Here is a 115,343-nt window from a genome sequence, read left to right on the forward strand (position 1 = left end):
CCGCAAGGGTGGTTAGGACAGGGTTGTGCTTCATGCACTGGCTTTTAACACACTGTTGAGTTCTCAAGAAACGGACGCGTACACCCGACCAACCGGACCCGTTCGGGCCGACCACCAGGGGCGTTCCATTTTGTATTCTTTTTGCTCTTTCGTTGTGCCTTTATTCTTTCAGCCCCGCTTTTTCGTGTCAAACCGGCCTGTTTCAAGTCGGTCGATTCGATCTCACGGTGCTTCTGGAATTCCGGCCGCTCCGTTTCCGGAGCCACCCCTTGAACTTACCAGCCTCTGAGCGGCTCTGCGAACCGGCTCTGGAACCATGGGTTTCAAAGGGAGGGACGGTGGACACGACACAAGCCATACGGAGGTCACCGAAGTGATTTGAGTGGTTTGCGCCGGACCCCGCCGACATCAAAAGATTAGCAGCCCTCACGGACCGCTCGAGACGTAACGCCGAACCTCACGACCATATTCCCCGGACGGATGACCCGGCTCGGTCACATCCACAGCCTCCGCCAACCGCTCCCGGTACAACCACCGGCCTCACGACCGTATTCCCCGGACGGATGACCCGGCTCGGTCACACCCACAGCCTCCGCCAACCGCTCCCGGTACAACCACCGGCCTCGCGACCGTATTCCTCCTCGAACGGAGGACCGGACCGGGTTCGCACCCGCCAGCCTCCATCGGCCGCTCCAGGTGCAACGGCCGACCCCACGACCGTATTCCCCTGACGGGGACGGCGGCCCTGGGCCCTTCAGACGAGGATCCCGAGCACCCCCGAGGATCCCGAGCACCCCGGGGACACCGCCCCTCGCCCCTCCCTGCCCCGGGTCCTCACACCGAGCCGGCGGACGTACCGCACGATCGATCCACCGGGCAGGACGGACCCGGCCGGACGGACGGACCCGAACAGGCACCGGCGGAAACATAGACTCGGCCGGGTGAGCAGCCAGATGCCGCCGACGGCGAAAAAGGTTCCCAGCGAGCGCGTGCACCACGAAGACACCGTGGTCGACGACTACGCGTGGCTGACGGTCAAGGACGACCCGGATGTGGTGGCCTACCTGGAGGCGGAGAACGCCTACACGCAGGAGGCGACCGCCCACCTCAAGCCCCTTCAGGAGACGCTCTTCCAGGAGATCAAGGGGCGCACCCTGGAGACGGACCTCTCGGTCCCCACCCGCAAGGGCGGCTGGTGGTACTACTCCCGCACCGAGGAGGGCAAGCAGTACGGCATCCAGTGCCGGGTGGCGGCGGACGGTGAGACCCCTCCGGAGCTCAAGGCGGACGAACCCCTCCCGGGCGAGGAGATCCTGCTCGACGGCAACGAGCTCGCCGGCGACTCCGACTTCTTCTCGATCGGGACCAGCTCGGTCAGCCCCGACGGCACCCTGATGGCGTACTCCACCAACTTCACCGGCGACGAGCGCTTCACCCTCAGGGTGAAGAACCTCCTCACCGGTGAGACGCTGCCCGACGAGATCCCCGGCATCTTCTACGGCGGAGCCTGGTCGGCCGACGGCACGAGCTTCTTCTACACGACGGTCGACGACGCGTGGCGGCCCAACCAGGTCCACCGGCACGCGATCGGGAGCCCCGCCGCCGACGACGTCCTCGTCCACGAGGAGACCGACGAGCGGTTCTGGGTCGGCATCGGGCTCAGCCGCAGCGAGCGCTACCTGATCCTCTCCGCCGGAAGCAAGATCACCAGTGAGGTGCGCCTGCTGGAGGCCGATGACCCCGCCGGGGAGTTCCGCGTCGTGCGTCCCCGGGAGACCGGCGTGGAGTACGGCGTCGATCACGCGGGCGACCACTTCCTGGTCCTGCACAACCGGGAGGCGGAGAACTTCGAGCTGGCCACCGCGCCGCTCGACGCCCCCGGCGACTGGACGCCGCTGATCCCGCACCGGGCCGACACCCGGCTGCTCGACGTGGACGCCTTCGAGGGCCACACCGTCGTGCACTTCCGCCGCAGCGGCCAGACCGGCATCCGGATCCTGCCCCGCTCCGGGGAGCCGTACGAGATCCCCTTCCCCGAGCCGATCTACGACGTGGCCCCGTCGGGCAACGCGGAGTTCGTCACCGGGCGGCTGCGGCTCGGCTACACCAGCATGATCACCCCGCCGTCGGTCTACGACTACGACCTCGGCGCGGGCGAGCTGGTCCTGCTGAAGCGCAAGACGGTGCTCGGCGGGTACGACCCCGACGACTACGAGCAGTTCCGCGAGTGGGCGACCGCTCCGGACGGCACCCAGGTGCCCATCTCGATCGTCCTCAGGAAGGGCACCGAGCGCCCGGCCCCCACCGTGCTCTACGGCTACGGCAGCTACGAGATCTCGATCGACCCCTCGTTCTCGATCGCCCGGCTCAGCCTGCTCGACCGGGGCCTCGTCTTCGCCGTCGCGCACGTCAGGGGCGGCGGCGAGATGGGCCGTCACTGGTACGAGAACGGCAAGTTCACCAAGAAGAAGAACACCTTCACCGACTTCGTCGCCGCAGCCGAGCATCTCAAGGCCGCGGGCTGGTCCGGGCCCGTGGTCGCCAGGGGCGGGTCGGCGGGCGGGCTGCTGATGGGCGCGGTCGCCAACCTGGCGCCGGAGACGTTCGCCGGTGTGGTGGCGGAGGTGCCGTTCGTGGACGCGCTGAACACGATCCTGGACCCGTCGCTGCCGCTGACCGTGATCGAGTGGGACGAGTGGGGCGACCCGCTGCACGATCCCGAGGTGTACGCGTACATGAGGTCGTACACGCCGTACGAGAACGTCGACGACCGGGTCTACCCGCCCATCCTGGCGATCACCAGCCTCAACGACACCCGGGTGTTCTACCACGAGCCCGCCAAGTGGATCGCGAAGCTCCGCGATGTCGCGCGCGGCGGGCCTTTCCTGCTCAAGACGGAGATGGGCGCCGGGCACGGCGGCCGGAGCGGCAGGTACGACGCCTGGCGCGAAGAGGCGTTCACCCTCTCCTGGATCCTCGACACGGCCAAGGCGGACCGATGACGTACATCGCGGCGAACGACAGGTACGACGACCGGCAGCCGTACAACAGGGTCGGCAAGAGCGGGCTCAGGCTCCCGGCCGTCTCCCTGGGGCTCTGGCACAACTTCGGCGACGACAAGCCCTTCGAGACCCAGCGGGCGATTCTGCGCAGGGCCTTCGACCTGGGGGTGACCCACTTCGACCTGGCCAACAACTACGGCCCGCCCCCCGGGTCGGCCGAGACCAACTTCGGCCGGCACCTGCGCGAGGACTTCGCGCCGTACCGGGACGAGCTGGTCATCTCCACCAAGGCGGGCTACGACATGTGGCCCGGCCCGTACGGCGAGTGGGGGTCGCGCAAGTACCTGCTCTCCAGCCTGGACCGGTCGCTGCAGCGGATGGGGCTGGAGTACGTCGACATCTTCTACAGCCACCGGTTCGACCCGGACACGCCGCTGGAGGAGACGATGGGCGCGCTGGACCACGCGGTCCGGTCCGGCAAGGCGCTGTACGCGGGCATCTCGTCGTACTCGCCCGAGCACACCGCCGAGGCGGCGCGGCTGCTGCGGGAGATGGGCACGCCGCTGCTGATCCACCAGCCGTCGTACTCGATGCTGAACCGCTGGATCGAGGGCGGGCTGCTCGACGTGCTGGAGGAGGAGGGCGTGGGCTGCATCGCGTTCTCCCCGCTGGCGCAGGGCATGCTGACCGATCGTTACCTGAACGGCGTCCCCGAGGGGTCGCGGGCCTCGCAGGGACGTTTCCTCACCCCGGAGATGCTCACCGAGGAGACGATGCGGCACGTCCGCACCCTGAACGGGATCGCGAGCGGGCGCGGCCAGTCGCTGGCGCAGATGGCGCTGGCGTGGGCGCTGCGCGACCGGCGCGTCACGTCGGTGCTGATCGGCGCGAGCAGTGTCTCCCAGCTGGAGGACAGCCTGGCGGCGGTGGAGAACCTCTCGTTCAAGGCCGACGAGCTGGCGGCCATCGACAAGGACGCGGTCGAGGCGGGCGTCAACCTCTGGGCCAGGTCCAGCGAGGCCTGATCCACCCGGCACCCCGGCGGTCCGTACGGGCCACCGGGGTGCCGGGTGGATCCGGGATCCACATGGGTCCGCGGTCCGCATGGATCCGGGGTCCGCATGGGCCCGGGATCCGTGCGGCCCGTCGGATCCGTGCGGGTCGCCTGAGGTCAGCGGGGCGGGGTCACAGGGCCCCGTGCCGTTGCAGGTAGGTGAAGGAGGCCCAGCCCGGCAGCACCGGCAGCCAGAAGGTCAGCAGCCGGAACAGCAGCACGGCCGGGGTGGCGACCTCGGCGGGCAGGCCGGAGAGGGTCAGGCCGACCGAGAGGGAGAACTCGACGGCGCCGAGACCGCCCGGGGTGGGGGCGGCCGAGCCGATGGCGTTCCCGGCCAGGAAGACGATGGCGACGGCGGCGATGTTGAGGGAGCCGCCGAAGGCGCGTACCGAGGCGTCCAGGCAGATCACGAAGAACACGGTGAGCAGCAGGGTGCCGCCGAAGCCCTCGGCGATCTTCGCGGGCGACTGCAGGACGTCCAGCAGCCGCGGGATGACGCCGGAGAACAGCGAGCGGAGCCGCGAGGTGATCATGCGGCGCAGGCGCGGCACGCTCACCACGGCCACCACCAGCACGGCCACCGCGAGCAACGCGATCACGAGCGTGCGCGACGGGGTGAACGACGAGGCCGTGTTGGAACCGGTGATGTAGGCGAACAGCAGGAGCAGCATGATGTGGAAGACCAGCCCGATGAGCTGGGAGGCGCCCACACTGGCCACCGCCTGCCCGAGCGGGATGCCGCGTTTCTGCAGGTAGCGGCTGTTGATCGCGACACCGCTCACCGCGGCGGGCGCGACGAGCTTGACGAACGACCCGGCGAACTGGACCAGCACGGTACGGCCGAGGGGCAGCTTCTCCGGGACGAAGCCCTTGAGCATCAGGGCGGCGGCGACATAGCTCAGCATCGCGGCGACCAGCGCCACCCCGGTCCAGCTCCACTTGGCCGACGTGATCATGTTGAGGTTGATCTGCGTCAGGTAGTAGACCAGGAAGTACGCGGCGAACGCGGTGGCGATGATGGTGATCAGCGTCCGGGGGCGGAAGCGCTCCAGGCGGACCTCGTCGGCCTCGGCTCTCGGCCTGAGTTCCACGATCTGCTCGCGGATCTCGGTGAGCAGCCCCCTGTTCTTGTTGAGCGCGGTCCTGGTCTCGCGGGTCAGCGCGATCCGCTGGAGCAGCGGGAGGGCGTCGGCGAGCACGCCGGGACCGGCCCCGGCCGCTGCGGCCTCGACGGCCCTGCGGGCTCCGACGCGGAGGCTGAGGTAGGTGAGCAGCTGGGCGATGTCGAGACGGAGCAGCAGGTCACCCGCGGCGATCTCACCGCTGCGGGCGTCCATCAGGACGACCCGGCCCTCGGCGTCGACGTGGATGCTGTCGCCGGTCAGCCGGCGGTGGGCGAGCCGCTGGACCTGGAGCAGCAGGACCTGCTCCCAGATCTGGGCCAGCAGGTTGTCGTCGATCTCGTCGTCGGGGATGTCGTCGAGCGCGCGGGTGGGGGTGTGCTCGTAGGCGAGCAGCGCGGCCTCGCTGCCGATCTCGCTGGTGCCCAGCAGCCGGGGGGTGCTCGCCCCGGCGGCCTGCGCCGCGTACGCCATGAGGGCCTCGCGCTCCAGCTCGGCGCGGAGCGAGCGGATGGCCTTGCGGCGGGTCTCGGAGTTGAGGCGGAGGCGCCGCCAGAGGCGGTAGAGGACCCCGGCGACCTGGCGGTCCCGGTCCAGGACGGTGACGTCGAGGCGGCTGCCGTTCTTCAGCTCGACGGCGTAGCGACGGCTGCTCTGGTGGTCGTCGTCGAGCCGGTGGGCCCTGACCGGGGAGAAGCCCAGCTTGCGGAGCGCGGAGACGACCGCGCTGCCCGGGGGGCGGGTGTTGGGGCTGCCCACGCCGTACAGGGTGGCGTAGCCGACGGCCAGGCCGACCAGGATGGAGACGACGATGCCCAGGATGGTCGCGGCGAGCCCGGCGAACAGGGCGACGGCGTTGAGCGCGACCGCGCTCCACAGGGCCGCGCGCCAGGTGGGGCGGCGGGAGATGCGCACCGCGGTGACGTAGGCGATGATCGGGGTCAGCAGCGTGTCGACCGGCTCCACGCCCTCCCGGTTGCCGGTCAGCAGCAGCCGCAGGTCCTCGGGGCCGGCGTTGACGATCCACTCGCCGAGCACGTACGAGAGCACCATGGCGGCGATGGCGGCGAAGAGGCCCTCGGCCACCCGGAGCCCGTCACGGTGGAACACCCGTTCGATGGCGAAGGCCACGGGAACGCCCAGCATCGCCGAGGCGCTCAGCACCCCGGCCAGGCCGCTGAGCAGGAAGGGCGCCCGGTTGGTGCCGTCGGCGACGTCACCCTCCAGCCCGTTCAGGGTCTTCTTGGCGACCAGGGCGAGCAGGATCACCGCGACGAGCGCGAGCAGGGTCGCCAGGAAGCGCAGCAGGTCCGAGGGCCGCCGGATCCGCTGTGGGAGCAGCGGCTCGACCACGCGCACGACGGTATCGCCGTCCGGCACCGGCGGTGTCCCGCCGGTGGACGTCGTCTCGTCCAGCTCCTTGATTTCCGTCACCGCCAGCGATTCTGCATGGTCCGCATCACAGGTGCGTCACCGATCTACTCCTTCAGTGTCCACAATCGTGGCCTTGCGCGTCGCAGTGGCCTCCGAGGGCCCGTGACGGCCGTGAACGCCTCCGCCTCCATCCTGGGCCCCCAGATCGGGAAACGCGTCGTGCCGCGACGCCGGTCGTCGTCCCGGCCGGCGACCGGGCAGGGCCGGGCTGGGCCGGCCGGGCGGACGACGGGAAGGCGGCCCCGGGGACCGTGGAGCAAGGGTCGCGCGCCGCCGAGACGCCGGTCACGGCGAACGAGGGAACAGTGGACGACGGCGCGATGAACGACGAAACGGTGGCGTCGTGCCGGCGAAGCGGTGGCCGACCGGGCCGGGTGCGCGGGCGGCACCCGGTGCGGCCGCGGCGGCACCCCGGCGCGGCCGCGGCGTCCGGGAAGCGCCGGAACGCCACCGGAACACCAGGGAATCCCCGCGCGAGGCCAGCGGGGCACCAGGGAACCCCCGCGAAGGCCGCCGGAACATCAGGGAAGGCCAGGGAACGCCGTCGGCGTGCCGGAGATCGGTCTACGGTTGTCCCCCGCCCGTCCGGTGGCAGGGCCGGCCGTCCGGTTCACGGAAGCCCGAGCCCCGGATCCTGAGCCCCGGACCGTCAGCTCCACGTTCCCGGCCCCGGGCTCTGGTCCCAGGCCGGCGGCCCAGGGCTCGCGGCTCGGGGCTTGGGGCCCAGCGCTCGGGGCTCGGGGCTCGGGGCTCGGGGCTCGGGGCAGGAAGATCAGACGAACACAGCGTACCTGTCACAGATGGAGAATTGACCCTCCTAGCTGCGGAAACGCTGGATTTAACGGGTGACGGCCTGAAAGGCTGACGGTCTGTTCCGTCGCCCGCCGACGGCCCGTGCGGGCGTGTCCAAGGAACGGGAACTCCCCTTCGCGGCCGTGTCCCCCCTCGTCCGTGGAGCGAGGCTCCCGTCGTGACTCCGCCCCGCCGGGCCGGGAGAAGGGCGGCCGCTCGTTCCACGCAGAGGAGTCCCGCATGAGCGCACGTGCCCCCGGGGGGATGCCGGTCGCGATCCTCGCGGCCGCGGTCATGGCCCTGTCCACCGTCTCCGCCGTACCCGCCGCCGCGGCGCCCGCCGTCCCGGCACCCGCCGCGACGCCCCTGCCGCCGGGCGCGGAGACGTTCGGGAAATCGATCAAGATCGCGTCCGTCCGGCGGCACCTGGAGAGGTTCCAGAGCATCGCCGACGCCGCCGGTGGTGTCCGGGCCGCGGCCACGCCCGGGTACGACGCCTCGGCCGACTACGTCGCGGACAGGTTGCGCGCCGCCGGTTACCGGGTGACCACGCAGGAGTTCAAGATCTCCTTCTTCCAGGAGCGGACGACGCCCGTGCTGCGCCGGGTCTCGCCCACCACCGCGACGTACGAGCCCGGTGTCCAGTTCAGGACCATGACGTACTCCGGTTCGGGGAAGGTGACCGCGCCGGTGCGGGGAGTCGACCTGACCCTGCCGCCGAGCAGGACACCGAGCTCGACCTCCGGGTGTGAGGCGAGTGACTTCGCCGGGTTCGTCCGGGGTCACATCGCGCTGATGCAGCGCGGCACCTGCAGCTTCCAGGTCAAGGCGGAGCTGGCCCAGGCGGCCGGCGCCTCCGCGGTGATCATCTTCAACGAGGGCCAGATCGGCGAGGGCACCGCCGACCGCAGGCCGCTGATCAACGGCTCGCTCAACGCCTCGTCGGTGACCATCCCGGCGCTCGGCGCCGACTTCGCCACGGGCGCGGCGCTGGCGGCGCGCGGCACGACCGTGTCGCTCTCGGTGGACGCCGAGAGCGCCCCCGACCGCAGGACCCACAACGTCATCGCCGAGTCCCGTCACGGTGACCCGGACAGGGTGGTCATGCTCGGCGCGCACCTGGACAGCGTCGCGGCGGGCCCGGGCATCAACGACAACGGCTCCGGCAGCGCGGCCGTGCTGGAGACGGCGCTGGCGGCGGCCCCGCTGCGGACGCGGAACCGGCTGCGCTTCGCCTTCTGGGGGGCCGAGGAGCTGGGGCTGCTGGGGTCGAAGCACTACGTGGCCGCCCTCCCGCCCGCGGAGAGGGCGAAGATCAGGCTCTACCTGAACTTCGACATGATCGCCTCACCGAACCACGTCTTCGGGATCTACGACGGGGACTCCTCGGATCCGGACAGCGAGTCCAGGCCGCCCGCGGGGTCGGCCCAGATCGAGCAGCTCTTCGAGGCGTACTTCAAGGCGGTCGGGCAGCCCTACCAGGACTCCGAGTTCACCGGCCGGTCCGACTACGGGCCGTTCATCGCGGTCGGCATCCCGTCGGGCGGGCTCTTCACCGGGGCCGAGGGCATCAAGTCTCCCGAGGAGGCGGTGAAGTTCGGCGGCGTCGCGGGCACGGCCTACGACAAGTGCTACCACCAGGCGTGCGACACCATCGCCAACATCGGCGACCTGGCGCTGGCGGTGAACACCGGGGCGATCGCGGCCGCGGCGTTCAGCTACGCCTACGCCCGCGACCTGCCCGGCGGGGACACCGCCGGCTCCTTCGGGACCGGCGGGCCGAGGACGAGCGGGCCGAGGACCGGCGCGCCCGGGACGGACGGGCCGAGGGTCGGTGCCGACAGAGCCGGTGGCGACAGGATCGGCGAGTGGTGGTGGGGCGGCCGGCAGCAGGGCTCGCCGAGGACGGGCGGTGGCGGGCTGAGGGGCGGCCACGACCACGCCCATGACGCTCACGCCCACGCCCACGGTCACGCCGGCGTTCTGGGGTGACGTGTGCCGTTCCGGGCGGCGGCGTTACAGTCGGGACATGTCGTCAGGCGAATTGCGAGTGCTGGGGGCGTGCCCGCTGGACTGCCCCGACACCTGTTCCTGGGTGGTGACCGTCCGGGACGGCCGGGCCGTCACGTTGCGCGGCAACGCCGAGCACCCCTACACCCGCGGCGCGCTCTGCGTGAAGGTGAACCGCTACCTGGAGCACGCCGCGGCGTCCGACCGCATCCTGTACCCGATGCGGCGGACCGGCCCCAAGGGCTCCGGCAGGTTCGAGCGGATCGGCTGGGACGAGGCCCTGGAGGAGATCTCCGTACGGCTGCGCGACATCATCGAGCGCCACGGCGGCGAGGCCATCTGGCCCTACGCGGGCACCGGCACGCTGGGCTACCTCCAGGGGACGGAGGGGATCGCGGGCCGGCGCCTGTGGAACGTGCTGGGGGCCTCCAGGCACTACCTGAACATCTGCTCCTCGGCCGGCAACACCGGGCTGGAGCAGGTCTACGGCACGCCCGGCGGCATGGACCCGGAGACGTTCGCCGACTCCCGGCTGATCCTGCTGTGGGGCACGAACACGCTGACCAGCGGGCACCACCTGTGGAAGTTCATCCAGGACGGCCGCGCGGCCGGGGCGTACGTGGTGGCGATCGACCCGATCCGCACCCGTACCGCGGAGCAGGCCGACGAGCACCTGCCGATCCGGCCCGGCACCGACGCCGCCCTCGCCCTGGGACTGCTGAACGTGGTCCTGGCCGAGGGCGCCGAGGACCGCGACTTCCTGGAGAACCACACCAGCGGCTGGGAGGACTTCCGCGCGGAGATCCTCCGCCACCCCCCGGCGCGGGTGGCGGAGATCACCGGGCTGGACGAGGCCGACATCCTGGCCCTGGGCCGGCGGCTGGCCCACACCCGGCCCACCGGCATCCGGGCCACCATGGGGATACAGCGGCACGCGGGCGGCGGCACGGCCGTGCGCACGATCGCCTCCATCCCCGGCGTGACCGGCGACTGGCGCCGTCCGGGCGGCGGGATCGCGTACTCCACCAGCGGGCACCTGCACCTGAACATCGACACCCGCGAGGACCTGCTGGCCCGGCCGGTCCGCACGCTCACCATGACCCGGCTGGCCGACGAGCTGGACGAGTCGGTGAAGTGCCTGTGGGTGTACGCGGCCAACCCGATGTCCTCCTCCTCCGACCAGAACCGGATCCGCGAGAGGCTGCTGCGCGAGGACCTGTTCACGGTGGTGATGGAGCAGTTCCCGACCGACACCGTCGACCACGCCGACATCGTGCTCCCGGCCACCATGCAGATCGAGCACGCCGACCTGCACGCGGGCTACGGCCACATGTACCTGGCGTGGAACGAGCCCGCGGTCGCGCCGCCCGGCGAGTGCCTGTCCACCACCGAGACGTTCCGCCGTCTGGCGCGGCACATGGGGCTCACCGAGCCGTCCCTGTACGACTCCGACCTGGAGCTGGCCGAGCAGCTGCTCTCCTCGGGCCACCCGTCGCTGGACGGGATCACGGTCGACCGGCTGCGCAAGGAGGGCTGGGTCCGGCTGAACGTGCCCCGGCCCTTCGTGCCGTTCGCCGACGGCTTCCCGACGCCCTCGGGCCGGATGCGGTTCGCCCCTGGACCGGCCTACGTCCCCCCGCGGACGGCCTCGGCCGCGCCCGGGCCGTATCCGCTGGCGCTCGTCACGCCCGCCTCGCACACCTTCCTCAACTCCACGTTCGGCAACAACCCCGAGCTGCTGCGGCGCTCGAAGGGCCCGCGGGTCCTGGTCAACCCCGAGGACGCCTCGCGGCGGGGGCTGAGCGACGGGCAGCGGGCCCGGGTCTTCAACGACGAGGGCGCGTTCGAGGCGGTCGTCGAGATCAGCGAGAGGGTACGGCCCGGCGTGGTCGCGTCCACCAAGGGGCACTGGCGCAAGCTGAGCCCGGGGGGTGCCACGGCGAACGCCGTGGTGGGCGCGCGCGACGCCGACATGGGACGCGGCGCCGTCTACCACGACAACCTCGTCGAGATCGGCCCCTGCGACGCGGGGTGACGGCACCGCGTCCCGGCAGGGGTGTGCGTGATCTCCGCAGGCCTCGGGCGTGGGGGGCACGACCGTCAAGGCACGGCCGCGAGCAGGGGGGCACGTCCTTCAAGGCGCGGCCGCGAGCGTAGGGGGCGCGACCCTCGGAGCACGGCCGCGAGCGTGGGGGGCACGCCCGTCAGGGGAAGGGCCGGGGCGTCCCCGAGGTCAGCTCAGGGAGAGCTTGTACCCCTGGTGAGAGGCCACGAAGCCGAGGGAGTCGTAGAACCGATGGGCGTCGGTGCGGCTCTTGTCGGTGGTGAGCTGGACCAGGGCGCAGCCACGGGCGCGAGCGCGGTCGAGGGCCCATTCCATCATCGTGCGGCCCAGTCCCCGTCCCCGCAGGCCGGAGGCGATCCTGACCGCCTCGATCTGCATCCGGAGCGCGCCGCGACGGGAGATGCCGGGGATGTAGGTGAGCTGCATGGTGCCCACGACCTCGCCGTCCAGCTCGGCGACGATCAGCTCGTTGCCAGGGTCGGCGTCGATCAGCTCGAAGGCGGCGCGGTGCTCGTCGCCGAAGGCGCCCTGACGGCCGGCCGCGACGACGTCGTCGGCGAGCATGGCCACGATGATCGGGACGTCCTCGGCACGGGCGATACGGAATTCCACCGGCATGACGATCAATCTATCCGGAGCCGCGGAACCTCCCGCACGGCGCCCGGACCACGTCCCCGGCTCCCGCGCGGGCATCCCGGTCGCGTCATCGCCTCCCGCGCGGACGCCCCGGTCGCGTCATCGCCCTTCGCGGAGGTCCCGGTCGCGTCATCGGTACGGGCGGCGTCCCCGACCCGGTGACCCCGGGAACAACCAGGGTCGCTCCCCGATGTGAACACAGGGACACGACAGGCACTCTGATGGCATGAACGACGAACTGACTCGACGTGACGAGATGTCCCTCGCCGGAGCGGCGCTGCGCGGCGCTCCCTGGAAGACCGCCGCGGTGGCCGGTGGCGCGCTGGCGGTCACCAGCTTCGGGGTGAGCGTACTGGGCGGAGGGGACAGCCTGGCCTGGTCCCTGGCGGTCGGCATCGGCCTGTTCTCGCTCATCGCGGCCATCGGCGCGATCAGCAAGCCCGCGGTCGGGGACCGGGTGACCCGGCAGGCCCGCCTGTGGGCGCTGCGCCACCCCTGGAGATTCTCGCTCTACCCCGCCCTCGGCGCCGCGACGCTCCTGTACCCGGTGCAGCTCATCCTCGACGGCGAGGGCGTGTTCGGCGCGGCGCTGGACGCCCTCCAGGGCGGCCTGGCGGTCTACCTGATCACGGCGGTCCTGGCCGTCGCCCTCAAGGGACGCGGCCGGCGGTCGCTGCCGGACGGTCGCTGAACCGTACGGCCGCGGCCTCGACGGTGACCCGCGCGGCCCCTCGGGGCCCGCGGGGTCCCGCGGCGCGACCGGTCGTGGACCCCGCCCGGTGCCCGGTACGGGTCTTTTGTGGTCCTCGACGCCGGTCGCCGTGGTGCCCGGCGCTATCTCCTCTCGTGTTCGGCGCGGCAGACGCAGAACTCGTTGCCCTCGGGGTCGAGCATCGTCACCCAGCCGCTGCCGTCGGGCTTGCGCAGGTCGTCGAAGATCGTGGCGCCGAGTCCGAGCAGGCGCTCGACCTCCTTCTCCCGGGTGCTGTCCGGCGAGGCCGTGACGTCCAGGTGAAGGCGGTTCTTGACCGTCTTGCCCTCGGGAACCGTCATGAACAGAAGATTCAGCGTGTCGCCCTGGAGGAGGAACTCGTCGTCCTCGTCCTCGTCCGTCTCGGGGTGGAACCGCAGGCCGAGGGCGTCGCGCCAGAAGGTCGCCACCTCGTAGGGCCGGGCGCAGTCGAATGTCACATAGTGAACCTCAATCATGGGCCCACCCAAGCCGTCACCACCAAAGCCGTCAAGCAGGTTTTCGCCTGCTCTACCGGGGGTCCGGCCCGGACACAGGCTCCCGATCCGGCCCGGACACAGGCTCCCACCAGAGGGTGAACCACCGGTCGCGGGGAACCGGCCACATGTCCAGCTCGACGACCGCGGCGATGACCTCGTCGGCGCGCTCGCGGCCGAGACACAGCCTCCGGCAGGCGCTCTCGGCGAGATCCTCCAGCCGGTCGAAGCGGGGCAGCGGGGCCGGGCGCGACTCGTGGCGGACCCGGTGGCCCAGCCCTTCGGCGACGGCGATCACGTCGTGGGCGGTGGGCCGCAGCGGGCGGGTGATGCCGTGGAAACGCCGCCACAGGGGGTTGAGCCAGCTCATCGGGTGCCGTTCGGTGAGCTCCAGCACCACCCGGCGGCGGGCGTGACCGGTGAGCGCCGCCAGGAAGGCGGCCAGGTCCGGCACGTTGTAGACGACGTGGGCGGCGACGGCGACGTCCGCCACCGGGGTCCGGTCCGCGACGTCGGGCCAGCGGCCCCGTACGGTCCGCGCCGGGACGCCCAGCGCGGCGGCCCGGGAGGCCAGGTCGGCGAGCATCTCGCCGGAGACGTCGACCGCGATCAGCTCTCCCAGCGCGGGGGCGAGCGGCAGTGAGGCCGCGCCGGTCCCGGCGCCCACGTCCAGCATGCTCCCGCCCGGCGGCAGCGCCTCGCCCGCCCTGGCCAGGGTCGGCCCCCCGGGAGCCGCGAGGGCACGGTCGGTACGCCCGGCGAACCGGGCCACCGAGTGCCCCCAGGGGTCGGCCGGCGCCCTGGCCGCGATCTCCTCGGGGATGTTCCACCGCTCCAGGTCGGCCCGCCACCGCTCGTCCATGCGGGGAGCCTACGAGAACGCGGCGGGGCTCGCGGCCCCGCCCGGGCCGCAGCTGACGTTCTCGGGAAATGACGTGATGCACGTCCTACCTTGGACTGTTTTCTAGGGGTTACTCGCGGGTAGCATTACCGGTAACGTTACCGGTGAGTACGTGAGTTCCGGTTCCCCCGGTTTCAAGGAGAAGACCCCATGGGCCACTACAAGAGCAATGTCCGTGACCTGGAGTTCAACCTCTTCGAGGTCTTCGGGCGCCGGGACGTTCTGGGCACCGGCCTTTTCGCCGACCTGGACGAGGACGTGGTGCGGAGCATCCTGAAGGAGGTCGACCGCCTCGCCACCGGGGTGCTCGCCGACTCCTTCGAGGAGGGTGACCGCACGCCCCCGGTGTTCGACCCCAAGACCGCGACGGTGACGATGCCGGAGGGCTTCAAGAAGTCCTTCGCCGCCTACCGCGACGCCGGTTGGACCAACCTCGGGCTCCCCGCCGAGCTGGGCGGCCCCGGACTGCCCAGCAGCGTGAACTGGGCCCTGGCCGAGATGGTCCTCGGCGCCAACCCCGCCGTGTGGATGTACTCCAGCGGCCCCGCCTTCGCCCACGTGCTGCACACCATCGGCACCGAGGAGCAGAGGCGCTACGCCGAGCTGGCCATCGAGAACCAGTGGGGCGCCACCATGGTGCTCACCGAGCCTGACGCCGGCTCCGACGTGGGCGCCGGGCGCGCCAAGGCCGTGCGGCAGGACGACGGCACCTGGCACATCGAGGGCGTCAAGCGCTTCATCACCAGCGCCGAGCACGACCTTTCCGACAACATCTTCCACCTGGTGCTGGCCCGCCCCGAGGGGCACGGCGTCGGCACCAAGGGGCTGTCGATGTTCCTGGTCTCGAAGTACCACGTGGACCTGGAGACCGGCGAGCTCGGCGAGCGCAACGGCGTCTACGTCACCAACGTCGAGAAGAAGATGGGCCTGAAGGTCTCCACGACCTGCGAACTCACCTTCGGCGGCGAGCACCCGGCTGTGGGCACGCTGGTCGGCGAGGTGCACGAGGGCATCAAGCAGATGTTCATGATCATCGAGCACGCCCGGATGATGGTCGGCTCCAAGGCGATCGCCACCCTCTCCACCGGCTACCTCAACGCGCTGGCCTACGCCAAGGAGCGGGTGCAGGGCGCCGACCTCACCCAGATGGCCGACAAGGCCGCGCCGCGGGTGACCATCACCCACCACCCGGACGTACGCCGGGAGCTGATGCTCCAGAAGTCCTACGCCGAGGGCATGCGGGCCCTGGTCATGCTCACCGCCACCTACCAGGACGACGTGCTGATCGCCGAGCACGAGGGCCGCAGGGACCCGCACGCCGAGGCCATGAACGACCTGCTGCTCCCGCTGGTCAAGGGCGTGGGCTCGGAGCGCTCGTACGAGATGCTGTCGCGGTCGCTGCAGACCCTGGGCGGCTCGGGCTACCTGCAGGACTACCCGATCGAGCAGTACATCAGGGACGCCAAGATCGACTCCCTGTACGAGGGCACCACCGCGATCCAGGGCCTGGACCTGTTCTTCCGCAAGGTCCTGCGCAACCAGGGGGCCGCCCTCGGCTCGCTGCACGCGGACATCACGGCCTTCGCCGCCTCCGAGGCGGGCAACGGGCGCCTCAAGGCCGAGCGCGCACTGCTGGCCGAGGCCGCGAACGAGGTCAAGGCGATGGCCGACACCATGGCCGGCTGGGCGCTGGGCTCGCTGGAGGTGCCCACCGAGGTCTACAAGGTCGGGCTCAACACCACCCGGTTCCTGCTCGCCCTGGGCGACGTGGTGATCGCCTGGCTGCTGCTGCGCCAGGCCGAGGTGGCGCTGACCGCCCTGGGGTCCTCCGCCGAGGCGCCGGGTTCGGCCGGTGGACGGGGTGACGTCGCCTTCTACACGGGCAAGGTCGCCGCGGCCTCCTTCTTCGCCCAGAGCGTCCTGCCCCGCATCGCGGCCGAGCGCCGCACGCTGGAGGCCACCGACCAGAGCCTGATGGAGCTGCCCGAAGAGGCCTTCTGACCCCGGCCGTCACCGGCCACGACACCGGCCGCCGACGGCAGACGCCGACCGCACCGACCGCACCGACCGCACCGACCGCACCGACCGCACCGACCGGCCGACCCTCGGACGTCCCTGACGGCACAGGTCGGCACAGGCCGGTCCCCGCGGCCGTGGTGTGCGTGACGAGGGGCCGGTCCCGTTCCGACGGGACCGGCCCCTCGTTCTTCTTCTCACCCGTACGGCCCCCGGAGCGTTCTCCCGGAAACCCGACAGGGCTCGGGCGTTGACATCGCCCTCGGTTATTCTCATACTGAGATTGTCTCAACTTGAGAAGGACGTGCGATGAACGAATCCGAGTTCCTGGCCGGCTACGACCCGCGGGACTACCCCGCGGTGGCCGTGACGGTCGACGTGGTGGCGCTCACCATCCGCGGGGGCGGGCTGCGCGTCCTGCTGGTCCGGCGGGGCGAGCAGCCCCACGCGGGACGGTGGTCGCTGCCCGGGGGCTTCATCCGGCCGGACGAGGACCTGCCCCAGGCCGCGGCGCGGGAGCTGGCCGAGGAGACCGGGCTGTCCGACCGGGTGCACATCGAGCAGCTCGCCAGCTACGGCGCGCCCGGCCGGGACCCGCGGATGAGGGTCGTGTCGATCTCCTACCTCGCCTTCGCTCCGGACCTGCCCGACCCCCGGGCCGGTACGGACGCCTCCGACGCCGCCTGGCACCCCGTCGACAAGGTGCCCGAGCTCGCCTTCGACCACGGCCGGATCCTGGACCACGGCCTGGAACGGGCCCGCGGGAAGCTGGAGTACACCCCGCTGGCCACCGCCTTCGCCGGTGACACGTTCACCATCTCCGAGCTGCGCGGCGTCTACGAGACGGTCTGGGGCGTGCCGCTGCACGCGGGCAACTTCCACCGCAAGATCCTGTCGGTGCCCGGCTTCGTGGAGAGCACCGGCGAGACCACCGAGAGCGGCGGCGCCAGGGGCGGCCCGCGGGCCAAGCTCTACCGAGCCGGGGACGCCCGGCTCCTGCACCCCGCGCTGCTGCGGCCCGCCAGGGAGGAGACGATCAGATGACCACCACGGCCGAGGCGATCGCGCTGGTGACCGCCGCCCGCACGCCCGGCGACCTGTTCGACGGGCCGTCCCCGCACCGGGTCTACCGCACCCTGGCCCGGCTGCTCCACCCCGACCTGGCCCCCGGGGCCGAGGCCGCCGAGGCGTTCACCCGGCTGGCGGAGCTCTGGGCGGCCCGGGGCGGGGCGCCCGAAACGGTGATCACGACCGGACGGGGGTCCTACCGTCTCGGCGGCGTCCTGTGGCACGGCGCCACGGCCGTGCTCTACCGGAGCGGGCCCGACACACTGCTCAAGATCCCGCGCAGTCACGCCGACAACGACCTCATGCGCCGCGAGGCCGACGCCCTGGAGACGATCGGCCGGGACGGCGACCCGCTGCTCCTGCCGTACGTGCCCCGGCTGGTGGAGTCGTTCCGGCACCGCTCGGGCGGGGTCGAACGGCAGGCCAACGTGATCAGCCGGGTGCCGGACGGTTTCGTGAGCCTGGACGAGATCGCCCGGCGGCGACCGGTGCTCGACGCGCGGGACGTGGCCTGGATCTGGCGGCGGCTGCTGGTCGCCGTCGGCGCGGCCCACCGGGCGGGGGTGGTGCACGGCGCGGTGTTCGGGCACCACGTGCTCGTCCACCCCGTCGACCACGGCCTGGTGCTCGTCGACTGGAGCCAGTCGGTCCCGACCGGCACGCCGGTCACCGCCCTGGTGGCCCGGCACCGCGACGACTACCCGCCCGAGGTCATGGCCAGAAGGCCCGCGACCCCGGCGCTCGACATCCAGCTCGCCACCCGGTGCGTGGCCGCCCTCATGGGCGACCGCGCCCCCGTCCCGATCCGGCGCTTCGTCCGGGGAAGCCTGCTCGCCCCTCCGGACGACGCCTGGCGGCTCCTGGCCGAGCTGGACGACCTGCTCGACGACCTCTACGGACCGCGGACGTACCGGCCACTGCGCCTGTGACCGTCCCGTCCGACCCGGCCGGTCCGCCCGGTGCGTGCCGGGCCGGCCCGCGCCCGGACGGCCCCCGCCGCCCCGGTCGTGCCCGTGATCGCCGGGCTCTCAGAACGTTCCACCCCCGATGCAAGGAGATCCCCCGTGGGAAGCGGAATCTGGTCCACCGACGTCTACTCCGCCGCGGCGAGCTACCGCGCCGCCAAGGGCGCGAGCGCCTTCGCGCACACCGACAGCGGTGCCCGCTCGACGCACCCCGACCTCGACCCGCACGGGGTGACGGCCCGCGAGAGCCGCGACTCCGCCGAGCACCCCGCCTCCCTGGCCGTGGCCGTGCTGTTCGACGTGACCGGCTCGATGGGCGGGGTGCCCCGCCGCCTGCAGACCAGGCTGCCCGACCTGCTCGGGTTGCTGCTCCGCAAGGGCTACGCGACCGACCCGCAGATCCTCTTCGGCGCGATCGGCGACGCCACCTGCGACCGGGCACCGCTCCAGGTCGGCCAGTTCGAGTCCGACAACAGGATGGACGAGCACCTGGGGAAGATCCTGCTGGAGGGCGGGGGCGGCGGCCAGATGCGCGAGTCGTACGAGCTGGCGATGTACTTCATGGCCAGGCACACCTCGATCGACTGCTTCGAGAAGCGGGGCCGCCGCGGCTACCTGTTCATCATCGGCGACGAGATGCCGTACGCGCACGTCAAGCGGCGCGAGGTCGAGAAGGTGGTCGGCGAGCGGATCGAGCGGGACATCCCGATCAAGGAGATGATCGCCGAGCTGACCAGGACCTACGACGTGTACTACATCGTCCCCGCCGGGGCGAGCCACGCCGGGAACGGCGGGGTGCTGGCCGCCTGGCGTGACCTGCTCGGCCAGAACGTGCTGGAGCTGGACGACCTGGACGCCGTCTCCGAGACCATCGCGCTCACCGTCGGCCTCGGCGAGGACGCCATCGACCTGCGGGAGGGGCTGGACGACCTGGAGGAGATCGGCTCGACCGCCGGGACCGCCGTGGGCAAGGCCCTGGCCAGGCTCGACCGCGGCACGCTCGTGGTCGCCGACGGGCTCGACCTGGGAGGCGACAGCGGCGTGCTGCGGCTCTGAGAGGCGCCACCCGCCGCGCGGCGGCCACCGCGAGCACCGCGGCGGGGAGCGCCACCACGAAGGGAGAGGGTCCCGCGGGGAACGCCCGCGGGACCCGGCCCGGCCGTCCCCGGCCGGGTGGAAGACGGACCGAGCCGTCCCCGGCCGGGTGGAAGACGGCCCGGCCGGACGAACCGGCCGGGACGGGCCGGCCGAGAGGACGAGGCCACCGGGGACGACACGGCCGGGACACGACCCGGCCGGACGGACCGCCGGTGGCGACGATGGCGACGAACGGGTGATCGTATGGACGAGCATGTGATCGTGACCGACCTCGGTTACGGCGACGCGGGCAAGGGGACGGTCGTCGACTGGCTCTGCGAGCGCGGGCCCGTCCAGGCCGTGGTCAGGTTCAACGGGGGCGCGCAGGCCGGGCACAACGTGGTCCTGCCCGACGGGCGGCACCACACGTTCGCGCAGTTCGGGTCGGGCACGTTCAGGGGGGTGCCGACCCACCTGTCCCGCCTGACGGTCGTGGACCCCCTGGCGCTGGCCCGGGAGGCCGCCCACCTGGCCGGCCTGGGCGTCCCCGACCCGCTCACCCTGCTCACCGTGGACCGCGACGCCCTGCTCGCCACCCCGTACCACGTGGAGGCCGGGCGGGCCAGGGAGCTGGCGCGCGGCGAGGACCGGCACGGGTCGTGCGGCATGGGCGTCGGCGAGACCATGGCCTACGCCCTCGCGCACCCGGATCTGGCGCCGACCGCGGGCGACTGCGAGGAACCGGCCCGGCTGACCCGCAAGCTGCACGCCCTGCGCGAGGCGCTGGGGGTGACCGGGCCGGACGTGGAGGACTGCGTCGCGGCCTTCCGGGCGTTCGCCGAACGGGTGATCCTGGTCGGTTCCTCCTTCGTGACCGCCCTGCTGCGCAGGCGGCCGGTGGTCTTCGAGGGCGCGCAGGGCGTGCTGCTCGACGAGTGGCACGGCTTCCACCCATACACCACCTGGAGCACGACGACCTTCGCGGGCGCGCTGGAGCTGCTCGGCGGGGCGCCCGCGCTGCGGCTGGGCGTGCTGCGGACCTACACCCCCCGGCACGGTCCGGGACCGCTGGTGACCGAGGACCCCGCCCTGGCGCTCCCCGAGGCCCACAACGGCACCGGCCCCTGGCAGGGGCCCTTCAGGACCGGCCACTTCGATGCGGTGGCCCACCGCTACGCGCTCGCGGCCGCCGGTGGCGCCGACGCCCTGGCCCTCACCCACCTGGACGCGCCGGTGTCGCGGATGTGCGTCTCGTACGACATCGGCGAACTGCCGGTCGGCGCGCCCGGCGATCTGGACCGGCAGGCCCGGCTGACCGCCCGGCTCTCCGGGGCCCGGCCGCGCTACACCGACGGGATCGACGACTGGCCCTCGGCCGTGACGGAGGCCCTGGGAGTCCCGGTGTGGCTGGGATCGGCCGGGCCCACCGCCGCGGACAAGGTCGTTCTGAGTGGTGTCATCGCGCGCGGAAGGGTATGACCATTTCCGTACGCTCCCTTTGCCTGGCGAACGGCCTTATCCGGAGGAATTCATGGGTGTCGGGATCAGCATCTTCTTTCTCACGCTCGGCGCCATCCTCCGTTTCGCCATCGAACCCGACGTCCTCGGCGAGTCGGTGCACATCGACGTGATCGGCCTGATCTTCATGATCGTCGGCGCCGTCGGGGTCGTGCTGAGCGTCGTGATGGCCCCCAGGCGCGGCCAGACGTCCGACAACCGCCTGATGCACCGGGAGAACAACCCGCCGGAGGCCTAGACGCGCCGTCCCGGCGGGCCGGTGACGCGGCGGGCCGGTGACGCGGCCGGTCCCCCTACACCTCGAACTGGACCGCCGCGCGGGTGGCCATGATCGGCTTGATGTGCTCGGCGATCACGGCCTGGTGCAGCGGGTGGTCGCGGTAGGCGAGGAAGTCGTCGACGCCGTCGAAGTCCGCGACGATCGCGAACTGGTGGTTGCCGGGGCTCACGCCCGCGTCGGCACCGAGGGTGTAGGCACGGATCTCCGGGATGGCCGCGGGCAGCTTTCCGAGTTCCTCCGCGACCCTGGCCCTCTGCTCGCCGGTGGACTCCTCGGCCCAGGTGAACAGCACGACATGCCGGAACATGATCTTCCCTTCGGTTGGGTGCCCGGCCAGCGTACGGCCACGCGTGCCCCGATCCGGCGGCGGGACGGGGTGAGCGGGCGGACGGCGCGACCGTGTTGTGATCCACGTCACGTTCCCGGCCGGGCGCGAACCCGCGGCGGTCCTTGCGGCTACCCACGGGGTGATCCCGGACGACAGGGGTCACCACAGGTGCACGGGCCCGCAGGGCCCTGACAAGGGAGTCGCCGTGAACAAGAGAATGATCGCCGCGATCGCCGGAACGGCCCTGGCCGCCGGGGTGCTCGGGCCGGGCGCGCCCTCCGCGCTCGCCGGTGACGCGACGGGCACGACGAGCACGGTCGGCACGACGGGCACGACAGGCACGACGGGCACGACGGGCCGGGTCACCGCCGAGACGGTCGCGGCCCGGCCCCCGAAGGGAGCCAGGGCGGTCGTCCGGGTCAGCCCCAACCCCACCGCCAGGCGGGGACAGAAGGTGAGGATCACCGGCCACTGCGGCGGGGGCAGGGGGCTCGGCGCCGTGCTCAGCGGGTTCGGTGACAGGCCGGTGCTGGAGAACGTCCGCATCGTCGACGCCGACCCGAAGGGCTTCGTGGCGGAGGCGACCCTCTCCCGCACGATCGGCAACGGTGTCGGCCCCGTGTTCGTCGACTGCGGCGGCGAGGCGGGCGTGACCCTCCTGGTCACCCACGTCTGACCCGAGCCTTCCTCCGGGGCGGTGGAGCCCGGCGCCGCGCCGGAAAGGGCTTGAAAGGGCCGGGACCGGAAACGAGCCAGGACCGGAAACGAGCCGGGAAAAGGCCGAGTCCGGGAAAGGGTGGGGACAAGCCGGGGACGGGCCGGGAAGGGGCCGAGTCCGGGAAAGGGTGGGGACAAGCCGGGGACGGGCCGGGAAGGGGTCGAGGACAAGCCGGGGATGGGGAGGGGAAAAGCCGAGGGCGGGCCAGGGGACGGACCCCTCCAGGGTGGCCCGTCCCCGGCCCGCCCGCACCCCTCGGTACGGGCGGTCCCCTCAGCCCGGGCGGGCCATCGACCGGCGCGCCGCGGACCTGATCCTTATCCGGCCGGAGCGGCGCGGCACGGGTTCGAGCACGACCTGCCGGGCGCCCTCGGGGACGGACCTGAGGTCATGGGTGATCAGGATCGTCGTGCGACCGCTCATGAGCCTGTTGAGCGGTTCCATGATCCGTGCCGCGGTGAGCGTGTCGAGCCCCGTCATCGGCTCGTCGAGGACGAGCACGGGGGCGTCGCGCAGGATCGCCCTGGCGATGGCGATCCGCTGGCGCTGCCCGCCGGACATCAACCGGCCCCGCTGCCCGATCGGCGTCTCGTACCCCAGCGGAAGCGTGCCGACGAAGTCGTGCACGTCGGCCAGGACGGCGGCCCGGACGATGTCGTCCAGGTCGGCGCCGGGGCTGCCGTAGGCGATGTTCTCGCGTACGGTCCCGGAGAAGAGCAGGTTCTCCTGCTGCAGGATCGTGACGTTGTCGCGGAGCGACTCCCGGGTCAGGTCCCGGATGTCGGTCCCGTCGAGCAGGATGCGCCCGGCGGTGGGGTCGTAGAAACGGAGCAGGAGCTTGGCGAGCGTGGACTTGCCCACGCCGCTGGGCCCGGTGCACACGACCAGTTCCCCGGGTTCGACGGTGAACGACAGGTCCCGCAGCGTGGGCCTCGTCCGGTTCGGGTAGGTGAAGCCGACCCCCTGGAACTCGATCCTGCCCTCGCTGCGCCGGGCCAGGTGGACGGCGCCCTCGCGGTCGGCGACGGCCGGCCGGGTCCGCAGGATCTCGATGACCCGGTCCGAGCCCGCCGCCGCCTCGGAGACGGTGAGGGCGATCTGCCCCAGGCTCTGCACGGCCGGGTAGAGGTAGGCGAGGTAGGCCGCGAAGGCGAGCAGCCCGCCGATGGTGAGACGGCCCGAGGCGATCTCCCACGCGCCGAATCCGAGGATGGCGATCAGGCAGACGGTCTCGATGACCTGCACGACGGGTCCGTACAGCGAGGACAGCCACGCCTGCGCCACGTTGGCCCGCAGCCAGGTGCGGCCCTCGGAGTGCAGCCGCTCCGCCTCGGCGTCCTGGCGGTTGTAGGACTGGACCAGCGACTGGTTGGACAGGCTCTCCTCGATGACGCTGTTCATGGCCCCGTTGCTGAGCCGCTCGCGGGCGGCGGCCGTCCTGAACCTGCTCGCGAAGATCTTCGAGACCACCAGGAACGCCGGGACCAGCAGGAACGTCAGCAGCGCCAGGTCCCAGCGGACGTAGAAGGCGGCCGCGGAGAAGAAGACGACGCTGGCGAGCGTGGTGAAGAGCTTGACCAGCCCGGACCCGACCAGCTCCTCGATCGCCTCGATGTCGTCGGTGAGCCTGGCCATCAGGTCACCGAGACGGCGGTTGTCGAAGAAGTCGGGCGTGAGGGTCTGGACGTGCCGGAACACCCTGTCGCGCAGCCGCAGCAGGAAGCGCTCGCCGCCCACGGACGTGAGGTAGGCGCCCGCGAACGACACCAGTCCCGACACCGCCGCCAGGCCGAGCCAGCCGAGGGCGGGCATCCAGAACGCCCCCAGGTCCTGCCTGCTCAGCACCTCGTCGACGATGAATCCGAACAGGCCGATCGTGACGACCTCGCACACGGCCGCGACGATCGCGAGCACGCAGCCGGCCACGAGGAACCGGCGGATGCCATGGGTCTGCGGCCAGAACTCACGGAAGGTCCTGCGGATGGAGACCACCGGCGTCTCGGGAGGCCTGCGGACGACGGCCCTCGCCCCGGCGGGCGAGGGCGACTCAGAGAATGAGAACCGACGGTTCACCCGTCGGCTCTCATGTGTTTCAGCTAGCACCGAATTCTGCTAGCACCGTTTCCGGCTACCACCACCAGCCGCCGCCCCCGCCACCGCCGCAGCCACATCCGCAACGACGACGGCGACGGCAGCAACAGCCGCCCCAGTGCAGAGACCGGTTGGTCGGGAAGAGCTGCATGAAACTCATGTGCTTCCCCTTTCGTGCTAGGTTGTCGCACTTTCCATCAACGACGCTAGCACCTATAGCGAGACAAATCACTAAATCCGAGATGCATTATGGATGTTTTAACAAATGACGCGACAAAGCTTCGAAACGCGCTGTTCGTAAAGTCCGGCAAAAGATCCACGGCTTCTCCGGCAGGCCCCACCGGCCCAGGAAGCCGCAGCTTAAAGCTTGATCCAGAGGACGGAAAAGGAGGTTTCCGAATTACCGCGGAAGCGACCCCCATCCGTCGTCCGGAACGGCGCCGGTCCCCGGCGAACGGCTCACCGCACCTGCGGAAGGGCCCACGACGACAATTGACAGGGCCGGTCAGAAATTGTCAGGAGAGGGAGCGCCGGATATGCGGTACGGGCCTTCCGGCCCTTCCACGCCGTCGGCGACCGGCCCTTCCGGTTCTCTCGCACCAATGGGAACCGGCGCTTCCGGTTCTCTGGCGCCGAGGGGAACCGGCGCTTCCCGGGTTCTCCCACCGACCGGGACCGGCCCTTCCTCCGTCACGGTGAGGCGGGAGACCTCCGTCGCGGTGAGGCGGGAGACGGAACGGGCGCGCCCCCTCCGGTGGAGGAGACGCGCCCGTCGCGTCCGGGGGCCTCAGCCCCAGGCGAGCATGCGGAGCGGATCCTCCAGCATGGCGCCGATGTCGCGCAGGAAGAGCGAGCCGAGCTCCCCGTCCACCACCCGGTGGTCGAAGGACAGGGCCAGGGTGCAGACCCGGCGCGGCACGATCTGCCCGTCCACCACCCAGGGCATCTCCCTGATCTGCCCGACGGCCAGGATCGCCGACTCGCCCGGGTTGAGGATGGGCGTTCCGGCGTCCACCCCGAAGACGCCCACATTGGTGATCGTGATGGTGCCCCCGGCCATGTCGGCGGGCTGGGTACGGCCCGCCCTGGCGGTCTCGGTGAGGGCGCCGAGGGCGCCCGCCAGGGCCGGCAGGGAGAGCAGGTGGGCGTCCTTGACGTTGGGGACGAGCAGGCCGCGCGGGGTGGCGGCGGCGATCCCCAGGTTGACGCGGTGCTTGACCACGATCTCCTGGTTGGCCTCGTCCCAGGCGGAATTGATCATCGGATGGCGGCGGATCGCCACCAGGACCGCCTTGGCGACCAGCAGCAGCGGCGAGACCTTGACCTCCGCGAAGTCGGGAAGGCCGCGCAGCCGACGGACCGCCTCCATGGTCGCCGTCACGTCCACCTGGAGGAACTCCGTCACGTGCGGCGCGGTGAACGCCGAGGCCACCATGGCCTGGGCGGTCGCCTTGCGCACGCCCTTGATCGGGATCCGCTCCTCGTCGCCGACGGACCCGACGGACCCGACGACCCCGGCCTGCTGCGGCCGGACGCCGTCGTGGCCGTTCGCGCCGGCGCCGGTACGGGCGTCCAGCGCGGCCTGGACGTCCTGCCTGGTGATCGAGCCTTGCGGGCCGGTCCCGGTGATGGTGGCCAGGTCGATCCCGAGGTCCCTGGCCAGCTTGCGCACCGGGGGCTTGGCCAGGACCGCGACCCTGCCCGGGGACGCCGCACCGGCCCCCTCCGCCGCGGGGGCGGGCGCGGAGGCCACCGGGGGCACCGAGGCCACCGAGGCCACCGTCACCGCCGCGGGCACGGGAGACGCGGCCGCCGGAGGCGCAGGGACAGGGACAGAGACAGAGGATGCGGCTTGCGGAGCCGCCTCGGCACCGCCGCCGGACGGCGCCTGCTTGCGGGGGCGCCGCTTGGCCGTGCCGGTCCTGACGCCGTAACCGACCAGGACCGGCTGCCGCGCGCCGGCCGGCGGCTCCGGGACCATGTCCTCGGCCAGCGCGTTCTCCCGGCTCTCCCCGGCGACCGGCGAGGCCGCACCGGAGGCGCCCGGGGCGGGACCCGAGGCGCCGGGGGCGGGACCCGAGCCGTCGTCCACCGCGATGATCGGCCTGCCCACGTCCACGGTCTCGCCCTCGTCCGCCATCAGGGCCGCCACCACGCCCTCGAACGGGCAGGGCAGCTCGACCACGGCCTTGGCGGTCTCGATCTCCACGATGGTCTGGTTGACCGTGACCGGGTCCCCGACCTTCACGTGCCAGCGGACGATCTCCGCCTCGGTCAGTCCCTCGCCCACGTCGGGGAGCTTGAACTCCTTCATCGGCCCCTCCTCAGAACGCGAACGCGCGGTCGACGGCGTAAAGGACCCTGTCCAGATCCGGCAGGTAGTGCTCCTCCAGCTTCGAGGGCGGATAAGGGGTCGAGGGGCCGCCGACCCGCAGCACCGGGGCCTCCAGGGTGTAGAAGCACTCCTCGGTCACCCGGGCGGCGAGCTCGGCGCCGAAGCCGTTGTAGACGGGCGCCTCGTGCACCACGACGCAGCGGCCGGTCCTGCGTACCGACTCGGTGACCTTGGGGAGGTCGAGGGGGTTGAGCGAGCGCAGGTCCAGCACCTCCAGGGAACGGCCGTCGTCCTCTGCGGCCTTGGCCACCTCCAGGCAGGTCTTCACCATCGGCCCGTACGCCAGCAGGGTGAGGTCGGTGCCCGGCCGCACCACCCGGGCCTCGTCGAAGGGGGTCCAGGCGGTGGAGGCGACGTCCACGTCGGCCTTCTCCCAGTAGCGCCGCTTGGGTTCGAAGAACACGACCGGGTCGTCGCAGCGGATCGCCTGCTGGATCATGGTGTAGGCGTCGGACGGGTTGGAGCAGGCCACGACGCGCAGGCCCGCGGTGTGCGTGAAGTACGCCTCGGGCGACTCGCTGTGGTGCTCCACCGCGCCGATGCCGCCGCCGCACGGGATCCGGACCACGACCGGGAGCCTCAGCTTGCCCAGCGAGCGCAGCGGCATCTTGGCGAGCTGGGTGATGATCTGGTCGGCCGCCGGGAAGACGAACCCGTCGAACTGGATCTCGCAGACCGGGCGGTAGCCGCGCAGGGCCAGGCCGATGGCCGTGCCGATGATGCCGGACTCGGCCAGCGGGGTGTCGATGACCCGCTGCTCGCCGAAGTCCTTCTGCAGGCCGTCGGTGACCCGGAACACGCCGCCGAGCTTGCCCACGTCCTCGCCCATGACGAGCACCTTGGCGTCGTCCTCCATGGCCTTGCGCATTCCCTCGTTGAGCGCCTTGGCCAGCGTCAGAACCGTCATGCCTCGAACCCCTCCAGGTAGGTGGCGAACTCGGCACGCTCGGCGTCCACGAGCGGGTGCCTCTCGGTGTAGACGTGGTCGAAGATGGCCAGCGGCTCGGGTTCGGGCATCTCCAGGCAGCGCTTGCGCACGTCGCGCCCGAGCTCGTCGGCCTCGGCCTCGATCGTGTCGAAGAACTCCTGGTCGGCGATCTGGCTCTTGAACATGTAGGCCCGCAGCCGCTCGATCGGGTCCTTGAGCTTCCACGCCTCCAGCTCGGCGGCCACCCGGTAGCGGGTCGGGTCGTCGGAGGTGGTGTGGGCACCCATCCGGTAGGTGAACGCCTCGATCAGCGTGGGGCCCTGGCCGGACCTGGCGTCGGCCAGCGCCTTGCGGGTGACGGCCAGGCAGGCGAAGACGTCGTTGCCGTCGACCCGCACGCCCGGGAACCCGAACCCGCTGGCCCTGCGGTACAGCGGGATGCGCGTCTGCTTCTCCAGCGGCTCGGAGATGGCCCACTGGTTGTTCTGGCAGAAGAACACCACCGGCGCGTTGAACACCGACGCCCAGATGAACGCCTCGTTCACGTCGCCCTGGGAGGTGGCGCCGTCACCGAAGTAGACGATCGAGGCGGCCTCGGCGCCGTCGCGCTGGATGCCCATGGCGTAGCCGACCGCGTGCAGGGTCTGGCTGCCGATCACGATGGTGTAGAGGTGGAAGTTGTGCTCGGCCGGGTCCCAGCCGCCGTGGTTGACCCCGCGGAACAGGCCCAGCAGGTTCAGCGGGTCCACCCCCCGGCACCAGGCGACACCGTGTTCGCGGTAGGTGGGGAAGGCCATGTCGGCCTCGGTCAGTGCCCGCCCGGAGCCGATCTGGGCGGCCTCCTGCCCGAGCAGCGAGGCCCAGATGCCCAGCTCGCCCTGGCGCTGCAGGGCGACGGCCTCCAGGTCGACCCGGCGGACCAGGACCAGGTCCCGGTAGAGTCCGCGGATCTCCTCGGGCGTCAGGTCGATGTCGTAGTCGGGATGCTCGACCCGTTCTCCTTCGGGGGTCAGCAGCTGGATGAGCTCCGGAGGTGCTTCCGCACCACGAGAGGCGTCGACTGTCACGTGCCGCTCCTGTGTGCTCGGGGCCGTCTGGATGGGTTCGCCACCGCCGTCCGGCCGATTCGCGACGCGTTCGCCCTATCTGGTGGTAGTTCATCCGCGTCTGTGGCCATCGTGGCAGAGGTCACATGCATCTGCGCAAGACCTACCGGGGCGTCCATATGCTCCCCGTTCCCCTGGCGTCTGCTTTCACCCGCCGTTTCCGGGCCTGGCGACGGCCCGGCGGCGGTACGGCGGCGGCCCGGCGACGGCAGGGCGGTCGTGACACGGCCCCGGCTCCGCGAGGCGCCCGGGGCCCGTTACTCTTGAGCTCCGCACCGTCCCCGTCGCAACCAGGAGGAACGCCGTGGCGCGCGTCATCGTCGACGTCATGCTGAAGCCGGAGATTCTCGACGCGCAGGGGCAGGCGATCGCCCGTGCTCTGCCGCGGCTCGGCTTCTCGGGGGTCTCGGCGGTACGCCAGGGCAAGCGGTTCGAGGTCGAGATCGACGGCCCCGCCGACGAGGCGGCCCTTTCGGACGTCCGAAAAATGGCCGAAACGCTTCTCGCCAACACGGTGATCGAGGACTACGTCGTCACCGTGGAGCCATAGACCGTCACAGACGGTTGACCAAACGCCCACATCTGGCCATATCCATCCATATGGACAGAGCAATCCCACGGCTTGACCACCAGTCAATAACATTACGGTTATTTTGCGGTTAGCCCGGATTCTGCAGGGAAGCCTTCACGGTGGTGACGTCTGACCCCGGGAGGAAACCGGTGGACATGGAGTTCTCGTTGGCTCTGCCACGACAGGCCGTCGGTATTCCGATGGTCCGCAGGGCGCTCGGTGACTCCCTGTGCTCGCTCGGAGTCACCGAGGAGTGCATCTCCGACATCCTGCTCGCGGTCACCGAGGCGTGCGCCAACGCCGTACGGCACGGGGGTCCGGCCAACCGCTACGAGGTGGAGACCTCCATCGGCGAGGGCCGCTGCGACGTCCGCATCATCGACCGGGGCCAGGGGATCGTCCGGGTGCCCGAGCACTACCCGCCGTCGGACGCCGAGAACGGCAGGGGCCTGCTCATCATGCAGGCGGTGGTGGACGAGATCTCCTTCGACATCGCCCCCGGCAGGGGCACGGTCGTGCACCTGCGCAAGCGCCTCGACTGGGACGACGAGGCCGTCTTCTCGCGCGACCGGGTGCTCGCCGCCGTGTAGAGCCGCACAGCCCCGTCCCGGATGCCCGTCGTGCGGGCGCCCGTCCGGGATGCCCCACCGTGCGGGCCCGTCCCGGGCGCCGTACCGGAGACGTCGTGCCACGCGGGGCGGGCCGTGGCCCGTCCGGCGTGGGATCCGCCACTCCGCGCGTGAGCTCTCACCCGGAGCGGATAGCCTGGACGCACCGCCGCAGACCGACGTCCGATGTGTGAGACGCCGGCGCGGCGCCCGTTTGTGGAGGGGAACGCTGCCATGAGTGCTGCCCGCGTGGGCGTCGTCACTTTTCCCGGAACGCTCGACGATCAGGACGCGGCCCGCGCCGTGCGCCATGCGGGCGGTGAAGCCGTCCCGCTCTGGCACGCGGACCCCGACCTGAAGGGGGTGGACGCGGTCTTCCTGCCGGGCGGGTTCTCCTACGGGGACTACCTGCGCTGCGGCGCCATCTCCAGGTTCGCGCCGCTGATGGAGGAGCTGATCCCGGCCGCCGGGGCGGGACTGCCGGTGCTGGGCACCTGCAACGGCTTCCAGATCCTGTGCGAGGCCCACCTGCTGCCCGGGGCGCTGATGCGCAACGCCGGGCTGCACTACGTCTGCCGCGACCAGGGCATCCGGGTGGAGAACACCGCCACCCCCTGGACGTCCGGCTTCACCGAGGGCCAGGAGATCGTCCTGCCCGTCAAGCACGGCGAGGGCCGCTACGTCGCCGACCCGGCCACGCTGGCCGCGCTGGAGGCCGCAGGCCAGGTCGTCTTCCGCTACTCCGGCGGCAACCCCAACGGTTCCCTGAACGACATCGCGGGCATCCGCAACGAGGCCGGCAACATCGTCGGGCTCATGCCGCACCCCGAGCACGCCGTCGAGGACCTCACCGGGGCCCCGAGCACCGACGGGCGCGCCTTCTTCTCCTCGATCCTGAAGACGATGGTGAACGCATGACCCTCGACACCGTCAAGCGGGCCGAGGCCACCCCCTCAGAACCCCAGCCGTACGCCGAGCTCGGCATGAAGACCGACGAGTACGAGCGGGTCCGCGAGATCCTCGGCCGCCGGCCCACCGGCTCCGAGCTGGCCATCTACAGCGTCATGTGGAGCGAGCACTGCTCCTACAAGTCCTCCAAGGTGCACCTGCGCCAGTTCGGCACCAAGGCCCCGGAGTCGGCGGCGCTGCTCGTCGGCATGGGCGAGAACGCCGGCGTGGTGGACGTCGGCGACGGCTGGGCCGCCACCTTCAAGATCGAGTCCCACAACCACCCGTCCTACGTCGAACCCCACCAGGGCGCGGCGACCGGCGTGGGCGGCATCGTCCGCGACATCATGTCCATGGGCGCCCGGCCGATCGCGGTGATGGACGCGCTGCGCTTCGGCGCCGCGGACGCCCCCGACACCCGGCGCGTGCTGCCCGGCGTGGTCGAGGGCATCAGCCACTACGGCAACTGCCTCGGGCTGCCCAACATCGGCGGAGAGGTCGTCTTCGACCCCTGCTACATCGGCAACCCGCTGGTCAACGCGCTCTGCGTGGGCCTGCTCCGCAAGGACCAGATCAAGCTCGCCGTGGCCCCCGGGCCGGGCAACAAGGTCGTCCTGTTCGGCGCGCTGACCGGCCCCGACGGCATCGGCGGCGCCTCGGTGCTGGCCTCGGCCACGTTCGAGGACGAGTCGCAGGCCAAGCGCCCCAGCGTCCAGGTCGGCGACCCCTTCATGGAGAAGCTGCTGATCGAGTGCTGCCTGGAGCTCTACCAGGCGGACGTGGTGGTCGGCATCCAGGACCTCGGCGCCGCCGGTGTCTCCTGCGCGACCACCGAGCTGGCCGCCAAGGGCACCGGGGGCATGGACGTCAGGCTCGACCTGGTGCCGCTGCGCGATCCCTCGCTGCGGCCCGAGGAGATCCTGATGAGCGAGTCGCAGGAACGGATGATGGCGGTCGTCACCCCCGACGACATCGACGCCTTCATGGCGATCTGCGCCAAATGGGACATCCCCGCGACCGTGATCGGCGAGGTCACCGACTCCGGCCGACTGGTGATGACCTGGCACGGCGAGACCATCGTCGACATCCCCCCGGGCACCGCGGCCGACGAGGGCCCGGTCTACGAGCGGCCGTTCCACGAGCCCGCCGGTCAGGCCGCGCTGAACGGCGACGACCCGGCCCGCCTGCCCCGCCCGGACGACCTGCGCGCGACGCTGCTGCAGCTGCTGGGCTCGCCGAACCTGGCGTCCAAGGAGTGGGTCACCTCCCAGTACGACCGCTACGTGCGCGGCAACACCGTGCTGGCCCAGCCCGCCGACGCGGGCGTGCTGCGCATCGACGAGGTCATGCCCGGCGCCGAGGAGACGACCCGGGGCATCGCGCTGGCCACCGACGGCAACGGCCGCTACGCCCGCCTCGACCCGTACGCCGGGGCGCAGCTCGCCCTCGCCGAGGCGTACCGGAACGTCGCCGTGACCGGGGCGACCCCGCTGGCGGTGACCAACTGCCTGAACTTCGGCTCCCCCGAGGACCCCGAGGTCATGTGGCAGTTCTCCGAGGCCGTGCGCGGCCTGGCCGACGCCTGCAGGACCCTCGGCGTACCGGTGACCGGCGGCAACGTCTCGTTCTACAACCAGACCGGCTCCGTGCCGATCCATCCGACGCCGGTCGTCGGCGTGCTCGGCGTCATCGAGGACGTGGCCGGCCGGGTGCGGTCGGGCTTCACCGGGGAGGGCGACCGGATCGTGCTCCTCGGCGAGACCGAGGAGGAGTTCGGCGGGTCGGAGTGGGCGCACGTGGCCCACGGCCACCTGGGCGGGCTGCCGCCCGTGGCGCGCCTGGAGTCCGAGCGCGACCTGGCGCTCGTCCTGGCCGAGGCCGCCTCGCAGGGGCTGCTGACCGGTTCCCACGACCTGTCCGACGGCGGGCTGGCCATCGCGCTCGCCGAGGCGTGCCTGGCCCAGGGCGTCGGCTGCACGGTCGCGCTCACCGGGCAGGACGCGTTCGTCGACCTTTTCAGCGAGTCGTCGGCCCGCGCGCTGGTCACCGTCAGGCCCGAGTCGTTCGACGCCTTCGCGGAGCTGTGCGCGGCCCGCGAGGTGCCCTGCTACGGCCTGGGCACCACCGGCGGCGACGCCCTGCGGGTGGAGGGTCTCCTGGAGGTCCCGGTCACCGAGCTCCGCGAGGTCCACACGGGCACCCTGCCCGCCATCTTCGGCTGAGGCCGCCCGCGTGGGTCTCGCGCGGAACGGACGTGTACCGGCCGGGTCCCGGGGCTGCCGCCCCTGGACCCGGCCGGTCTCGTATATGTGGATCACGCGGTGACGCGCCGGCCGGCGGGACGAGATGTCGATGTCCCCGTCCCGCCGGGTGGCGGCGCGTCACCACGAACGGGCCGTGCGGTCAGGCGGGCGCGGATCGGCCGGGGGCGCCCGGCCCGCGCGGCGCGCGCCCGAGGGTCACTTCTTGACGCAGACCACGTAGACGGTGCCCTTGGCCGAGGCGGAGAAGGTCTGTGCCTGGACACCACCGGAGGCGGGGGCCTTGGCGGAGCCCTTCGTGGCGCTCGGGGTGGCGCTCGGGGCGCTGCCCTTGTCGGTGCCCTGGGCGTCCGAAGCGGCTTCCCTGTCGGCGCTCTGGGCGTCGAAGATCCCGTAGTCCCTGTTCAGGCCCACCGTCCAGGTGGTCGCCGAGGACGGGTAGGTGCCGGTGACCACGAAGTACTTCATGGCGGTGAGGGAGTAGCCGCCGCCGGTCGCGACGTCGCCGCCGTCACAGCTGACCGAGGCGCTGCCGTCGTTGCTCAGGCTGAAGTTCCTGGTGTTGACGTAGGTGGTCAGCGCGGCGCTGTCGCCCGGCTCACCCTTGGGGCCCCGCTGGCCGTCCCTGCCGTCCTTGCCGTCCGCGCCCTTGGGACCCTGCGGACCGGTGTCGCCCTTGGGACCCTGAGCGCCGTCCTTGCCGTCGTCACCCTTCGGGCCCTGCGCGCCGGTGTCGCCCTTCGGACCCTGAGCGCCGTCCTTGCCGTCGTCACCCTTCGGGCCCTGCGCGCCGGTGTCGCCCTTCGGGCCCTGAACGCCGTCCTTGCCGTCCACGCCCTTCGGCCCCTGCGGGCCGGTCCTGCCCTGGAAGCCGCGTGGCCCCTGCGGGCCCTGCGATCCGGTGTCGCCCTTCGGTCCCTGCGGGCCCCTCGGACCCTGGGGGCCCTGCGGCCCGGCCGAGGCGATGCCCTCCTGGGTCTGGGTCGTCTGGCCCCACCTGACCCGGAACTCGGTCGGCCGGCACTTGGCCGTGGCGTTGACGATCCGGGCGTACCTCGTCTGCTTGTGGACGCACGCGTGAACCTCGGCACCCGCCGATGAGGCGACGGCGCTACCGCTCGCGGTGAACAGGGTTCCGGCGAGCACGCCGACGGTCACGACGGCGAGCGTGCGTCCGCCCGGTAACTTGACAGCCACAGGGCTTCCTTTCTGCGACACCAGAGCCTGGTGTGATGGGAGAGACACGTAATACACGTTTCAACCGTTCCAACGGTTGGCGACGCGTACATCACGCTTCGGCCTCGGAGGAACCGCGTCGTGTCCGCAGGCTCGTGAGCGTGTCCAAGGACGCCCTCCGGTACGGGCCGCGTACGGGATAATCGGTCCGTTCGGGGGAATCCCGCCCGCTGGGCGTGGACGGACACCACAGGGAACCGACCGGGTTCTCCAGACGCGGAGGCCACCGTGCCGACCATCGATCCGACAGGCGCGGTCATCGACGACCGTGCCGGACGGGAACCGTACCTGCCACCGGCGACACAGCCGGTCCGCACCCTGGTATGGATCCTGCACCTGGCGTTACCGATGCTCGGGCTCTGGCTGTTGCTGGCCGAGCCGGACCTGAACATCGTGCTGCACGACAAGTCCACCCACTTCTGGCTGATCATCGCAGTGGCCGGGATCAACCTCGTCCTGGGCCTCATGGTCGGCCAGGCCTCGGCCAGGCGGGCGGACGCCCGGCTGCTGCTCGTCTCCCTGGTCTTCCTCAGCGGTGCCGGGTCGTTCCTGGTGCACGGGCTGACCACACCGGGGATCATCCTGGACCTGGACAAGGCCAGCTACGGCTTCGACCTCTCCCACCCGGTGGGGCTGATCCTGGCCTCGGTGTTCGCGTTCGCCTCGGCGCTGCCGCTGGGCGAGCGGGCGGCCTCGGCCGTGATCCGGAACCAGATGTGGCTGCGCGGCGGGCTCGCCGCCCTGATCGCCGCGTGGGGCGTCGCGTGCCTGATGCCGGACCTGACGCCGCTGAGCGACGAGCCGCCCTCCGCCCCCGGGGGCGTCGGCCTGGGCGGGGCCGAGTGGATCGGGGTGGCCCTGTTCGTCGCCGCGGCCGCGATGATGTTCCAGCTGCACCGCAGGCGTCCCGCGGCCGTGCTGATCAGCCTGGTCACCGCGTACGCGCTGCTGGCCGAGACGTTGGTCGCGGGGCTGTCGCACCGCAACTGGCACCTGTCGTGGTGGCTCTGGCACGTGCTGCTGACCATGGCGTTCGTCTTCGTGGCCTACAGCGCCTACCTGAAGTTCCGCCGGGAGGGCAGCAGCGCGGGGCTGTTCGACTCGGTGGCGCTGTCGGCCACGGTCCGCAGGATCAGGGCCGACTACGAGGCCGCCCTGGAGGAGCTCGTCGGCCACCTGCGGCGCAGGGAGGAGCGCGACGGGGGCGGGGTCCCCGTCGCGGACAGGCTGGCGGGCAAGTTCGGCCTCACCGAGGCTCAGGTCGCGGTGCTCGACCGGGCGGGCGAGGCGCTGGCCAACGAGCGGGAGCTGACCGACCGGCTCACCGCGCTGGTGGAGACCGGCCGGCAGGCCCGCGTGGGCCTGCCGGAGAGCGAGATGCTCTCCCAGAGCCTCGACCGCATCCGGCAGGCGTACGGGGACGTCCGCATCAAACTGGTCGACAACGGGCGGGTCACGGTCAGCTCCAGGGAGTACGGCCAGGCGGACTTCCCCGGTGACCGGCCGATCCGGCTGGAGGGGAAGATCGTCCACCCGCTGACGGTCAAGGGCAGGCTCGCCGGGGCGCTGGAGGTGCCGCTCGACAGGACGGCGCAGGACGAGGCGCTCGCCGCCACGCTGGCCGGCCAGCTCTCGCTCTCCCTGGAGAACGCCCGGCTCTACAGCGAGCTGGAGACCCTCTTCCGGCAGTACATGTCGCCGGACGTGGCCCAGTCGCTGCTGGCCGACCCGCAGACCGCCGCGCTCGGCGGCGAGCTGGTCGAGCTGACCGCGCTCTTCGCCGACCTGAAGGGGTTCACGAGCTTCTCCGAGCGGGTGGCGCCCGGGGAGATCGTCGAGATGCTCAACCGGTACCACACCGCGGCCGTGCCCATCGTGCTCGGCAACGGCGGCACGATCGTGCAGTTCGTGGGCGACGCGCTGCTCGCGCTGTTCAACGCCCCGGCCCGGCAGGCCGACCACGCCCTCGCCGCGGTACGGGCGGGCCTGGCCATGCAGGAGGCGGCCGAGGAGATCGCCGCGGGGACGCCCGGGTACCCCCGCTTCAGGATCGGCATCAACACCGGCGAGGCGCTCGTCGGCAACATCGGCAGCCCCGAGCTGCGCGGGTTCAACGCGATGGGCGACTGCGTCAACGTGGCGGCCCGGCTGGAGGGCATCGCCGAGCCGGGCAGCGTCGTGATCGGCCAGACCACCCTGGACCTGATCGGCCCCGGGGCCAAGACCCGATCGCTGGGCTGGCTCAACCTCAAGGGGAGGGAGCAGCCCGTCCATGCCTATGTGCTCTCTGAACTGTCGTAGAAATACCTTTCGCCGTCCGAGGCGCGAGGACACAATCGAGATCGCCAGGAGGTCGTCATGACGTCTTCCCCTTCCCCCGAGCCGGGCGAGTTCATCACGAAGCTCACGAGTGAGGAGGTCGCGGACCTGTACGCCGCGGGGCGGCCCAGACACTGGGACAGGGGCGCGACGATGTTCACCGAGGGTGACGTCTCCGACTGGGTGCTGCTCCTGACGTCGGGCCGCGTCAAGGTGTCCTCGCACACCGCGGCCGGCGGCGAGGTGGTGCTCGCGATCCGCGGGCCCGGCGCGCTGATCGGCGAGTTCGCGGCCATCGACGGGCTGCCCCGCTCCTCCACGGTCACCGCCCTCGAACCCGTCGAGGGGATCACGATCCGCGACTTCCCCGCCTACCTGCAGGAGCACGGCAGGGTCGCGGTGCTGCTGATGAAGATGCTGATCGGCAAGATGCGCGACTCCGACCGCAAGCGGATCGAGTACGGCGCGTTCGACACCACCGGCCGCGTGGCCACCCGGCTGATCGAGCTGGCCGAGCGCTACGGCGAGCCGTCCAACGGCGGGGTGCGGGTCGCGCTGCCGCTCTCCCAGGACGAGCTGGCGGGCTGGACCGGGGCCTCGCGGGAGGCGGTCAGCAAGGCGCTGCGCTCCCTGCGCGACCGCGGTCTGATCGAGACGGGCCGGCGGCGCGTGATCGTGCACGACATGGAGGGGTTGCGCAAGCGGGCCCGCTGAGACGGCGCGCGGGGGCTTCGGGCGGGCCGGACCGACAGGACGTGCGAGGGCTTCCGGGCGGGCCGGACCAAGATCGACGTACAACGTACGTCAGACTGAGGTTCATGGTCGCAATCCCCCAAGACCTGCCCGGATCCCCCGAATACCTTTCCAGGCTCCGCTACGCATGGCGGGTCTGCTCGGTCACCAGCCTCGGCCTGGTCATGATCGGCATATCCGGCAGCACGCTGAACGTCGCCCTTCCCACCGTGGTCAGGCACTTCCACGCGGACGCGTTCGCGGCCGGCTGGGTGCTGCTGGCCTTTCTGCTCGTCAACACCGCGACGCTGGTGTTCTTCGGGCGGGTGGCCGACCTGATGGGCCGGCGGGAGGTCTATCTGGCGGGGTTCGTCCTGTTCACCGCGGGGTCGCTGCTGGCCGGTCTCTCGCCCGGCATCTGGTTCCTGATCGCGATGCGCGCGGTGCAGGCGGTCGGGGCGGCGATGATCCTCGCCAACGGAACCGTGATCATCACCGACGCCTTCCCCCCGGACCGGCTCAGCCAGGGCATGGGCGTCTACATCGGCACCCTGTCGGTCGCTCAGCTCGCCGGCCCCACCCTGGGCGGCCTGATCGCCGAGACCGCGGGCTGGCAGTGGATCTTCTGGATGAACGTGCCGGCCGGGCTGATCGCCCTGACCTGGGGCGCGTTCACGCTGCGCCGGGTCGCCCGGGGGCCGCGCCGTTCGGTGGACGCGACCGGCAACCTGATCGTGTTCGCCGCCCTGTCCGCCGCCCTGATCGCGCTGTCGGAGGCGGGGTCACGGGGGCTGTCCAGCCCGGTGGTGATCGTCGGTGCGGTGATCACGGTGGTGCTGGTCCCGCTGTTGGTCGTGGTGGAGCGCCGGGCGGCGCACCCCGTCCTGGACGTGCGGCTGTTCGGCGAGCGCATGCTGGCCTTCGCCAACCTGGCCTCCTTCTGCAACGCGCTGGCCCGCTCGGCGCTGATCCTGCTCGTCGCCCTGTACTTCCAGGCCGCCAGGGGGGTCGACGCGGTCACCGCGGCCCTGGGCGTGCTGCCGGTGCCCGTCGGCATGGCCCTGGCCTCCCCGGTGACGGGCGCCCTCGGCCGCCGGATCCGGCCGTACGCGCTCTCGGTGGGAGGTGCCCTGCTGAGCGCGGCCGGGCTGGGCGTCCTGTTGCTGAACGTCGACCCCGCCACGCCGTACTGGATCATCGGGGTGGGGTTGTTCCTGTGCGGCTGCGGCAGCGGCACCTTCCTGACCGGGAACACCACGCAGGTCATGTCCGCCCTGCCCGCGGGGAGCCTGGGCGTGGTGAACGGCTTCCGGCTCATGATCATGAACGTCGGGATCGTGCTGAGCGTCGCCCTGACGCTCAGCGTCCTGACCGGCTCGGTCACCCCCGAGCTGCGCGCGCAGGTGTACGCGGGCACCCTGTCGCGCGTCTCCCCCGTGGCCGTCGAGCAGCTGATGACCGGCTTCAGGACGACCTACGCCGTCCTGTTCGCCGTCGCCCTGGCCGGAGCGCTGATGGCCGCCCTCGCCCGCTCCCGCCGCCCCACCGACCCGGTGCCCTGATCGGCGGCCGCGGGGAACCGCGCGGCGTCACCGGCCGGAGGTACGGGCGGCCAGCGTCTCGATTCCGGTGATCAGGAGGTCGACGCCGAAGGTGTCGTAGAGGCCGGGGGGCCCGTCCTCGGACAGCGGGACGGCCATCTCCACGATGTGCGGGTAGACGTCCGGCGGCAGCGACTGCAGCCTGACCCTCTTCAGGCGCGTCCGCTCGGCCATCTCCGGCTCGGACAGGCCGGGAACGCAGTGCCTGGTGGGGCCCGCCGCCAGCGCGATCGCGCCCTGGAGCAGGTACTGGGAGATCATGCAGATCTCGTCGGGGGAGAACCCTCCGCGCTTGGCCAGGCCGAGGCTGGTGTCCCACACCCGCAGGAAGGCGGGCACCTCCAGGTGCTCCACCTCGCTGAGCACGGACGCCGCGCACGGGTGCCGCCGCAGGATCCGCACCAGGCCGGTGACGAGCTCGCGGAGCCGCTCCTGCCACGGGCCGGCGTGCTCCTGGCCGATCACGAACCCCTCGACCAGGTGGTCGGCCATCGCGACGGTGAGCTGCTCCTTGTTCTTGAAGTGCCAGTAGAGCGCCATCGGCGTGACGCCCAGCTCCTGGGCCAGGCGCCGGATGGTCACCGCGTTCAGCCCTTCGGCGTCACCGATCTCCAGCGCCCGCTCGACGACCGCCTCGCGGGTCAGTTTTCCCATCACGCTTGACAACTATACGCCGTACGGGTTCCACTGTGCACCGTACATGTACGACGTATAAGTACAGCGTAGAGGAAATGGGATGACGGATACCCGCAGGTGGGGAGCACTGGGAGCGATCTCCCTGGCCACCTTCATGACCTATCTCGACAACAACGTGGTGAACGTGGCGCTGCCGACGATCCAGCGCGACCTCGGGTTGAGCGTCTCGGGCCTGGAATGGATCGTGAGCGGCTACATCCTGGTGTTCGCCGGGCTGATGCTCGTGGGCGGGCGCCTGGCCGACGTCTTCGGGAGGCGGCGGATCTTCCTGATCGGCCTGGTGGTGTTCACCGCCGCGTCGCTGGCGGCCGGGCTGTCCACCGGAGGCGGCATGCTCATCGCCACCAGGGCCGTACAGGGGGTGGGCGCGGCGCTTTTGACCCCCACCGCGCTGGCACTGCTCACCTCGGTCTTCCCGGACCCGCGGGAGCGCGCGACCGCGGTCGGCCTGTGGAGCGCGGTGGGCGCGCTGGCGCTGGCCCTCGGGCCGCTGACCGGCGGGCTCATCAGCGAGCGCTGGCACTGGGGCTGGATCTACCTGATCAACGTGCCGATCGGGGTGGTGACGTTCGGCCTCGGCCTGTGGGCCATCAGGACCGGCCCGCCGGAGCGGGTACGGCGCGGCCTCGACGTCCCCGGGCTGGCGACCTCCGGCCTGGCCCTGTTCGCGCTGACGTACGCGCTCATCGAGGGCGCGGGGGCCGGATGGACCTCGCCGGCCATCCTGGGCGCGTTCGGGATCGCGGCCGTCTCCGCGCTGGCGTTCACGACGATCGAGATCAGGAGCCGGGAGCCGATGATCGACCTGTCGCTGTTCCGGTCGAGGGTGTTCAGCGGGGGCACGCTCTCGATGGGCCTGTGGTCCTTCGGCGTGTTCGGGATCTACTTCTTCACCGCGCTGTACCTGCAGAACGCGCTGGGCTTCTCCCCGATCGAGGCCGGTGCGGCGTTCGTGCCGATGGCGCTGCTGATGGCGGTCAGCGCGGCCGTCGCGCCGAGGCTGGAACGGGCCGCCGGGACCGCGCCGGTCGTGGCGGCCGGACTCGCGCTGATGGCCGTGGCGGTCTTCGGGATCTCGTTCGTCGGACAGGGCGGGTCGTACGGCGACCTGCTGCCGTGGTTCCTGCTCTACGGACTGGGCGGCGGCATGCTGGTGCCGCTCACCACCGCGATCCTGGGCACGCTGCCCGCCGGCCGGACGGGGATCGCCTCGGGTGTGCTGAACGTCTCGCGCGAGGTCTTCGGCCTGCTCGGGATCACGCTGCTGGGAGCGGTACTGAGCGCCCGGCAGTCGGCGTCGCTGGCCGAGGGGGCCGGGCAGGCGGTGGCCTTCCTGGACGCCTACCGCGACACGCTGGTCGTCGCCGCGGTCATCATCGCGGTGGGCGTGCCGGTCAGCCTGCTGTCGCTGCGGATCGGCCGCTCCCCGCGGCGACCGGCCGCGTCCGCCGGGCGACCCGCCGTCCCGGTGGGGTGACGGACCTCCGGCGGAGGAACACCCGTCCCCGGTCCCGTCAGAGGCCGTGACGTGCCCGTTCCCGCGCGGCTCCCCTGCCCGTGCCGACATGACCGGCATAATCGAGACGAACGGCCGGGCCGGACGGCGGCCCGGCACCGGACCGGCGTCCCGGGCCCCGTCCACCTCGCTCCCTCCGAACCCGTGTCCCCACCCGGCGGGCACGCCGCCGCCCGGGTGCCCGGCAGGAGGAGCACATGCGTTCGGTGACACCGGTGGTGACGGCCGTCGTCCTCATGACGGGGCCCGGCGTCCCGGCCGGGCATGACGCCGCCCCCACCCCCGCACCGCGCGCCACCACCTCCCCGGCCGTTCCGGCCGAGATCCCGGCCACGGCGGGCACCGCGAAGGGCGTCACGACCGGGACGGCCGCCGCAGGGCCCTCGGGAGGGGACGGGATCCCGCCGGCGTGGCGGGACGTGGCGTCGCTGCGCGTCCTTCCCCGGTGGCCGCGCCAGGCGAGCCACGTCCGGGTGTTCGTGCACTGCCCTCCCGGATCGGACCACGCGATCATCGGCTCCACCGCGTTCACCCTGAAGGGATCGAGACGCCTCTACCGGGAGGTGGGGCTCGGGCTCTCCGGCCGGGGCCTGGCGCACCGCGCCGTGTCCGTCTCCTACTCCGCCCTGCCGGGCCGCCACGGGGCCTGCCTGAGGTGCGTGAAGGTCACGGTGGACGAGCGGACCCGCGTCCGGCGGATCCAGGTGATCGGCCGGGACTCCGCACCCCTGCGCGTGCGAAGGTTCAGCGTCCGGCACTTCTTCGACCGGTGATCCCGGATTCCCGGTGAGCTCCGGGAGGTGATCCCGGGGCCGTTCCCTTCCCGGAGCGCTCCGGGAAGGGAACGGCCCCGTCCTCACCGCCCACGGCGAAGTGGTGAGGACGGGGCCGTCCCTTCGAGCCGATGACCGGACCCCGGGAGCCGGTCCTCCCGGTCCCGGCCCCGGTCAGGAACCGATCCGGCCGCCCCGGGCGTGCCAGGCGACCACCACGGACGGGCGGGGCTGGGAGGTCCCGCCGTCGGGCCAGTGGCTGCTGGGGTTCTCAACGGTGGCGCCGTTGGTCTCGCCGGGGTGCTGTACGGCGACGAAGACGCTGCGCCGGTCCGCGGTGACCAGCGGGCCGCAGGTCTCCGCACCGACCGGCATGCTCAGGAACTGCTTCAGGTGGCCGCGCCCGGGACCCTGGACCGGCATGGCGAACAGGCCGTCGTGGGCGCCGAGCTGGTTGCCGTCGGTGGAGATCCAGAGGTTGCCCTCGGGGTCGAAGGCGACGTTGTCCGGGCAGGAGATCGGCGAGACCTGGCTCTTGTCGAACCCGGAGAAGTAGGTCGCGGGGTCGTCCGGGTCACCGCAGACCAGCGGCAGCCACCAGGCGAAGGTCGTGGCCCCGGCGTCGTTGCGCCGCTCGACGATCTCCAGGACGTGGCCGTGCTTGTTGGCGGGGCGCGGGTTGGCCTCGTCCACCTGGGCCGGGGTCCGGTTGGAGTTGTTGGTCAGGGCCACGTAGACGCCGCCGGTGACGGGGTTGCGCTCCACGTCCTCGGGACGGTCCATCTTGGTCGCCCCGACCTTGTCGGCCGCCGACCGCGTGTAGACGAGCACCTCGGCGGCCGTCATGCCGGGCACGTGCGAGACGTTACCGGTGACCAGCGGGATCCAGGTCCCGGAGCCGTCGAACCGCCCGTCGGCGGGGAGCTTCCCGCTGCCGTCGATCTCCGTGGCCGGGCTGTCGCCGGTGAAGCGGGCCACGTACAGCGTGCCGTCGTCCAGCAGCGTCCGGTTGTGCCGGTCGAAGCCCGGGATGTAGCGCTTCCTGGAGACGAACTTGTAGACGTACTCGAACCGCGAGTCGTCGCCCATGTAGGCCACCACCCGGCCGTCGGCGGCCAGGGAGGTGGTGGCGCCCTCGTGGCACATCCTGCCCAGGGCGGTGCGCTTGATCGGGGTGGAGTCGGGGTCGAACGGGTCGATCTCCACGATCCAGCCGGTGCGGTTGACCTCGTTGGGGTGCTTGGCCAGGTCGAAGCGCTCCTCGACCCGGTCGAAACGGCGGTTGCCGCTCGGGATCGCGCTGGTGGTGTTCACCGCGTACCGGGCCAGGAAGGGCTTCTGGGCCTCGGGCACGGCGGTGCCGTTGACGAAGTACTGGTTGAAGTTCTCCTCGCCGCTGAGCACCGTGCCCCACGGCGTGGTGCCGCCCGCGCAGTTGTTCAGCATGCCGACCGGCCTGGTGCCCGCCGGGTCGGCGGCGGTCTTGAGCAGGTCGCTGCCGGCCGCCGGGCCGGTGAACCTCATGGGGGTGTGCACGGTGATGCGGCGGTTGTAGCGGCGCGACCCCCGGGTGACCAGCTTCCACTGACCGGAGGAGCCCACCCGCTCGATCTCGACCACCGAGCCGCCGTGGGCGGCCATCCCGATCCTGATCTGCTCCTCGGTCGCGGCGGTGCCGTCGGTGTAGCCGCGGAACATCAGGTTCTCGTCGGTGTACTCGTGGTTGACCCAGAGCAGGCCGCGCCGCTGGCCCAGCGGGAAGAGCGTCACGTAGTCGCAGTTGTAGCCGAACTGGGCGGCCTGGGCCTCGGCCGTCTGGTTCTCGAAGTCGAACGCGGGGGCGCCGGGCAGCACCGGGTCCCCCCAGCGCACCACGGGCGCCGACAGGTACCCCGGCGGGACGGTCACCCTGTCCTCGGTGTTGGGCGGGACGGCGGTGAAGCGCAGGCCGTTCCGGCCGCCGTGGCCCTGCCCGTGGCCGTGGCCGCGACCGCGCTCCAGGGCGTCGACGTCCGGGTCGGCGACGGCGGGCGCGGACATGCCGACCCCCACCCCGGCGACCAGCGCGCCCAGCGCGCCGGCGCGCAGCATGCCCCGGCGGCTCACGGCCTCGGCGACCACGTCGCCGAAGTAGGTGTTCTCACTGGTGTTCACCACGTCATGGGCGCACTGGTCACCGCAGCGGAACCGGCAGGTGAGCGCGCTACGCCCACCCTTGTGCGGGCTCATGAGCAAGGGGAGCAGTCTGCGCGGCGCCGTGTTCGCCACAGGGTCCTCCAAAGGGGGCGAGGTCTTTCGGCCGGGACGCTACGCGGGCCGGCCGAACCCGGGGTGAACGACGTTCACCCGGACGATGAACCGTTCACGGAAACGGCTGCTCAGAAGGGATCTTGTACCCGCCCGGCGGGTCCCTTCGGTCCGTACCGGCCGCTCCCCGCGGGCATCATGGTGGACGTGCCACCTCACAAGCCCGACGCCGCCAAGGTACGCGCCGCCCTCGACGCCCAGCTGAGCGCTCTCGACGAGCCGCCCTACGACGGTCCCGGAGGGCTCGCCGCCCTGCTGGGAGCCTGCGTGAGCGTGGTGTCGCGGGCCTTCGAGCGGCAGGTCCGGCCCGAACGGGAGATCACCCGCTTCGCCGTACGCCACCTGCTGGACGAGCTGGCGACGGCCGCCCCCGGCCGGACCGTCGAGGTCCGGGTCCCGCCCTACGCGGCGGTGCAGTGCGTGGAGGGGCCCCGGCACACCCGCGGCACCCCGCCCAACGTGGTGGAGACCGACGCGCGTACCTGGCTGGACCTCGCCACCGGCCGCATGACCTGGGCGGAGGCGATGGCGACCGGCAGGGTGGCGGCCAGCGGGGCCCGTGCCGACCTGTCGGACCACCTCCCGCTGCGCTGACCGTCCCGCCGCGCCGGCGCCGTGCCCCCACGGGCGTGCCCGCGCGGGCGGACCGGCGTGGCGCGGGCCGCGGGACCGGGCAGGGCCGCGGCGGGACAGGACCCCGGCGGGGCCGCCCCGGATGGGCGGGCGGCCCCGCCGGGGGTCACGGCGCGGGTCGCACCTGGACGCCGAACCGTTCCTCGATGCAGCGCTGCTGGAGCTCCTGGGGCAGGTTCACGCAGTCGCCGACCTTGTTGTAGAGCCAGCCCACCAGGACCGCGGCGAGCACCAGGGTGAGGATGCTCAGCACGATGCCCACCCAGGCCCGGCCGGGGTTGGACCGCTTGACCAGCGCGACGATGCCGAGGATCAGGCCGACGACCGCCACCAGCACGCCCAGGCCGCAGACGACCAGCAGCAGCAGGGACACGATCCCCAGGACGAGAGCGGCGGTGCCGAGCCCCCCGCCCGGCCTGCGCCGGTCCCCGGGATGCTCCGGATAGGGCTGGCCCGGGTAGCCGGGCGCCGACGGGTACGCCGCGCCGCCCTGGGCCTGCGGGTAGGGGCCGGCCCCCGAGGGCGCCTGCGCACCGGGCTGGGCGTAGGACTGTCCGGCCTGATGTCCCTGCTGCCCGCCGTAGCCGGGCTGCCCCGCGTATCCCTGCTGTCCTTCATGTCCGGGTTGCTCGCCGTATCCGGGCTGCCCGCCGGGTCCGGTCTGTTCCCCCTGTCCCTGGTATCCCGGTTGCCCGCCGTAGCCGGGCCCGTCCGCCTGCCCGGGCTGCTCCCACCGGCCGGGCTGCTCGGGCTGGGACGAACCGGACGGCCCTGACGGCGTCGGCGGGTCGTACCGCGAGGGCGTGGTGGGGGCGACGGGCGCCCCCGAAGTGCCGGGCGCGCCCGGGGTCTCCGAGGTGCCCTCCCAGCCCGGGTAGGCGGGCGGCGTGCCGCCCGGGACCGGGCGGGAGGACTCCCCGTAGGCGTCGTCCTGGGAGGGGGGCGGCGAGGTGGGCGGGTCGTCGGGGCCGAAGGCGCTCGACCCGCCGGGAGCGGAACTCCCGCGGCCGGCACCCCCGGCGTCCCCGGCACCTCCGGGGTCTCCGGCGTTCCCGGGACCGGAAGCGGCTCCGCCGGAGGGCTCCTCCGCACCGGCCCCTTCCTGGTCGGGACGCCGCTCACGGGGCTCGCGCCGCGGATCGGGCTGGTTCGGTTCCACAGGTGTTGTCACGTCTCTTCTCCCGACGCTCGGACATGGCCGGATACCCCAGAATCCCCCTCTCCTTCCCCGTGAAACAGGCTGACACGGCAAAACGCCGATGACCCTTCGGTCAGGGTGCGGCATGTCGCGGAACGGACCCGGGGGTGCGAGCAGGGAGGAAGCCGACCTAGAATGAAGCATGTGCTGAAGGGCGACGGCCATCTGAGCCATGACCTTGACCCCCACGACCTGCCTCCGAAGGACGCATGTGGCGTCTTCGGCGTCTGGGCCCCTGGGGAAGAAGTCTCCAAACTCACCTACTACGGGCTGTACGCGTTGCAGCACCGCGGCCAGGAGTCCGCGGGCATCGCGGTCAGTGAAGGCAGCAGAATCCTCGTCTACAAGGACATGGGCCTGGTGGCCCAGGTCTTCGACGAGTCCGTGCTCGGAACCCTCCGCGGCCACCTGGCGATCGGCCACTGCCGCTACTCGACCACCGGGTCCAGTGTCTGGGAGAACGCGCAGCCCACGCTGAGCTCGACCGACGGCGGCGGGCTCGCGCTCGCCCACAACGGCAACCTGATCAACACCCCGGAGCTGGCCCGGCGCCTGGCACCGGGCTCCACCCGGGCGACCACCGACACCGAGGTGCTGGCGGCGCTGCTGGCCCAGGACCGCGGCCGGTCCGTCGACGACGCGGCCGCGCAGCTCCTCCCGCAGGTCAGGGGTGCCTACTCGCTCGTCTTCATGGACGAGAAGACGCTGTACGCGGCCCGCGACCCGCAGGGCGTGCGCCCGCTGGTCCTCGGGCGCCTGGAGCGCGGCTGGGCCGTCGCCTCCGAGACCGCGGCCCTGGACATCGTGGGCGCCACGTTCGTCCGCGAGATCGAGCCGGGCGAGCTGATCACCATCGACGAGCGCGGGGTGCGCTCGCGCAGGTTCGCCCTGTCCGAGCCCAAGGGCTGCCTGTTCGAGTACGTCTACCTGGCCCGCCCGGACACCACGATCGCCGGGCGCGGCGTGCAGACCACCCGCGTCGAGGTCGGCCGGGTGCTGGCCCGCGAGCACCCGGTCGAGGCCGACCTGGTCATCCCCACGCCCGAGTCGGGCACCCCCGCCGCCGTCGGCTACGCCGAGGAGAGCGGGATCCCGTACGGCCAGGGGCTCGTCAAGAACTCCTACGTGGGCCGGACCTTCATCCAGCCGTCCCAGACGATCCGCCAGCTGGGCATCCGCCTGAAGCTCAACCCGCTGAGGGAGGTCGTCGCGGGCAAGCGCCTGGTGGTCGTGGACGACTCCATCGTGCGGGGCAACACGCAGCGGGCGATCGTCAAGATGCTCCGCGAGGCGGGCGCCGTCGAGGTCCACGTCCGGATCTCCTCCCCGCCGGTCAGCTGGCCCTGCTTCTACGGCATCGACTTCGCCACCCGGGCCGAGCTGATCGCCGGCTCGCTCGGCGTGGAGGAGATCCGCGCCTCGCTGGGCGCCGACTCGCTGGGCTACATCTCCCTGGAGGGCCTGACCGCGGCCACCACGATCCCGGCCGACCGGCTCTGCCGTGCCTGCTTCGACGGGAACTACCCGATCCCCATCGACCAGGACAACGTGGGCAAGTTCGTGCTGGAGGCCAAGCTGTGAGCCGCGCCCGGGCCCGGACGGGCCGGGCCGCCCGTCCGAGGAGAGACGCCCGATGACCAGTTACGCGACCGCCGGGGTGGACATCGAGGCGGGCGAGCGCGCCGTCGAGCTGATGAAGGCGAAGGTCGCGCGGTCGCGCCGGCCCGAGGTGGTGGACGACCCCAGCGGCTTCGCCGGTCTCTTCGACGCCTCGGCCCTGCTGTCGTACCGGCGCCCGCTGCTGACCAGCTCCACCGACGGCGTCGGCACCAAGGTCATGCTGGCCCAGCGGCTGGACAAGCACGACACGATCGGGATCGACCTGGTCGGCATGGTCGTCGACGACCTGGTGGTCTGCGGCGCCGAGCCGCTCTTCATGACCGACTACATCGCCTGCGGCAAGGTGGTGCCCGAGCGGATCGCCGAGATCGTCGGCGGTGTCGCCGAGGGCTGCCGGCTGGCCGGCTGCGCGCTGATCGGCGGCGAGACGGCCGAGCACCCCGGTGCCATGGGCGCAGACGAGTACGACCTCGCCGGGGCCGCCACCGGCGTGGTGGAGGCCGACGCGATGCTCGGCGGGCACAGGGTCCGCGAGGGCGACGTGGTCCTGGCCCTGGCCTCCTCGGGCGTGCACTCCAACGGCTACTCGCTGGTCCGGCACATCATCGCGACCGCCGGCCTCTCGCTGGAGGCCGAGGTGCCCGAGCTGGGCAGGACGCTGGGCGAGGAGCTGCTGGAGCCGACCAGGATCTACTCGCTCGACTGCCTGGAGCTGGCCCGCACGGTCGAGGTGCACGCGTACGCGCACATCACCGGCGGCGGCCTGGCGGGCAACCTGTCCCGTTCGCTGCCGTCCGGGCTGGACGCGGTCCTGGACCGCTCGTCCTGGACGCCCCCGGCCGTCTTCGAGGTGCTCGCCGGGCACGGCGGGGTGGGCCGGGACGACATGGACCGGACGTTCAACCTGGGAGTGGGCATGGCGGCGATCGTCCCCGCGGAGGCCGTGGACGCGGCCCTGGCGCTGCTGGGCGAGCGGAACCTGCCGGCCTGGGTGCTGGGCGAGGTCGTGCCGGGCACCGGCCGGGCGCGCTTCAGCTGATCGTTTCAGCCGGTCCCGGAGCACTCCCGGAGCGGTGATCCGGAAGCCTCCGGGCCCGGGTACGGCGAAAGGCGCTCCGGGTCACCCGGAGCGCCTCATGTCACCGATCACGGACCGCCGGACGAGAAGAACACCCGGCGGCCGTTCACCGCCGGGTGTCCCCGCACCACGTTGATCTGAAAGCCGCCTAACGGCGGCCGGAGGGCCCGTCGTCGCGGTCGTCACCGGCGCCGAAGTCCTCGGCGTAGTCGGCGTACCGCTCCGCCAGCTCGTCGTAGGCGTCGTTGGAGTCGTCGTCGTGGTTGGAGTCGTCTCTGACTCCGAGCTCGTCGCGAAGACGCTCAAGATCAGTGCCACCGCTGTTGTACTTCAGCTGGCGAGCAACCTTGACCTGCTTGGCCTTTGCTCGGCCGCGCCCCATTGGCTCGACCCCCTCGTGTGGGGTCGTGCCCGACCCCTCGTCGCTAACGCACCACGCGCTGACGCACCTGACTTGAGCGTCAGCTCTCGTTCGCCTACAACCGTACCCGTTTTACGCCCGGCTCGGTACGCCGTATGGGCGTGTGGGGCTAGTGGCCTAGCCAAATGCCCCTGATTCGCCCGACTTCCGACATTCTGCGCTCGGCTAGCCTATCGGCTGCGACGGCCGGAGGTACGCCATCCTCCGCCGCACTGGAGAAGATCTTGAGAGTCGTGTCGTGGATCTGGGTGGCCTTTGCCCGCGCCCGGTCCATGTTGAATCCCTCGATCTCGTCGGCGACCTGGATGACCCCGCCGGCGTTGACCACGTAGTCGGGCGCGTAGAGGATCCCGCGGTCGGCGAGCTGCTTCTCCACGCCGGGGTGGGCGAGCTGGTTGTTGGCCCCGCCGCAGACCACCGTGGCGCTCAGCCGGGCCACGGTGTCGTCGTCCAGCGCCCCGCCGAGGGCGCACGGCGCGTAGACGTCGAGGGCCGACGCCGTCAGTTCCAGCCGGTCGGCGACCACCTGCACCTGCGGGTGGAGCCCGACGAGCCGCTCCACGGCCCGCTCGCTCACGTCGCAGACCACGACCTCGGCCCCGTCCTCGACCAGGTGGCCGACCAGGCGGTGGCCCACCTTGCCCACCCCCTCCACGCCGACCCTCCGGCCGCGCAGCGACGCGGTGCCCCAGGAGTGCTCGGCGGCGGCGCGCATGCCCTGGAACACGCCGTAGGCGGTCAGGATCGACGAGTCGCCCGCCCCGCCGTGGGCCAGCGTGCGGCCGGTCACGTAGGAGCTCTCGCGGGCCACGACGTCCATGTCCTCGCTGTAGGTGCCGACGTCGCAGGCGGTGAAGTAGCGGCCCCCCAGCGACTGGACGAAGCGGCCGTAGGCCCGCAGCAGCGCCTCGCTCTTGTCCTTCGACGGATCCCCGATGATCACGGCCTTGCCGCCGCCGAGGTCGAGCCCGGCGAGGGCGTTCTTGTAGGCCATCGCCCGCGAGAGGTTGAGCACGTCCGCCAGCGCGGCCTGCTCGCTCTCGTACGGGTAGAACCTGGTGCCGCCCAGGGCCGGGCCGAGGGCGGTGTTGTGGATGGCGATGATCGCGCGCAGGCCGCTGCGCTCATCGGAGCAGAAGACGACCTGCTCGTGTCTGGTCTGGCCGGTTACCGAGCCCGCGTCCTTGTGGGACAGCCCGAAGACGTCGGTCACTGTGGTGACTCCCAGTCGTTCGTTACCACCGCACCGTCGCGGCGGAGATCACCTTCAGCGTAACCACCCTCCGGCCTGGGGACGATTCCCGCACCGGCTCGTCTCAGTGTCCGAGACGGCACCCGCCCGAGGCCCCCGGCTACGGACAACGACCCGCGCTTCGTGACACGATGCGGTCGTGCTGCCCTACGCCGCTTACCTCCGCGTCTACGAACCGCTGGCCGCGTTCGCCCCGGCGGAGCGCGCCTCCTGGGCCGCCTACGCCGAGGCGACCGACCGGCCGCGCCGGGCCGGCGCCCTGCACGCCGAGCACGGCGAGGCGGTGCGCCGCCTCCTCGGGGTGCCCCCGGCACCGGCGCCCGCCCAGGAGAGCCCCAACGCCTATCTGAGGCGCGTGGAGGACGTCCTGTACGTCTGCCCCTGGCAGAGCAGGCTGCGGTCCTGGCTGGCCTTCTCGCGCTTCCGCGGCGCGACCCCGCCCAAGCTGATGGAGCGGTTCGTCCCGGCCGCGGTGGCCGCGCAGACGGCCGACGACTTCGACCGGTTCAAGCGCCGCACCGACTCGGCCGCGCTGCGCACCCACATCCGCGGCTCCACCTGGCACGTTCCGACCTCGTGGTTCGTCCCCTTCGACGGCAACGAGCGCTGGCTGGTCATCGACGGGCCCGGGGACCAGGGCCAGGAGGGCACCACCACCACGCGCAACCTGATCTACGTCACGTCCATGGCCCACGCCCGGCGCCGCAGCGCCCGCGCCCTGCAGATCATCAGGAGGCAGGTGGGGGAGGTCCCGGTCACCGGCGAGGTGGAGGACGTGGCGCGCTGGCTGGAGGAGTTCCACCCCCACTCGCTGGTCGAGCTCGACTACGGGGGCATCGTCAACCTGATGGACGACGAGACGCTCCAGGCCGACGAGTCGGTGGCCGAGCTCGCCGCGGCGCTGACGGGTCTGGAAAAAGGCGAGGAAGAACTGGCGTTCGCCATGTATCAGCGCGTCATTCTCCGCTGGAGATCAATACAACTTCTCGAATCAGCAAACTGAGTCGCAAATCCACCCTTCGACCTGCGTAAGTAGATCCGTCGATGACCGGGGATGCACCTACGAACTGAGTAGTTTGCCGTTTTCACTGCGATACCACGAAACGTGTCGCTAGAATCACCGAGCGTGACCACAACAGGTGTACAAGAGAGATGAGTCGCTCAAAGACTCGCCAATCGCTCTACGTGGCTGTATGGTCACATCGGGTGATGCCGCATATGGCCCAAACAGCCGCACGCATGGGCCATAGGCGGACATCCGTGACAAGCGTCAAGTCGCAGGATCGCTGTCGCCGGTCCACATGGAGGAGAGGCCGCACAAATGTCAGCTCGTACACCCGAGGCAGAGCCGCTGCTCACCCCGGCGGAGGTCGCAACCATGTTCCGGGTCGATCCCAAGACCGTGACCCGGTGGGCGAAGGCGGGCAAGTTGACGTCCATCCGCACCCTGGGTGGGCACCGCCGGTACCGGGAGACCGAGGTTCGCGCGCTGCTGGCGGGGATTCCGCAACAGCGCTCAGAGTAAGACGGGGGCCGTTACCGACCTAGGGGGATTGGTGCGCGCTCACCACGTGAGCGCGCAGGCCACAGATTCGTGGGGAGCGGCGCCGCCCGCCCGGCGCCGCCCCGGCACGCGTTCCGCGAAGAACACGCGCTCACGCCCGACGGTCCTCGCACCGTGACGGGCACGCGTCCCACGGGGGGACGGGCCGACGCGAGCGGGACGGGAGCGGGACCGCGGCGAGGCCGCGGGGCAGGACCGGACGGGACACGTCCGGGACGGGACCGGAGAGCGGCCGCGAGGGACCGGGGAGCGGCCGCGCGTGCCGGGGATCAGCCGGATCCGGCCGGCCGGTCCGTTTCCAGATCGGCCAGCAGCCGGGCGACCCGGGCGTCGTGCCGTGCCGCCGCCCCGAGCAGCGCCACCATCTGGTCGATCAGCAGACGCTCCAGCTCGGGCCGCTCGACGTCGCGGTGCTCCAGCCAGTCCAGGCCCGCGGTCTCGACCGAGGCGATCCACGAGCGCAGCGTGATGCGCAGCACCGGCCCCGGCTCTTCGACCCGCATCTGCTTCATGATCAGACGGAACAGCCGCTGCCGGACGGAGTCGACGATCTCGCCGATCTCGCCGCTGCGGTTGGCGGGGCCGCCCCTGAGCAGCGCGGCGAACCCCGCGGCGTGCTCCTCGACGAAGTCGAAGTAACGGGTCAGGCCCCCCGTCATCTCCTCCAGCGGGCGCCCGTCCTGGTGCGGCCGCAGCCGCGCCTCCAGCTGGGCCGCGGCGCTCTTGAGGGCGGCGACGTACAGCTCCTGCTTGCCGCCGAAGTAGTGGTAGACCAGGGCCCGTGACGCGCCCGCCGCGGAGGCCACGTCGTCGATCGACACGTCCTCGGCGTCATGCCGGCTGAACAGCTCCAGGGCCGCCATCATGAGCTCCTCACGACGCCGGTCCACGCTGAGCCTGCGCCGTGCCGGTCGCGCGCCGCCCGCCGCAGGTCTCGCCTGCTCGGCGGCTCCGGATGTCGAACCCACACCGTGCACACTAGCGGAGCCGACACGCGCGACGGCGGGGTCAAGATCGGAGTTCCCTCGCGCCGAGGCCGTACCCCATTAGGAACTCGATCGTTTTGAGTGACAGGTGCCCATCCACCATCCCGGGGGAGAGCCATGTCAGGACCGCCGGTCAACACCACCGTCACCCGAGCCCGCGAGTTCACCGCGCCCGTCTTGTCCGACGGGGGCGGGGGACCACGCCCCAGACCCACGATCCGCAACGTGGCAGAACGAGCCGGTGTCTCCAAATCACTGGTCTCGCTCGTGCTGCGCGGTTCGCCGCACGTCAGCGAGCACCGCCGCCAGGCCGTGCTCCAGGCCGCCAGAGACCTCGGCTACCGGCCCAACGCGGTCGCGCGCAGCCTGGTCGAGGGCCGTACCCACCTGGTCGGGGCGCTCGTCGCCGACCTGCACAACCCCTTCTACGCCGAGTTCCTGGACGGCCTGCAGGAGAGCCTGCACGGCGACGGGCTGAGGCTCCTCATCGGCAACAGCCAGTGGGACCCCGCCTTCGAGGACGAGGCGGTCGAGGCCTTCCTCGAACTGCGCGTCGACGGGCTCGTCCTGCTCGGCATCGCGCCCACCAGCGGCACGCTCGTCGAGGCCACCGGCTACACGCCCACGGTCGTGGTGGGCGAGCGCGACATCGACCTCGGCGGCGTGGACATCGTCGTCGACGACGACCAGCTCGGTGCCCGCCTGGCCGTCGACCACCTGGTGGAGCTCGGCCACCGCAGGATCGCCCACATCGAGGCGACCGGCATCTCCTGCGGGCGTTTCCGCTGCGAGGGCTACCTGGTCGCGATGCGCAGGCACTCCCTGGCCCCGTACATCATGGTCGAGGAGGGCGAGCCCAGCGAGGAGGGCGGCGCGCGCGCGGCGCACAGCCTGCTCACCCGCGACCCCCGGCCCACAGCGATCTTCGCCGCCAACGACCTGGTGGCCATGGGCGTCCTGTCCGCCGCCGCCGAGCTGGGCCTGCGCGTCCCCGAGGACCTGTCCGTGGTCGGGTACGACAACATCCGCCGCGCCGGGACCCAGCCGGTCGCGCTGACCACCGTGGACCAGCCACGCCGTGCCATGGGGCGTTCCGCCGCCGCCCTGCTGCACGACCGGATCGGCGACCCCGGCAAGGCCTCGCGCCTGCGGCAGGTCGCCCCCGAACTGGTCGTACGGCGCAGCACGAGCCCCACCCCGGGGTAAACGGCCTGCCTGGAGCGTTACAGGACGCCCAGGCAGGCTCCATGACCTCCCCAAATCCAGGTCAACATCCCGGACCACGGCGCGCCGCCGGTGTTGACTCCGAGCGAGACGAGGGGGGTAACAATGCGTGATCCGGAACTGGTGTCATGCGCCCAGCGGGCGGCCGCCGAACTCGAACGGGCGTGGGCCCACTGGCGGGCCACCCGGGGCCGCGGCGGGGACGCGGGGGTCGAGTCCGTGGCCAGCTACGTGGCCCATTCGATCGACCACCCATGGGGGCGTCCCCGCGTGGTCCTCGGCCTGGACGCCGAGGACGCCAGGGAGCTGGCCTCGCTCCTGCAGAAGCAGGAGGTCGGCGAGCACGCCTGGTGACGGACGGAAGGGGCCATATCGCGACAACGGCTGAGCCACGCCGCCAAGCCACGTAAGTTGGGTGGTCGACGACCTATCTTGGGGGCGATGAGCGTGACCGGCAGAGCACTCGCGACGACCCTTGTCCTGTGCGGCCTGGGCGCGGCCGCCTGCGGCGGCACCGGCGGCACGGACCTCGCGCGGGAACGCGGACCGGTCCCGGCGGCCGACGCGGGCTCCGGCCCGGCGACCGGGACCTCCCCCGCGGACGGTGCGGACGCCCCGGCGGGCGACGGCGCGGCGGACGGCACGGACGGCCCCGCGACCGGCGCGGCGAACGATCCCGCGGTGAGCCCGGCGAGCCGGACCGCCGGTTCCAGGCCGCTCACCGGCAAGGTCGTGGTCGTCGATCCCGGGCACAACGGGCAGAACTACCGTCATCCCGCGGAGATCAACAAGAAGGTCAACGTGCTGACCCAGTGGAAGGCGTGCGACACCACGGGCACCGCCACCGCGAACGGCTACAGCGAGGCGGCCTTCACCTGGGACGTCTCCCAGCGCCTGACGGCGATCCTCAAAAGCCGCGGCGCGACGGTCAAGCTGACCCGCGCGAACAACTCCGGCGTCGGCCCGTGCATCACCCAGCGGGCCGCGATCGGCAACCGGGCCAAGGCGGACGCGGCGATCTCCGTCCACGCCGACGGGTCGAGCACCGCGAACCACGGCTTCCACGTGATCATGCCGAGGAAGATCGGCGGGCCGGTGGACCCGGTGGTCGGGGCCTCCAAGCGGCTCGGCCTGAGCGTGCGGGACGCCTTCCGGCGCGGAACCGGCCTGGCGTACTCGACCTACATCGGCCGGCAGGCGCTGGACTACCGCAACGACCTCGGCGGCCTGAACCTCTCCACGGTGCCCAAGATCTTCATCGAGTGCGGCAACATGAAGAACCCCGCCGAGGCCGCCAAGTTCCAGCGGGCGGCGTTCCGGCAGCGGGTCGCGCTCTCCCTGGCGGACGGGCTCCAGGCGTACCTGAGGTAGCGGCTCACCCGCGCTCGCGCGGGACGGCTCGCGCGCTCCGGGCCGCCCGCCGGTCCGCCCGGAGCGGAAGCCGGGACCGCTCGCCGGGACGACCGTCGCGGACGAGCGGGCCGTGGGGCCGCCGATGCCGGTGGGGCGGGCCGGGAATGGCGGGGCGCGGAGTGACTTGACATGATCTGACCATGACCGATCTCCTGCCGCTCCCCTCTGCCGTCACGGCCGCCGACGGCCGCGTGGACCTTCCCTTCGGGCTCACGGTGTCCGGTCCCGCCGAACCGGTCGCCGCGCTCCGGACCGCGCTGGCGGTGCTCGACCCGGTTCCCGGCGAGGCGGGGACGATCACGGTGGAGACGGACCCGGCGCTCGGGCGTGAGGCGTACACGATGGAGGTGGCGGCCGGCAGGGTGCGGATCACGGCCGGGGACCGGGCGGGGGCCTTCTACGCGGGGCAGACGCTGCGGCAGCTGCTCCCCGACGCGGCGTTCCGCGCGGCGACCGGCACCTCCGGCGGCCCCGGTGGCGCGAAAGGCCCTGGGGGCCCTGGGGGTGCGGTCTGGAGCGTGCCGGCGTGCCGGGTGCGGGACGCGCCCCGGTTCTCCTGGCGGGGGGCGCACCTGGACGTGGCGCGGCACTTCCTGCCCCGGCGCGAGGTGCTCAGGATGATCGACCTCATGGCGGCGCACAAGCTGAACCGCCTGCACCTGCACCTGGTCGACGACCAGGGCTGGCGGGTGGAGAGCAGGGCGCACCCGCGGCTGCACGAGGTGGGCTCGCACCGGCCGCGCACGGTCGTGGGTCACCACCGGGAGCAGCCCGCCTTCGACGACGTCCCGCACGGCGGGTACTACACGCTGGACGACCTGGCCGAGATCGGCGCCTACGCGCGGGCGCGGGCCGTGACGGTGGTTCCCGAGATCGACGTACCGGGGCACGCCTCGGCGATCCTCGCGGCCTACCCCGGGCTGGACGCCCGCGCCACCGGCGGGCGCCGCCCCGAGCCCCACCGGGTGCTGGAGCGCTGGGGCATCTCCCCCGCGATCCTGTCCCCCCTGCCGGAGACCGTCGCCTTCCTGACCGACGTGTTCGACGAGATCCTCGGGGCGCTGGGCGAGACCCCGTACGTCCACGTCGGCGGGGACGAGTGCGTGCTCGACGACTGGGCCGCCTCCCCCGAGATCGTCGCCTTCCAGGCGGAGCTCGGGCTGGACAGCCCGGCCGAGCTGCACGCCTGGTTCCTGCGGCGGCTGGCGGACGTGCTGGCCGAGCGCGGAAGCCGGGCGGTGGTCTGGGACGAGGCGTTCGTCAGCGGCATGCTCAGGCCCGACACGATCGTGATGCCCTGGCGGGGGCCCGGCGTGGCCAGGCGTGCCGCCGCGGCCGGGCACGACGTGGTGCAGACCCCGGTGTTCCCGCTCTACTTCGACTACGCCGAGGAGTCCTCCGAGCGCGAGCCGATCGCCATCGGCGACGCGATCACCGTGGCGGACGTGGCCGCCTACCGGCCCGCCCCCGAGGAGTGGACCCCGGCCGAGCGCGAGCGCGTGCTCGGCGCGCAGTTCCAGCTCTGGAGCGAGCGGCTGCCCGACGCGCGCGCGGTGGACTACCGGGCCTGGCCCCGGGGGTGCGCGCTGGCCGAGGTGGCCTGGTCGGGGGGTGCCGGGGACGGTTTCGACTCCCGGCTCCGGGCCCACCTGGGCCGCCTCGACGCGCTCGGCGTGGAGTACCGGCCGCAGGACGGCCCGCGTCCCTGGCAGACCGGCGGGACCGGCCCCCGGCGCCACCGCCCGGGGGTCGTCCGCGTGGACGAGGCCATGAGGCACCTGGAGGAGATGACCCACGAGGCCGACTCCACCCGTCCCAGCGTCTGAGTCCCGGCCCGCCGCCCGTCACGTCCGCCCGCCCGTCACGCCCGTCACGCCCGTCACGCCCGTCACGTCCGTCCGGACGGACGGACGGGGTGGTCAGGCGGAGGCCACCTGGTAGCCGGCCTCCTCGATGGCGGCGCGGACGGCCGCGTCCTCGGGCGCGTCGCCCGAGACCTCGACCCGCCCGGTCTCCAGGTCGACCTCGACGCCGGTGACGCCGGGGACCTCGCCGACCTCCTCCTTGACCGAGCTCACGCAGTGGCCGCAGGTCATGCCGGTGACGGTGTACGTGGTCACGCTCATCGTTCCTCCAATGTCCCGAGATTACCCTCCCAGGGTATATGCCCGGCCGTGACGACGCTCGGGCGGATGGAGGCGATAGCCGGGAGGGACGGAGCGGGACGTTCCAGAGGTAGACCCGGCCGGAAAGGCCGATCAGACGCACGGATCGCGGGGGCCGGACCGGCCCCCGCGGAAGGGGACGTCAGGCCGCGGTGCGGCCGATGATCTCGCGCAGGTCGCTCACGCCCTGGCGGCGGAGCCTGCGGGCGAGCCCGCGGTGGATCCGGTACGCCCAGAGCGGCCCCTCGTAGATCAGGGCGCTGTAGCCCTGGACCAGGGTGGCCCCGGCGAGCAGGCGCTCCCAGACGTCGTCCGCGTCCTCGACCCCGCCGACGGAGACGAGCACCAGGCGGTCGCCCACCCGGGCGCGCAGCCTGCGCAGCACCTGCAGGGACCGCGCCTTCAGGGGGCGGCCGGACAGGCCGCCGCTCTCCCGTACGGCGTCACGGCCCGCGGCCCGCTCCGGGGCGGTCAGCGCCCCCCGGTCGACCGTGGTGTTGGTGGCGATGATGCCGTCGAGCCCGATCTCCAGCGCCAGGTCGGCGACCGCGTCCACGTCGGCGTCCGCCAGGTCCGGGGCGATCTTGACCAGCAGCGGGGTGCGCCTGGGGGTGGCGTCGGCCACCTTCTTCACCGCCCGCAGGAGCGGTTCCAGCAGCTCCACGGCCTGCAGGTCGCGCAATCCCGGCGTGTTGGGCGAGCTGACGTTGACGACCAGGTAGTCGGCCAGCGGGGCCAGGGCCGTCGCGCTGGCCACGTAGTCCTCGACGGCCCCGGACTCGGGGACGACCTTGGTCTTGCCGATGTTGACACCGACGACCGCCGGGACGCCCCGGGCCCTGCGCAACCGGCGGGCCGCGGCGCCCGCGCCGTCGTTGTTGAAGCCCATCCGGTTGATGATCGCCCGGTTGCCGGCGAGGCGGAACAGCCGGGGCCGGGCGTTGCCGGGCTGGGCGTGGGCGGTGATCGTGCCCACCTCGACGTGACCGAACCCGAGCGCGGACATGGCCTCCACGCAGCCGGCGTCCTTGTCGAAGCCCGCCGCCAGGCCGAACGGCCCGGGGAAGTGCACGCCGAAGGCCCGCACGCGCAGCGCGGGGTCGCGCGGCGCGAGGCGGCGGTGGACCAGCCGCCTGACCACGGGTGTCACGGAGAGGAGACGGAGCGCGCGGACCGTCAGACGGTGCACGTCCTCCGGGTCGAGGCGGCTGAGGACCTGCGAGAAGACGAATCGATACATCACCGATCAGGTTAGTGCCCCGGCGGGGTGCGGGTCGCGCCGGCCACCCCTCCCGGGTCCCCGATCACCAGGTGGGACGCGAAGCCGAGCAAGGTGAGCAGCCTCAGCACCGGCCTGGAGGGGCGCAGGACGACCATCTCCCGGCCCAGGCCGCGCAGGTGCTCGTCGGCGCCGAGCAGGGCCCTGGCGCCCGCGCAGTCGAGGAAGGACACGTGCGCCAGATCGAGCTCGACGGTCGCCGCGCCGATCCCGCCGGGCTCGCCGGACCCGCCGGGTCCGGTGAGCATCCGCCGCAGCTCCGCGCCCGCGGCCCGGTCGAGATCCCCGTAGACCGTGATCTCCACCCTGCCTCCGGGGACGTCGGGCGACGTGAGCAGGATCACCGCAGTTCGCCCGCTCCCTCTCCGAGCACCTCGGCCGCGAGGTCGGCGACGCGGCGCCGGCTGTCACGGGCCTGCTTGCGCAGGCCGGTGAACGCCTGGGTGGCGGTCAGGTCGTGCTTTCCCATCAGGTAACCGATCGCCCGCTCGATGATCACGCGGTAGTCGAGGGCGTACTGCAGCTGGTCGGCCAGGGCGCTCTTCTCCTCCGCGGCCATCACGGCGGTGAGCAGCTGCTCGATCACGTCGGCGTAGCCGTAGAGGGCCTGGACGTCCGACTCGTCCCACTCGTAGAAGGTGGACTGGTAGACGTTCAGCGTGCCCACCGGCTCACCGCCCAGCCGCACCGGCACCCCGGCCACCGCCCGCACCTCCGGGTGCAGCCGGTCGGCCAGCTTCGGCCAGCGCGGATCGACGTGCACGTCGCTGGAGGTTACCGCACAGTTCTCCTGGTACGCCGAGACACAGGGCCCCTGCCCGAGATGCAGTTGCGCGCCCTCAAGACTGCGGCCACGGTCGTCGGTGGCCACCAGGTAGCGCAGGGCCCTGCCCTCCTCGGCGAACATCAGCCCGGCACCCGCGTATCCGAACAGCGAGTTCACCACGTCCACGGCCCGCTCCAACTGATGGACTATGCCCGTGGCGGGCGAGGTCGTCTGGAGGCTCCTCAAGCTCGCGACCAGCGCTTCCGGATCAATATGAGTCATCTGCGGGGCGCCTTTCAGCGTCGAGCCGGTTACTTGACATGCACACTACGACTTCCCGAAAATGGGACTTTCATGGATCGCGGCCGGAAGGTCCCTGCCGGGGCCATCGGGCCGCCCGCCGATCCGCGTCCGCGCCAAGGCGGCTCGCGGCCGATCCGATCAGAGATATCCGGAGCGCCGATCGGCCACTCCCCCGCCCCTCGGAACACCGGAGCCGCTCAGGACGCCGGGGCCGCTCAGCACGCCGCAGGCGCCGAGGACGTCCGGAACGCCGACACCGGGGGCACGGCGCGTCACCGTGGGCGCGGCGCGAAGGCCCGCGAGGGCGCTCGACGCGCGCCGGGCGGGCTCGAAGAGGTCGAAGACCTGAGTCATGGGCGGGCTTCCTGCATGCCGAGGGAGCTCCGCGGACGCAGGGCGGAATGATCTGCGACCAGAGCCTAGTGCTGCCCGATGATTCCGGCCAAGCCGTTCCCCACCTTGCCTGAACGCCGCCGGTGAAGGACCCCGCGCGGGTGCCGGGCGACGGCCTCGCCGGGACGGGCCGCCCGCCGTCCGGCGTACCGTCCCGCGTACCGGAAGGATCGGGGAGATCGGGGGAGAGGTCCGGGCGGCGGTGTCCGATCGGGGCGAGGGTGTTCGTAGTACGGGTGAGCGGTCGCCCGCCGGGGGCGTTCCCGACGTACAGGAGACGATGCGAGATGCAGTACCTGATTTCCGTGATCACCGACACGGCCGGCCTCGCCACCCCGGAGGAGGACGCCGCGATCGACGTGTTCAACGACCGGCTCCGGGCCGAGGGTCACTGGGTCTTCGCCGGTGGTCTCGGCGGGCCCGACACGGCCACGGTGATCGACAACCGCGGCGAGGAGGCGTTGTTCAGCGACGGGCCCTTCGTGGAGTCGAAGGAGTTCCTGGTCGGCTTCTGGGTCGTCGAGGCCCCCGACCTCGACGTGGCGCTCAGGCTGGCGTCCGAGGGGTCGCGGGCCTGCAACCGGAAGGTCGAGGTGCGGCCGTTCCTGTGAGCGGGACCGACGTCCGGGACGCGATCACCCGGGCCCACCGCGAGCAGTGGGCCCGGGTGGTCGCCGCCCTGACCAGGCGTTTCGGCGACCTCGACATCGCCGAGGAGGCGGCGGCCGAGGCGTTCTCGGCCGCCGTCGAGCGGTGGCCTGCCGACGGCGTGCCTCCCAACCCCGGCGCCTGGCTGACCATGACCGCCAATCGCAAGGCCATCGACCGGGTCCGGCGCGAGAGCAGGCGTGGCGGCAAGCACGAGGAGGCCCGGATGCTGTACGACGACGCCCCGCCCGAGCCGCTCGGCGTCATCGACGACGAGCGGCTCCGGCTGATCTTCACCTGCTGTCACCCCGCGCTGGCGATGGAGGCCAGGGTGGCGCTGACGCTGCGCATGGTCGCCGGTCTGACCGTGGCCGAGATCGCCCGCGCCTTCCTGGTCCAGGAGAGCGCGATGGGCCGGCGGATCACCCGCGCCAAGGCCAAGATCAAGGTGGCCCGCATCCCCTACCGGGTGCCGTCCGAGCATGATCTTCCTGCGCGCGTGTCCGGGGTGCTGGCCGTCCTCTACCTCGTCTTCAACGAGGGCTACCTGGCGACCGGCCCCGGCAGCGACCCGGTGCGCCACGACCTGACCGCCGAGGCGATCCGGCTCACCCGCATGATCCGTGCCCTCATGCCGGCCGACGGTGAGGTGGCCGGGCTGCTGGCGCTGATGCTGCTCACCGAGGCCCGCCGGGAGGCCCGGGTCTCGGGCGGCGGCGAGCTGGTCGCCCTCGCCGAGCAGGACCGCGGAGCCTGGGACGCGGCGCTGATCGCCGAGGGCCACCGGCTGGTACGCGAGCGCCTGGCCGCCGCCGCCGACGGGACGCCCCCGGGCCGGTACCAGATCCTCGCGGCGATCAACGCCGTGCACACCTCAGCCCGTGACGTGCGCGACACCGACTGGTCGCAGATCGTCGCCCTCTACGACCGGCTCGTCCACCTGGACCACTCGCCGATCGTGGCGCTCAACCGGGCCATCGAGGTCGCCGAGCTCGACGGCCCGCAGGTGGCGCTGGCGGCCGTCGACCGTCTCGGGGACAGGCTGGCGGGCTACCACGCCTACCACGCGACGCGTGCCGACCTGCTGCGCCGGCTGGGCCACGGCGAGCGGTCGCGCGCGGCCTACGACAGGGCCGTCGAGCTGGCGGGCAACACCGCCGAGATCGCCTACCTGACGCGCCGCCGCGACCAGCTGGGGCGGCCGCCGTCCGGCGCCGGCCCGCGACCGGCCACGGACGACACGCCGCCCCCCGGACCCGGGGGTCACGGGCCTCGGCCGTGCTGACGGCCGCCGCGGAGGGGCGCATCCCGCCCGCCCGATCTCCCCGTCAACACATCGTTGAGCGTTCGGCAAACCGGGATCGACAGGGTGAGCGGTATGAGCACTCTGTCACGTTCAGTCCTGGTCCGGCGGCGCGAGCTGGCGCGCCTGGTCCTGCGCGACCTCGCCCGCACCGGTGACGTCATCCTCCCCGCCCGGTGGGAGGAGGAGATCGAGCGGGAGTTCGGCGGGACGGACGGCCTGCTGGCCGAGCTGAGCCGCCGGTGGTGGACGGCCCGCGCCGCGCGGCTCGACGTGCTCGCCGAGTGCTCGGGGCTCGCCGGGTGCTCGGGGCCCGCCGAGTGCGCAGGGCCCGCGGAGCTCGCGGAGCCCGCGGAGCTCGGTCCGGGCGGGGGCGGGCGGGTCCTGGACGACGCCGCGGCCCCGTCGTCGCACCTGGAGGCCGTGCTCGACGCGTACGCGGGTCACCCGGCGCTCACCGAGGCCGAGTGGCGCCACCACGAGGCGTCCGATCGGGCGATCCGGCGGGGTTCCCGGCGCCGGAAACCGTCCGTCACCTCCCGTACGGTGAATATTCACCGGGGAGCGGGTAGCCCTTGACGATGGTCAGATTCATCGAAGGTGGACCCTCATCGTCCCGCCGGGCAGACGATCACTCCGCTGACCTGCGACTGGGCGTACGGCTGACACTGGCCCTGGCGTCCGTGGCGATCCTCGCGGTGCCGTTCGTGGTCCTGCTCGTGCTCGTGCAGACCTCCTCCTCGCCGCTCAAGGACCTCGATGAGGGCGTGGCGCTGTCGTTGCACGCCCATGCCCTGGAGAATCCGGGATACACGACCTTCCTCGCCATCGGGACCGAGGTGTTCGGGCCCTGGACCTGGCGCGTGCTGGTGGTGCTGACCGCGGGCTGGCTCTGGTACCGCGGAGCGCCCCGGCTGGCGGCCTGGGCGGTCGCCACGATCACCTTCGGCGGCCTGCTGAACCTGGCGATCAAGGGGATCGTCGACCGCGCCCGGCCCGACCTGCCGCAGCCGGTGGCCTGGGCACCGGGTGCCTCCTTCCCGTCCGGTCACGCCATGGGCGCGGCGCTGGGCGCCTGCATCCTGGTGCTCATCGCGCTGCCCTTCCTGCGGACCCTGGCCGCCCGGCTCGCCCTGTGGGGCGCCGCGGTGGCGGTGATGGTGTTCGTCGCCTACACCCGGGTGGCGCTCGGCGTGCACTGGACCAGCGACGTCATCGCCGGGGTCGCGCTGGGCGTGGTGGTCGTGGTGGGGACGGCGGCCGGGTTCGAGGCCTGGCGCCGGGGAGAGGGCCGCAGGCCCGTCGAACCGCACATGGAAGGTGTCGAGCCTGACGCGTTCCGAGAGGACGGTTCGGGGTAGCTGGCGCGCCATGTCGAAAATGTCGGTGGACTTCAAAGGCGTGACACGCCTGATCCTGATGCCGCTGGTCGCCATGGCCGTCCTGACGATCGCCGTCGGCCTCCTCATCACCAAGGTCCTGCAGACGACGACTCTCATCGCCAACGACAGGGGAGTCAACGAGAAGCTGGCCGGTGACCGCACCGCGTACTGGAGCTCGATCACCGACACCCTGTCGGGGCTGTCCGACACACCGGTGATCATCGCGGGCACGGCGGTCCTTGTCGTCGTCTTCCGGCTGGTCTTCAAGCGCTGGAACGAGTCGATCTTCCTCGCGCTGGCGGTCTTCTCCCAGTCGGCGATCTTCCTGCTGGCGACCGTCTTCGCCCAGCGCAAGCGTCCCGCCGTCCAGCACCTGGACCCGGCTCCGCCCACCTCCAGCTTCCCCTCCGGGCACACCAGCGCCGCGGTCGCCTTCTACGCGGGCATCGCCCTGGTGCTGATCCTGCACACCCACCGGTTCAAGATTCTGAACGTGGTGTGGGTACTGGTCGGCCTGGGGATCCCGGTGGGCATCGCCTACTCGCGCATGTACCGCGGGATGCACCACCTCAGCGACGTGAGCTGGGGCTTCCTGCTCGGTCTGGTCTGCATCGCGGTGGCCGCCAACGCCCTGCTCCTCAAGCCGGTCATCTCCGAGCGGAAGGGGAGCCTGCTGCGAACCTAGCGCGGGACGGGGGGTTCCCCACCCGCCGGGGCGTTGCGCATGAGACCGTTGTGAAGCAGCGACACCAAGTCCTACATCTGTGACTTCGTGTGGCTCAATGATCGCTCTGTGCTACGAAGTAAGATAGAAACCCCGATAGGGAGATTCAACTCTCCCCTTCGGGGCACGAGCAGCCAGCCGGCCGGACCGTAGAGACGTTCGACGGCTACCCCAAGGAAGGAAGCCGGCCCATGGACCGCCAGTCCGTCGTCTGCCAGAAATGCACGGGTGTTCTTCTCGCCACCGACTCGCGCACCTACACCGCGCAGCGGGGGCGCCTGATCGTCTCCAACGGCTACTGCACCTGCCCGGCCGAGACCGAGGCGCCCGCCGAGCAGGCCCACCGCCATCAGCAGCCCCAGTCCGCCGACCAGGCGGCCCACCGGCAGCAGCAGCAGCACAGGCCCGTCGCCCAGCAGCAGCACGCGCAGCCCGCGGGGCAGAACTCGATGGTGATCGCCTAGGCGATTCTCTCGGGGAGGGCCCGTGGCGTCGGGGGCATCCGACGGCCCGGCCTTCCCAGGATCCGGCGGCGGACCGAGGCATCGTCTCCGCGCTCGCCGGGCCGTAGGGCGCCGCCCGCCGGACCCGCGCCGTCCGGCAGGCCCCGCGTTCGCCCGGCGGAGGTCAGGTCCGCCCGGCGGGCCCGCGGCGCCGTGACCCCGGTCGGACATCGGCCGCCGAGGCCCGGACCGGACACCAAGGTTCCGGACAGGCCTGTGCGGCGTGCACCAGGCGCCGAGGCTCCGGACCGGACAGCCGAGGCGCGGACCAGGTGTCAGCCGCTGAGGCCCCAGGCCAGGACCACCGACAGGCCACTGGTGGCCAGCAGGCCGACGAGCACCACGATGGCGATCAACCGACGATTCATACCCGGAAGCCTAGCCAGGCGCCCCGGGTGCTCGGGGCGCCCGTACACGTCATGACGCGTCCGACGTCGGCCACGCGGGCGGGGCGGGGTGTCCGCTCTCGGCGCGGATGATGTGGATGACCGCGTTGATGAGCGCCAGGTGGGTGAACGCCTGGGGGAAGTTGCCCAGATGGCGCCCGGTCACCGGGTCGATCTCCTCGGCGTACAGGCCGAGGGCGCTGGCGAAGGAGAGCACCCTCTCGCAGAGCCTGCGGGCGCGGACGTGCTCGCCGATCTCGGTCAGCGCCGAGACGAGCCAGAACGAGCAGATGGTGAAGGTCCCCTCCTCCCCGGTCAGTCCGTCGTCGGTCTCCTTGGTCTCGTAGCGCAGGACCAGCTCGTCGCGGGTCAGCTCGTCGGCGATGGCCAGGACGGTGGCGCGGACCCTCGGGTCGTCGGCCGGCAGGAAGCGCACCAGCGGGATGAGCAGCAGCGACGCGTCCAGGGCGTCGGTGTCGTAGTGCTGGCGGAACACCCCGCGCTCACTGACGCCGTACTCGCACACGTCGGCGTGGATCTCGTCGGCGACCACCTGCCAGCGCGCGGCCAGCTCGGGGTCCTCCCTCAGGCGGGCGAGCCGCGCACCCCTGTCCACCGCCACCCAGCACATGACCTTCGACGAGGTGAAGTGCTGAGGTTCGCCCCGTACCTCCCAGATGCCCCGGTCGGCCTCCCGCCAGTTGCGGATGGCCGACTCGACCTGCCGCTTCAGGATGGGCCAGATCCGCTCGTCCAGGCGGTCCCGCGAACGGGTGTGGATGTAGAAGGAGTCCAGGACGGCGCCCCAGACGTCGTTCTGGCGGTGCAGGTAGGCGGCGTTGCCGACCCGGACGGGCTTGGCGCCCTCGTACCCGTAGAGGTGGTCGAGGATCTCCTCGTCCAGCTTGGACTCGCCGTCGATGCCGTACATCACCTGGAGTTCCTGGTCCCGCTCCGCGACGTCGGCGATGAACCAGAAGAAGTCGTCGGCCTCCCAGTCGAAGCCCAGCGTGTACAGGCCCCACAGGGCGAAGGTGGAGTCCCTGATCCAGGTGTAGCGGTAGTCCCAGTTGCGGTCACCGTGCGGGGTCTCGGGCAGCGAGGTGGTCGCCGCCGCGATGAGCGCGCCCGTCGGGGCGAACGTCAGCCCCTTGAGGGTGAGGGCGCTGCGCTCCAGGTAGCTGCGCCACGGGTGGTCGGGGAAGTCGCCCCTGGCCAGCCAGTGCTGCCAGTGGTGCGCGGTCCACACCAGCCCGTCGTAGGCCTCCTTGAAGGTGTACGGGGGCTCGTGCGCGGTCCACGACAGCGCGCAGAAGCGCGAGTCCCCCTCCTTGAGCAGGGTGCGCGCCGTGGCACGCCCGCCCTCGAACCCCAGCCGCATGTCGGTGGTGAGCCGCAGCTCCAGGTCCTCGCCCTCCGCGGTCGCGATGCCCTGGTGGTACCCCCGCTCGCCGTACGACCAGACGGCGGGACGGCGGCCGTAGTCGAAGATCGGCTCACAGTCCAGGGTGATCTGCACCTCCCCGCTGACACAGCGGACCGTACGGAGCAGCACGTGGGAGGCGTCGTAGTCGGTCGGTGCCCTGCGGTGCGTGTGCGAGAGCTCGCTGTCGTGGTGCCAGGGCCCCATGAGGAGCAGGTCCCGCACGACGATCCAGCCGGTGGGCGTGCCCCAGCTGGTCTCAAGGATCATGGTGCCCGGAAGGTAGCGGCGCGCGGCCGGGACCCTCAGGTCGGCGGGACCGAGCCGGAAACCGCCCGCTCCCCGGTCCATGAGGGCACCGAAGACGCTCGGGGAGTCCATCCGCGGCAGGCAGAGCCACTCGACGTTCCCGCTCGGCGCGACCAGGGCCGTGACCTCGCAGTCGGACAGGAACGCGTAGTCGGCGATGGGTGGAAAGGGGGAGGAACCGGGGAGCACCCCCGCCGGTGGATCCGCTGTCATGCGCCCTTTCTACCCCGACTTCGTCCAAGAGCACGTCCGAGGCCCGGGAGGTCGTACCGAATCGCAGGACCTGCTCCGGGGCCGGGGGCACGGCCCGGTCGCCGGGTGCGTCGTGTCCGGCCTAGGCTTTCCGGATTGTCACCACCGAAACCTCATAAGTCACGTTATCCTCAGTGATTTGTGAGCTTTTCGGACAATTGTCTGTCGGATCTGCCATAGGATGCCCGACCAGATCACATCGGAGAGGGGCATCGTGGGGCGCGACGACATCCAGGAACCGTACGAGGACGATCCTCGCGAGCGGACCGGCCCCATGGGAGCGGTGCCGAGGTCCGACCGCCCGGCAAGCGACGTACCGGACATGCTGGACGTGTTGCCGGACGGGTGGAGCGAGCTCGGCCTGCAGGAGGACGCGCGGGGCGACGGCACGCAGGTGATCGTTCACGTGGACGGATCCCGGGAGATCATCCGGAACGACGGGTCCAGGGAGAGGGTCTACCCCGACGACCCCCGCGAGACCACGGACGTCGACGGCACGGTCGTGCCGCCGTACGAGGACGACGAGACGACGCGGGCGCGCGGTTTCCTGGGTTCGGGGTGGCGCGAGGAGACCGACTCCGAGCGGGAGCGCCGCGGCCGGGGCCGGTCCAGGATCCTGCTGGCGGTCGTGGGCGGCATGGTGGCCGCGGGCATCGTCGGCGGCCTGGCGTTCTCCACCTCCACGCCCGGCTCGTCCGGCGAGGCGTGCTCGCCCGGCGCGCGCTGCTCCGTCGCCGAGCAGCCGCCGAGAACGGCGAAGCCCACTCCCGAGGAGACCGGGGAGCGCGGCGAGGACCCGTCCGCGACCGCCGAGCCGACGCCCGCTCCGAGCCGGACCGCCCGGAACCAGCCGTCTTCCCGTCCCTCCCCCACCCGGACCACCCCGTCGCGGGAGGCCGAGCCGGAACCCACCCGGCGGCCCGAGCGCGACGAGGAGTCCCGGAACTCCACTCCCCCGAGGGCGGAGGTCACCTCCGAGCCCGGGGCCTCGCCGACCGAGTCGCTGCCCTCCGAGAGCCCCACCCCCAGCGAGGAGCCGACGTCGGCGCCTCCGGTGCAGGACGGTGGCGGCAACGACGACTCCGGCAGGGGCGGCCTGCTCGACTGGCTGTTCTGACCCGACCGGCCGTTCGGGGCCGGCCGCTCGTCCCGGCTCGGCTGCCCGTCCCGGCTCGGCCGGCCGTTCCCACCCGGCTGCCCGTTCCGGCCTGAGCGGCCGTTCCGGCCGGGCCGGGCGTCGGTGGCTGGGCGTCACGGTCGGTCCTGCCGGTCCTGCCGGTCCTGCCGGTGCGGCGGTGCGGCCCGCGCGCTCAGGCCGAGGTACGCGGGAGCGCGTCCAGCGCGGCGATGAGAAGGTCGAGGCCGAACTCGAAGTCGGTCTCCGGATCGTGCCTGGCCAGCTCCGGGGCCAGCGCGATGACCCGGGGGAACTGCTCGGGGTCGAGCCCGGCGAAGGTATCGGCCGGGTTCCGGTGCAGATAGTCGAGCATCTTCGTGGTGCCGACCTCGCGCATCTGCGCGCCCAGCGCGTACGCCAGCATCGCCCGCATGATCCGGACGGACGTCTCGCCGTCGAACCCCGCGCTCTCGGCGATCGCCAGGGCCCGTTCGGCGGGCCGCAGGCCGATCGATGTGTCGATCTTGTGGGTCAGCACCACCGTCATCGACCGCGGGTTGTCGCGGGCGGTCTTGCGGAAGGCCCGGATGAGCGTCCGCGCCCTGAGCTTCCAGTCCTCGCCGGGATCGTCGGGCAGGTCCATCCCCGCCACCACGTACTCGGCCACGCCCTCCAGCAGGGCCGTCTTGTTCGGCACGTGGTTGTACAGGGACATGACGGCGACGCCCAGCTCGGCCGCGACCGCCCGCATGGACAGCCCGTCCACGCCCTCGCGCTCGATCAGCTCGACCGCGGCGCGCACCACGCGCGCCCGGGTCAGCACCGTACGCGCGACCGTCCCGGCTGCTCTCCTCGCCACCGGCCGGCTCCCCTTCTCTCGGTGATGGCGATGCTACAGGGGGCGCAGGAGGCCGTCCGCGCGCGCTCGCGGCGGGAGGATCACGACCGCGCGGACCCGTCGGCGCGGATCATCGGCCGTCCGGACCGGCGACCGTCCGGATCCGTCGGCCCTGCGGATCCGCCGGCGCCACGGATCACGGTCGTGGCAGCGAGAGGAGCCGGTCCACCAGCGCCCGCGCGTGGTCCGCGCCGACCGGCCTGTTGAAGAAGGCCGCGTGGAAGTAGAGCGGCGCCTGCACCACCTCGAGCAGCTCCAGCAGGGTCGGCGGGCTCTCCCCCCGCCCCGCCGCGCGGTCGAGCATCGCCTGCAGCTGGACGCCCCGGTCGAGCATGTAGACGTGCGCGGGGTCCTCGGCCCCGGACGTGGCACCCGAGGGGACGTCCGAGGCGGCTCCGGCGTGGGTGCCGAGCATGGCGGCGCGCAGGAACAGGGCGCCCCTGGCCCCGGCCACGTCCTCGGCCAGCCGGACGGCGTACTCCTCCAGGTCGCCACGGAGCGTCCCGGTGTCGGGAACCGGGGAGAGCCGCGTCAGCCGTTCGGTGATCACGTCGTCGATCAGCGCCTGCACCGTGCCCCAGCGCCGGTAGATCGTCGTCTGGTGGACGCCCGACCGCTCGGCGACCAGAGCGATGCTGAGATCACTCCACCCCTCCTCGGCGAGCAGGTCGAGCACGACCTGATGGACGGCGGCACGGACGCGGGCCGTGCGGCCTCCGGGACGGCGGGCGGGCTGCTGGGCTGCCATTCCCACACCCTAATGCAAAATTTCTTGCTTTAACCTCTCCCAGACCCTACGCTCCTTTAAAGCAAGAGATTTTGCGTTAAGACATCGAAGGAACGCCTCCGGCCGGACGTCCGGCGGGTGGTGGACCGCCCCGGCGACCGGCCGGACGAGAGTTTCGGGAGTGTGGCGATGAAGGACTCGGCCAACGAGAGCGGCAAGGACGGCACGATCCGCGAGGGCCGCGAGGGGATCGTCTCGGTGGTGCTGTGGGACGTCGCCCCCGTGATCGCCACCTACTACGGGTGCCGCGCGCTGGGCGTGAGCGAGTACGCGGCCATGCTGGCCGCGACGGGCGCGGGCGTGCTGCGGGTGGCCTACGTCGCCCTCCGGCGCCGCCGCTTCGACGGTTTCGCCGCCTTCATGGGCCTGGTGTTCGGGGTGGGGTTCGCGCTCTCCCTGATGACCGGCGACGAGAAGTTCGTCCTCGCCCTCAAGTCGGTCACCACCGCGGTGGCGGGCCTGGTCTTCCTGGCGACCTGCGCCGCCGGGCGTCCGGCGGCCTTCTCGGTGGCCAAGCGCTTCGGCGCCGAGAACGCGGAGACGGCACGGCGCTGGGACGTGCTGTACGCGGCCGAGCCGGCCTTCCGCCGGGTCTACCTGGTGATGACGCTGGTCTGGGGCGTCGCGCTCCTGGTCGAGTCGGCCGCGCGGATCCCGCTGGTCTACCTGTTGCCGACCGACGTCATGGCCGGGCTGTCGTCGGTCATCCTGGTCGCGACCATCGCCCTGCTCGGCCTGTGGAGCTCCTGGTACGGCAAGCGCGGCGAGCAGGCGGCCGGGGCCGCGCGCTCCCTCACCGTCTGAGGACGACGCCGGCACCCGCCGCGTCCAGAACCACCCGCGGCGCACAGGACACCCACAGCGTCCAGGGCACCCGCGATGCACAGGACCTCGCGGTGCACAGGATCTCGCGGTGCACCGGGGCCGCGGTGCACAGGGGCCCGCGGCACTCACGGCCCGGGGATCCTCCGGGTCCGGGAAGCCCGAGGCAGCGGTGAAACCCCTCGCTCAGCCCGTCCGTGCCCGTCGCGCGGGCGCGAAGGCGTCATGGCCGGTCCCGACGGCGTGCGCCCCGGCACGGTACTCCTGCGGGCTGACCCCGTGCATCCGCTTGAAGGCGGTGCTGAGCGCGAACGAGCTGCCGTACCCGACCTGCCGGGCCACCGCGCCGACGGTGGCGTCGGTCTCGCGCAGCAGGTCGGCGGCCATGGCCAGCCGCCAGCCGGTGAGGAACGCCATGGGCGGCTCACCGACCAGGTCGGTGAAGCGGCGGGCCAGGGACGCGCGGGAGACGCCGGTCTCGGCGGCCAGGCCGGCCACCGTCCAGGGATGGGCGGGATTGTTGTGCAGCAGGCGCAGGGCCTTGCCCACCACCGGGTCGCCGTGGGCGCGGTACCACGCCGGGGCACCGCCCTCCGGGCGGGAGAACCAGGCCCGCAGGACGGCGATGAGCAGCAGGTCGAGCAACCGGTCCAGGACCGCCTCCTGTCCCGGCTCGTCCTTGACGATCTCGTCGGTGAGCAGCGGGATGATCGGGCAGTCCCAGGCGTCCTCGGGCAGGACCAGCAGCGGGGGCAGCGCCTCCAGCAGGCGCCGGCTGATCTCCCCGCGCATCTGGTAGGCACCGGTGAGGATCACCGCCGACCCGTGCGGGTCGTTGCCCCAGGTGCGCACGCCCAGGCTCATCGCGTCGGAGAGGTCCCGCCCGTCGACGGTGGTGCAGTGCTGCCCGGGATGGATCACCACCTGCGGGGGCGTGGCAGGATCGTCGGCGACCGTGTAGGGGGCGGGACCGCGGATGACGGTGACGTCCCCCGGGCCCAGCCGTACCGGGTCCCCGTCGTCGGGGACGATCCACGCCTCACCCCGCACGACGGCCGCCAGCGCCAGCGGCGCCCGGTCCTGGATCCGCAGGGACCAGGGCGGGCTGAGGATCGAGCGGAGCAGGAACGCTCCCCGGGCCCTCGGCCCGTCCAGGAAGTCGGTGAGTGCGTCCATCACCTCACCCTAGACGCCGGAACATGGAAGTGCGCTTCTCAACCATGGTCCGTCTCACTCCCTGACGGTTCACTGGACACATGACGGAGAACATCCACACCGATGGCGACAAGAACGACCCCGCGACGACGCTGGTCCTCGGCGGGACGGGCAAGACCGGACGGCGGGTGGTGGAGCGGCTCACCGCGCTCGGCGTGCCGGTGCGGGCCGGTTCCCGCTCGGGCGAGCCGCCGTTCGACTGGAACGACCCGGCGACGTGGGCGCCGGTGCTGCGGGGCGTGGGCTCGGTGTACCTGACGTACCAGCCCGACCTGGCGTTCCCCGGCGCCACCGAGACGGTCCGCTCGTTCGTCGCGCAGGCGGCCGGCAGCGGCGTACGGCGGCTGGTGCTGCTGTCCGGCCGGGGCGAGGAGGAGGCCGGGCTGAGCGAGGAGACGGTCCGCGGCTCCGGGCTGGAGTGGACGATCGTGCGGGCGTCCTGGTTCTGCCAGAACTTCAGCGAGGACTACCTGCTGGACCCGGTGCTGGCCGGGGAGATCGCGTTCCCCGCGGGCGACGTGAAGGAGCCGTTCGTCGACGCCGACGACATCGCGGACGTCGTGGTCGCGGCACTGACGCAGGACCGGCACGTGGGCGAGCTCTACGAGCTCACCGGCCCCCGGCTGCTGACCTTCGCCGACGCGGCCGCGGAGATCTCCGAGGCGACCGGCCGGCCGATCCGCTACGTGGCGGTCTCCCCGGAGGAGTACGAGGCCGCGATGGTCGGGTACGGCGTCCCGGCCGAGCACGCCGCGCAGCTCACCGCGCTGTTCTGCACCGTGCTGGACGGCCGCAACGCCCACCTGGGGGACGGCGTCCGGCGGGCCCTCGGCCGGGAGCCCCGGGACTTCACGCGGTACGCGCGCGACACCGCCGCCACCGGGGTCTGGGGCGGCTGACCCACCGGCCCGCGCCCCGGCCCGGCACGGTCCGGGCGGGGCCGCCGGCACCGACGGGACGGACGACGCGCCGCCCCCACCGTGTCCCCGTGTTCCCGTGTTCCCGTGTTCCCGTAACGTCCGGTGACGACCGCGAAGGTCGCGTACCCGGTGACGACCGTGGAGGTCGCGAAGATGACACTGTTCCGAAGCGTCGCGCTGATCGGCGCGACCGTCACCGTGGGGCTCACGGCGGGCCTGTTCTACGCCTACGCCTGCTCCGTCATGCCCGGCCTGGGCCGGGCCGACGACCGTACCTTCGTCACCGCGATGCAGCGGATCAACGTGGCGATCCTCAACGGCTGGTTCGGCGTCTGCTTCGCCGGCGCCGTGCCGCTGATCGCGCTGGCCGCGGTCCTTCACCTGCGAGGGGACGGCAGGCCCGTGTTCCCGTGGATCGTGGCCGCGTTCGTGCTGTACGCGGTCATGCTCGGCATCACGTTCGCGGTCAACGTGCCGCTCAACAACGCGCTGGACGCGGCCGGGGATCCCGACCGCGTCGCGGACCTCGCGGCGGTGCGCGAGCGGTTCGAGGGGGCGTGGGTCCGCTGGAACGTCGCGCGCACGGTGGCGTGCGTCGCCGCCTTCTCCTGCCTGGCCTGGGCCCTGGTCCTGCACGGGCGCATCGGGTCACCGGCCGGGTGAGCCGTACCGGATGTCTCCGCCACGGGGGCGCGAGACATCCGGTACGTCACGGCCGGGAGACGTACGGCCGAGGGCCCGCGCGGCCCGGGGGCAAGGGTCAGGGGTCAGGGGTCAGGGGTCAGGCATCGAGCGGTTCGCGGCCGGGCTGGGTTCCCGGCCGGGCTTCTGCCAGGATGCCTGTCTGCCGGTCCACCGCCCGTTCCGCGGGGGCGACGGACCGGCGCGTCCCGGGAGGCCGGCCGGGACCGCAGGTGCCGGCCGCTGACGAGCAGGGGGCCCGCGATGACCGGACACCGCATTCTCGCCGTCGACGACGACCCCGCGATCCTGCGCTCGCTGCGACGGGGGCTGCGGCTGGAGGGCTTCGACGTGGACACCGCCGACTCCGGCCGTCGCGCGCTGGAGCTGGTGGACGGCGCCGAGATGGACGCGATCGTCCTCGACGTCTCGATGCCGGGCCTGTCGGGGATCGAGGTGTGCGGGCGGCTGCGGGCGCGCGGCGCCGAGGTGCCGGTGCTGATGCTCTCGGCCATGGACGAGGTCGCCGACCGGGTGGCCGGGCTGGCCGCCGGTGCCGACGACTACGTCGTCAAGCCGTTCGACCTGAACGAGCTGGTGCTGCGGCTGCGCGCGCTGTTGCGGCGGGCCGGTCGCGCGGCCGGGGAGACGGTCCGGGTGGGGCCGCTGACGGTCGACCCGGCCGCCCGGCGGGTCACCGTGAACGGCCGGGAGGTCGAGCTGACCCGGCGCGAGTTCGACCTGCTGGAGGTCTTCGCGCGCAACGCGGGCCTGGTGCTGTCCCGGCCGGTGCTGCTGGAGCGGGTCTGGGGGTACGACTTCGAGGTGACCGGCAACGCCGTGGACACCTTCGTCGGCTACCTGCGGCGCAAGCTGGAGTCGGCGGGCGAGCCGCGCATGGTGCACACGGTGCGGGGCGTCGGGTTCGTGCTGCGGGACGTGCGGGGGTGAGGCTCTCCACCCGGTTCGCGGTCTGCCTCGCCGTGCTCGTCCCGCTGCTGGTGCTGCTGGGCGGCATGCTCGTGCTGAGCCTGGTCTCCCACGACCTGAGCGCCGAGCGGGACAGGGGGCTGGCGTTGCGGACGCGCGCGCTGGCGCCGATGGCCACGTCGTACATGTGGCGGGTCCGCCTGGTGCCGGAGGTGCATCCCGACCTGATCGCCCGGCGACTGGCCACGGCGGCGCTGAGCGCCGGCAACCCTGGCGGGGTGCGCGTCGACGTCCCCGGTGCCGCACCGCTCGTCATCGGGGACGTACCGGCCACGATGCCCGCGACCGGCCGGGACGGACCGGCCACCTTCTCCGACGGCGGCCGGAGCTGGCGGTTCACCACCTCCGGCCTGGGCGTCCTGAAGGGCTCTGGCCGGCTGTGGGTGTTCGAGGCCGAGGAGCACCTCGACCGGGACCTCGCGGTGCTCCGCGAGCGCGTGGTCCTGGTCACCCTGGTCGCCGCGGCGGCGGGTGCCGCGGCCGGTTTCCGGCTCGGCCGGCTCGCGGTACGGCCGCTGACGGTGCTGCGCCGGCAGGCCAGGGAGCTCGACGTGCCCGCCGTCTCGGACACGCGGCTGGCGACCGCCTCCGGGGTCGTCGAGGTCGACGAGCTGGCCCGCCTGCTCAACGAGCTGCTGGACCGGCGGGACGCGGCGGTGACCCGTACCGCCGAGGCGCTGGAGACCGCCCGCGCCTTCGCCGCCACCGTCTCGCACGAGCTGCGGACCCCGCTGACCAGCATGGGCACCAACCTCGGCCTGCTCGACCACCCCGCCCTGGACCCTGCGGAGCGAGCCGAGATCATCGCGGACCTGCGGGCGGAACACGACCGGACGCAGCGGCTGGTCACCATGCTCCGCCGCCTGGCGCGGGGGGAACTGGTCGAGCCCGCGGCCTTCACCGGGACCGACCTGGCCGAGATCACCGCCACCGCCGTCGAGGAGGCGCGGCGCCGCCACCCGGGCGCCGCGATCACCCTCTCCGGTACGGGGGACCTGCCGGTGAGGGGATGGGACGAGGGGCTCCGGGTCGTCGTCGACAACCTCCTCGACAACGCCGCGATCCACGGCGCGGACGGCACCGGTCACGCGGTGGTCACCGTGACGCTCCGCACGGCGGACGGGGAGGCGGTGCTCGGCGTCCAGGACACCGGGCCGGGCATACCGCCCGCCGAACGCGAGTCCGTCTTCACCCGCTTCCACCGCCGGGCAGGCAGCCCCGGGGCCGGTCTCGGCCTCACCCTCGTCCGGCAGCAGGTCGTGCTGCACGGCGGCACGGTCACGGTGACCGGCCCGGAACCGGGCCCGCCGGACGGTGCCGACCCGGGCGGTGCCGACCCGGGCGGTGCCGAGCCGGGTGCGGGGACGCGTGTCGAGGTGCGCCTGCCCGTGGAGGACGCGCGATCCGCCGGGACCCTCCCGGCTCCTGCCAGAGATCTGCCATGAAAGTACGTCATGATCCCTGCCGTATCAGAGCGGCCGGCTCGCCGCCCGGACCTGTGGAGAGACCATGAGCATCAGTCGTCACCTGCGAAGACCCGCCGTCGCCACGGCCGCCGTACTGGCCGTGACCGCCTGGGCGGTCCCCGCCGCCGCCCTGCCGGGGACGGCGGCCCCCGGCCCCGCCCTCGCCGCCGCGCCCGCGGCCCACGCCGCCCCCACCCCCGGCGCCACCCGGACCGGGAGAGCGGCCACGACCACGAAGGGCACGGTCAAGAAGCGCGCGACCGGAAGGGCCGGAGCCGGAAAGATCAAGGCCGCGCCCGGTTCCCTCGACCTGGTGAACCCCTCGGCCACCCCGGTCACGCTGACGAGCGCCCCCCGGGCGCTCTCGGTGACCTACACCCACGAGGGGCGGCAGCACACCCTCGCCGACTTCCTGGAGCGCACCGGGACCAACGGCTTCGTCGTCCTGGACCGCCAGAAGATCGTGTACGAGCGTTACGTCTCGGCGGACCGGGACACCCGCTTCCAGTCCTGGTCGGTGGCGAAGTCCTTCACCTCGGCCGCGGTCGGCATCGCGCTGCACGAGCGCCTCATCTCCTCGATCGACGACCCGGTGACCACCTACCTGCCCGAACTGCGCGGTTCGGGGTACGAGGGGGTGTCCATCCGGAACCTGCTGCGGATGTCGTCGGGCATCGAGTGGGACGAGCGCACCGACGTGCCGCGCGTGCAGGTGGCCGCCAACCAGGGCAGGCCGGTGGCCAGGATCGCGGCGCGGCAGGTGCGCGGCTGGGAGCCGGGCAGCAGGTTCGAGTACACGAGCATGAACTCCTTCGTGCTCGCCAAGCTCGTCAGCACGGTCTCCGGCGTCCCGTTCCACCGGTACGTGCAGGAGAAGATCTGGAAGCCCGCGGGCATGGAGTTCACGCTGGGCGTCGGCAACGACGGCAACGGCGACAACCTGGGCTACTGCTGCTTCCACGCCACCGACCGCGACTTCGCCCGGTTCGGCCTGCTCTACCTCAACGACGGGATGGCCAAGGGGAGCCAGGTCGTGCCGAGCTCCTGGGTGGACCTGTCGACCAGGCCGTCGGCCTCCTTCAACGCGGGCTACGGGCTGCACTGGTGGCTGGGCGGCGACGGCGGGGACGACTTCATGGCCGCCGGGTTCGGCGGGCAGTACATCTACGTCTCCCCCGAGCACGACGTGGTCATCGTCAAGTCGGTCGCCTCCAACGCGGAGAACGACCAGCGCGAGGCCGTGACGGCGTTCCGCGCCGTGGCCGCGGAGGTGGCCAGAACCCGCCCGTGACCGGCGGGGAGTCGTCCGCGAGCGGGTCCCGCCGGTGACCGGCGGGACCCGGTCGCGACCCGCGAGGCCCGCTCGTGATTCCAGGGGGCCGTGACGCGGCGGCCGTCACGCGCGCAGCAACTCCACGACCGCGCCGATGTCGGCCTCGCCCCAGCCGCGTTCGGCCGCCTCGGCGTAGCGCCGCTCGACCAGCCGGGCGATCGGCAGGGCGGGCCCGTCCGGCCCGGTCAGGCCCGCGGCGAGCCGCAGGTCCTTGGCGGCCAGGCTGGTCGTGAACCAGCCCCGGTGGTCACCGTCGAGAACGTCGTCCAGCCGGTCGTGCAGGGCCGGGGCGACGGTGGGCCAGCGCATCAGCAGGTCGTGCAGGAGCGTCTCGTCGGCACCGGCCGCCCGGCCCGCGGCGGCCACCTCGGCGAGCACGGCGATCCCGGACATGAGCAGGTAGTTGTTCAGCAGCTTGAACACGAGGGCGTCGCCCGGGTCGCGGCCGCAGTAGGAGTAGGAGGCGAACACCTGCGACCACACCGGTCTGAGCGCGTCGACGAGGCCGCGCTCGCCGCCCACCAGGACCATCGCCCGTCCCTCGACGACGCTGGGCGACGAGCCCAGGATCGGCGCGGCCACGAACCGGCCTCCCGGGGCCAGGTCGCGCAGCGCCCGCGCGGTGTCCGGGGCGACCGTGCTCGTGTCGGCCACCACCGGGCCCCCGGACGGATCGCCGGAGCCGATCTCGGCGAGCCTGGACACCACCTCCAGGGTCGCCTGGTCGTCAGTGAGCGAGAGCAGCACCCCGTCGGCCCCCCGCGCGGCCTCGGCGGGCGAGCCCGCCTCCACGGCGCCGAGGTCGACCAGCTCGCCCGCGCGGCCCGGCGTACGGTTCCACACCGTGACCGGGAATCCGAGCGTCAGCAGCCGCCGGGTCATCGCCCGCCCCATCACGCCCATGCCGAGTACGGCGACGCGCATAGATCATCCCCCCTTCCCGCCATTGTGCCCGCGGCCACCGGACGCGCCCCGGCGCCACGCGGTGACCCGCGACGATCCCCGTCACCCCGTGCCGTCCCCCCGTCGTCCTTCGACGTCCCGCGAGGGTGCGCGGCCGAGGGTCAGGACGGGTACGCGTGCGTCTCGATGGCCTTGACCGACGCCCAGACCGACCGGCCCGGGGTGAGGTCGAGGTCGGCCACCGCGGCCGGGGTGACGTCGGCCGAGGCGGCGATCGGCCCCTCCAGGTGGATGCGGACGTTGTCGCCGTGCCGCTCGACCCCCTCGATCGTCGCCTGCCAGAGGTTGCGCGGGCTGCCGTCCGGGCGGGTCCGGTAGAGCGCGACCGCGCTGGGCGGGAAGGCGACGAAGACGGGGCCGTCCTGCTGCTCGGCGACGCTGAGGACCACCTCCCCGACGGTCACCCGCCTGCCCGAGGCGGTGCCCCGGTAGAGGTTGAGGCCGACCAGCCGGGCCACGTAGTCGGTCCGCGGGCGCCTGGCGACCTCGGCCGGGGTGCCGTGCTGGACGACGGTCCCGTTCTCGACGACGACCAGGCGGTCGGCGAGCACCATGGCGTCCAGCGGGTCGTGGGTGACCAGGACGGTCGCGCCGGCGAAGTCCGCCAGGTGGCGGCGCAGCTGGGAGCGGACCTCCAGGCGGGTGTGCGCGTCCAGCGCGGCCAGCGGCTCGTCCATCAGCAGCAGGCGGGGGCCGACGGCGAGGGCGCGGGCCAGCGCGACGCGCTGGGCCTGCCCGCCCGACAGCCGGCGCGGCCTGGCCGAGGCGTACGCGGCCAGGCCGACGCGCTCCAGCCACGCCGCGGCGGTGCGCCGCGCCTCCGCCCTGGGGACGCCGTGGCAGCGCGGTCCGAACGCGACGTTCTCCAGGGCCGACAGGTGGGGGAACAGCAGGTAGTCCTGGAAGACCATGCCGATCGGGCGGCGCTCGGCCGGCATGGCGTGCAGCTCGCGCCCGTCCAGGACGATCCGTCCCGCGGACAGGCCGGTGAGCCCGGCCAGCGCGCGCAGCGCGGTGGTCTTGCCCGCGCCGTTGGGACCGAGCAGGGCGACGACCTGGCCGGAGGCCACCTCCAGCTCGATGTCCAGGCCGAAACCGGGACGGGTGACGACGAGGTGGGCGTTCAGCGTCACGGCCCGCCCACCCATCGGTCGCGCAGCCCGGCCAGGATGATCACCGAGACGGCCAGCAGGACCAGGCTGAGCACGATCGCGGCCTCGGGCTCGGTCTCCAGGGCCAGGTAGACGGCCAGCGGCATGGTCTGGGTACGGCCGGGGAAGTTGCCGGCGAACGTGATGGTGGCGCCGAACTCGCCCAGCGCGCGGGCCCAGCACAGCACGGCCCCCGCGATGACGCCGGGGGTGATGAGCGGCAGCGTCACGCGGCGGAACACCACCCAGCGGGAGGCGCCCAGCGTCGCCGCGGCCTCCTCGAAGCGCGGGTCCGCGGCGCGCAGCGCGCCCTCGACGCTGATGACCAGGAACGGCATGGCGACGAACGCCTCGGCCACCACGACGCCCGCGGTGGTGAACGGCAGCGTGACGCCGAAGGTCTCCTCCAGCCACCGGCCGGCCAGGCCGCGCCTGCCCAGCACGAGCAGCAGGGCGACCCCGCCGACCACCGGCGGCAGCACCAGGGGGACGGTGATCAGCGCCCGTACCAGGCGGCGGCCGGGGAAGGCGACACGGGCCAGCAGCCACGCCAGCGGCACGCCGAGCAGCAGGCAGACCAGTGTCGCCACGGTCGCGGTCACCAGCGACAGGCGCAGCGCCTCCAGCACCTGCGGCTCGGCCAGCCTGCGCGGCAGGGACGACCAGGGGGCGCGTACCAGCAGCCCGGCCAGCGGCAGCGTCAGGAAGGCGATCCCCACCAGGGCCGGCAGCACCAGCACCCAGGGCGGGCGGCCCGTCACGCCGCCGGAGGACCCCCCGGGCCGCCCACCGCTCATCGGCCCGCCGTACGGGTGTCCTCGGGGATCTCCACGACGACGTTGGTGGACTTGATCACGGCGACCGCCACCACCCCCACGTCCAGGCCCAGCTCGTCGGCGGCCTGGCGGCTCATCAGCGACACCACCCGGTACGGCCCCGCGGCGATCTCCACCTGGGCCATCACCGCGTCCCTGACCACCTCGGTCACGATCCCGCGGAAGCGGTTCCGCGCCGACGAACGACCCGACCCGCTCTCGGCCTCGATCTGCGCGCGCGCGAACGCCGCGAGATCCTCACCGGCCACCGTCCGGTGGCCGTGCTCGTCCCGCCGGGCGGGGAGCCGGCCGGCGTCCACCCAGCGGCGGACGGTGTCGGGACTGACCCCCAGCAGCGCGGCGGCCTCGCCGATCCGGAACATCGTCACGAAGGGTCAGCCTACCTTCGCACTTACCGGTGTCCGCGTCGTCCCCGCACCGCATCCGCGTCATGCCCCGGCACCCCGCCCTGGCAGCTGAGAGTACGTGAGCCTCCCGCCCCGCCGCGGATCGCGGTGTCAGCCCATGCTCTTGGCGCCGTCGAGGGATTCGCGGATGATGTCGGCGTGGCCGGCGTGCTGGGCGGTCTCGGTGATGATGTGCATCAGCGTCATGCGGGCCGACCAGCGCGCACCGGGCTCGAACCACGGGGCCTCCGGCAGCGGCCGGGTGGCGTCCAGATCGGGCAGGGTGGCGACCACCTCGTCGGTCCGGCGGGCGACCTCGGCGTAGTCGGCCAGCACCCCGGCCAGCGTCTCACCCGGGAGCAGCCGGAACTCGTCCTCCCGCCGGGCCCAGTCGGCCTCGGTCATGTCGGCGAAGTCGCTCTGCGCCGCCGGGCCGTTCAGGATGAAGTCCACCCAGCCCCGCTCGGCCGACGTGACGTGCTTGATCAGCCCGCCCAGGCACAGCTCGCTGACGGTGCTCCGCCGTCCGGCCTGCTCGTCGGTGAGGTCGCGGACGGTGAACCGCAGGAAGTGCCGATGCTTGGCCAGCATCGCCAGCAGATCGGCGCGCTCCCCGATGACGGCGGGCGCGCCGGTGGTGACGGGCGCATCGGTGAGGGGTGCGCCGGTGTCGTCCAGGGTGGCCGTCGCGCCGACGTCGGTGGCCTCGCTCATGGTCTCCGCCTTCCGTTCCTCTGTTCCGCGGTCAGGTTCCACGCTAGGCCGCATAGCGGTCACTTCCTGACCTGAATCACGGAAGAATCGACACATGGCCAACACGAGCTCCCGGACGCTGCGACTGCTGTCGCTGCTGCAGACCCACCGGTACTGGCCGGGCACCGAACTGGCCGAACGGCTGGGCGTCTCGGCCCGCACCCTGCGCCGGGACATCGACCGGCTGCGCGAGCTGGGCTATCCGGTCGAGGCGCGGCGCGGCGTGGACGGCGGTTACGAGCTCGCCGCGGGCGCGTCGCTGCCGCCTCTGGTGATCGACGACGAGGAGGCGGTCGCGCTGGCCGTGGGGCTGCAGGCCGCCGCGCAGAGCGCGGTGGAGGGCCTCGCCGAGTCCTCGGTGCGGGCGCTCACCAAGGTGGCGCAGGTGATGCCGGCCCGGCTGCGACGCCAGGTCGAGGCGCTCCGCGCGATGACCGTGCCCGCGGGCTGGGACGACCCGGCCGGGGCGGGCGTCGACCCGGGCGTGCTCACCACGGTCGCGCTGGCCTGCCGGGACGGTGAACGGCTCCGCTTCTCCTACACCGCCGCCGGCGGACGGCGCACCGACCGGCACACCGAACCGCATCGGCTGGTCTGTCTCGGCCGCCGCTGGTACCTGGTCGCCTACGATCTCACCCGGCACGACTGGCGCAGCTTCCGGGTCGACCGGCTCGCCGCGCCGCAGGGCGACGGCTCCCGGTTCCGGCCCCGCGACCTGCCCGCCGCCGACGCCGCCGAGTTCGTCCGCTCCGGCCTGGAGGGACTGCCCCGCCCCTACCGGGTGGAGGTCCTGGCCGACGCCCCGGCCGCGGTCGCGCGTGAACGGGTCGGCAGGTGGTGCACGGTCGAGGAGGTCGACGCCGGGCACTGCCGGGTGCGCATGACCTCCGACTCCCTGGACTGGCCGATCATGGCACTGGGCGTGCTCGGCACCGATTTCCGCGTCCTCGGCCCGCCCGAACTCCTCGATCGGGTCCGCGACTGGGGCGCCCGGTTCGGCCGGGCCGGGGCCTGATCCGCCTCCCGCCCCTGCTCCCGCCTCCGTAATCTCCCGGCAGCAAAGTCGTTACCTTGCAATTTTTTGTCGAAACATTGCGGTGACTTGTCCGTCATCTTAGGGTGTGGGCAGTTCTGCCGGACACAGCGGCGGCCGGCACGCCCCCCGACCGTGACGCCGTACCGGCTCTTCTCCCCCCCAAGAAGGGTCACCCGATGAGGAAAACCGGCAGATTACGCGGCTGGACGACGGCCACGGCCCTGGCGCTCACGGCGGGAGCGCTGGTCGTCCCGGCCGTCATGTCGCCGGGTGCCTCGGCCGCCGTGGCGGTCGACTCGATCTTCGACGTCCCCGGGCGCGGGGCGACGGTCCCGTTCACCGAGTTCGAGGCCGAGGACCCGGCGCACGCCACCACGAACGGCCAGGTCATCGGGCCGGACCGCATCTACGGCCGCCTCCCCTCCGAGGCGTCGGGCCGCAGGGCCGTGACCCTGGACGCGGTCGGCGAGTACGTCGAGTTCACCCTGACCAAGCCCGCGAACGCCGTCACCGTCCGCTACAGCGTGCCGGACAACGCCGCGGGAACCGGTCTCAGCACCCCCGTCAGCCTCCGCGTCAACGGCACCCACCTCAAGGACCTGACCTTCACCTCGAAGTACGGCTGGTACTACGGCGGCTACCCCTTCAACAACACCCCCGGCGGCAGCAACCCGCACCACTTCTACGACGAGACCCGGACCATGTTCGGCTCCACCCTCGCCGCCGGCACCAAGGTCCGCATCCAGGTCTCCACGACCGCCGTCACCAACTCCATCACCGTGGACCTGGCCGACTTCGAGCTCGTCGGCGCCCCGATCGGCCGCCCCGCGGGGGCGCTGTCGGTCGACGACTTCGGCGCGGTCAAGAACAACACGAGCGTCGACAACACGGCCGCCTTCCAGGCCGCGGTCAACGCCGGCAGGGCGCAGGGCAAGGAGGTCTACATCCCCCAGGGCACGTACAACCTGTACGACCACGTGATCGTGGACGGCGTGACCCTGCGCGGGGCCGGCCCCTGGTACAGCGTGCTGGGCGGGCGCCACCCCACGCAGCGCAACAGGGCCGTGGGCGTCTACGGCAAGTACGTCGGCGAGGGCGGCCCGAGCCGCAACGTCACCCTGCGGGACTTCGCCGTCATCGGCGAGATCACCGAGCGCGTCGACGAGGACCAGGTCAACGCCATCGGCGGCGCGATGAGCGACTCCGTGGTCGACAACGTGTGGATGCAGCACACCAAGGTCGGCGCCTGGATGGACGGCCCGATGAACAACTTCACCATCAAGAACAGCCGGATCCTCGACCAGACCGCCGACGGCGTGAACTTCCACATCGGGGTCACCAACTCGACGGTGACGAACACCTTCGTCCGCAACACCGGTGACGACGCGCTGGCCATGTGGGCCGAGCGGGTGCCGAACGTCAACAACAAGTTCACCTTCAACACCATCGGTGTGACGCTGCTGGCCAACCACCTGGTCACCTACGGCGGCAGGGACATCCAGATCACCGACAACGTGGTGGCCGACAGCGTCAGCAACGGCGGCGGCATCCACATCGCCAACCGCTACCCGGGCGTCAACTCCGGGCAGGGCACCGCGGTCTCCGGCACCCACACCGTCGCCCGCAACACCCTGATCCGTACCGGCAACTCCGACTACAACTGGAACTTCGGCGTCGGCGCCCTGTGGTTCAGCGGGCTCAACGAGCCGGTCAACGCCACCGTCAACGTCACCGACACCGACATCCTGGACAGCTCGTACGCCGCCATCCACTTCATCGAGGGCAGCACGAGCACCGTCAACTTCAGGAACGTGAAGGTCGACGGCACCGGCACGTACATGATCCAGGCGCAGTCACCGGCGAACACGACGTTCACCGGCGTCAGCGCGGCCCACATCGGCGCGGGCGTCGCGATCCACAACTGCGTCGGCAACGGCTTCGCGATCGCCGCGGGGGCCGGGAACACCGGCTGGAGCCCGTCCGACCGGGTCTGCACCGGCACCTGGCCCGCGCCGAACTACATCTACCCCGGCAACGGCGGCAACCCCACCCCGACCCCGACCGTCACCCCGACGCCGACGCCGACGCCGACGCCCACCGTCACCCCGCCGTGCAACCCCGGCACCGGTGACCTTGCCCGCGGCAAGCGGGTCGTCGCGAGCAGCCAGAACCAGGGCTTCACCGCCGGGAACGCGGTCGACGGCAACGCCGACACGTACTGGGAGAGCGCGGGCGGCACCTTCCCGCAGTCGATCACCGTCGACCTGTGCGGCGTCGTCCGGGCGCAGCGCGTCGAGCTGAGGCTGCCCCCCGCGGCGGCCTGGAACACCCGCACCCAGACCGTCGCCGTGCAGGGCTCGGCCGACGGCACCGCCTTCACCACCCTGTCGGCCGCGGCGCCCCGCACGTTCGACCCCGCCACCGGCAACACGGTGAGCATCCCGATCGGCGCGGCCGACGTGCGTCACATCCGGCTGACCGTCACCGGCAACACCGGCTGGCCCGCGGCGCAGCTGTCCTCGGTCGAGGTGTACGGCACCCCCGGCGCCACCCCGACCCCGACCGTCACGCCCACGCCCACCCCGACCGTCACGCCCCCGGCCGGAAACCTGGCGCGGGGCAGGACCACCACCGAGAGCGGCCACGCCGACGTCTACGGCTCGGGCAACCTCGTCGACGGCAACGCGGGGACCTACTGGGAGAGCGCGAACAACGCCTTCCCGCAGTGGGCCACCGTCGACCTCGGCAGCGCCGTCCCCGTCCGCAGGGTGACCCTGAGACTGCCGCCGTCGGCGGCCTGGGCCACCCGCACCCAGACCCTGTCCGTCCAGGGCAGCGTCGACGGCTCGGCCTTCACCACGCTGGCCGCGTCCGCTCCCCGCGTCTTCGACCCCGCGACCGGCAACACCGTGACGATCACCTTCCCGGCCACCACCCAGCGCCACCTGCGGGTCAACGTCACCGCCAACACCGGCTGGCCCGCCGCGCAGCTGTCCGAGCTGGAGGTGTACGCCCCCTGATCCGGAGCCCGTGAGGACGGGAGACCAGGCGATCGGGGCCCGGGCCGGTGGCATGCTGGCCCGGGTCCCGTCCGTCCCCGCGGCTCCGGTGAGGGACGGGACCCGCAGGGGCGCCGCCTCAGGGGAACTCGTCCGGGTCGGACGGCACCAGGGCGTGCGGGTCGTCGGCGGGGGCGGTCTCGTACCGCGGCTCCGCCCCGAGGCTCAGCGCGAGCCGCCGGGCCAGCCCGGTGTTGCGGCGCGGGTCGAGCCTGCGGACCGCCGTCTCCAGGGCGTCGCGCCGGCCGACGACGACCACCCAGGAGCGCGCCCGCGTGACCAGCGTGTAGAGCAGCTTGCGGCGGAGCATGACGCCCCCGGCCTCGCCGACCAGCGGCGCGACCACGAAGGGGTACTCGCTGCCCTGGGCGCGGTGCACGCTGACGGCGTAGGCGTGGGTCAGCTCGTCGAGCTCGCCGAAGCCGTAGCGCACGGTCCGGCCGTCGTCGGTGCGCACCTCGACGGCCCGGTCCTCCGTGACGATGGAGGTGACCGTGGCGGTGTCGCCGTTGAAGACGCCCTTGTCGTAGTTGTTGCGGATCGGCATGACGCGGTCGCCGACCCGGAAGACCGACGCGCCCGACCAGTGCTCGGCCACCCCGTCGCGGGCCGGGTTGAGCCGCTCCTGGATCATCCGGCCGAGGTCGACCGTCCCGGTGGTCCCCCTGCGCATCGGGCACAGCACCTGGACCTGGTCGGGGTCCACCCCCTGCTTGCGCGGGATCGCCACGGTCGCCAGGTGCATCACCCGCTCGGCGACCTGCCCGGGGTCGTCGATCTCCTCGAACCAGAAGCCTCCCCCGCCGGGGATCTCGGGCACCTGGCCGGCCAGGATCCGGTGGGCGGCCCGGATGATCCCGCTCTCCTCGGCCTGGCGGAAGACGCGCGTCAGCCGGATCCGCGCGATCGCCTCGACCCGCAGCAGGTCGGCCAGCACGCTGCCGGGGCCGATGCTGGGAAGCTGGTCGCTGTCGCCCACGATCAGCAGGTGGCTGCCGGACGGGATCGCCGAGGTGAGCCGGGTGGCCAGGTGCAGGTCCAGCATGGACGCCTCGTCGACCACGATCAGGTCGGCCCGTACGGGAGTCTGCTCGAACAGCGCGCCGCTGTCCGGGTCCGGCTGGTGGGCCAGCATCCGGTGCACGGTCATCGCGGGCATGCCGGTGAGCTCCGACAGGCGCTTGGCCGCCTTGCCGGTCGGCGCGGTGAGCGTCACCGTGCCCCCCATGGCCCGCACCGTCGCCGCGACGACCCTGACGGTGTGGCTCTTGCCGCACCCGGGGCCGCCGGTGAGGACGGACACGGTGCTGGTCAGCGCCATGTTCACGGCCACCCGCTGGTCCTCGTCCAGGCCGGGGTCCTCCTGGAAGGCGCGCAGGGGAAGCGTCGAGGGCGCCTGACAGAGCCGGGTCAGGTTGGCGGTCAGCCGCAGCTCGCGGCCGTGCAGCTCCTTCGGGTAGACCACGTCCGGTCCCCGGCCGTCCGGTGACGCCTCGACGACCACCCGGCGGTCGGCGACCAGGGCGTCGACCGTCCCGCGGACGCGGTCGTGGTCCTGGCCGATCATCTCCACGGTCTGGGCGACCAGGGCGATCAGCCTCATGTAGCAGTGCCCGTCGCGGACGGACGCCGTCTCCAGCCTGTCCATGATCGCCGCCTTGATCCGCTCCGGGCTCTCCTCGGAGACGCCCGACCGCAGCGCGACCCGGTCGGCCGTGGCGAACGCGATGCCCCTGACCTTGCCGATCATGCGGTACGGGTCCCGGGTGAGGACCTCCTCGGACTCGGCCCCGAAGACCTGGTAGATCTTCGCCGCCAGCAGCGGGCTGATCCCGAAGCCCTGCAGCACGACCATCAGCGCGGCGATCGCCTTCTGCTCCTCCCAGGCGTCGGTGATCTGGGCCTGCCGGGTGGGACCGATGTTGACGACCTCGGTCAGCCGGGCCGGTTCGGTGTCGATGACCGTGAGCGTCGCCTCGCCGAAGTGGCTGACGATGGCGTGCGCGAGCCGGGGGCCGATGCCGCGGATCAGGCCGGACCCCAGGTAGATGCGGATGGCCCGGACCGTGGCCGGGACCAGCCGCTCGCACGCGACGACCTCGAAGCGCCTGCCGTGGCGCGGGTGCTCGCCCCACTCGCCGGCGAGCCGGAGCGTCTCCCCCGGCTGGACCCCGCCCAGGGCCCGCCCGGAGGCGACGAAGCCGGGAAGCCCCTCGGCGCTCATGCGCGCGATCGTGTACTCGTCCTCGCGGACGTACACCAGCTGCTCGACGGATGCCTCCACGACCGGCGACCGACCCTCCCCCACCGCTCTCACCTCACACTTCAGACATCAGACCAGCCGCTCCGGCCTTCCCACAAGTCGCGCCCCCGCGCCGGTGGTTATGCTGACGGCAGGGATACGGCTACCGGGGGGCGCGCATGGTCAGGCCCCGGGCGCGCGCGACCGTGCGCGACGTCGCGGCGGAGACGGGCCTGTCGATCGCCACGGTCTCGCGGGTCCTGAACGGCCGCGCCAACGTCGCCCCGCACACCCGGGACCTGGTGCTGGAGGCCGTCGACCGCCTGGGGGGCCAGGCGCCACGGCCGCGCGCCGCGCAGGAGGCGACCACCGGTGCCACGATCTACGTACGCTGCCCCTACCTGCTGACCGACTACTTCGGGCTCATCGTCTCCTCCATCGGCGAGACCGTCGACCTGCACGGGGGGCAGGTGATCCTGGGCACCGGGGAGGCGGCGCAGCGCGCCCCGGTGCTGTCCACCCTGCCAGACCGCACCGACATCGCCGGGGCGATCCTGATCCTCCCCCCGGAGCCGGGCGAGGAGCTCGTACGGCTGCGGGACCGGGGGTTCCCCTTCGTGGTGATCGACCCGCGGACGCCGCTGCCCAGGGACATCGTGGCGGTGTCGGCCGCGCACTTCGCGGGGGCCCGCAAGCTGATGGCGCACGTGGTGGGGCTGGGGCACCGCCGGGTCGGCATCATCGGCGGCCCGGTGAAGTGGCTGCCCAGCGAGGCCAGGATGGCCGGCTACACCGCGTCGCTGGCCGACGTCGGCGTCCTGCCCTCGGCCGAGCTGCAGCGCAGCGTGCCCGAGCCCAACACCGAGCACGGCCACCGCGCGGCCTGCGAGCTGCTCGACCTGCCCGAACGGCCCACGGCGCTGGTCGCGTTCAACGACAAGATGGCGGTCGGGGTGCTGCGGGCGGCGGCCGAGCGCGGGCTGCGCGTCCCCGAGGACCTGTCGGTCGCGGGTTTCGACGACATCGACCTGAGCCGGGCGACGCGGCCGATGCTGACCACGGTGCGCCAGCCCCTGCAGGAGATGGGCCGGATGGCGGTCACGCTGCTGATGCGGCTGCTGAACCGGCACACGCTGGAGGCGCTGCACGTCTCCCTGGGGACCGACGTGATCGTCCGCGGCTCCACGGGACCGGTTCCCCGCTGACTCTTGTTTCATTTGTTTCATGTACGTGACCGTGCGCTTTGCGCGTTAAATGCGTGGTTTCGAGCCTTGACAAGTGATTTCGGCGTGTGTTGTTCTGAGCTGTAACAGGCAAGTTTCTTGTTTGTTACATTAGTTTCAGCGACGGTTCCCGGGAACGCGCGCGCTCCGGCGCGGGCCGACCGGATGTCGCGGGCCCGATCGCCACCCCCCGAAAGGACCCCCGCCGTGCCCCGATCCCCCCGCCGGGTTCTCACCCTGGCCCTGGCCTGCGCCGCCGCCCTGTGGGCGAGCGGACCCCTGACCGCCGCACCGGCCCTCGCCGCCGGCGAACCGGTGAACATCTGGCTCACCACCACCTCCGACGCGGGCGGCAGGAACGTCACGCGCGGCCTGCAGCAGCAGTCCCCGATCGCGTTCGGCCCCGCGGGCGGAAGCGCCGCCCACACCATCACGGTCAACGAGAACACCACCTACCAGCGGTTCGAGGGCGGCGGAGCCTCGATCACCGACACCACCGCCCACCTGCTGCGCGGCGGCGCCGTCAGCGCGGCCACCCGCGACACCGTGATGCGCAGGCTCTTCCACCCCGTCGACGGCATCGGCCTGTCGTTCGTGCGCAACCCGATCGGCGCCTCCGACCTCTCCCGGCCCGGCCACGTCTCCCTCGACGACACCTGCTGCGACCTCGGCGACTTCGGCGCCAACGGGTACGACACCAACGTCCGCCTGCTCACCCAGCAGGCCAGGACGCTCAACCCGGCCCTGCGCGTCAAGGGCGTGCCGTGGAGCGCGCCCGGCTGGATGAAGGACAACGGCCGGATGGACCAGATGGGCTGGCTCAAGTGGGAGCACTACCCCACGTACGCCCAGTACCTGGTCAAGTACATCCAGAGCTATCAGAACGCCGGGATCCCGGTGAACTACATCTCCGTGCAGAACGAGCCCAACTGCTGCAAGGCGCACAACCCGCCCGAGATGGACTACCCCGGCATGAGCTGGAACTCCTCCGGGCTGGCCGAGTTCACCAAGAACCACGTCTACCCGGCCTTCCGGGCCGCGGGCATCACCACCAAGGTCCTGGTGCACGACTGGAACTACGGTGACTACGCCGGGATGGGCGCCGGGGTGCTGAACGACGCGGGCGTGCGCAACGACCCGCTGTTCGGCGGCATCGCCTGGCACGGCTACGGCGGCGACCCCGCGATCGGCACGCAGGTGCACGACCAGTACCCGTCGGTCCCGCAGTTCAGCACCGAGCACTCGGGCGGCACCTGGATCGGCAACCAGCACGACGAGGACCTCTACGACATCGTCACCTACGCCCGCAACTGGAGCGGCAGCCTGGTCAAGTGGAGCCTGGCGCTCAACCAGAACATGGGCCCGCACAACGGCGGCTGCGGTACCTGCACCGGCCTGATCACCGTGCAGGAGGGCGGCTCCCGGGCCGGCCAGGTCGACTACACCGTCGAGTACTACACGACCGGCCACCTCACGAAGTTCGTCAGGCCCGGGGCGCAGCGGATCGACTCCACCGCCAACGGCACGATCCAGAACGTCGCCTGGCGCAACACCGACGGCTCCAAGGCGCTGATCGCGCACAACCGCGGCACCTCGGCGCAGTCCGTCCGGGTGAACTGGGGCGGCCAGTCCTTCGTGTACTCCCTGCCGGGCCGTACCACCGCGACCTTCACCTGGTCCGGGACGCAGAGCGGCAACCCCGGAAACCCCGGCGGGACCGTCACCGGCCTGGGCGGCAAGTGCATGGACGTCGCGGGCGCCGGCAGCGCCGACGGCACGGCCGTCCAGCTCCACACCTGCAACGGCACGGCCGCCCAGCAGTGGACCCGCCCCGGCGACGGCACCGTCCGCGCGCTCGGCAAGTGCCTGGACGTCGCCGACCGCGGCACCGCCAACGGCAGCCGCCTGCAGCTGTGGTCGTGCTCCGGCGGCGCCAACCAGCAGTGGGCCTACAACGCGACGACCAGGGACCTGGTCAACCCCGTCGCGAACAGGTGCGTGGACGTCACCGGCAACACCCCGGCCGACGGCACCCGCCTGCAGCTGTGGGACTGCACCGGCGCCGCGAACCAGAAGTGGACGATGTCCTGACCCGCACTCCCGCGGCGGGCACCGGTGCCCGCCGCGGGAGTGGGAACATCCTGTGAGTCCGGCCCCCGGCCCGGCCCGCCCGTCACGCCGACGTCGCGGCGGGCCGTCAGGGCTCACAGGAAACTCCCAGATCCTCTCCGGGATCGGTCAGCGGCCTCCCCCAGACTCCCGGGCATGATCGAGTTACGACGGTTGACCAAGCACTACGGCCGGGTCGCGGCGGTGAGCGACCTGAGCTTCGACGTCCGCCCGGGTGTGGTCACCGGCTTCCTCGGCCCCAACGGGTCGGGCAAGACGACCACGATGCGGATGATCCTGGGGCTCGACGCGCCCACCCGCGGCACCGCGACGATCCGCGGGCGCCGCTACGCCGACCTCCCCTTCCCCATGCGGGAGGTGGGGGCCCTGCTGGACGCCCGCGCGGCCCACCCGGGCCGCAGCGTCCTCGACCACCTGCTCTGCCTGGCGCGCAGCAACGGCATCGCGCGGAGCCGGGTCGGGGAGGTCCTGGAGTTCGTCGGCCTCCAGAAGATCGCCGGTCGGCGGACGGGGACCCTCTCCCTGGGCATGAGCCAGCGGCTCGGCATCGCCGCGGCCCTGCTCGGCGACCCCGCGGTGCTGATGTTCGACGAGCCGGTCAACGGCCTCGACCCCGAGGGCATCCGGTGGATCCGCACCCTGATGCGGGACCTGGCCGCCGAGGGCCGCACGGTGCTGGTCTCCAGCCACCTGATGAGCGAGATGGCGCTGACCGCCGACCACCTGGTCGTCATCGGCCGCGGCCGGCTGATCGCCGACACCGGGCTGGAGGCGTTCACCCGCTCGACCGGGCACCGGACCGTGCTGGTGCGCACCCCCGACGCCGACGAGCTCGCCCACCGGCTGCGCGACGCCGGCGCGTCCGTACGGCCCGGCGGCCGGGACGCCCTGGTGGTGGAGGGGCTGGAGGGCGCGGACATCGGCAGGATCGCGATGTCGCACCGGGTGGTGCTGCACGAGCTGACGCCGCACCGCGTCTCCCTGGAGGAGGCGTACCTGGACCTCACCCGAGACAGCGTGGAGTTCGGCGTCCTGGAAGGGGCCGGACGATGAGCCTGTCCTCACCGCCCTCGGCATCCTCGGCGTCCTCGGCGTCCTCGGCGTCTTTCCGGTCCTCGGGGTCCGCGGGGTTCTCGGGGACTCCGGGATCTCCGGGGTCCGCCGGCGCGTTCCTCGGTGACGTCCTGCGTTCGGAGTGGACCAAGTTCCGCAGCATCCGCTCCATCGTGTACGTGCTGGCCGTCGCGTTCCTGGTCGCCGGCCTGTACGCCTTCCTGTTCGGCACCGCCAACGGCCGGGCCTACGCGGCGGCCCCGGCCGCGGAGCGGACCTCCTTCGACCCCGCGGCCTCCGCGTTCCGCGGCCTGATGCTCGTCCAGCTGCTGGTCGGCGCGATGGGGGCGCTGGTCGTGACCTCCGAGTACGCCTCGGGCACGATGCGGACCAGCGCCGTCGTCGTACCGCGGCGCGAACGCCTCGTCATCGGCAAGGCGGTCCTGACGGCCCTGGTCATGCTCGGCTGCGGGCCGCTCCTCGTCCTCGTCTCCGTCCTGGTCAGCCAGGCCGCGCTGGCGAGCCAGGGCGCTCCGGCCCTCGCCCTGACCGATCCGGGCGTACCGTGGATGATCGTCGGCGGCGGGCTGTACATGACCGCGATCGGCCTGTACGGCGTCGCCATGGGGTTCCTGCTCCGCAGGAGCGCGGGCGCGGTCAGCCTCGGGTCGTTCCTGCTGCTGCTGCCGGCCATGGCCCCGCTGTTCCCCGAGGGGGTGGCCAGGTGGGTCCTGACGTACTGGCCGACCAGCGCGGGAGGGCGCGTCCTCGCGCTCGACCCCCCGATCCCCGACGCGCTCTCCCCGGCCGCGGGTTTCGCGGTGCTCGCCGGGACCGTGCTGGTCCTGCTGGTGGCCGCGTCCGCCCTGTTCCGGTCGCGGGACGTCTGATGCCCGCCCGGCGCGCGTCCCCGGCGTCCGGCGTCCGGGTTCACGGTGTCCCGGTTCACGGTGTCCCGGTGTGCGACCTCCCGGGCCCGGCGGGCACGGCGCACCCGTCCCTATCCTCGGGGGAGGGCACGCCCGGGGACCACCGGGGCCCGTGAAGGGGAACGCATGGACGACGGACACCGGCTCCTGGTGGTCGACGACGAGCCCGTGGTGCGGGAGCTGCTCTCGGCCACCCTGCGCTTCGCCGGCTACACGGTCGGCTCCGCCGCCACCGGGGCCGAGGCCCTGGACGCCGCCTGGCGCGAACCGCCCGACCTGGTACTGCTCGACGTGATGCTGCCGGACATGGACGGCTTCGAGGTCATCCGCCGCCTCAGGGAGCTCCCCAGGCCACCGGGCGGCGGCCGTCCCGGCCAGGTCCCCGTGCTGTTCCTCACCGCCCGCGACGCCGCGCAGGACAAGGTCAACGGGCTCCGGCTGGGTGGCGACGACTACGTGACCAAGCCGTTCGACCTCCAGGAACTGCTCGCCCGGATCCAGGCCGTGCTCCGCCGGAGCGGGATGCTCCCCGACGACCGGACCCTGCGGGTGGGCGACCTGGAGGTCGATCCCGACGGCCACCGGGTGACCCGGGCCGGCCGGGCGGTGCGGCTGTCCCCCACCGAGTTCCGGCTCCTGCACTACCTGGTGCTGAACGCCGGGAAGGTGGTCTCCAAGGCGCGGATCCTGGAGCACGTCTGGCGCTACGACTTCGCCGGTGACTCCAGCATCGTCGACACCTACGTGAGCTACCTGCGGCGCAAGGCCGACACCGTCGAGCCCAAGCTCATCCACACCGTGCACGGCGTCGGCTACGTGCTGCGCGAGCCCCGGCCGTGAAGGACGCGGCCGTGCCCGGCCCCCCGGAAGGAGCGGCGCGCCCGAGGGGCCTGTCGCTCCGCGCGCGTCTCCTGCTCATCACGACGTCCCTGCTGGCGGCCGGGCTGGCGGTGAGCAGCGTGGTCGCGATCGCCACCCTGCGTTCCCACCTGATCGACCGGGTCGACGAGCGGCTGGTGCCGCTCGCCACGGTGCTCTCGCGGCTGTCACCGGAGCTGCTCCCGCGGCCCGGTGCCGGCACGCCGCAGGCCCGCTCCCCGATCGGGCTGGACCTGTTCGACCGCGCGTACGTCGCCCTGCTCTCCCCCGACGGGACGCTCCGGGAGCACCGGATGCTGCCGGCCGGGGAGCCTGACCGGGGACCGCTGCTCCCCCGGCTCGACGCCGCGGCCGTCACCCGGTCCGGGGGCAGGCCCTTCGACGTACCGGGAAAGGCCGGTGACGGGAGCTGGCGCGTCCTCGCGGTGCCACGGGCCGCGTCGTGGCCGGGAGCGGACGGGACACCGGCCGCGCGGGGCGGCGACGGCGTCGTGGTGGCCGTGCCGCTGGAGGGGGTGCGGTCCACGCTCGGCCGGTTGATCCTGGTCTGCCTGGTCACCTCGGTCGTCCTGCTGACCCTGCTGGCCGTCGTCGGCTGGTTCGCCGTACGCGCGGGACTGCGGCCGCTGCGCAGGATCGAGGAGACCGTCGCCCTCGCCGAGACCGACCTGTCGCGCAGGGTTCCCGACCTGGCCGCGCCCGGCACCGAGGTGGGCCGCCTGGCGACCGCGCTCAACGGCATGCTCACCCAGCTGGAGAGGGCCTTCGCCGACCGGGAGGAGTCGGAGGCGCGGATGCGGCGCTTCGTCGCGGACGCGGGCCACGAGCTGCGCACACCGCTGTTCGGGATCAAGGGCTTCTCCGAGCTGCACCGGATGGGCGGCCTGCCGGACGTCGACCGGGCCATGACCCGCATCGAGAGCGAGGCCGGACGCCTGGTCCGGCTGGTCGAGGACCTGCTCCTGCTGGCCCGGCTGGACGAGGGCGAGAGCGCCCTGCCGATGGAGCTCGCCCCCATGGACCTGCGCACGCTCGCCGCCGACGCCCACCACGACCTGCTCGCGCTGGACCCCGGCCGCCCGGTCGCCCTGACCGGCCCGCGGGACGGTCCCCCGGAGGCGGCACCGGTCCTCGGGGACGAGGCCAGGTTGCGGCAGGTGGTGACCAACCTCGTCGCCAACGCCGTCACCCACACCCCTGCGGACGCCCCGGTACGGATCGGCGTCGGCACGGACGGGAAGGAGGCCGTGCTCGTGATCGAGGACGGCGGCCCCGGGATGACCCCCGCGCAGGCGGCCCGCGTGTTCGACCGCTTCCACCGGGTGGACGGTTCGCGCAGCCGCGACACCGGGGGCGGGTCGGGCCTGGGGCTGGCCATCGTCCGCTCCCTGGTGGCCGCGCACGGCGGCCGGGTGGAGCTGAGCACCGCCCCGGGCCGGGGCGCCGTCTTCCGGGTGGTCCTCCCCGCCCACACCGTGCGGTGACCGTCCGTCACCCTGAGATCCCGGACGCGGTGACCCGGACAGGGTGACCGGCCCCCGCGAACGGCTCGTCTCCCTCCCCGGGCGGGATCCTTGACGTGACCTTGGAACACGAGGGTGATTACCCAGGGTGATTACGGCGCACGAGGTCCCATGCCAGTCAACCCTCAACAGTCACGGGAGCAACCTCATGCACACCCGCACCATCACGACACTGGCCGCCCTCGGCCTTCTGGCCACCCTGACCACCGCCGGCGCGGCCACCGCGTCCGCGTCCATCGCCCCGGCCCCCTGCGCGCAGGAGCATCTCGCGTTGCTGAACACCGAGGACGCCCTCGTCAACGTCGACGCCCGTCCGGAGGTCAAGGCCGCCCACGCCGCCCTGGTGAAGGCGGGTGGCACGGCGAACGTCGAGCAGCTCTCCCAGAGGATGGCCCTGCACGAGCTCGGGATCAAGACGCCGTCGGTCGACCCCACCACCAAGAAGGCGGTGGACGCCTACAACACCGCCCGGACCAGGTACATCCAGGTGCGTGAGGCGACGCTGCAGAAGATCGCGCCTCACCGGCAGAACGCCAGGAACGCGCTCAAGCGCTGCCTCACCACCCACGCCGCCCGCGGGTGAGCGTGTGACAGGGGCCTGAGCGTGTGACACGGGCCGGGGTCCCCGGGATCGAAGATCGGGAGGGCGTGCCTCCCGGTGCCCGGGGGCTCCGGCCCTCCGCGCGCCCGGGACCGGGAATCCCCTCGCTCCCACCGGTGGTCGTCCGGGCCGGGAGCACGGATAAGGAAAGCGCTTACCGGATATATCCCGATTAATACCGAAAGTCCATTTGTTTACGGATAGAGGGGCGAAAAGCCTTCTTGACAAGGATGTAAGGCGCCAATAGCCTCCGCCTTATTATATCGATTTAATCCGTATGGAGACGCGAGTGAACCCCCTGGCGCGCCGACCCTCACGCATCGGGGCACCGCATCACCCTCCTCACCGATCACGGGTGGTACCGCGGAAGGATCACGTCCCCGAACGGTCCTGACCCAGGGAGCCCCTGACATGAGTCCCCCCGGCGGCATCCGCCGCGCCCTCGTCGCCGCCTCGGCCGCACTGCTCTGCACGATCCCGATCACGATCGGCCACGAGGCCGCCGCCGGGACCGGTCTCGCGACCGGTCACGACCGGCACGGCAGGGGCGTCCAGCTCGAACGCCTCGACCGGGGGCTGGTCGCCGCGGCGACGGGCGAGGGCGTGTTCCTCAGCTGGCGGCTGCTCGGCGAGGAGGCGTCCGGGCACGGTCCCACCGGCCTGACCGGCACCGACTTCCGGGTCTACCGGGACGGCAGGCCGATCGCGACGGTCACCGACAGCACCAACCACCTGGACACCGCGGGCACGGCCGGCTCCGAGTACCGGGTGGCCCCGATCGTCCGCGGCAGGGAGGGCCGGCGCAGCGCCCCGGTCTCGCCGTGGTCGGGGGCGTTCCACGACCTGCCGCTGCGAAAGCCCGCGGACGGGGTCACCCCGGCCGGCGAGGCGTACACCTACGCGGCCAACGACATGAGCGTCGGCGACGTCGACGGCGACGGGCGCTACGAGTTCGTCGTCAAGTGGGACCCGTCGAACTCCAAGGACGTCTCCCAGCGCGGGTATACCGGCAACACCTACCTCGACACCTACCGGCTCGACGGCACCCTGCTCTGGCGGCTCGACCTGGGCGTCAACATCCGCTCCGGCGCCCACTACACCCAGTTCCCGGTGTACGACTTCGACGGCGACGGCCGCTCGGAGATGATGGTCAAGACCGCCCCCGGCACGAAGATCATCCGTTATGGCGCCCGCGGCGAGGTGGTCTCCGAGCGCCACGTCACCATGCCCGCCAAGGACGTCAGGGCCGGGTACTCGCACGCGGACGACTACCGCCTCAGCGCGGCCGGCTACTTCGACCACCTGGTCGAGATGTTCATGGGGTGGCACGAGCACCCCGAGGTGGTCGCCGGGCGCTGGCCGGCCACGCTGGAGCAGGCCCTCGGCCTCGAACCGGCGTACACCTACCCGCTCTCCCGGCAGGACGCCACGAAGCTCGCCGACCACTTCGTGGACGTGTACGCGCCCGGCCGCAGCGCCAACAACCGGTTGCGCGAGTTCGCGGGCTTCGTCATCAGCGGGCCGGAGTACCTGACGGTCTTCGACGGCGCCACCGGCAGGGAACTGCAGACGGTCCGCTACGAGCCGGGCCGCGGCGACGACGGGCTGATGTGGGGCGACTACGCGATGGGCCGCATCGAACCGGCCAACCGCGTCGACCGGTTCCTGTCCGCCGTCGCCTACCTCGACGGCAGGCGCCCGCACGCCGTCTTCGCCCGCGGCTACTACACGCGCACCGCGCTGGTGGCCTACGCCTGGAACGGCAGGAGGCTCAGCAAGACCTGGTCCGTCGACAGCGGCCACGTGCCGATGGCCAACCCGTTCAACGCCGCGCCGCACGGCAAGGACGGCTCCGACCCGGAGTTCGGCACCATCACCACCCAGGGCTTCCACTCGATGAGCGCGGCCGACGTGGACGGCGACGGCAAGCAGGAGATCGTCTACGGCGCCGCGACGATCGACCACAACGGCGACCTGCTGTACTCCTCGTTCGCCGAGGCGCCGCCGCAGAGCAACGTCCCGGGCCAGCGGGTCCGGCTGGGGCACGGGGACGCCATGCACGTCGGCGACCTCGACCCCGACCGTCCGGGCCTGGAGATCTGGACGGTGCACGAGGGCGGGGCGTCGGCGCCGTACGGCTGGGCGATGCGGGACGCCGCCACCGGCGAGGTGCTCTTCGGCGGCTACAGCGGCGTGGACACCGGGCGCGGCATGGTCGGCGACATCGAGCCCGGCGTACGCGGCATGGAGGCGTGGTCCTCGATGCCGCCGAACCAGGCGGTCGAGGCGGGCCTGTGGTCGGCCCGCGGCGAGTACCTGGGCAGGAACACCCCGGGCACGAACATGAGCATCCGCTGGGCGGCCGACCTGACCACCCAGATCGTCAACGGCACCGCGACCACCGTCCTGCAGACCCCGACGATCGACGACTGGAAGCGCGGCAGGCTGCTCACCGCCGAGGGCACGCTGACCAACAACGGCACGAAGGGCAATCCCGCCCTGGTCGCCGACGTCCTGGGCGACTGGCGGGAGGAGCTGCTGGTGCGCACCGCCGACAGCGGTGCGATCCGGTTCCACCTCAGCACCGAGGTGACCCGGCACAAGCTGTACACCCTGATGCACGACCCGCAGTACCGGGTGGAGGTGGCCCGCCAGCAGACGACCTACAACCAGCCCGCGTACCCGGGGTTCCACCTGGCCTCCGACACCGACTGGTCCCGGGTCCCGCTGCCCTCCCGGCGCACCCCCGGGCACGGGTAGACGGCCGGACCGGACCCGGCCCGGCCTTCGAACCGGGCCGGGCCGGGCCGGGCCGGGCGGGGCCGGGCCGGGCGGGCCGGGGCGGGCCGGGGCGGGGCGGGCGGGTCGGGGCGGGGCGGGGCGGGGCGGGCAACTCCTAACAAAATGACCTTGGCCGTATCGGTCCGTCCGGACGGTCGTCGATCTGCGCGTGAGGAAGGGTGAGCAGCCTTCGTGGATCGTCTCGGCGGTCCGCGCCGGTGAGCTCGTCCGCCCGCTTCGGATCGGCCGGGACCTCCCGCATCAGCAGCGTGTCGACGTGCGCCAGCGCGGACTGGAGCAGATGCGGTGCGAGCATGCCGACCTCCTGGGGCTCCCTGTCCTGTCCGGCCAGGTCGCCGTCCTTGCCGCAGAAGAGGTCCTTTTCGCGGGATTCCGGTTCTCCACGACCCGAAGACCCTCGTGGATCTCCTGGCGCAGCCCGACATCGGCGAGGCAGTCGCAGACGAACGCCGACGGGGAGCTTCGCTTCGCGTCCGGGGCGGTGTGCGGGCGCGTCGGCTACGCCTGAGGTGACACGCCGAAGCGTAGGAAGCCGGCGATGCGGGGGGAGAACGTGAGCGGGGTCTGCTCGCCGAGCGACGAGCGCAGGCCCGCCGCCACCTCGGCGTCCGGTTCGCCGAACACCTCGAAGTGCTCCACCCGGCAGTACTTCATGACGTCCTGTATGAACGGGTCCGCGAGTTTCCAGTGCAGGCGGACCGCTTCGGAGTCCCGATAAAGCTGGAAGCTGTGCGCGAGCATCCGCTTCTCGTCCACGAAGGTCTGCACCATCAGCTGCGGGCCATGCTGCTGGGCGAACTCCACGGCTCGGGCGATGGCGTCGCGGAAATCCTCCAGGTGGCCGTCGGTGATTCGCATGGTGTTGCGGAAGAGGAGGATTGTTTCGTCCTGGTAGCTCATGACGCGGTCCGGCCTTCCTTCGCCGGCAGCTCGAACAGGTTCGAGAATCCCTGTTCGCCGTGGCCGTCGGCGATCCGGCGATCCAACGGCGGCCGAAGCATCGCCGATCCCATGGAACCTGGACCGAGCACGGTGACCCGGCCCGCCGCGGTGGTGACGTTGTCGGTCGCAGGTGTCGTCGTCGTCATGGTGTTCCCTTTCGTATCGGATTCGGATGGAGGGAATGGCCGTCGGCTCGACCCGGGAGGATCATCCGACAGCGGTCGTGTCGTGCTCGCCGGTCGAGACCCGACGGCCTGTCGGGGTTGAGGATGCCGAAGCTTCCGTGTCAACGACGATCACGCACTACCGGTGAGCTGGGCGAACCGGCTTGGCGTACGTTCTCGTTCCGCCACACTCCGAGGGCCGGGACCTCGAGGTCAGCCGGCGAGCGCGGCGGCGATGGCCGGGCCGAACGCGGCGCCGAGCAGGTAGCAGAGGTTGAACTGGCCCATCGCCGTCGATCTGGAGCCGTCGGGCACCGCGGCGGCGGCGCGCGTCGCGAACGCCCCTTGTCCGGAGGCGGCGGCGAGGGAGGTGAGCGCCTGAGCGATGAGGAGGACGGCCGGCGAGACGCTCAGGCATGCCAGCCCCACGCCTGCCGCCGCCATCCCGGGGAAGAGCAGGGCGACGGCCTTCACCGGCGCTTTCGCGGTGGCGGCGATCATCCCGTAGGAGGCCAGCCCGCCGAACATCAGCGGCCACAGGATGGCGGCCCCCACCTGGCCGCCGGTCCAGTCCGCCTGTTCGGTGAGCAGGGCGGGCAGCAGGTAGATCATGCCGAAGTTGGTCGCGGCCAGCAGGAACGCCGATCCGGACATCAGGAGGAACACCGGAGCGCGGACGATCGACGCGGGCACGAATCCGTCACGCCTGGAGCGCAGGTGGAGCGCCAGCAGCCCACCGGTGGTCACGGCGGCGGCTCCCGCGACCGGCCATGAGTGGGGCACGAACACCAGCGCGGTGACCAACGCCGTCAGCAGCACCGCGCCCACCGGGTCGAAGGGCGCGTCCGGCGCCGGGCCGCCCGGTCTGTGGCGCAGCACGCCGGGAACCGCGAGCAGGCTCAGCGCGGGCAGGGCCAAGGCCGCCTGCCAGGACAACAGCTCTCCGGCCAGGTCGGCGATCAGCGGTGCGGTGGATCCGACCGTCGCCAGCGAGGCCGTGACGAGTCCCATGAAGCGCGCCGAGCGGGCGAGACTCATGGCGATCGTGGTGAACCCCGCAGTGCCGAGCCCTTGAGCGACGCTGCCCAGGACGAGCGACGGCAGCGAGGGCACGGCCATCACGAGCACCGCGCCCAGGGCGACCAGCGCGGCACAGGTGAGGAGGGCCCGGCGTGTGCCCCGGTGGCTTTGCAGGCCCGCCATCAAGGGGGTGCCGATCGCGACGGCCCAGCCGAAGGCGGTGACGATCCAGGTCACGGCCTCCAGAGTCAGCCCGAGGTCGCGGGCGGCGTCGGGCAGGATGAGGCTGGGCCCGGCGATCCCGAAGGAGAGCGGGCCTGCCAGCAGGGCCGGCCAGGCCGCCGGGATCCCGCGGCCTGGAGTTTCGAGCTGACCCGGCGCTCCGGCGGAGGTGGTCCAAGAGCCGCTCATCTGCCCTCCCCGGTCGGGGACAGCACCGGGTAGTCGGTGTAGCCGCGGTGGTCGCCGCCGTAGAAGGTTCCGGGGTCGGCCTCGGTGTACGGGCCGCCCGCCGCGATCCGGGTGGGCAGGTCGGGGTTGGCGAGCCACAGCCGGCCGAAGGAGATCGCGTCGGCCAGCCCGGAGCGCAGTGCCTCGATCCCGTCCGCGGGTCTCGCCGGCTCGTCACCGCCGCCCGGGTGCGGGTTGAGGATGAGCGGGCCTTCCCACTCCGCCCGGATGAGCTTGGTCACGCCGCGTGTGCCGTTCTCCGAGACGTGCATGTACGCCAGGCCGTACGGTGCGAGCGCGCGGGCCAGCTCCGGGTAGAGGATTTCCGTGTCGGTCTCGTTCATGCCGTTGTAGGTGATGCCGGGGGAGACGCGGATGCCGGTGCGGCCTGGCCCGATCACGTCGGTGACGGCCCGCACGACCTCCACGGCGAACCTGAGGCGTCCGGCCGGCGAACCACCGTAGGCGTCGGTGCGCCGGTTGGTGTTGTCCGACAGGAACTGGTGGATCAGGTAGCCGCTGGCGCCGTGCAGCTCGACCGCGTCGAAGCCGGCGTCCATCGCCAACCGGGCCGCGTTCGCGAAATCCTCGACCGCCTGATCGATGTCGGCCAGGGTCATCTCTCGCGGGGTGGGGTGCTCCAGCAGTCCTTGCGGGGTGTGAAGGCGCTCTCCGGAGCGGATCGCCGACGGAGCGAGAGGAAGCTCGCCCGCGGGATACAGGCAGGGATGACCGATGCGGCCGGAGTGCATGATCTGTACCGCGATGCGGCCGCCTCGCCGGTGTACCGCGTCGGTGACCAGCCGCCAGGCCGCTGCCTGCTCCGGCGAGTGCAGGCCCGGGGTGTCGATGTAGCCCTGGCCGATCACGCATGGCTGGGTGCCCTCGGTGATGATCAGGCCGGCGGCGGCGCGCTGGGCGTAGTACTCGGCGGTCAGTTCGCCGACGAGCCCGTCGCGCGCCCGGTTGCGCGTCATGGGCGCCATGACCAGGCGGTTGGGAAGATCGAGTTCGCCGATGGCAACCGTTGTGAGCAGCTCGTTCACGTCTCTATTCCTTATCACGGGATCGATGTCGTCCCGAGAGTAGGAAAAGGAGGTCGGAGGCCGAATCGGTAAGGTTTCGGTACTGGACTACTGGGATCGAGCACGTACCCCGGACGGCACGCCGTACGTACTCGTATCCGCGGACGAGAGGCGTGGTCGGTGCTGCACGGAAGGACGAGCGAGCAGGCCGCGATCAAGGACCTCGTGGAGGCCGCGCGTACGGGCCACAGCGGCGGTCTCGTCCTGCGCGGTGAGCCCGGCATCGGCAAATCGGCGTTGCTGGACTGGGCCGCCGAGTACTGCACCGGCAGCGGCGTGCGGATACTGAGGGCCACCGGCATCGAGACGGAGGCGGATCTCGCCTTCGCCGGGCTCGTCCAACTGCTCTGGCCGGTCCGGGAACATCTCGATGCCCTGCCGGGGACACAGGCGGACGCGCTGCGGGCGGTGCTCGGCTCGGGCGGCTCGCCCGGGCAGGACAGGTTCCTGTCCGGGCTGGCCGTGATGACCCTGCTGGCCTCTCTGGCCGACGACGGACCGCTGCTCTGCCTGGTCGACGACGCGCACTGGCTCGATCATGCCACCGCCGACGCACTGCTGTTCGCCGCCCGGCGCCTGACGGACGAGAGCGTGGCGCTGCTGTTCGCCGCGCGACAGGAGGGTTTCGCCGCCCCTGGTCTGCCCGAGGTCCGCCCGTCGAGGCTGTCGAAGGAGGACGCGGAACGCGTCCTGGCCCACCGGGGTCTGACCCCCGCGGCGCGGGAGCAGGTGATCGCCGAGTCGGAGGGAAACCCGCTGGCGCTGATCGAGTTCTCCTCCGAACGGAGGCGCTATCATTCGGCGGCCGGTCCGGTCCCGATCGCCGACCGGGTGCTCGCGTCCTTCCGCTCGCGCATCGCCCTGCTGCCCGACAGGACCCGCCTGATGATGCTGATGGCCGCCGCCGAGGGTCGTGGCGACCTGCCGATGCTGCTGAGCGCCGCGGACGCGCTCGGAGTGCGGCCGGAAGACCTGGAGGAGGCCGAGAAGGCCGGGCTGGTCGAGGTGAGTGCCGCGGCCATCGCCTTCCGCCATCCCCTGATCCGCACCGCCGCCTACCAGGGCGCGCCGCTGGCGCGACGGATCACCGTGCACCGGGCGCTGGCGGACGCGGCCACCGACGACGACTGCCGGGTCCGGCACCTCGCGGCGGCGGCGACCTCACCTGACGAGGGCCTGGCGGTGGCCTTGACGCGCGCCGCCGAACGAGCTCGCGGCCGGGCCGCCTTCGCCGCCGCCGCCGGGTTGTGGGAACAGGCCGCGACCTTCACCCCGCGCCCCCGCGACCGGGCCGCCCGGCTGGGCCAGGCGGCGGCGCTGGCGCTCTCGTCCGGCCATGCCGACCACGCCGCCGGCCTCGTCGGCCAGGCCGAGGGCCTGCTGGACGATCCCACGTCCCTCGCCACGCTGACCGAGATACGAGCGGCGGTGGAGTTCGAGCGGGGACAGGGCCGGTCGGCCGCCCGTCTCCTGTTGGAACGGTGTGCGGCTGCGGATCCGGTGCGCGCCGTGCCCATGCTGCGCACGGCGGCCGGGTACGCCTGGCTCTGCGGCGAGGCGGAGGTGATCCGGGGCGCGGCCGCGCGGCTGGCCGACATGAACACACAGGATCCGATGGTCCAGGGACTGGCGAGCCTGATCGACGACGACTACGCGCGCGGCCTGCCGCTGCTGGCACGGTTCGTCGCGCACACGCCGCTTGACGTCACCGGCCAAGCGCCGCGCACGCCGCCGGAGGGCGCCACCATGCCGTGGGCCGCGTTCTGCGCGATGGTCATGACCGACGACGACGCGGCCACCGCCCTCGCGGGCGCCGAGGTGACGCGGTTGCGCAGTCAGGGCCTGGTGGGGGCACTGCCGCAGGTGCTGCAGGATCTGGCCGGAGTGCAGGTGCAGGCCGGCAGGCACCGTGACGCCGAGGCGTCCATCGCGGAGGCCGTTCAGCTGGCTCGTGACACCGGGATGCACCAGCGCATGCCGCGGCTGCACTCGGTACTGGCCAGAGTGGCGGCGATCGAGGGCGACGAGCAACGTTGCGTCCGACTCGCCAGCGACCGGCCGGACGCCGGTGGCATGACCGGCCTCGCCGCACTCTGCCTGCTCGACCTGGGACTCGGACGCTACGACCGGGTGCTGGAGCGGCTCGAGGCCGCGGCGCGAGGACCGCTGCGCCACCTGACGGTGCTGGTCACAGCCGGAGCCGAGCAGGTCGAGGCGGCCGTGCGGCTGGGCGAGCCCGAACGGGCCCAGGAGCCCCTGCGCCGCCTGGAAGCCTGGGCACGCGCCGGGAACCAGCCATGGGCCGAGGCGGTCAGTGCCCGCTGCCGCGGGCTGCTGAGTGACGACGAGGACGACTATCTGCGCGCCCTGGCGGCGCACCGGCGCGCGGACCGGCCTTTCGAACAGGCGCGCACCGAGCTGGTGTACGGCGAGTGGCTGCGCCGGGCCCGGCGCAGCAGCGACGCCCGCACCCCGCTGCGGGCGGCACTGAAGACCTTCGAGCGGTTGCGGGCCGCGCCGTGGCGGGCGCGGACGGAGGCGGAGCTGAGGGCGACAGGAGAGTCCGTCCTGGCCGCCCGGCCGACGGCCGCCGACCCGCTGGAGAGGCTCACGCCCCAGGAACTCCAGGTCGTACGTCTGGCCAGGGACGGGAGCACAAGCCGGGAGATCGCCGCGCACCTGTTCCTCAGCCCGCGCACGATAGAGCACCACCTTTATCGGGCCTACCGCAAACTCGGCATCCGGTCACGCCGGGAGCTGGCCCGTCTCGACCTCACCTGAGCCACGCCGGCATTCGCGCAGCCGCGCTCTTGGCCTCCGAACAGGAGCAGCTCGGCGAGCCGGGCTTGCTGTCACATTTCTTGTAGTCGTCCAAGCGAGGGGGCTACCCGAGGCGAGAGCTGACCGATATCCCTTACGACTCCCAACATCAGGAACCCCCACGGGATCGCGGTGTAGAGCACGAACAGGATGCGGCACAGGGCCTTGCGGTCATCCAGCCGCCTGCGCCGGGGTAGCGCGGGCACGTGACCCGTGGCCGGACCGCGTGGCTCACGCCACGGCCCCCGCCCCGGCGAGCGCGCATACCGGCCGGGTGCGGCGCAGGTAGGAACGGGCGGCCACGGCCAGGGCGACGCCGTACACGGCGAAGGCGCCGAGCCCGAACCAGATCACCAGCAGGGCGTCCCCCGGGGTGGGGAAATCCCCCCGGGGGACGGCCACCACACCTGCCGTGCCGAGCGCGGCGTAGACGAGCCCGGCCACCCCGTAGGGGGCGAGCGTGGCGACACCGACCAGCGCGGGGGCCAGCGGCAGCCAGCGGGGCACCCGCCTGCCGCGCAGGGCGAGCGTCCACCTGGGGAACACCTGTCCCCACGGCCTGACCAGCCCGAGGATGAGGAACACGCCCAGCGCGGCCAGCAGCGCCGTGACGTCGACGCCCCAGCGCTCCAGGGTCAGCATGAGCTCCGAGGCGCCGTTGCGCTCCATCGTCGCCGTCATCTCCGCCCCGCCGACACCGGCGAAGGTGCCGCCCAGCGCCCATGTCGTCTTCATCGCCGCGTACGGCAGGAACGCCGCCGCGCCCAGGTAGGCCGTCAGGCGGACGCGCCGCGAAGCCGGTACGGGCTCCGGCCCGCCCCGCACGACCGAGAGCGCGGCCGGGCGGACGGCCGGAGACGCGACCGAAGGGTCGGCCGCGGGAACGGCCGGGGACGTGTGCACGGAGCCGCACCGCGGGCAGGTCCCGTACGCGGCCGAGCGGTAGGCGCGGGCCGTGGCGACGAGCAGCACCACGCCGATCGCGGCGAGTGCCCGGTTGGCGGTCGCCGTCCAGCTGCCGACGGCCTGGGCGAAGACGAGCGTGATCACATCCATGAGCAGGCCGAACGCGGCCACACCGCTCACCACGCAGAGCCCGGCCAGCGTGGCGAGCACCACCGCCCGGGGGATGCGCGGATCCGGCCGTACCGCGGCCGGGACCGTGATCACCGTCACGGCGGCCACGGCCACGACGACCCAGTTCAGGGCGACCGGCAGCGGTTCGGCGGCACGGTGGAAGAGCGCCGACCCGGCCGACGTCGAGACCAGCCCGAACCCCCCGTACACCAGCGCCCAGCCGAGGGCCGCGTACCCCGCCCGGTGCGCCGACGGCCGCCGTCCCCCGACGGGAACCGGCACGCCCGCCGCCCGCGCGTCCCGGGCCGTGATCCGGCCACCGTCCTCCGCCGTGGTCGGCTCCCGGGACGGTTCGGCGGCTCGCGGCACGTTCGTCATGTACCGGACGGTAGACCGGGGCCGCTGTGCCGACGCTGAGACGCACTGAGAGGACTCACAGGCTTCCCGCGGGCGGCGTGGCGAGGTCGCCGTGCCGGTGCCGTCCGGCCGTCCGGGACCGGCCGACCGCCTCAAGTCGGCTCCAGTGCGTTTCCAGAAGAGCTCAAGTCGTGATCGTCATTGTCTTCACAGGGCCGTAGAGCACGGCTCCGTACGACCAGATGGGACGTGTCATGAACGACATGCTGAAGATCGACGACCTTCCCGCCGGGGTCTCCCCGCTCACCGGCGACGACCTGGACGTCGTCGCGGGCTCGGGCATCAGCGCGGGCATGAAGCCCGGTTCGGGCTACCTCTGCACCGCCCTGAACGACGACGGGACCACCGACTGCAAGATGACCTGATCCCCTCGGTGACCCGGCCTCGACGGCCATGACCGGGTCCCGGCGGTGACGGCCGGCCGGGGACGACCGGCCGATCAGGTACGGCCGGGAACGACCGGCCGCCCGGTGAACGACGGGGCCGGTGTCCGCGGGCACCGGCCCCACCCCACGACGGCGAAGGAGCACGTGACCGTGTTGTTGATCATCAGCAGCGCCCGCGACGACTCGGTTCACGCCGTGCTGCCCGGCCTCCGGGAGCGCGGCGTGCCCCTGCTGTGGTGGGACGAGGCCGACTACCCCGGGGCCTCCACCCTCACCACGAGCCTCGTCGGCGGGCGCTGGCGGCAGACGCTGACCTACCGGGGCGAGACGTACGACCTGTCGGCGGTGACCGCGGTCTGGGACCGCCGCCCCGGCACACCGTCCGCGCCCGAGGTGCCGGAACCCTCGCAGCGGGCGTTCGCCGAGCACGTGGCCAAGGTGGCGCTCACCGGCGCGTACGACCTCATGGTGGGGGCGCGCTGGATGCCGGTGCGCCCGCACCGGGGCGCGGCGATCGACAACAAGCTGCTGCACCTGTACCGGGCCGTGGAACTGGGGTTCGACGTGGTCGACACGGTCGTGACGAACGACCCGGACGAGCTCGTCCCGGCGTGGAACCGCGCCGGTGGCCGCCTCATCACCAAGACGCTCGACGCCCGCCCGTTCACGCTGGACGGTGAGCCGCGTCACCTCTACACCACGGTGGTGCCCCGGCGGCGGCTGTCGGGCCGGCACCGGCTCCGGTACGGCCCGGCGATGCTGCAGCCCAACCTGCCGAAGGCGTACGAGCTGCGGGTGACCGTGGTCGGCGAGCGCGTGTTCGCCGCCCGCATCGACTCCCAGGCCTCCCGGCTGACCGCCGTCGACTGGCGGCACTACGACGACCCCAACGTGGGCTACTCCGCCTACGACCTCCCGCCGGACGTCGCGGAGCGCTGCGTCCGCCTGGTCGCGGGGCTCGGCCTGAGCTTCGGCGCCCTGGACCTCGTCGTCACGCCCGACGGCCGGTACGTCTTCCTGGAACTCAACATCGGCGGGCAGTGGGCCTTCGTCGAGATGCTGACCGGCCTGCCCATCGGTGACGCGATCGCCGACTGGCTCGCCGACGCCACCGCCCGTCCCCGTCCCGAGGATCCCACCGATGCCCGCTGACCAGAGCACGCCCTTTCTCCGGACCGGCGCCGCGCCCGCCACCCTCGCCCGCAGCGCCTTCGCGGCCGACCTCGCCGACGCGGTCGCCCTCCTGCGCTCCCTGCCGACCGCCCGGGACGCGGCGGACGACGCCCACCGGTCCGTACGGGACTGGGGCGCCCGGCGGCCGTGGCTGCGCGCCCAGCTCGTGGTCGACGAGCCGCCGGGAGCGACCAGGATCGGCCACGACCTGCTCCTCGACCACCCCGAGGGCGGCACCGTCGCGCTGTCGGCCGAGGTGGACGACGGCGTTCCCTGGCTCGTCGACCACTCCACCCACTGGGCCGCGGCCCACGTCCTCAGCGTCGACGGCACCGGGCTCTCGATCACCGCGGCGCTGTCCACCATCCGCGCGCTCGGCGCCCGCGACCGGCGGCTGCACGAGCGGCTGGTGGACCACCGCATCGTCCTCGACGAGCTGCGGGACGAGCCACCGGCGACCACCGCCGAGACGCAGCGGGCCGCCGACGAGTTCCGCAGGCGGCGCGGGCTCACCGGCCGCGCGCAGACGCTGGAGTGGCTCGCCGACACCGGTATGTCCGAGGAGGTGTTCTGGGACCACGTCAGGACGCAGGCGCTCGTCGCCCGGGTCCGCGAGCGCTTCGCCGGCGAACCCGCCCGGCGCCGTCTCGCCGAACACGCCGGGGACTTCGCGCTGCGGCGTGCCGCGTGGGTGACCGGGCCCCGGCCGGACGCGCTGCGCGCCCTCGCCGACGGCCCGGTGACCGGGTTCACGGACCGGGTGACCGCGGCACTGCTGCCCGCGTCCGGGACCGGGGCCGAAACCGGGAGCGGGACCGGGAGCGGGAGCGGGACCGGGAGCGGGACCGCGGACGCGTACCGGACCGGACTCCCGGCCCCCCGGGACGCCGACGCGCAGGGGCTGGAGCTGCGGGTCACCGCGGCGCTCACCCCCGCGCTGCCCGAGCCCCTGCGCGCCGTGCCCGCGGGCACGGCGATCGGGCCGGTCCCCTACGACGGCGGCCACCTGGCCGGGGTCGTGTACGAGGTCGTCCCGGCCGACCCCGAGGCTCCGGAGGTGCTCGACGCAGCGCGCGACGCGGCCTTCCAGGCCTGGCTGGACGAGCGGCGGCGCACGGCCGACATCAGGTGGTTCTGGCTGTGAGGAGGAGAGTGCCGCTGCGGATGCAGCTCGCCCGCAGCGACTGCGGTGCCGCCTGCCTGTCCATGGTGCTCGGCGGGCTGGGGCGCCGTACCGGCATGGCGGAGGTGCGCGAGCACCTCGCCGAGGGCGTCGACGGGGCGAGCCTGCGCGACATGATCCAGGCCGGTGCCCGCTTCGGGTTGCGGCTGCGCGCCTGCCGCGCCCCGATGGACACCGTCGCGGGGCTTCCCGCGCCGTTCATCGCGCTGTGGGAGGACAACCACTTCGTCGTGGTCGAGCACGCCACCCCGCGCGGCGTCCTCGTCCTCGACCCGGCGCGCGGGCGGCGGCGGCTGTCCCCGCGGCAGTTCGAGGCCGGATACTCCGGCACGGTGCTGCTCGCCGACGCCCCCGACGGGCTCGTCCCCGCCGTCCGGTCCCGGCCGTGGCGGGTGTTCCGCCCGCTGGTGAGACCCGCGCTGGCGAACCGGGGGCTGATCGTCGCCGTGCTGCTGGCCTCGCTCGGCGCACAGCTCCTCGGGCTGGCCGTGCCGCTGTTCACCAAGCTCGTGGTGGACCGGCCGGTGGAGGCGGGCGTGACGACGCTCGCGGCGGCGGCCCTGTGCGTCGTCCTCGCGCACGCGCTGCTGTCGTGGACCCGCGCCCGGGTGCTGATCAGGTTGCAGACCTCGGTGGCGGGCGAGGTGATGCGCGGGCTCGTCGGCCACACGCTGGCCCTGCCGTACCGCTTCTTCCAGCGCCGGTCCAGCGGTGACCTGCTGAGCAGGCTCAGCGGGGTGGCGATGCTGCGCGACCTGCTCACCGAACGGTCGCTGACCTTCCTGTTCGACCTGTTCACCGCCGTGTCGTACGTGACCCTGCTGCTCGTGGCCTCGCCCGGGCTGGCGCTGCTGACGCTCACGGCCGCCGCCGCCCAGGCCACCGTGGTACTGGCCACGGCCCGGCGCGGGATGCACCTGGCCCTGGCCGCGCTGCACACCGGCGCCACCACCCAGTCGATCCTGATCGACGGTCTCACCGGCATCGAGGCGGTCAAGGCCTCCGGCGGCGAGGCGGCCGTCGTCGCCCGCTGGCGCGAGCACCACGACGAGGAGCTGGCCGCCGGGGCGGCCCGTGACCGGCACGTGGCCGGGGTGCAGGCGGCGAGCAACGCCGTGCAGCTGGCGCTCCACCTGGGACTGCTCGTCGCCGTGTTCGCCACCGCCGGCGGTGGCGCGACGCTGGGCGACCGGCTCGCCCTGGTGTCCCTGGCCGTCTCGGCGACCACGCCGCTCGCGTCGCTGCTCGGCATCGTGTACCAGCTCCAGCTCGCCGCCGCGCACATCGGGCGGATCGCCGACCTGATGGGCACGGCGCCCGAACCGGCGGGCGGTCTCCGGCCGGAGGGCGGGCTGCGCGGCGACATCACCGTCACCGGGCTCAGCACCGGCTACGACGCCCGCACGCCGGTGCTGCGGGACGTCTGTCTGCGCATCCCGGCCGGCGCCAGGGTCGCGATCGTCGGCGCGTCCGGGTCGGGCAAGACCACGCTGGGACGCGTGCTGGTCGGGCTGGTGGAGCCGGCCGCCGGGCAGGTCCGCTTCGACGGGACGCCGCTGGAGGAGCTCGACCGGCAGTGGCTCCGCCGTCAGGTGGGGGTGGTCACCCAGCAGCCGCACCTGTTCGCCGGCACCGTCGGGGACAACATCACCGGCTTCTCCGGGCCGGGCGGACGGGAGACCGAGCACGCCGCCCGCATGGCCGAGATCCACGACGAGATCGTGCGGCTCCCGCAGGGCTACGGCACCGACATCGGCGAGGGGGGCTCGCGCCTGTCCGGCGGGCAGCGCCAGCGGCTCGCCCTGGCCCGCGCGCTCTTCCGCCGCCCGCGGATCCTGCTGCTGGACGAGCCGACCGCCAGCCTGGACGCGGTCACCGAGGAGCGCATCCGCCGCAACCTGCTCGGTCTCGGGCAGACGCAGGTGATCATCGCCCACCGGCTGTCGACCGTCCAGGACGCCGACCTGATCGTCGTGCTCGACCGCGGCCGGGTGGTCGAGACCGGCACCCACCGGTGGCTGATGGCCCGCGACGGCCACTACGCCGACCTGGTCCGCCACCAGCACCGGACGGCCGATCCCGGCACGGAACCGGTCCCCGCCGACTCGCCGCTCCCGCCGTAGGCGGCGGCTCCCCACCGGGCGAAATCGTTTTGCCTTTATAGACCTCTGAGGTATAAAAGCGACAGGTCGATATTCGGACGACGCTGACGGCAGAGGGAAACGGGTCACGGGTGAGCGCTGAACCGGCCGGACTCGACTTCTCCGTCCTGGGCCCGCTGACCGTGTCCCGCCGGGGGGAACGGCTCGTCCTCGGCGGCCCCCGCGTCAAGGCCCTGGTCGCGACCCTGCTCATCGCGCAGGGCAAGATGATCACGACCGACCGCATCGTCGACGCGATCTGGGGGGAGCAGGCCCCCGACAGCGGCGTGGCCACCCTCTACACGTACGTCACCAAGCTGAGGAAGGTCCTGGAGCCGGACCGGCCCCCACGCTCGGCCACGGGCCTGCTCGTCCGCCAGGGACCGGGCTACGCCCTGCGCGTCAGGCCGGAGTCGGTGGACTCCGAGCGCTTCGTCGCCCTGGCCGAGCGCGGCGCGCGGCTCCTGGCCGACGACCCTCCGGCCGCCGCGGAGACCCTCGCGACCGCGCTCGCGCTGTGGCGCGGGCCCGCGTACGCCGACCTCGGCGACACCGACGTGGCGAGCGCCGAGATCGCCCGGCTGGAGAACGCCCGGCTGGCCGCCCGCCAGGACCACGCGGCGGCCCTGCTGGCGATGGGCACGGCCGTCCAGGCGGTGGGCGAGCTGGAGGCGCTGGTGCGCGAGCACCCGCTGGCCGAGCGGTCCTGGGAGCTGCTCGCGCTCGCCCTGTACCGCGACGGGCGGCAGGGGGAGTCCCTGGCCGCCCTGCGCACGGCGCGCGAGCGGCTGAGCGAGGACCTCGGCGTGGACCCCGGCCCCTCGCTGCGCGCCATGGAGACGGCGCTGCTCCGGCAGGACCCCGCCCTGGACCGGCGGACTCCGAAGGAGACGGCGCGGCTCGCCGAACCGGAGCGGCGGCCGGCCCGCCCGAGACTGCCGGTGCCGCTGACCCGCCTCGTGGGACGCGACGCCGCCGTGAACACGGTCACGGACCTGCTCGCCGCGAACCGGCTGGTGACGATCACCGGCCTGGGCGGCACGGGCAAGAGCCGGACGGCCCTGGAGGTCGCCCGGCGACACGGCGACGGGAACGGGGACGGGGACGGGGACGGGGACGGGGACGGCCCGTGGCTGGTCCTGCTCGCGGACGTGACAGACGCGGGGCTGCTGCCGGCCACGATCGGCGCGGCGATGGGCGTGGCCATCACGGGCAGCGCCGACCACCTCGCCGCCTCGATCGGCGACCGGGACACGCTGCTGGTCCTCGACAACTGCGAGCACCTGATCGACGCGGTCGCCCCGCTGGCGGAGACGCTGCTGTCCCGCTGCCCCGGCCTGCGGCTGCTCGCCACGAGCCGGGAGCCGCTGGCCGTCGCGGGAGAGACCACCTGGGACCTGCCGCCGCTCGACCCCGACGGGGCGGCCGTCGAGCTCTTCGTCGAACGCTCCCTCGCCGTCCGCCCCGGTCAGCGCCCCCGGCACGACGAGCGGAAGCTCGTCGCCAGGATCTGCCGGGAGCTGGACGGCCTCCCCCTGGCCATCGAGCTCGCGGCGGCCCAGACGCGGGTCCTGTCCCTGGAGCAGATCGCCGACGGACTCGGCGACCGGTTCGCGCTGCTGACCACCGGCTCCCGTACCGCTCCGGAGCGCCACCGGAGCCTGGAGGCCGCCATCGCCTCCAGCGTGCGCCTGCTCACCCCGGCCGAGGCGGACCTGCTCGGCTGCCTGAGCCTCTTCGAGGGCGGGTTCGACCTGGAGGCGGCCGAACGGGTGGCGGGACCCCCGGCGGTGCTGCACAGGCTGAGCGGTCTCGTCGCCAAGTCGCTGGTCACGGTGGACGGCACCACCCTGCCCCGGCGCTACCGGATGCTGGAGACCATCCGGCAGTACGCCCTGCGCACCCTGCCCGCCGGCGAGCGTGCCCGGTGGGCCGACCGCCACCTCGCCTGGGCGGTGGAACTGGCCGAGACGGCCGGACGGCGCCTGCGCACCTTCGACGGCGCGCTGTGGACGCGCAGGCTCCGCCACGAGCAGGCGAACACGCGGGCCGCCCTCCGCCACGCCCTGACCAAGGGCGACGGGGACGCCGCGCTGCGCGTCACCGGCGCGCTGTCGTGGTTCTGGTACCGCAACGGCGACGTGCACGAGGGCATCGCACGGCTGTCCGAGGCCCTCGACCTCGCGGACGCGGGCCACCCCGGACGGGGACAGGCGCTGATCGGCCGGGCGATGCTCCGCTACCTGGCGGGCGACCCGTTCACCGGGAACGACGACGTCGAGCTGGCGCTGCGGGAGGCCGAGGCGTCCGGTGACGTCGAGGTCCTGGCCCGTGCCCTGCCGTACCGGGCGTTCTTCCTCCAGCTCAGCGGCGACCCGGGCCGGGCCCGGCTCGCGCTCGCCGAGGGCTGGAAGCACGTGCAGGCCACCGGGCTGTCCTGGGTCGAGGCCGAGCTGACGATGGTCCGCGGGCAGATCACCAGGGTGGCGGGCGATCCGCTGCTCGCCACCGAGCAGCTCATGCAGGCCTCCGCCCTGGCCGAGTCCTGCGGCCACGACTGGGCGTACTGCTCCTCGGCCTGGATCGGCGCCAAGGTCGCCATGGACCTGGGCGACGCCGACCGGGCGGTGCAGCAGATGGCCCGCATGGTCGTGCACCTGGACCGCGTACAGGACGTGACCTCCTGGCTGGCCTGCGCCCACGTGCTCGCCGGGGCCCTCGGCATGGCGGGCCGGGCCGTGGACGGCGCGGTGCTCCTGGGCGCGGTCTCGGCCATCGGCTCCCGGGTCGGCTACTCCCCCGAGCTGATGGACCCGTTGGACGGCCCCCGCAACGTGGCCGCCGTGCGCTCCACCCTCTCGCCGGAGGCGTACGACGAGGCGACGGCCATGGGTGCCAGCCTGACGAACGACGACGTCACCGCGATGGCGCGCCGCCTCGTCGCGACCGCCCCGGGCGACGGCGCCCGGCGGACCGCACTGCGCCACGAGCGTTCCTGAGCCCCACGGCACGCGCCGGGTACGCGCGGCCGGGGGCACGCACCGGTACGCGTGATCGGTGGAGGCGCGCCGGGTGCGGGTGGTCGGCGAAAGCGCGCCGGGTGCGCGCGATCAGGAGGGGCGCGGCGTGGCGCGCAGCAGGTCGAGCTCCTCGTTCATCGCG

The 115,343-nt window shown here is 72.6% G+C and carries 97 protein-coding genes (1 of these 97 running past the window's edge); 60 read left to right on the forward strand and 37 right to left on the reverse strand.

Annotated features, from left to right (window positions below):
* The first annotated feature begins 941 nt into the window (after positions 1–941).
* Entirely contained in the window at positions 942–3,002 is a 2,061-nt protein-coding gene (locus ACIBCT_RS17130) for a S9 family peptidase (protein ID WP_399189451.1), read from the forward strand.
* Positions 2,999–4,027, forward strand: a complete 1,029-nt coding sequence (mgrA, locus tag ACIBCT_RS17135) for an L-glyceraldehyde 3-phosphate reductase (RefSeq protein WP_399189453.1) — start codon at positions 2,999–3,001, stop codon at positions 4,025–4,027. The genes ACIBCT_RS17130 and mgrA overlap by 4 nt, the downstream gene beginning before the upstream one ends.
* Before the next feature lie 160 nt (positions 4,028–4,187).
* Here the strand turns inward: mgrA and ACIBCT_RS17140 are convergent, their stop codons facing one another.
* A complete protein-coding gene (locus ACIBCT_RS17140; protein WP_399189455.1) occupies positions 4,188–6,614 on the reverse strand; it encodes a YbhN family protein in 2,427 nt (808 codons plus the stop codon).
* A 1,032-nt stretch (positions 6,615–7,646) separates the two neighbouring features.
* Between ACIBCT_RS17140 and ACIBCT_RS17145 the strand changes: the two genes are divergently transcribed.
* Together ACIBCT_RS17145 and ACIBCT_RS17150 are read left to right on the forward strand one after the other, a co-directional pair.
* On the forward strand, positions 7,647–9,398 hold the full coding sequence (locus ACIBCT_RS17145) for a M20/M25/M40 family metallo-hydrolase (RefSeq protein ID WP_399189457.1): 1,752 nt from the start codon (positions 7,647–7,649) through the stop codon (positions 9,396–9,398).
* Between the two features lie 37 nt (positions 9,399–9,435).
* A complete protein-coding gene (locus tag ACIBCT_RS17150) occupies positions 9,436–11,451 on the forward strand; it encodes a molybdopterin-dependent oxidoreductase (RefSeq protein ID WP_399189459.1) in 2,016 nt (671 codons plus the stop codon).
* A gap of 198 nt (positions 11,452–11,649) precedes the next feature.
* On the opposite strand, the gene ACIBCT_RS17155 is transcribed toward ACIBCT_RS17150, so the two are convergent.
* Entirely contained in the window at positions 11,650–12,099 is a 450-nt protein-coding gene (locus ACIBCT_RS17155) for a GNAT family N-acetyltransferase (protein ID WP_399189461.1), read from the reverse strand.
* A 244-nt stretch (positions 12,100–12,343) separates the two neighbouring features.
* Between ACIBCT_RS17155 and ACIBCT_RS17160 the strand changes: the two genes are divergently transcribed.
* Entirely contained in the window at positions 12,344–12,808 is a 465-nt protein-coding gene (locus tag ACIBCT_RS17160; RefSeq protein ID WP_399189463.1) for a hypothetical protein, read from the forward strand.
* A 143-nt stretch (positions 12,809–12,951) separates the two neighbouring features.
* On the opposite strand, the gene ACIBCT_RS17165 is transcribed toward ACIBCT_RS17160, so the two are convergent.
* Both ACIBCT_RS17165 and ACIBCT_RS17170 read right to left on the reverse strand, forming a co-directional pair.
* Entirely contained in the window at positions 12,952–13,308 is a 357-nt protein-coding gene (locus tag ACIBCT_RS17165; RefSeq protein ID WP_399189466.1) for a VOC family protein, read from the reverse strand.
* Positions 13,309–13,378: 70 nt separating this feature from the next.
* Positions 13,379–14,206: a class I SAM-dependent methyltransferase gene (locus tag ACIBCT_RS17170; protein ID WP_399189468.1), complete on the reverse strand. Its 828-nt coding sequence runs from the start codon at positions 14,204–14,206 to the stop codon at positions 13,379–13,381.
* A gap of 189 nt (positions 14,207–14,395) precedes the next feature.
* Between ACIBCT_RS17170 and ACIBCT_RS17175 the strand changes: the two genes are divergently transcribed.
* The 6 genes from ACIBCT_RS17175 (at position 14,396) to ACIBCT_RS17200 (ending at position 21,127) form a co-directional block, all read left to right on the forward strand.
* Positions 14,396–16,246: an acyl-CoA dehydrogenase gene (locus ACIBCT_RS17175; RefSeq protein WP_399189470.1), complete on the forward strand. Its 1,851-nt coding sequence runs from the start codon at positions 14,396–14,398 to the stop codon at positions 16,244–16,246.
* 324 nt (positions 16,247–16,570) lie between these two features.
* Positions 16,571–17,305, forward strand: coding sequence for an NUDIX domain-containing protein (locus ACIBCT_RS17180; RefSeq protein ID WP_344899764.1), 735 nt, complete (start codon positions 16,571–16,573; stop codon positions 17,303–17,305).
* Positions 17,302–18,258, forward strand: a complete 957-nt coding sequence (locus ACIBCT_RS17185) for a lipopolysaccharide kinase InaA family protein (protein WP_399189472.1) — start codon at positions 17,302–17,304, stop codon at positions 18,256–18,258. The genes ACIBCT_RS17180 and ACIBCT_RS17185 overlap by 4 nt, the downstream gene beginning before the upstream one ends.
* A gap of 135 nt (positions 18,259–18,393) precedes the next feature.
* Positions 18,394–19,350, forward strand: a complete 957-nt coding sequence (locus tag ACIBCT_RS17190) for a hypothetical protein (protein ID WP_399189475.1) — start codon at positions 18,394–18,396, stop codon at positions 19,348–19,350.
* A 285-nt stretch (positions 19,351–19,635) separates the two neighbouring features.
* On the forward strand, positions 19,636–20,850 hold the full coding sequence (locus ACIBCT_RS17195; protein ID WP_399189477.1) for an adenylosuccinate synthetase: 1,215 nt from the start codon (positions 19,636–19,638) through the stop codon (positions 20,848–20,850).
* Positions 20,851–20,902: 52 nt separating this feature from the next.
* Positions 20,903–21,127: a DUF6458 family protein gene (locus ACIBCT_RS17200; protein WP_399189480.1), complete on the forward strand. Its 225-nt coding sequence runs from the start codon at positions 20,903–20,905 to the stop codon at positions 21,125–21,127.
* Between the two features lie 55 nt (positions 21,128–21,182).
* Here ACIBCT_RS17200 and ACIBCT_RS17205 read toward each other — a convergent pair whose 3' ends face one another.
* Positions 21,183–21,476 carry a Dabb family protein gene (locus tag ACIBCT_RS17205; RefSeq protein WP_399189482.1) on the reverse strand — a complete coding sequence of 98 codons (294 nt, stop codon included), beginning with the start codon at positions 21,474–21,476 and terminating at the stop codon, positions 21,183–21,185.
* Positions 21,477–21,702: 226 nt separating this feature from the next.
* On the opposite strand from ACIBCT_RS17205, the gene ACIBCT_RS17210 reads away from it, so the two are divergent.
* The gene (locus ACIBCT_RS17210; protein ID WP_399189484.1) at positions 21,703–22,173 is read left to right on the forward strand and encodes a hypothetical protein; all 471 of its coding nucleotides are present in this window, start codon (positions 21,703–21,705) and stop codon (positions 22,171–22,173) included.
* A 315-nt stretch (positions 22,174–22,488) separates the two neighbouring features.
* Here the strand turns inward: ACIBCT_RS17210 and ACIBCT_RS17215 are convergent, their stop codons facing one another.
* The 4 genes from ACIBCT_RS17215 to pdhA form a co-directional block, all read right to left on the reverse strand.
* Positions 22,489–24,207: an ABC transporter ATP-binding protein gene (locus ACIBCT_RS17215; protein ID WP_399189486.1), complete on the reverse strand. Its 1,719-nt coding sequence runs from the start codon at positions 24,205–24,207 to the stop codon at positions 22,489–22,491.
* An 886-nt stretch (positions 24,208–25,093) separates the two neighbouring features.
* On the reverse strand, positions 25,094–26,620 hold the full coding sequence (locus ACIBCT_RS17220) for a dihydrolipoamide acetyltransferase family protein (protein ID WP_399189488.1): 1,527 nt from the start codon (positions 26,618–26,620) through the stop codon (positions 25,094–25,096).
* A gap of 10 nt (positions 26,621–26,630) precedes the next feature.
* Complete coding sequence (locus ACIBCT_RS17225; RefSeq protein WP_399189490.1) at positions 26,631–27,608, reverse strand: alpha-ketoacid dehydrogenase subunit beta; 978 nt, start codon at positions 27,606–27,608, stop codon at positions 26,631–26,633.
* Entirely contained in the window at positions 27,605–28,696 is a 1,092-nt protein-coding gene (pdhA, locus tag ACIBCT_RS17230; RefSeq protein ID WP_399189492.1) for a pyruvate dehydrogenase (acetyl-transferring) E1 component subunit alpha, read from the reverse strand. Before pdhA ends, ACIBCT_RS17225 begins: the two co-directional genes overlap by 4 nt.
* Positions 28,697–29,039: 343 nt before the next feature.
* On the opposite strand from pdhA, the gene purS reads away from it, so the two are divergent.
* From purS to purL, 4 genes are all read left to right on the forward strand, one after another.
* Positions 29,040–29,285: a phosphoribosylformylglycinamidine synthase subunit PurS gene (purS, locus tag ACIBCT_RS17235; protein WP_399189494.1), complete on the forward strand. Its 246-nt coding sequence runs from the start codon at positions 29,040–29,042 to the stop codon at positions 29,283–29,285.
* A 188-nt stretch (positions 29,286–29,473) separates the two neighbouring features.
* Positions 29,474–29,896 (forward strand): ATP-binding protein, encoded by a 423-nt coding sequence (locus tag ACIBCT_RS17240; protein ID WP_399189496.1) that lies wholly within the window; start codon positions 29,474–29,476, stop codon positions 29,894–29,896.
* Positions 29,897–30,148: 252 nt separating this feature from the next.
* Positions 30,149–30,832, forward strand: coding sequence for a phosphoribosylformylglycinamidine synthase subunit PurQ (gene purQ, locus ACIBCT_RS17245; RefSeq protein ID WP_399189498.1), 684 nt, complete (start codon positions 30,149–30,151; stop codon positions 30,830–30,832).
* Entirely contained in the window at positions 30,829–33,084 is a 2,256-nt protein-coding gene (purL, locus tag ACIBCT_RS17250) for a phosphoribosylformylglycinamidine synthase subunit PurL (RefSeq protein ID WP_399189500.1), read from the forward strand. Before purQ ends, purL begins: the two co-directional genes overlap by 4 nt.
* A 237-nt stretch (positions 33,085–33,321) precedes the next feature.
* On the opposite strand, the gene ACIBCT_RS17255 is transcribed toward purL, so the two are convergent.
* Positions 33,322–34,320, reverse strand: coding sequence for a hypothetical protein (locus ACIBCT_RS17255; protein WP_399189502.1), 999 nt, complete (start codon positions 34,318–34,320; stop codon positions 33,322–33,324).
* Between the two features lie 267 nt (positions 34,321–34,587).
* On the opposite strand from ACIBCT_RS17255, the gene ACIBCT_RS17260 reads away from it, so the two are divergent.
* From ACIBCT_RS17260 to ACIBCT_RS17270, 3 genes are all read left to right on the forward strand, one after another.
* On the forward strand, positions 34,588–36,660 hold the full coding sequence (locus ACIBCT_RS17260; protein ID WP_399189504.1) for an adenylate/guanylate cyclase domain-containing protein: 2,073 nt from the start codon (positions 34,588–34,590) through the stop codon (positions 36,658–36,660).
* 57 nt (positions 36,661–36,717) lie between these two features.
* Positions 36,718–37,392, forward strand: coding sequence for a Crp/Fnr family transcriptional regulator (locus ACIBCT_RS17265; RefSeq protein WP_344899790.1), 675 nt, complete (start codon positions 36,718–36,720; stop codon positions 37,390–37,392).
* A 104-nt stretch (positions 37,393–37,496) separates the two neighbouring features.
* Entirely contained in the window at positions 37,497–38,972 is a 1,476-nt protein-coding gene (locus ACIBCT_RS17270; RefSeq protein WP_399189507.1) for an MFS transporter, read from the forward strand.
* Between the two features lie 27 nt (positions 38,973–38,999).
* On the opposite strand, the gene ACIBCT_RS17275 is transcribed toward ACIBCT_RS17270, so the two are convergent.
* The gene (locus tag ACIBCT_RS17275; protein ID WP_399190031.1) at positions 39,000–39,665 is read right to left on the reverse strand and encodes a TetR/AcrR family transcriptional regulator; all 666 of its coding nucleotides are present in this window, start codon (positions 39,663–39,665) and stop codon (positions 39,000–39,002) included.
* 82 nt (positions 39,666–39,747) lie between these two features.
* On the opposite strand from ACIBCT_RS17275, the gene ACIBCT_RS17280 reads away from it, so the two are divergent.
* Both ACIBCT_RS17280 and ACIBCT_RS17285 read left to right on the forward strand, forming a co-directional pair.
* The gene (locus ACIBCT_RS17280; protein WP_399189509.1) at positions 39,748–41,184 is read left to right on the forward strand and encodes a DHA2 family efflux MFS transporter permease subunit; all 1,437 of its coding nucleotides are present in this window, start codon (positions 39,748–39,750) and stop codon (positions 41,182–41,184) included.
* A gap of 236 nt (positions 41,185–41,420) precedes the next feature.
* Complete coding sequence (locus ACIBCT_RS17285) at positions 41,421–41,996, forward strand: hypothetical protein (protein ID WP_399189511.1); 576 nt, start codon at positions 41,421–41,423, stop codon at positions 41,994–41,996.
* Between the two features lie 174 nt (positions 41,997–42,170).
* Here ACIBCT_RS17285 and ACIBCT_RS17290 read toward each other — a convergent pair whose 3' ends face one another.
* Entirely contained in the window at positions 42,171–44,264 is a 2,094-nt protein-coding gene (locus tag ACIBCT_RS17290; RefSeq protein WP_399189513.1) for a PhoX family protein, read from the reverse strand.
* A 186-nt stretch (positions 44,265–44,450) separates the two neighbouring features.
* Between ACIBCT_RS17290 and ACIBCT_RS17295 the strand changes: the two genes are divergently transcribed.
* Positions 44,451–44,897: a sterol carrier family protein gene (locus tag ACIBCT_RS17295; protein ID WP_399189515.1), complete on the forward strand. Its 447-nt coding sequence runs from the start codon at positions 44,451–44,453 to the stop codon at positions 44,895–44,897.
* A gap of 145 nt (positions 44,898–45,042) precedes the next feature.
* Here ACIBCT_RS17295 and ACIBCT_RS17300 read toward each other — a convergent pair whose 3' ends face one another.
* Complete coding sequence (locus tag ACIBCT_RS17300) at positions 45,043–46,107, reverse strand: hypothetical protein (RefSeq protein ID WP_399189517.1); 1,065 nt, start codon at positions 46,105–46,107, stop codon at positions 45,043–45,045.
* A 162-nt stretch (positions 46,108–46,269) separates the two neighbouring features.
* Between ACIBCT_RS17300 and purF the strand changes: the two genes are divergently transcribed.
* Positions 46,270–47,715, forward strand: a complete 1,446-nt coding sequence (gene purF, locus ACIBCT_RS17305) for an amidophosphoribosyltransferase (protein ID WP_399189519.1) — start codon at positions 46,270–46,272, stop codon at positions 47,713–47,715.
* Positions 47,716–47,767: 52 nt separating this feature from the next.
* On the forward strand, positions 47,768–48,793 hold the full coding sequence (purM, locus tag ACIBCT_RS17310) for a phosphoribosylformylglycinamidine cyclo-ligase (RefSeq protein WP_399189521.1): 1,026 nt from the start codon (positions 47,768–47,770) through the stop codon (positions 48,791–48,793).
* 187 nt (positions 48,794–48,980) lie between these two features.
* On the opposite strand, the gene ACIBCT_RS17315 is transcribed toward purM, so the two are convergent.
* A complete protein-coding gene (locus ACIBCT_RS17315) occupies positions 48,981–49,214 on the reverse strand; it encodes a DUF3073 domain-containing protein (protein WP_344899803.1) in 234 nt (77 codons plus the stop codon).
* Positions 49,215–49,362: 148 nt separating this feature from the next.
* Positions 49,363–50,466 carry a Leu/Phe/Val dehydrogenase gene (locus ACIBCT_RS17320; RefSeq protein ID WP_399189523.1) on the reverse strand — a complete coding sequence of 368 codons (1,104 nt, stop codon included), beginning with the start codon at positions 50,464–50,466 and terminating at the stop codon, positions 49,363–49,365.
* Positions 50,467–50,644: 178 nt separating this feature from the next.
* On the opposite strand from ACIBCT_RS17320, the gene ACIBCT_RS17325 reads away from it, so the two are divergent.
* Both ACIBCT_RS17325 and bldC read left to right on the forward strand, forming a co-directional pair.
* Entirely contained in the window at positions 50,645–51,508 is an 864-nt protein-coding gene (locus ACIBCT_RS17325) for a hypothetical protein (protein WP_399189526.1), read from the forward strand.
* Between the two features lie 318 nt (positions 51,509–51,826).
* Positions 51,827–52,030 carry a developmental transcriptional regulator BldC gene (gene bldC, locus ACIBCT_RS17330; RefSeq protein WP_013133571.1) on the forward strand — a complete coding sequence of 68 codons (204 nt, stop codon included), beginning with the start codon at positions 51,827–51,829 and terminating at the stop codon, positions 52,028–52,030.
* Between the two features lie 308 nt (positions 52,031–52,338).
* On the opposite strand, the gene ACIBCT_RS17335 is transcribed toward bldC, so the two are convergent.
* Positions 52,339–53,037, reverse strand: coding sequence for a TetR/AcrR family transcriptional regulator (locus ACIBCT_RS17335; protein ID WP_399189528.1), 699 nt, complete (start codon positions 53,035–53,037; stop codon positions 52,339–52,341).
* A gap of 135 nt (positions 53,038–53,172) precedes the next feature.
* On the opposite strand from ACIBCT_RS17335, the gene ACIBCT_RS17340 reads away from it, so the two are divergent.
* The 4 genes from ACIBCT_RS17340 to ACIBCT_RS17355 all read left to right on the forward strand — a co-directional run bounded on the left by ACIBCT_RS17340 (position 53,173) and on the right by ACIBCT_RS17355 (position 57,518).
* On the forward strand, positions 53,173–54,261 hold the full coding sequence (locus tag ACIBCT_RS17340) for a LacI family DNA-binding transcriptional regulator (RefSeq protein WP_399189530.1): 1,089 nt from the start codon (positions 53,173–53,175) through the stop codon (positions 54,259–54,261).
* A gap of 123 nt (positions 54,262–54,384) precedes the next feature.
* On the forward strand, positions 54,385–54,633 hold the full coding sequence (locus ACIBCT_RS17345; protein ID WP_344899812.1) for a hypothetical protein: 249 nt from the start codon (positions 54,385–54,387) through the stop codon (positions 54,631–54,633).
* A gap of 87 nt (positions 54,634–54,720) precedes the next feature.
* The gene (locus tag ACIBCT_RS17350) at positions 54,721–55,650 is read left to right on the forward strand and encodes an N-acetylmuramoyl-L-alanine amidase (RefSeq protein ID WP_399189532.1); all 930 of its coding nucleotides are present in this window, start codon (positions 54,721–54,723) and stop codon (positions 55,648–55,650) included.
* Between the two features lie 182 nt (positions 55,651–55,832).
* On the forward strand, positions 55,833–57,518 hold the full coding sequence (locus ACIBCT_RS17355; protein WP_399189534.1) for a beta-N-acetylhexosaminidase: 1,686 nt from the start codon (positions 55,833–55,835) through the stop codon (positions 57,516–57,518).
* 93 nt (positions 57,519–57,611) lie between these two features.
* Here ACIBCT_RS17355 and ACIBCT_RS17360 read toward each other — a convergent pair whose 3' ends face one another.
* The 5 genes from ACIBCT_RS17360 to ACIBCT_RS17380 form a co-directional block, all read right to left on the reverse strand.
* Positions 57,612–57,818 carry a heavy-metal-associated domain-containing protein gene (locus ACIBCT_RS17360; protein WP_399189537.1) on the reverse strand — a complete coding sequence of 69 codons (207 nt, stop codon included), beginning with the start codon at positions 57,816–57,818 and terminating at the stop codon, positions 57,612–57,614.
* A gap of 181 nt (positions 57,819–57,999) precedes the next feature.
* Positions 58,000–59,097, reverse strand: coding sequence for a quinone-dependent dihydroorotate dehydrogenase (locus tag ACIBCT_RS17365; protein ID WP_399189539.1), 1,098 nt, complete (start codon positions 59,095–59,097; stop codon positions 58,000–58,002).
* 11 nt (positions 59,098–59,108) lie between these two features.
* Complete coding sequence (locus ACIBCT_RS17370; RefSeq protein WP_399189541.1) at positions 59,109–59,480, reverse strand: STAS domain-containing protein; 372 nt, start codon at positions 59,478–59,480, stop codon at positions 59,109–59,111.
* The gene (locus tag ACIBCT_RS17375) at positions 59,477–60,100 is read right to left on the reverse strand and encodes a GAF and ANTAR domain-containing protein (protein ID WP_399189543.1); all 624 of its coding nucleotides are present in this window, start codon (positions 60,098–60,100) and stop codon (positions 59,477–59,479) included. The genes ACIBCT_RS17370 and ACIBCT_RS17375 overlap by 4 nt, the downstream gene beginning before the upstream one ends.
* Before the next feature lie 243 nt (positions 60,101–60,343).
* On the reverse strand, positions 60,344–60,559 hold the full coding sequence (locus ACIBCT_RS17380) for a hypothetical protein (RefSeq protein WP_399189545.1): 216 nt from the start codon (positions 60,557–60,559) through the stop codon (positions 60,344–60,346).
* A gap of 326 nt (positions 60,560–60,885) precedes the next feature.
* On the opposite strand from ACIBCT_RS17380, the gene ACIBCT_RS17385 reads away from it, so the two are divergent.
* The 6 genes from ACIBCT_RS17385 (at position 60,886) to ACIBCT_RS17410 (ending at position 65,119) form a co-directional block, all read left to right on the forward strand.
* Entirely contained in the window at positions 60,886–61,209 is a 324-nt protein-coding gene (locus ACIBCT_RS17385) for a YciI family protein (RefSeq protein ID WP_399189547.1), read from the forward strand.
* Positions 61,206–62,531 carry an RNA polymerase sigma factor gene (locus ACIBCT_RS17390; RefSeq protein WP_399189549.1) on the forward strand — a complete coding sequence of 442 codons (1,326 nt, stop codon included), beginning with the start codon at positions 61,206–61,208 and terminating at the stop codon, positions 62,529–62,531. Before ACIBCT_RS17385 ends, ACIBCT_RS17390 begins: the two co-directional genes overlap by 4 nt.
* Positions 62,532–62,624: 93 nt before the next feature.
* Complete coding sequence (locus tag ACIBCT_RS17395) at positions 62,625–63,128, forward strand: hypothetical protein (protein ID WP_399189551.1); 504 nt, start codon at positions 62,625–62,627, stop codon at positions 63,126–63,128.
* Between the two features lie 104 nt (positions 63,129–63,232).
* Complete coding sequence (locus ACIBCT_RS17400) at positions 63,233–63,910, forward strand: phosphatase PAP2 family protein (protein WP_399189553.1); 678 nt, start codon at positions 63,233–63,235, stop codon at positions 63,908–63,910.
* Between the two features lie 40 nt (positions 63,911–63,950).
* Positions 63,951–64,616, forward strand: coding sequence for a phosphatase PAP2 family protein (locus ACIBCT_RS17405; RefSeq protein WP_399189555.1), 666 nt, complete (start codon positions 63,951–63,953; stop codon positions 64,614–64,616).
* A 230-nt stretch (positions 64,617–64,846) separates the two neighbouring features.
* The gene (locus tag ACIBCT_RS17410) at positions 64,847–65,119 is read left to right on the forward strand and encodes a hypothetical protein (RefSeq protein ID WP_399189557.1); all 273 of its coding nucleotides are present in this window, start codon (positions 64,847–64,849) and stop codon (positions 65,117–65,119) included.
* Positions 65,120–65,575: 456 nt separating this feature from the next.
* Here ACIBCT_RS17410 and ACIBCT_RS17415 read toward each other — a convergent pair whose 3' ends face one another.
* Positions 65,576–67,489, reverse strand: a complete 1,914-nt coding sequence (locus ACIBCT_RS17415) for a glycoside hydrolase family 15 protein (protein ID WP_399189559.1) — start codon at positions 67,487–67,489, stop codon at positions 65,576–65,578.
* A 220-nt stretch (positions 67,490–67,709) separates the two neighbouring features.
* Between ACIBCT_RS17415 and ACIBCT_RS17420 the strand changes: the two genes are divergently transcribed.
* Positions 67,710–68,645, forward strand: coding sequence for a hypothetical protein (locus ACIBCT_RS17420; protein WP_399189561.1), 936 nt, complete (start codon positions 67,710–67,712; stop codon positions 68,643–68,645).
* Between the two features lie 193 nt (positions 68,646–68,838).
* Here ACIBCT_RS17420 and ACIBCT_RS17425 read toward each other — a convergent pair whose 3' ends face one another.
* Positions 68,839–69,504, reverse strand: coding sequence for a TetR family transcriptional regulator (locus tag ACIBCT_RS17425; protein ID WP_344899842.1), 666 nt, complete (start codon positions 69,502–69,504; stop codon positions 68,839–68,841).
* A 175-nt stretch (positions 69,505–69,679) separates the two neighbouring features.
* Positions 69,680–70,291 (reverse strand): TetR/AcrR family transcriptional regulator, encoded by a 612-nt coding sequence (locus ACIBCT_RS17430; RefSeq protein WP_399189563.1) that lies wholly within the window; start codon positions 70,289–70,291, stop codon positions 69,680–69,682.
* 168 nt (positions 70,292–70,459) lie between these two features.
* Between ACIBCT_RS17430 and ACIBCT_RS17435 the strand changes: the two genes are divergently transcribed.
* Entirely contained in the window at positions 70,460–71,134 is a 675-nt protein-coding gene (locus tag ACIBCT_RS17435; RefSeq protein WP_399189565.1) for a VC0807 family protein, read from the forward strand.
* Positions 71,135–71,338: 204 nt separating this feature from the next.
* On the opposite strand, the gene ACIBCT_RS17440 is transcribed toward ACIBCT_RS17435, so the two are convergent.
* Entirely contained in the window at positions 71,339–72,328 is a 990-nt protein-coding gene (locus ACIBCT_RS17440; RefSeq protein ID WP_399189567.1) for an AraC family transcriptional regulator, read from the reverse strand.
* A gap of 80 nt (positions 72,329–72,408) precedes the next feature.
* Here ACIBCT_RS17440 and ACIBCT_RS17445 point away from each other — a divergent pair, with 80 nt between their 5' ends.
* The 5 genes from ACIBCT_RS17445 to ACIBCT_RS17465 all read left to right on the forward strand — a co-directional run bounded on the left by ACIBCT_RS17445 (position 72,409) and on the right by ACIBCT_RS17465 (position 77,715).
* Entirely contained in the window at positions 72,409–73,266 is an 858-nt protein-coding gene (locus ACIBCT_RS17445) for an NAD(P)H-binding protein (RefSeq protein WP_399189570.1), read from the forward strand.
* Between the two features lie 123 nt (positions 73,267–73,389).
* A complete protein-coding gene (locus ACIBCT_RS17450; RefSeq protein ID WP_399189572.1) occupies positions 73,390–73,950 on the forward strand; it encodes a DUF1772 domain-containing protein in 561 nt (186 codons plus the stop codon).
* Positions 73,951–74,232: 282 nt separating this feature from the next.
* Complete coding sequence (locus ACIBCT_RS17455; RefSeq protein WP_399189574.1) at positions 74,233–74,919, forward strand: response regulator transcription factor; 687 nt, start codon at positions 74,233–74,235, stop codon at positions 74,917–74,919.
* On the forward strand, positions 74,916–76,403 hold the full coding sequence (locus tag ACIBCT_RS17460; protein WP_399189576.1) for a sensor histidine kinase: 1,488 nt from the start codon (positions 74,916–74,918) through the stop codon (positions 76,401–76,403). The genes ACIBCT_RS17455 and ACIBCT_RS17460 overlap by 4 nt, the downstream gene beginning before the upstream one ends.
* A 64-nt stretch (positions 76,404–76,467) precedes the next feature.
* Entirely contained in the window at positions 76,468–77,715 is a 1,248-nt protein-coding gene (locus ACIBCT_RS17465) for a serine hydrolase domain-containing protein (RefSeq protein WP_399189579.1), read from the forward strand.
* 105 nt (positions 77,716–77,820) lie between these two features.
* Here ACIBCT_RS17465 and ACIBCT_RS17470 read toward each other — a convergent pair whose 3' ends face one another.
* From ACIBCT_RS17470 to ACIBCT_RS17490, 5 genes are all read right to left on the reverse strand, one after another.
* On the reverse strand, positions 77,821–78,681 hold the full coding sequence (locus ACIBCT_RS17470) for an NAD(P)-dependent oxidoreductase (protein WP_399189581.1): 861 nt from the start codon (positions 78,679–78,681) through the stop codon (positions 77,821–77,823).
* 140 nt (positions 78,682–78,821) lie between these two features.
* Positions 78,822–79,853: an ABC transporter ATP-binding protein gene (locus tag ACIBCT_RS17475; protein ID WP_399189583.1), complete on the reverse strand. Its 1,032-nt coding sequence runs from the start codon at positions 79,851–79,853 to the stop codon at positions 78,822–78,824.
* Complete coding sequence (gene modB, locus ACIBCT_RS17480) at positions 79,850–80,668, reverse strand: molybdate ABC transporter permease subunit (protein WP_399189585.1); 819 nt, start codon at positions 80,666–80,668, stop codon at positions 79,850–79,852. Before modB ends, ACIBCT_RS17475 begins: the two co-directional genes overlap by 4 nt.
* Positions 80,665–81,075: a molybdopterin-binding protein gene (locus ACIBCT_RS17485; protein WP_399189588.1), complete on the reverse strand. Its 411-nt coding sequence runs from the start codon at positions 81,073–81,075 to the stop codon at positions 80,665–80,667. Before ACIBCT_RS17485 ends, modB begins: the two co-directional genes overlap by 4 nt.
* A 129-nt stretch (positions 81,076–81,204) precedes the next feature.
* Entirely contained in the window at positions 81,205–81,807 is a 603-nt protein-coding gene (locus ACIBCT_RS17490; RefSeq protein ID WP_399189590.1) for a DinB family protein, read from the reverse strand.
* Positions 81,808–81,901: 94 nt separating this feature from the next.
* On the opposite strand from ACIBCT_RS17490, the gene ACIBCT_RS17495 reads away from it, so the two are divergent.
* Positions 81,902–82,861: a helix-turn-helix transcriptional regulator gene (locus ACIBCT_RS17495; protein ID WP_399189593.1), complete on the forward strand. Its 960-nt coding sequence runs from the start codon at positions 81,902–81,904 to the stop codon at positions 82,859–82,861.
* A gap of 197 nt (positions 82,862–83,058) precedes the next feature.
* Positions 83,059–85,902, forward strand: coding sequence for a discoidin domain-containing protein (locus ACIBCT_RS17500; RefSeq protein WP_399189595.1), 2,844 nt, complete (start codon positions 83,059–83,061; stop codon positions 85,900–85,902).
* Positions 85,903–86,020: 118 nt separating this feature from the next.
* On the opposite strand, the gene ACIBCT_RS17505 is transcribed toward ACIBCT_RS17500, so the two are convergent.
* Entirely contained in the window at positions 86,021–88,249 is a 2,229-nt protein-coding gene (locus ACIBCT_RS17505; protein ID WP_399189597.1) for an ATP-dependent RecD-like DNA helicase, read from the reverse strand.
* 113 nt (positions 88,250–88,362) lie between these two features.
* On the opposite strand from ACIBCT_RS17505, the gene ACIBCT_RS17510 reads away from it, so the two are divergent.
* The 9 genes from ACIBCT_RS17510 (at position 88,363) to ACIBCT_RS17550 (ending at position 99,831) form a co-directional block, all read left to right on the forward strand.
* On the forward strand, positions 88,363–89,388 hold the full coding sequence (locus ACIBCT_RS17510) for a LacI family DNA-binding transcriptional regulator (protein ID WP_399189599.1): 1,026 nt from the start codon (positions 88,363–88,365) through the stop codon (positions 89,386–89,388).
* 225 nt (positions 89,389–89,613) lie between these two features.
* Complete coding sequence (locus ACIBCT_RS17515; RefSeq protein WP_399189601.1) at positions 89,614–91,497, forward strand: ricin-type beta-trefoil lectin domain protein; 1,884 nt, start codon at positions 89,614–89,616, stop codon at positions 91,495–91,497.
* 174 nt (positions 91,498–91,671) lie between these two features.
* The gene (locus ACIBCT_RS17520) at positions 91,672–92,589 is read left to right on the forward strand and encodes an ABC transporter ATP-binding protein (RefSeq protein ID WP_399189603.1); all 918 of its coding nucleotides are present in this window, start codon (positions 91,672–91,674) and stop codon (positions 92,587–92,589) included.
* Positions 92,586–93,479 carry a hypothetical protein gene (locus ACIBCT_RS17525; protein WP_399189604.1) on the forward strand — a complete coding sequence of 298 codons (894 nt, stop codon included), beginning with the start codon at positions 92,586–92,588 and terminating at the stop codon, positions 93,477–93,479. Before ACIBCT_RS17520 ends, ACIBCT_RS17525 begins: the two co-directional genes overlap by 4 nt.
* A 165-nt stretch (positions 93,480–93,644) precedes the next feature.
* Positions 93,645–94,358 (forward strand): response regulator transcription factor, encoded by a 714-nt coding sequence (locus tag ACIBCT_RS17530; protein ID WP_399189606.1) that lies wholly within the window; start codon positions 93,645–93,647, stop codon positions 94,356–94,358.
* Positions 94,359–94,369: 11 nt separating this feature from the next.
* Positions 94,370–95,881: a sensor histidine kinase gene (locus ACIBCT_RS17535; protein WP_399189609.1), complete on the forward strand. Its 1,512-nt coding sequence runs from the start codon at positions 94,370–94,372 to the stop codon at positions 95,879–95,881.
* Between the two features lie 187 nt (positions 95,882–96,068).
* Positions 96,069–96,503 carry a hypothetical protein gene (locus tag ACIBCT_RS17540; protein ID WP_399189611.1) on the forward strand — a complete coding sequence of 145 codons (435 nt, stop codon included), beginning with the start codon at positions 96,069–96,071 and terminating at the stop codon, positions 96,501–96,503.
* Between the two features lie 429 nt (positions 96,504–96,932).
* Positions 96,933–99,281 carry a rhamnogalacturonan lyase gene (locus ACIBCT_RS17545; RefSeq protein WP_399189613.1) on the forward strand — a complete coding sequence of 783 codons (2,349 nt, stop codon included), beginning with the start codon at positions 96,933–96,935 and terminating at the stop codon, positions 99,279–99,281.
* Positions 99,282–99,471: 190 nt separating this feature from the next.
* On the forward strand, positions 99,472–99,831 hold the full coding sequence (locus tag ACIBCT_RS17550) for a hypothetical protein (protein ID WP_399189615.1): 360 nt from the start codon (positions 99,472–99,474) through the stop codon (positions 99,829–99,831).
* Here ACIBCT_RS17550 and ACIBCT_RS17555 read toward each other — a convergent pair.
* From ACIBCT_RS17555 to ACIBCT_RS17570, 4 genes are all read right to left on the reverse strand, one after another.
* A complete protein-coding gene (locus ACIBCT_RS17555) occupies positions 99,822–100,223 on the reverse strand; it encodes a hypothetical protein (RefSeq protein WP_399189617.1) in 402 nt (133 codons plus the stop codon). The two genes, ACIBCT_RS17550 and ACIBCT_RS17555, sit on opposite strands and share 10 nt — an antisense overlap.
* Positions 100,220–100,411: a hypothetical protein gene (locus tag ACIBCT_RS17560; RefSeq protein ID WP_399189619.1), complete on the reverse strand. Its 192-nt coding sequence runs from the start codon at positions 100,409–100,411 to the stop codon at positions 100,220–100,222. The genes ACIBCT_RS17555 and ACIBCT_RS17560 overlap by 4 nt, the downstream gene beginning before the upstream one ends.
* Before the next feature lie 231 nt (positions 100,412–100,642).
* Positions 100,643–101,860, reverse strand: coding sequence for an MFS transporter (locus ACIBCT_RS17565; protein ID WP_399189621.1), 1,218 nt, complete (start codon positions 101,858–101,860; stop codon positions 100,643–100,645).
* Positions 101,857–102,945, reverse strand: a complete 1,089-nt coding sequence (locus tag ACIBCT_RS17570) for an alkene reductase (RefSeq protein WP_399189623.1) — start codon at positions 102,943–102,945, stop codon at positions 101,857–101,859. Before ACIBCT_RS17570 ends, ACIBCT_RS17565 begins: the two co-directional genes overlap by 4 nt.
* A 159-nt stretch (positions 102,946–103,104) precedes the next feature.
* Between ACIBCT_RS17570 and ACIBCT_RS17575 the strand changes: the two genes are divergently transcribed.
* Positions 103,105–105,765, forward strand: coding sequence for an ATP-binding protein (locus tag ACIBCT_RS17575; protein ID WP_399189625.1), 2,661 nt, complete (start codon positions 103,105–103,107; stop codon positions 105,763–105,765).
* Positions 105,766–106,035: 270 nt separating this feature from the next.
* On the opposite strand, the gene ACIBCT_RS17580 is transcribed toward ACIBCT_RS17575, so the two are convergent.
* Positions 106,036–107,259 carry a hypothetical protein gene (locus tag ACIBCT_RS17580; RefSeq protein ID WP_399189627.1) on the reverse strand — a complete coding sequence of 408 codons (1,224 nt, stop codon included), beginning with the start codon at positions 107,257–107,259 and terminating at the stop codon, positions 106,036–106,038.
* Between the two features lie 233 nt (positions 107,260–107,492).
* On the opposite strand from ACIBCT_RS17580, the gene ACIBCT_RS17585 reads away from it, so the two are divergent.
* The 5 genes from ACIBCT_RS17585 to ACIBCT_RS17605 all read left to right on the forward strand — a co-directional run bounded on the left by ACIBCT_RS17585 (position 107,493) and on the right by ACIBCT_RS17605 (position 115,180).
* Positions 107,493–107,663, forward strand: coding sequence for a hypothetical protein (locus ACIBCT_RS17585; protein ID WP_399189629.1), 171 nt, complete (start codon positions 107,493–107,495; stop codon positions 107,661–107,663).
* Positions 107,664–107,828: 165 nt separating this feature from the next.
* The gene (locus ACIBCT_RS17590) at positions 107,829–108,836 is read left to right on the forward strand and encodes an MvdC/MvdD family ATP grasp protein (protein ID WP_399189631.1); all 1,008 of its coding nucleotides are present in this window, start codon (positions 107,829–107,831) and stop codon (positions 108,834–108,836) included.
* Positions 108,826–110,001, forward strand: a complete 1,176-nt coding sequence (locus ACIBCT_RS17595) for a TIGR04500 family putative peptide maturation system protein (protein ID WP_399189633.1) — start codon at positions 108,826–108,828, stop codon at positions 109,999–110,001. The genes ACIBCT_RS17590 and ACIBCT_RS17595 overlap by 11 nt, the downstream gene beginning before the upstream one ends.
* 8 nt (positions 110,002–110,009) lie before the next feature.
* On the forward strand, positions 110,010–112,163 hold the full coding sequence (locus tag ACIBCT_RS17600; RefSeq protein WP_399189635.1) for a peptidase domain-containing ABC transporter: 2,154 nt from the start codon (positions 110,010–110,012) through the stop codon (positions 112,161–112,163).
* Between the two features lie 110 nt (positions 112,164–112,273).
* Positions 112,274–115,180, forward strand: a complete 2,907-nt coding sequence (locus ACIBCT_RS17605; protein WP_399189637.1) for an AfsR/SARP family transcriptional regulator — start codon at positions 112,274–112,276, stop codon at positions 115,178–115,180.
* 111 nt (positions 115,181–115,291) lie between these two features.
* Here the strand turns inward: ACIBCT_RS17605 and ACIBCT_RS17610 are convergent, their stop codons facing one another.
* Positions 115,292–115,343, reverse strand: partial view of a MarR family winged helix-turn-helix transcriptional regulator gene (locus ACIBCT_RS17610; RefSeq protein ID WP_399189639.1) — the final stretch only. It continues 419 nt past the right edge of the window; the window shows 52 of its 471 coding nt (coding positions 420–471); its start codon lies beyond the right edge, outside the window — the gene reads right to left on this strand; its stop codon occupies positions 115,292–115,294.

Source organism: Streptosporangium sp. NPDC050855 (genome assembly GCF_044456585.1).
Lineage (GTDB): Bacteria > Actinomycetota > Actinomycetes > Streptosporangiales > Streptosporangiaceae > Streptosporangium > Streptosporangium longisporum.

What these genes read in the sequence shown, in the direction of transcription:
- ACIBCT_RS17225 (WP_399189490.1), bottom strand. Translation starts at nt 27,608, where the DNA reads ATGACGGTTCTGACGCTGGCCAAGGCGCTCAACGAGGGAATGCGCAAG.
- ACIBCT_RS17340 (WP_399189530.1), top strand. Translation starts at nt 53,173, where the DNA reads ATGTCAGGACCGCCGGTCAACACCACCGTCACCCGAGCCCGCGAGTTC.
- ACIBCT_RS17170 (WP_399189468.1), bottom strand. Translation starts at nt 14,206, where the DNA reads ATGGACGAGCGGTGGCGGGCCGACCTGGAGCGGTGGAACATCCCCGAG.
- ACIBCT_RS17595 (WP_399189633.1), top strand. Translation starts at nt 108,826, where the DNA reads ATGCCCGCTGACCAGAGCACGCCCTTTCTCCGGACCGGCGCCGCGCCC.
- ACIBCT_RS17415 (WP_399189559.1), bottom strand. Translation starts at nt 67,489, where the DNA reads ATGACAGCGGATCCACCGGCGGGGGTGCTCCCCGGTTCCTCCCCCTTT.
- purL (WP_399189500.1), top strand. Translation starts at nt 30,829, where the DNA reads ATGACCCTCGACACCGTCAAGCGGGCCGAGGCCACCCCCTCAGAACCC.
- ACIBCT_RS17150 (WP_399189459.1), top strand. Translation starts at nt 9,436, where the DNA reads ATGTCGTCAGGCGAATTGCGAGTGCTGGGGGCGTGCCCGCTGGACTGC.
- ACIBCT_RS17530 (WP_399189606.1), top strand. Translation starts at nt 93,645, where the DNA reads ATGGACGACGGACACCGGCTCCTGGTGGTCGACGACGAGCCCGTGGTG.
- ACIBCT_RS17420 (WP_399189561.1), top strand. Translation starts at nt 67,710, where the DNA reads ATGCCCGACCAGATCACATCGGAGAGGGGCATCGTGGGGCGCGACGAC.
- ACIBCT_RS17180 (WP_344899764.1), top strand. Translation starts at nt 16,571, where the DNA reads ATGAACGAATCCGAGTTCCTGGCCGGCTACGACCCGCGGGACTACCCC.
- bldC (WP_013133571.1), top strand. Translation starts at nt 51,827, where the DNA reads ATGTCAGCTCGTACACCCGAGGCAGAGCCGCTGCTCACCCCGGCGGAG.
- ACIBCT_RS17445 (WP_399189570.1), top strand. Translation starts at nt 72,409, where the DNA reads ATGACGGAGAACATCCACACCGATGGCGACAAGAACGACCCCGCGACG.
- ACIBCT_RS17585 (WP_399189629.1), top strand. Translation starts at nt 107,493, where the DNA reads ATGAACGACATGCTGAAGATCGACGACCTTCCCGCCGGGGTCTCCCCG.
- ACIBCT_RS17500 (WP_399189595.1), top strand. Translation starts at nt 83,059, where the DNA reads ATGAGGAAAACCGGCAGATTACGCGGCTGGACGACGGCCACGGCCCTG.
- ACIBCT_RS17525 (WP_399189604.1), top strand. Translation starts at nt 92,586, where the DNA reads ATGAGCCTGTCCTCACCGCCCTCGGCATCCTCGGCGTCCTCGGCGTCC.
- ACIBCT_RS17495 (WP_399189593.1), top strand. Translation starts at nt 81,902, where the DNA reads ATGGCCAACACGAGCTCCCGGACGCTGCGACTGCTGTCGCTGCTGCAG.
- ACIBCT_RS17545 (WP_399189613.1), top strand. Translation starts at nt 96,933, where the DNA reads ATGAGTCCCCCCGGCGGCATCCGCCGCGCCCTCGTCGCCGCCTCGGCC.
- ACIBCT_RS17350 (WP_399189532.1), top strand. Translation starts at nt 54,721, where the DNA reads ATGAGCGTGACCGGCAGAGCACTCGCGACGACCCTTGTCCTGTGCGGC.
- ACIBCT_RS17380 (WP_399189545.1), bottom strand. Translation starts at nt 60,559, where the DNA reads ATGACTCAGGTCTTCGACCTCTTCGAGCCCGCCCGGCGCGCGTCGAGC.
- ACIBCT_RS17285 (WP_399189511.1), top strand. Translation starts at nt 41,421, where the DNA reads ATGCGTTCGGTGACACCGGTGGTGACGGCCGTCGTCCTCATGACGGGG.
- ACIBCT_RS17510 (WP_399189599.1), top strand. Translation starts at nt 88,363, where the DNA reads ATGGTCAGGCCCCGGGCGCGCGCGACCGTGCGCGACGTCGCGGCGGAG.
- ACIBCT_RS17440 (WP_399189567.1), bottom strand. Translation starts at nt 72,328, where the DNA reads ATGGACGCACTCACCGACTTCCTGGACGGGCCGAGGGCCCGGGGAGCG.
- ACIBCT_RS17490 (WP_399189590.1), bottom strand. Translation starts at nt 81,807, where the DNA reads ATGAGCGAGGCCACCGACGTCGGCGCGACGGCCACCCTGGACGACACC.
- ACIBCT_RS17205 (WP_399189482.1), bottom strand. Translation starts at nt 21,476, where the DNA reads ATGTTCCGGCATGTCGTGCTGTTCACCTGGGCCGAGGAGTCCACCGGC.
- ACIBCT_RS17200 (WP_399189480.1), top strand. Translation starts at nt 20,903, where the DNA reads ATGGGTGTCGGGATCAGCATCTTCTTTCTCACGCTCGGCGCCATCCTC.
- modB (WP_399189585.1), bottom strand. Translation starts at nt 80,668, where the DNA reads ATGAGCGGTGGGCGGCCCGGGGGGTCCTCCGGCGGCGTGACGGGCCGC.
- ACIBCT_RS17565 (WP_399189621.1), bottom strand. Translation starts at nt 101,860, where the DNA reads ATGAGCGGCTCTTGGACCACCTCCGCCGGAGCGCCGGGTCAGCTCGAA.
- ACIBCT_RS17455 (WP_399189574.1), top strand. Translation starts at nt 74,233, where the DNA reads ATGACCGGACACCGCATTCTCGCCGTCGACGACGACCCCGCGATCCTG.
- ACIBCT_RS17220 (WP_399189488.1), bottom strand. Translation starts at nt 26,620, where the DNA reads ATGAAGGAGTTCAAGCTCCCCGACGTGGGCGAGGGACTGACCGAGGCG.
- ACIBCT_RS17195 (WP_399189477.1), top strand. Translation starts at nt 19,636, where the DNA reads ATGGACGAGCATGTGATCGTGACCGACCTCGGTTACGGCGACGCGGGC.
- ACIBCT_RS17275 (WP_399190031.1), bottom strand. Translation starts at nt 39,665, where the DNA reads ATGGGAAAACTGACCCGCGAGGCGGTCGTCGAGCGGGCGCTGGAGATC.
- ACIBCT_RS17430 (WP_399189563.1), bottom strand. Translation starts at nt 70,291, where the DNA reads ATGGCAGCCCAGCAGCCCGCCCGCCGTCCCGGAGGCCGCACGGCCCGC.
- ACIBCT_RS17185 (WP_399189472.1), top strand. Translation starts at nt 17,302, where the DNA reads ATGACCACCACGGCCGAGGCGATCGCGCTGGTGACCGCCGCCCGCACG.
- ACIBCT_RS17360 (WP_399189537.1), bottom strand. Translation starts at nt 57,818, where the DNA reads ATGAGCGTGACCACGTACACCGTCACCGGCATGACCTGCGGCCACTGC.
- ACIBCT_RS17270 (WP_399189507.1), top strand. Translation starts at nt 37,497, where the DNA reads ATGGTCGCAATCCCCCAAGACCTGCCCGGATCCCCCGAATACCTTTCC.
- ACIBCT_RS17155 (WP_399189461.1), bottom strand. Translation starts at nt 12,099, where the DNA reads ATGCCGGTGGAATTCCGTATCGCCCGTGCCGAGGACGTCCCGATCATC.
- ACIBCT_RS17160 (WP_399189463.1), top strand. Translation starts at nt 12,344, where the DNA reads ATGAACGACGAACTGACTCGACGTGACGAGATGTCCCTCGCCGGAGCG.
- ACIBCT_RS17580 (WP_399189627.1), bottom strand. Translation starts at nt 107,259, where the DNA reads ATGACGAACGTGCCGCGAGCCGCCGAACCGTCCCGGGAGCCGACCACG.
- ACIBCT_RS17465 (WP_399189579.1), top strand. Translation starts at nt 76,468, where the DNA reads ATGAGCATCAGTCGTCACCTGCGAAGACCCGCCGTCGCCACGGCCGCC.
- ACIBCT_RS17280 (WP_399189509.1), top strand. Translation starts at nt 39,748, where the DNA reads ATGACGGATACCCGCAGGTGGGGAGCACTGGGAGCGATCTCCCTGGCC.
- purQ (WP_399189498.1), top strand. Translation starts at nt 30,149, where the DNA reads ATGAGTGCTGCCCGCGTGGGCGTCGTCACTTTTCCCGGAACGCTCGAC.
- ACIBCT_RS17145 (WP_399189457.1), top strand. Translation starts at nt 7,647, where the DNA reads ATGAGCGCACGTGCCCCCGGGGGGATGCCGGTCGCGATCCTCGCGGCC.
- ACIBCT_RS17540 (WP_399189611.1), top strand. Translation starts at nt 96,069, where the DNA reads ATGCACACCCGCACCATCACGACACTGGCCGCCCTCGGCCTTCTGGCC.
- ACIBCT_RS17385 (WP_399189547.1), top strand. Translation starts at nt 60,886, where the DNA reads ATGCAGTACCTGATTTCCGTGATCACCGACACGGCCGGCCTCGCCACC.
- ACIBCT_RS17520 (WP_399189603.1), top strand. Translation starts at nt 91,672, where the DNA reads ATGATCGAGTTACGACGGTTGACCAAGCACTACGGCCGGGTCGCGGCG.
- ACIBCT_RS17355 (WP_399189534.1), top strand. Translation starts at nt 55,833, where the DNA reads ATGACCGATCTCCTGCCGCTCCCCTCTGCCGTCACGGCCGCCGACGGC.
- mgrA (WP_399189453.1), top strand. Translation starts at nt 2,999, where the DNA reads ATGACGTACATCGCGGCGAACGACAGGTACGACGACCGGCAGCCGTAC.
- ACIBCT_RS17410 (WP_399189557.1), top strand. Translation starts at nt 64,847, where the DNA reads ATGGACCGCCAGTCCGTCGTCTGCCAGAAATGCACGGGTGTTCTTCTC.
- ACIBCT_RS17555 (WP_399189617.1), bottom strand. Translation starts at nt 100,223, where the DNA reads ATGAGCTACCAGGACGAAACAATCCTCCTCTTCCGCAACACCATGCGA.
- ACIBCT_RS17315 (WP_344899803.1), bottom strand. Translation starts at nt 49,214, where the DNA reads ATGGGGCGCGGCCGAGCAAAGGCCAAGCAGGTCAAGGTTGCTCGCCAG.
- purM (WP_399189521.1), top strand. Translation starts at nt 47,768, where the DNA reads ATGACCAGTTACGCGACCGCCGGGGTGGACATCGAGGCGGGCGAGCGC.
- ACIBCT_RS17175 (WP_399189470.1), top strand. Translation starts at nt 14,396, where the DNA reads ATGGGCCACTACAAGAGCAATGTCCGTGACCTGGAGTTCAACCTCTTC.
- purF (WP_399189519.1), top strand. Translation starts at nt 46,270, where the DNA reads ATGAAGCATGTGCTGAAGGGCGACGGCCATCTGAGCCATGACCTTGAC.
- ACIBCT_RS17395 (WP_399189551.1), top strand. Translation starts at nt 62,625, where the DNA reads ATGAGCACTCTGTCACGTTCAGTCCTGGTCCGGCGGCGCGAGCTGGCG.
- ACIBCT_RS17345 (WP_344899812.1), top strand. Translation starts at nt 54,385, where the DNA reads ATGCGTGATCCGGAACTGGTGTCATGCGCCCAGCGGGCGGCCGCCGAA.
- ACIBCT_RS17560 (WP_399189619.1), bottom strand. Translation starts at nt 100,411, where the DNA reads ATGACGACGACGACACCTGCGACCGACAACGTCACCACCGCGGCGGGC.
- ACIBCT_RS17365 (WP_399189539.1), bottom strand. Translation starts at nt 59,097, where the DNA reads ATGTATCGATTCGTCTTCTCGCAGGTCCTCAGCCGCCTCGACCCGGAG.
- ACIBCT_RS17265 (WP_344899790.1), top strand. Translation starts at nt 36,718, where the DNA reads ATGACGTCTTCCCCTTCCCCCGAGCCGGGCGAGTTCATCACGAAGCTC.
- ACIBCT_RS17470 (WP_399189581.1), bottom strand. Translation starts at nt 78,681, where the DNA reads ATGCGCGTCGCCGTACTCGGCATGGGCGTGATGGGGCGGGCGATGACC.
- ACIBCT_RS17435 (WP_399189565.1), top strand. Translation starts at nt 70,460, where the DNA reads ATGAAGGACTCGGCCAACGAGAGCGGCAAGGACGGCACGATCCGCGAG.